The 115033-nt window shown below is 72.9% G+C and carries 90 protein-coding genes, 2 pseudogenes and 1 riboswitch (1 of these 93 running past the window's edge); of the genes and pseudogenes, 49 read left to right on the top strand and 43 right to left on the bottom strand.

All coding sequences use genetic code 11. The features are described 5' to 3' along the window. Positions 1–451 precede the first annotated feature (451 nt). Positions 452–2809, bottom strand: coding sequence for a hypothetical protein (locus tag ACF1BN_RS08665; protein ID WP_392330849.1), 2358 nt, complete (start codon positions 2807–2809; stop codon positions 452–454). 211 nt (positions 2810–3020) lie between these two features. Between ACF1BN_RS08665 and ACF1BN_RS08670 the strand changes: the two genes are divergently transcribed. Genes ACF1BN_RS08670 through ACF1BN_RS08690 form a run of 5 tightly spaced genes read left to right on the top strand, consistent with a single transcriptional unit; the run spans position 3021 to position 8956 of the window. Next, positions 3021–4370 carry an ABC transporter substrate-binding protein gene (locus tag ACF1BN_RS08670; RefSeq protein WP_392330850.1) on the top strand — a complete coding sequence of 450 codons (1350 nt, stop codon included), beginning with the start codon at positions 3021–3023 and terminating at the stop codon, positions 4368–4370. Between the two features lie 5 nt (positions 4371–4375). Further along, positions 4376–5302, top strand: coding sequence for a carbohydrate ABC transporter permease (locus ACF1BN_RS08675; RefSeq protein ID WP_392330851.1), 927 nt, complete (start codon positions 4376–4378; stop codon positions 5300–5302). After that, complete coding sequence (locus ACF1BN_RS08680; protein ID WP_392330852.1) at positions 5299–6174, top strand: carbohydrate ABC transporter permease; 876 nt, start codon at positions 5299–5301, stop codon at positions 6172–6174. The genes ACF1BN_RS08675 and ACF1BN_RS08680 overlap by 4 nt, the downstream gene beginning before the upstream one ends. Next, positions 6171–7934, top strand: a complete 1764-nt coding sequence (locus tag ACF1BN_RS08685; RefSeq protein WP_392330853.1) for a glycoside hydrolase family 36 protein — start codon at positions 6171–6173, stop codon at positions 7932–7934. The genes ACF1BN_RS08680 and ACF1BN_RS08685 overlap by 4 nt, the downstream gene beginning before the upstream one ends. Positions 7935–7957: 23 nt before the next feature. Continuing rightward, on the top strand, positions 7958–8956 hold the full coding sequence (locus ACF1BN_RS08690; RefSeq protein WP_392330854.1) for a LacI family DNA-binding transcriptional regulator: 999 nt from the start codon (positions 7958–7960) through the stop codon (positions 8954–8956). A gap of 151 nt (positions 8957–9107) precedes the next feature. Here the strand turns inward: ACF1BN_RS08690 and ACF1BN_RS08695 are convergent, their stop codons facing one another. Then, the gene (locus tag ACF1BN_RS08695) at positions 9108–10310 is read right to left on the bottom strand and encodes an ROK family protein (protein WP_392330855.1); all 1203 of its coding nucleotides are present in this window, start codon (positions 10308–10310) and stop codon (positions 9108–9110) included. Positions 10311–10389: 79 nt separating this feature from the next. Further along, entirely contained in the window at positions 10390–12564 is a 2175-nt protein-coding gene (locus tag ACF1BN_RS08700; RefSeq protein ID WP_392330856.1) for an alpha-galactosidase, read from the bottom strand. Between the two features lie 469 nt (positions 12565–13033). On the opposite strand from ACF1BN_RS08700, the gene ACF1BN_RS08705 reads away from it, so the two are divergent. The 4 genes from ACF1BN_RS08705 to ACF1BN_RS08720 all read left to right on the top strand — a co-directional run bounded on the left by ACF1BN_RS08705 (position 13034) and on the right by ACF1BN_RS08720 (position 20625). Continuing rightward, entirely contained in the window at positions 13034–14731 is a 1698-nt protein-coding gene (locus ACF1BN_RS08705) for a hypothetical protein (RefSeq protein ID WP_392330857.1), read from the top strand. A 38-nt stretch (positions 14732–14769) separates the two neighbouring features. Then, positions 14770–16791: an NPCBM/NEW2 domain-containing protein gene (locus tag ACF1BN_RS08710; protein WP_392330858.1), complete on the top strand. Its 2022-nt coding sequence runs from the start codon at positions 14770–14772 to the stop codon at positions 16789–16791. 207 nt (positions 16792–16998) lie between these two features. Beyond that, positions 16999–17631 (top strand): ATP-binding protein, encoded by a 633-nt coding sequence (locus tag ACF1BN_RS08715; RefSeq protein ID WP_392330859.1) that lies wholly within the window; start codon positions 16999–17001, stop codon positions 17629–17631. Positions 17632–17730: 99 nt separating this feature from the next. Further along, positions 17731–20625, top strand: a complete 2895-nt coding sequence (locus tag ACF1BN_RS08720) for an ATP-binding protein (protein WP_392330860.1) — start codon at positions 17731–17733, stop codon at positions 20623–20625. A gap of 101 nt (positions 20626–20726) precedes the next feature. Here ACF1BN_RS08720 and ACF1BN_RS08725 read toward each other — a convergent pair whose 3' ends face one another. The 9 genes from ACF1BN_RS08725 to ACF1BN_RS08765 form a co-directional block, all read right to left on the bottom strand. Continuing rightward, a complete protein-coding gene (locus ACF1BN_RS08725; protein ID WP_392330861.1) occupies positions 20727–21548 on the bottom strand; it encodes a carbohydrate ABC transporter permease in 822 nt (273 codons plus the stop codon). Next, complete coding sequence (locus tag ACF1BN_RS08730) at positions 21545–22492, bottom strand: carbohydrate ABC transporter permease (RefSeq protein WP_392330862.1); 948 nt, start codon at positions 22490–22492, stop codon at positions 21545–21547. Before ACF1BN_RS08730 ends, ACF1BN_RS08725 begins: the two co-directional genes overlap by 4 nt. Before the next feature lie 7 nt (positions 22493–22499). Then, a complete protein-coding gene (locus tag ACF1BN_RS08735; protein WP_392330863.1) occupies positions 22500–23822 on the bottom strand; it encodes an ABC transporter substrate-binding protein in 1323 nt (440 codons plus the stop codon). Positions 23823–23895: 73 nt separating this feature from the next. Continuing rightward, the gene (locus ACF1BN_RS08740; RefSeq protein ID WP_392330864.1) at positions 23896–25368 is read right to left on the bottom strand and encodes a hypothetical protein; all 1473 of its coding nucleotides are present in this window, start codon (positions 25366–25368) and stop codon (positions 23896–23898) included. A gap of 101 nt (positions 25369–25469) precedes the next feature. After that, the gene (locus ACF1BN_RS08745) at positions 25470–26645 is read right to left on the bottom strand and encodes a mandelate racemase/muconate lactonizing enzyme family protein (protein ID WP_392330865.1); all 1176 of its coding nucleotides are present in this window, start codon (positions 26643–26645) and stop codon (positions 25470–25472) included. Between the two features lie 63 nt (positions 26646–26708). Beyond that, entirely contained in the window at positions 26709–28010 is a 1302-nt protein-coding gene (locus ACF1BN_RS08750) for an MFS transporter (RefSeq protein ID WP_392330866.1), read from the bottom strand. Between the two features lie 107 nt (positions 28011–28117). After that, positions 28118–29038 carry an SMP-30/gluconolactonase/LRE family protein gene (locus tag ACF1BN_RS08755; RefSeq protein ID WP_392330867.1) on the bottom strand — a complete coding sequence of 307 codons (921 nt, stop codon included), beginning with the start codon at positions 29036–29038 and terminating at the stop codon, positions 28118–28120. Beyond that, the gene (locus ACF1BN_RS08760; protein WP_392330868.1) at positions 29035–29979 is read right to left on the bottom strand and encodes a sugar kinase; all 945 of its coding nucleotides are present in this window, start codon (positions 29977–29979) and stop codon (positions 29035–29037) included. The genes ACF1BN_RS08755 and ACF1BN_RS08760 overlap by 4 nt, the downstream gene beginning before the upstream one ends. After that, positions 29976–30623, bottom strand: a complete 648-nt coding sequence (locus ACF1BN_RS08765) for a bifunctional 4-hydroxy-2-oxoglutarate aldolase/2-dehydro-3-deoxy-phosphogluconate aldolase (protein ID WP_392330869.1) — start codon at positions 30621–30623, stop codon at positions 29976–29978. The genes ACF1BN_RS08760 and ACF1BN_RS08765 overlap by 4 nt, the downstream gene beginning before the upstream one ends. A gap of 124 nt (positions 30624–30747) precedes the next feature. On the opposite strand from ACF1BN_RS08765, the gene ACF1BN_RS08770 reads away from it, so the two are divergent. Both ACF1BN_RS08770 and ACF1BN_RS08775 read left to right on the top strand, forming a co-directional pair. Beyond that, on the top strand, positions 30748–31512 hold the full coding sequence (locus tag ACF1BN_RS08770) for an SDR family NAD(P)-dependent oxidoreductase (protein ID WP_392330870.1): 765 nt from the start codon (positions 30748–30750) through the stop codon (positions 31510–31512). Positions 31513–31741: 229 nt separating this feature from the next. After that, positions 31742–33247 (top strand): alkaline phosphatase family protein, encoded by a 1506-nt coding sequence (locus ACF1BN_RS08775; RefSeq protein ID WP_392330871.1) that lies wholly within the window; start codon positions 31742–31744, stop codon positions 33245–33247. 74 nt (positions 33248–33321) lie between these two features. Here the strand turns inward: ACF1BN_RS08775 and ACF1BN_RS08780 are convergent, their stop codons facing one another. Together ACF1BN_RS08780 and ACF1BN_RS08785 are read right to left on the bottom strand one after the other, a co-directional pair. Continuing rightward, complete coding sequence (locus tag ACF1BN_RS08780; RefSeq protein ID WP_392330872.1) at positions 33322–33990, bottom strand: GntR family transcriptional regulator; 669 nt, start codon at positions 33988–33990, stop codon at positions 33322–33324. A 223-nt stretch (positions 33991–34213) separates the two neighbouring features. After that, complete coding sequence (locus tag ACF1BN_RS08785) at positions 34214–34897, bottom strand: GntR family transcriptional regulator (protein WP_392330873.1); 684 nt, start codon at positions 34895–34897, stop codon at positions 34214–34216. A gap of 196 nt (positions 34898–35093) precedes the next feature. Between ACF1BN_RS08785 and ACF1BN_RS08790 the strand changes: the two genes are divergently transcribed. After that, positions 35094–35504, top strand: coding sequence for an ATP-binding protein (locus ACF1BN_RS08790; RefSeq protein WP_392330874.1), 411 nt, complete (start codon positions 35094–35096; stop codon positions 35502–35504). A 74-nt stretch (positions 35505–35578) separates the two neighbouring features. Here ACF1BN_RS08790 and ACF1BN_RS08795 read toward each other — a convergent pair whose 3' ends face one another. After that, positions 35579–38131: an RICIN domain-containing protein gene (locus ACF1BN_RS08795; protein ID WP_392330875.1), complete on the bottom strand. Its 2553-nt coding sequence runs from the start codon at positions 38129–38131 to the stop codon at positions 35579–35581. Positions 38132–38402: 271 nt separating this feature from the next. On the opposite strand from ACF1BN_RS08795, the gene ACF1BN_RS08800 reads away from it, so the two are divergent. From ACF1BN_RS08800 to ACF1BN_RS08830, 7 genes are all read left to right on the top strand, one after another. Then, the gene (locus ACF1BN_RS08800) at positions 38403–39392 is read left to right on the top strand and encodes a LuxR family transcriptional regulator (protein ID WP_392330876.1); all 990 of its coding nucleotides are present in this window, start codon (positions 38403–38405) and stop codon (positions 39390–39392) included. A gap of 407 nt (positions 39393–39799) precedes the next feature. Beyond that, complete coding sequence (locus ACF1BN_RS08805) at positions 39800–40783, top strand: ABC transporter permease (RefSeq protein WP_392330877.1); 984 nt, start codon at positions 39800–39802, stop codon at positions 40781–40783. 1 nt (position 40784) lies between these two features. After that, complete coding sequence (locus ACF1BN_RS08810; protein WP_392330878.1) at positions 40785–41729, top strand: ABC transporter permease; 945 nt, start codon at positions 40785–40787, stop codon at positions 41727–41729. Continuing rightward, positions 41726–43819: a dipeptide ABC transporter ATP-binding protein gene (locus ACF1BN_RS08815; protein ID WP_392330879.1), complete on the top strand. Its 2094-nt coding sequence runs from the start codon at positions 41726–41728 to the stop codon at positions 43817–43819. The genes ACF1BN_RS08810 and ACF1BN_RS08815 overlap by 4 nt, the downstream gene beginning before the upstream one ends. A 55-nt stretch (positions 43820–43874) precedes the next feature. Then, positions 43875–45548, top strand: coding sequence for an ABC transporter family substrate-binding protein (locus tag ACF1BN_RS08820; RefSeq protein WP_392330880.1), 1674 nt, complete (start codon positions 43875–43877; stop codon positions 45546–45548). Between the two features lie 94 nt (positions 45549–45642). Beyond that, entirely contained in the window at positions 45643–46896 is a 1254-nt protein-coding gene (locus tag ACF1BN_RS08825; RefSeq protein WP_392330881.1) for a Gfo/Idh/MocA family protein, read from the top strand. A gap of 45 nt (positions 46897–46941) precedes the next feature. Further along, on the top strand, positions 46942–47682 hold the full coding sequence (locus ACF1BN_RS08830; RefSeq protein WP_392330882.1) for an IclR family transcriptional regulator: 741 nt from the start codon (positions 46942–46944) through the stop codon (positions 47680–47682). A 49-nt stretch (positions 47683–47731) separates the two neighbouring features. On the opposite strand, the gene ACF1BN_RS08835 is transcribed toward ACF1BN_RS08830, so the two are convergent. Next, positions 47732–47986 (bottom strand): hypothetical protein, encoded by a 255-nt coding sequence (locus tag ACF1BN_RS08835; RefSeq protein WP_392330883.1) that lies wholly within the window; start codon positions 47984–47986, stop codon positions 47732–47734. A gap of 368 nt (positions 47987–48354) precedes the next feature. Here ACF1BN_RS08835 and ACF1BN_RS08840 point away from each other — a divergent pair, with 368 nt between their 5' ends. From ACF1BN_RS08840 to ACF1BN_RS08865, 6 genes are all read left to right on the top strand, one after another. Beyond that, complete coding sequence (locus ACF1BN_RS08840; protein ID WP_392330884.1) at positions 48355–49761, top strand: RICIN domain-containing protein; 1407 nt, start codon at positions 48355–48357, stop codon at positions 49759–49761. Between the two features lie 34 nt (positions 49762–49795). Then, on the top strand, positions 49796–51052 hold the full coding sequence (locus tag ACF1BN_RS08845) for an MFS transporter (protein ID WP_392330885.1): 1257 nt from the start codon (positions 49796–49798) through the stop codon (positions 51050–51052). Continuing rightward, positions 51052–52059, top strand: coding sequence for a TolB family protein (locus tag ACF1BN_RS08850; RefSeq protein WP_392330886.1), 1008 nt, complete (start codon positions 51052–51054; stop codon positions 52057–52059). Before ACF1BN_RS08845 ends, ACF1BN_RS08850 begins: the two co-directional genes overlap by 1 nt. 84 nt (positions 52060–52143) lie before the next feature. Continuing rightward, entirely contained in the window at positions 52144–52500 is a 357-nt protein-coding gene (locus ACF1BN_RS08855) for a DoxX family protein (RefSeq protein ID WP_392330887.1), read from the top strand. A 194-nt stretch (positions 52501–52694) separates the two neighbouring features. Then, on the top strand, positions 52695–52886 hold the full coding sequence (locus ACF1BN_RS08860; protein WP_392330888.1) for a hypothetical protein: 192 nt from the start codon (positions 52695–52697) through the stop codon (positions 52884–52886). A 131-nt stretch (positions 52887–53017) separates the two neighbouring features. Continuing rightward, positions 53018–53680 carry a DUF1275 family protein gene (locus tag ACF1BN_RS08865; RefSeq protein WP_392331016.1) on the top strand — a complete coding sequence of 221 codons (663 nt, stop codon included), beginning with the start codon at positions 53018–53020 and terminating at the stop codon, positions 53678–53680. Here the strand turns inward: ACF1BN_RS08865 and ACF1BN_RS08870 are convergent. From ACF1BN_RS08870 to ACF1BN_RS08885, 4 genes and pseudogenes are all read right to left on the bottom strand, one after another. Further along, positions 53581–53940, bottom strand: a pseudogene (locus tag ACF1BN_RS08870) (IclR family transcriptional regulator C-terminal domain-containing protein); the annotation flags it as partial. The gene ACF1BN_RS08865 and the pseudogene ACF1BN_RS08870 overlap by 100 nt on opposite strands. After that, positions 53903–54103: pseudogene (locus tag ACF1BN_RS08875) on the bottom strand (transposase); the annotation flags it as partial. The pseudogenes ACF1BN_RS08870 and ACF1BN_RS08875, both read right to left, overlap by 38 nt. Before the next feature lie 26 nt (positions 54104–54129). Further along, on the bottom strand, positions 54130–55653 hold the full coding sequence (locus tag ACF1BN_RS08880; RefSeq protein ID WP_392330889.1) for an aldehyde dehydrogenase family protein: 1524 nt from the start codon (positions 55651–55653) through the stop codon (positions 54130–54132). 121 nt (positions 55654–55774) lie between these two features. Then, on the bottom strand, positions 55775–57079 hold the full coding sequence (locus ACF1BN_RS08885) for a GAF domain-containing protein (RefSeq protein ID WP_392330890.1): 1305 nt from the start codon (positions 57077–57079) through the stop codon (positions 55775–55777). A 284-nt stretch (positions 57080–57363) separates the two neighbouring features. On the opposite strand from ACF1BN_RS08885, the gene ACF1BN_RS08890 reads away from it, so the two are divergent. Continuing rightward, positions 57364–57834 (top strand): SRPBCC family protein, encoded by a 471-nt coding sequence (locus tag ACF1BN_RS08890; protein ID WP_392330891.1) that lies wholly within the window; start codon positions 57364–57366, stop codon positions 57832–57834. Positions 57835–57856: 22 nt separating this feature from the next. On the opposite strand, the gene ACF1BN_RS08895 is transcribed toward ACF1BN_RS08890, so the two are convergent. The 4 genes from ACF1BN_RS08895 to ACF1BN_RS08910 all read right to left on the bottom strand — a co-directional run bounded on the left by ACF1BN_RS08895 (position 57857) and on the right by ACF1BN_RS08910 (position 61751). Then, a complete protein-coding gene (locus ACF1BN_RS08895; protein WP_392330892.1) occupies positions 57857–58651 on the bottom strand; it encodes an ABC transporter ATP-binding protein in 795 nt (264 codons plus the stop codon). Next, the gene (locus ACF1BN_RS08900) at positions 58648–59724 is read right to left on the bottom strand and encodes a FecCD family ABC transporter permease (protein WP_392330893.1); all 1077 of its coding nucleotides are present in this window, start codon (positions 59722–59724) and stop codon (positions 58648–58650) included. Before ACF1BN_RS08900 ends, ACF1BN_RS08895 begins: the two co-directional genes overlap by 4 nt. Next, positions 59721–60782, bottom strand: a complete 1062-nt coding sequence (locus ACF1BN_RS08905; RefSeq protein ID WP_392330894.1) for an ABC transporter substrate-binding protein — start codon at positions 60780–60782, stop codon at positions 59721–59723. Before ACF1BN_RS08905 ends, ACF1BN_RS08900 begins: the two co-directional genes overlap by 4 nt. 86 nt (positions 60783–60868) lie before the next feature. Beyond that, positions 60869–60992: riboswitch (cobalamin riboswitch) on the bottom strand. Between the two features lie 96 nt (positions 60993–61088). After that, entirely contained in the window at positions 61089–61751 is a 663-nt protein-coding gene (locus tag ACF1BN_RS08910) for a deoxynucleoside kinase (RefSeq protein ID WP_392330895.1), read from the bottom strand. Positions 61752–62254: 503 nt separating this feature from the next. Here ACF1BN_RS08910 and ACF1BN_RS08915 point away from each other — a divergent pair. From ACF1BN_RS08915 to ACF1BN_RS08925, 3 genes are all read left to right on the top strand, one after another. Then, a complete protein-coding gene (locus ACF1BN_RS08915) occupies positions 62255–62587 on the top strand; it encodes a glyoxalase superfamily protein (RefSeq protein WP_392330896.1) in 333 nt (110 codons plus the stop codon). A gap of 185 nt (positions 62588–62772) precedes the next feature. Further along, positions 62773–63510, top strand: a complete 738-nt coding sequence (locus ACF1BN_RS08920) for a translation initiation factor IF-2 (RefSeq protein WP_392330897.1) — start codon at positions 62773–62775, stop codon at positions 63508–63510. Between the two features lie 861 nt (positions 63511–64371). Then, on the top strand, positions 64372–65367 hold the full coding sequence (locus ACF1BN_RS08925) for an iron-siderophore ABC transporter substrate-binding protein (RefSeq protein WP_392330898.1): 996 nt from the start codon (positions 64372–64374) through the stop codon (positions 65365–65367). 88 nt (positions 65368–65455) lie between these two features. Here ACF1BN_RS08925 and ACF1BN_RS08930 read toward each other — a convergent pair whose 3' ends face one another. Together ACF1BN_RS08930 and ACF1BN_RS08935 are read right to left on the bottom strand one after the other, a co-directional pair. Then, a complete protein-coding gene (locus ACF1BN_RS08930; RefSeq protein ID WP_392331017.1) occupies positions 65456–67312 on the bottom strand; it encodes an ABC transporter ATP-binding protein in 1857 nt (618 codons plus the stop codon). 74 nt (positions 67313–67386) lie between these two features. Beyond that, the gene (locus ACF1BN_RS08935; RefSeq protein ID WP_392330899.1) at positions 67387–69081 is read right to left on the bottom strand and encodes an ABC transporter ATP-binding protein; all 1695 of its coding nucleotides are present in this window, start codon (positions 69079–69081) and stop codon (positions 67387–67389) included. 277 nt (positions 69082–69358) lie between these two features. Here ACF1BN_RS08935 and ACF1BN_RS08940 point away from each other — a divergent pair, with 277 nt between their 5' ends. Genes ACF1BN_RS08940 through ACF1BN_RS08960 form a run of 5 tightly spaced genes read left to right on the top strand, consistent with a single transcriptional unit; the run spans position 69359 to position 74209 of the window. Beyond that, positions 69359–70405 (top strand): FecCD family ABC transporter permease, encoded by a 1047-nt coding sequence (locus ACF1BN_RS08940; protein ID WP_392330900.1) that lies wholly within the window; start codon positions 69359–69361, stop codon positions 70403–70405. Beyond that, complete coding sequence (locus ACF1BN_RS08945) at positions 70402–71499, top strand: FecCD family ABC transporter permease (protein WP_392330901.1); 1098 nt, start codon at positions 70402–70404, stop codon at positions 71497–71499. The genes ACF1BN_RS08940 and ACF1BN_RS08945 overlap by 4 nt, the downstream gene beginning before the upstream one ends. Next, the gene (locus tag ACF1BN_RS08950; RefSeq protein ID WP_392330902.1) at positions 71496–72386 is read left to right on the top strand and encodes an ABC transporter ATP-binding protein; all 891 of its coding nucleotides are present in this window, start codon (positions 71496–71498) and stop codon (positions 72384–72386) included. Before ACF1BN_RS08945 ends, ACF1BN_RS08950 begins: the two co-directional genes overlap by 4 nt. A gap of 15 nt (positions 72387–72401) precedes the next feature. Continuing rightward, entirely contained in the window at positions 72402–73982 is a 1581-nt protein-coding gene (locus ACF1BN_RS08955) for an amidohydrolase (protein ID WP_392331018.1), read from the top strand. Then, entirely contained in the window at positions 73979–74209 is a 231-nt protein-coding gene (locus ACF1BN_RS08960; RefSeq protein WP_392330903.1) for a hypothetical protein, read from the top strand. The genes ACF1BN_RS08955 and ACF1BN_RS08960 overlap by 4 nt, the downstream gene beginning before the upstream one ends. A 112-nt stretch (positions 74210–74321) precedes the next feature. Here the strand turns inward: ACF1BN_RS08960 and ACF1BN_RS08965 are convergent, their stop codons facing one another. The 10 genes from ACF1BN_RS08965 to ACF1BN_RS09010 form a co-directional block, all read right to left on the bottom strand. Then, positions 74322–75533 carry an acetylornithine transaminase gene (locus ACF1BN_RS08965; RefSeq protein ID WP_392330904.1) on the bottom strand — a complete coding sequence of 404 codons (1212 nt, stop codon included), beginning with the start codon at positions 75531–75533 and terminating at the stop codon, positions 74322–74324. Next, positions 75530–76456, bottom strand: coding sequence for an acetylglutamate kinase (gene argB / locus ACF1BN_RS08970; protein WP_392330905.1), 927 nt, complete (start codon positions 76454–76456; stop codon positions 75530–75532). Before argB ends, ACF1BN_RS08965 begins: the two co-directional genes overlap by 4 nt. A gap of 17 nt (positions 76457–76473) precedes the next feature. Next, the gene (gene argJ / locus ACF1BN_RS08975) at positions 76474–77625 is read right to left on the bottom strand and encodes a bifunctional glutamate N-acetyltransferase/amino-acid acetyltransferase ArgJ (RefSeq protein WP_392330906.1); all 1152 of its coding nucleotides are present in this window, start codon (positions 77623–77625) and stop codon (positions 76474–76476) included. 112 nt (positions 77626–77737) lie between these two features. Next, a complete protein-coding gene (gene argC / locus ACF1BN_RS08980; RefSeq protein ID WP_392330907.1) occupies positions 77738–78772 on the bottom strand; it encodes an N-acetyl-gamma-glutamyl-phosphate reductase in 1035 nt (344 codons plus the stop codon). Positions 78773–78819: 47 nt separating this feature from the next. Then, the gene (locus tag ACF1BN_RS08985; protein ID WP_392330908.1) at positions 78820–79476 is read right to left on the bottom strand and encodes an isochorismatase family protein; all 657 of its coding nucleotides are present in this window, start codon (positions 79474–79476) and stop codon (positions 78820–78822) included. A 149-nt stretch (positions 79477–79625) separates the two neighbouring features. Continuing rightward, positions 79626–80339 carry a DUF2470 domain-containing protein gene (locus tag ACF1BN_RS08990; protein ID WP_392330909.1) on the bottom strand — a complete coding sequence of 238 codons (714 nt, stop codon included), beginning with the start codon at positions 80337–80339 and terminating at the stop codon, positions 79626–79628. A gap of 213 nt (positions 80340–80552) precedes the next feature. Beyond that, positions 80553–81254, bottom strand: a complete 702-nt coding sequence (locus ACF1BN_RS08995; protein WP_392330910.1) for a DUF2470 domain-containing protein — start codon at positions 81252–81254, stop codon at positions 80553–80555. 331 nt (positions 81255–81585) lie between these two features. Next, the gene (locus ACF1BN_RS09000; RefSeq protein WP_392330911.1) at positions 81586–82422 is read right to left on the bottom strand and encodes a ketose-bisphosphate aldolase; all 837 of its coding nucleotides are present in this window, start codon (positions 82420–82422) and stop codon (positions 81586–81588) included. A gap of 108 nt (positions 82423–82530) precedes the next feature. Continuing rightward, entirely contained in the window at positions 82531–83481 is a 951-nt protein-coding gene (locus ACF1BN_RS09005; RefSeq protein ID WP_392330912.1) for an SIS domain-containing protein, read from the bottom strand. Positions 83482–83622: 141 nt separating this feature from the next. Beyond that, a complete protein-coding gene (locus tag ACF1BN_RS09010) occupies positions 83623–84561 on the bottom strand; it encodes a 1-phosphofructokinase family hexose kinase (RefSeq protein WP_392330913.1) in 939 nt (312 codons plus the stop codon). Positions 84562–84895: 334 nt separating this feature from the next. Between ACF1BN_RS09010 and ACF1BN_RS09015 the strand changes: the two genes are divergently transcribed. After that, positions 84896–85696, top strand: a complete 801-nt coding sequence (locus ACF1BN_RS09015; RefSeq protein ID WP_392330914.1) for a DeoR/GlpR family DNA-binding transcription regulator — start codon at positions 84896–84898, stop codon at positions 85694–85696. Positions 85697–85858: 162 nt separating this feature from the next. On the opposite strand, the gene ACF1BN_RS09020 is transcribed toward ACF1BN_RS09015, so the two are convergent. Continuing rightward, complete coding sequence (locus ACF1BN_RS09020) at positions 85859–86872, bottom strand: NEW3 domain-containing protein (protein ID WP_392330915.1); 1014 nt, start codon at positions 86870–86872, stop codon at positions 85859–85861. 38 nt (positions 86873–86910) lie between these two features. After that, positions 86911–88341, bottom strand: a complete 1431-nt coding sequence (locus tag ACF1BN_RS09025; protein WP_392330916.1) for a Gfo/Idh/MocA family protein — start codon at positions 88339–88341, stop codon at positions 86911–86913. A 263-nt stretch (positions 88342–88604) separates the two neighbouring features. On the opposite strand from ACF1BN_RS09025, the gene ACF1BN_RS09030 reads away from it, so the two are divergent. The 4 genes from ACF1BN_RS09030 to ACF1BN_RS09045 all read left to right on the top strand — a co-directional run bounded on the left by ACF1BN_RS09030 (position 88605) and on the right by ACF1BN_RS09045 (position 92585). Next, entirely contained in the window at positions 88605–89345 is a 741-nt protein-coding gene (locus tag ACF1BN_RS09030; protein WP_392330917.1) for a FadR/GntR family transcriptional regulator, read from the top strand. 161 nt (positions 89346–89506) lie between these two features. Next, entirely contained in the window at positions 89507–90274 is a 768-nt protein-coding gene (locus ACF1BN_RS09035) for a (Fe-S)-binding protein (RefSeq protein ID WP_392330918.1), read from the top strand. After that, a complete protein-coding gene (locus tag ACF1BN_RS09040; protein WP_392330919.1) occupies positions 90271–91959 on the top strand; it encodes a lactate utilization protein B in 1689 nt (562 codons plus the stop codon). The genes ACF1BN_RS09035 and ACF1BN_RS09040 overlap by 4 nt, the downstream gene beginning before the upstream one ends. Further along, the gene (locus tag ACF1BN_RS09045; protein ID WP_392330920.1) at positions 91956–92585 is read left to right on the top strand and encodes a lactate utilization protein C; all 630 of its coding nucleotides are present in this window, start codon (positions 91956–91958) and stop codon (positions 92583–92585) included. The genes ACF1BN_RS09040 and ACF1BN_RS09045 overlap by 4 nt, the downstream gene beginning before the upstream one ends. A 188-nt stretch (positions 92586–92773) precedes the next feature. On the opposite strand, the gene ACF1BN_RS09050 is transcribed toward ACF1BN_RS09045, so the two are convergent. Both ACF1BN_RS09050 and ACF1BN_RS09055 read right to left on the bottom strand, forming a co-directional pair. Beyond that, positions 92774–93985 carry an ATP-binding protein gene (locus tag ACF1BN_RS09050; protein WP_392331019.1) on the bottom strand — a complete coding sequence of 404 codons (1212 nt, stop codon included), beginning with the start codon at positions 93983–93985 and terminating at the stop codon, positions 92774–92776. Positions 93986–94191: 206 nt separating this feature from the next. Next, a complete protein-coding gene (locus ACF1BN_RS09055; protein WP_392330921.1) occupies positions 94192–94851 on the bottom strand; it encodes a response regulator transcription factor in 660 nt (219 codons plus the stop codon). A gap of 88 nt (positions 94852–94939) precedes the next feature. Here ACF1BN_RS09055 and ACF1BN_RS09060 point away from each other — a divergent pair, with 88 nt between their 5' ends. From ACF1BN_RS09060 to ACF1BN_RS09100, 9 genes are all read left to right on the top strand, one after another. Beyond that, entirely contained in the window at positions 94940–95437 is a 498-nt protein-coding gene (locus ACF1BN_RS09060) for a hypothetical protein (protein WP_392330922.1), read from the top strand. 104 nt (positions 95438–95541) lie between these two features. After that, positions 95542–96669, top strand: a complete 1128-nt coding sequence (locus tag ACF1BN_RS09065) for a peptidoglycan-binding protein (protein WP_392330923.1) — start codon at positions 95542–95544, stop codon at positions 96667–96669. Continuing rightward, positions 96669–97613, top strand: coding sequence for an ABC transporter ATP-binding protein (locus ACF1BN_RS09070; RefSeq protein ID WP_392330924.1), 945 nt, complete (start codon positions 96669–96671; stop codon positions 97611–97613). The genes ACF1BN_RS09065 and ACF1BN_RS09070 overlap by 1 nt, the downstream gene beginning before the upstream one ends. After that, positions 97613–98857, top strand: a complete 1245-nt coding sequence (locus ACF1BN_RS09075) for an ABC transporter permease (RefSeq protein ID WP_392330925.1) — start codon at positions 97613–97615, stop codon at positions 98855–98857. Before ACF1BN_RS09070 ends, ACF1BN_RS09075 begins: the two co-directional genes overlap by 1 nt. Positions 98858–99149: 292 nt before the next feature. Then, the gene (locus ACF1BN_RS09080) at positions 99150–100664 is read left to right on the top strand and encodes an APC family permease (protein ID WP_392330926.1); all 1515 of its coding nucleotides are present in this window, start codon (positions 99150–99152) and stop codon (positions 100662–100664) included. Between the two features lies 1 nt (position 100665). Continuing rightward, positions 100666–101082, top strand: a complete 417-nt coding sequence (locus ACF1BN_RS09085) for a universal stress protein (protein WP_392330927.1) — start codon at positions 100666–100668, stop codon at positions 101080–101082. Positions 101083–101203: 121 nt separating this feature from the next. Continuing rightward, positions 101204–101476 carry a DUF3253 domain-containing protein gene (locus tag ACF1BN_RS09090; RefSeq protein ID WP_392330928.1) on the top strand — a complete coding sequence of 91 codons (273 nt, stop codon included), beginning with the start codon at positions 101204–101206 and terminating at the stop codon, positions 101474–101476. A gap of 532 nt (positions 101477–102008) precedes the next feature. After that, positions 102009–103226, top strand: a complete 1218-nt coding sequence (locus tag ACF1BN_RS09095; RefSeq protein WP_392330929.1) for a phosphatidylserine/phosphatidylglycerophosphate/cardiolipin synthase family protein — start codon at positions 102009–102011, stop codon at positions 103224–103226. Between the two features lie 262 nt (positions 103227–103488). Continuing rightward, entirely contained in the window at positions 103489–106929 is a 3441-nt protein-coding gene (locus ACF1BN_RS09100; RefSeq protein ID WP_392330930.1) for a phosphocholine-specific phospholipase C, read from the top strand. A gap of 188 nt (positions 106930–107117) precedes the next feature. Here ACF1BN_RS09100 and ACF1BN_RS09105 read toward each other — a convergent pair whose 3' ends face one another. Further along, entirely contained in the window at positions 107118–108725 is a 1608-nt protein-coding gene (locus tag ACF1BN_RS09105) for a S8 family peptidase (RefSeq protein ID WP_392330931.1), read from the bottom strand. A gap of 645 nt (positions 108726–109370) precedes the next feature. Between ACF1BN_RS09105 and ACF1BN_RS09110 the strand changes: the two genes are divergently transcribed. After that, positions 109371–112271, top strand: a complete 2901-nt coding sequence (locus ACF1BN_RS09110) for an ATP-binding protein (RefSeq protein WP_392330932.1) — start codon at positions 109371–109373, stop codon at positions 112269–112271. A 193-nt stretch (positions 112272–112464) separates the two neighbouring features. On the opposite strand, the gene ACF1BN_RS09115 is transcribed toward ACF1BN_RS09110, so the two are convergent. Then, positions 112465–113589 (bottom strand): hypothetical protein, encoded by a 1125-nt coding sequence (locus ACF1BN_RS09115; RefSeq protein ID WP_392330933.1) that lies wholly within the window; start codon positions 113587–113589, stop codon positions 112465–112467. 4 nt (positions 113590–113593) lie between these two features. After that, a protein-coding gene (locus tag ACF1BN_RS09120) for an FG-GAP repeat domain-containing protein (RefSeq protein ID WP_392330934.1) crosses the window boundary here: on the bottom strand, positions 113594–115033 show its 3' portion. It continues 285 nt past the right edge of the window; the window shows 1440 of its 1725 coding nt (coding positions 286–1725); its start codon lies beyond the right edge, outside the window; the stop codon is at positions 113594–113596.

Raw genomic sequence — 115033 nt, forward strand, 5'->3', positions numbered from 1 at the left:
GCGCGAAGAGCGCGGCCCCGTGCCCAGGTCCGTCGCGAGCTTCATGAGGGCGACCTCGCTCATCCCGAACGGGGCGGCCAGCAGGGCCATGGCCACGACGAAGCAGGCCAGGACCCGTCGGATCGGCAGGCGGTCGAGCAACCGTCCCCAGACGGGGTCGTCCGTCGCCAGCCCCGCCACCGCCGCCGCGCGGGCGAGGCCGGCCAGTGCCAGGGCGTCGCTGTCGCTCCGGGCGAACAGGAACAGGACGGTGCTCAGGCCGAGGGGCAGCCGGCCCAGGAAGGCGGCGATCAGGAGCAGGCGGAGCCGCCGCCGGGTGGCCAGTACGGCCAGGAAGCGGCGTGCTGACACTCGATCCCGTCTCGGAAGGCGCGATCTGTCCCGCTCGGCCGTGCAGGCTCCGGTGCGGGGGTGGGGGACCCCGCACCGGAGCGGCTTCACGCGGTCGTGGTCAGGAGACCGTGACCGTGGCCGTCTGGCCCGGGGCGACGGAGACGGTCGTGTAGGTGTACGTCTTGCCGTTGACGGTCTTCGTCTTGACGGCCCTGGCGACACCGTCGACCTTGATCGTCGAGTGGTTGCCGGGGAAACGGGCCTCCCAGCTGTAGGTGGCGGAGCCGGTCGCGTTGGTGAGCTTCGACGCGGTCGCGCCGTCGTGGCGGAGCGTGAAGGTGTTGCCGCCGACCTTGACGTCCTTGACCTGGAGCCAGCCCATGCCCGAGGGGAGGCGGGAGCCGGTGGCGAGGGACTTGGCCGGAGCGTCGGGCTGGACGCCCATCAGGCCCTCGACGGTCTGGCTGAGCAGGGTGTAGGAGACCTCGGGGTAGTCGCCGTTGGGGCCCTGCTTGGAGACCGGGTGCTGGACGTCGCGCTGGTCGTAGACGTACTTCATCCACTTCCACGCGGTGTCGTTGCGGTCGTAGGCGAAGAAGGCGTCCGGAAGGTAGGAGATGGCCTCGATGTTCGACGGCTTGCCGCTGCCGCTCGCCCGCTCGTCGATGAAGTCGAGGTACGCCTCGGCGCGGCTGCCGGGCTCGATGATCTGCTTCATGGGCATGAACCAGCTGTTCTCCAGACCCCAGCCGGTGAGCGCGCCGCCCTCGCGGGTGTATCCGCGGATCATGGAGGAGCCGCTGCCGCCGCCGCTCCAGGTGGTGTTGAAGTGGGCCTTGAGGTCGTCCGCCTTCTGCTTGTACTGGGTGGCGAGGGCGGTGTCGCCCTTGCTCGTGGCGAGCGCGGCCATGGCCCGGAACGCCTGGTACTGGCTGCCGATGGCGTCGCCGGCCTCGATCATGTGGTGGTCGCCGGCCTCGTTGTAGCTGACGGCGCCGGCGAAGATGCCGTCGCCGGTGCCCTCGGCGACGCCGTTGGCCTTCTTCGCGTCGTGGAGCTCGACGAACTCCTTGGTGGCGTGCTTGTAGTAGTTCCAGAGCCCGGGGTCGTCGATGTAGCTGCTGTCGCCGCTCCAGCGGTAGGCGTGGTTCGCCTTCTCCACCAGCTCGAAGGTGGCCGGGACCTCCCGGACGAAGAAGGTCGGGCTGTAGTAGTCGATCTTTAGATAGGTCTGGTTGTCGAAGTTGAGGGCCCAGACCGGGAAGTACTTGTGCTCGGCCGTGGCCGACTCGGCGTAGGCCCGGAGCATCGACTTGTTCTCGGCGTGCAGGCCGATCACCGAGGCGCCGGCCACCTGGTGGGCCAGGTCGCGGGTGTAGGAGGCGCTGCGGTGGGCGTAGCCGGCCCAGTAGGAGGGGGCGTAGACCCCGACGCCGGTGCCGGAGGGGCGGCCCTCGTCGACGTTGACCGGCGCGACGACGCCGGGCAGCTGCACCCAGCTGTTGGCCTTGCGCTTGGCCCAGCTGAACATCTCCACGATCTTCGGGTCCGACGAAGTCACCACCGGATCCGCCGGCGCGCCGGGCGAGACCATGAGGTCGTCGGCGTTGATCCACCCGGTGCCGGACTCGAAGGCGAGCTCCAGGGTGTCGCCGCTCTTCAGGGAGACGCGGCTGATGGTGTATCGGGCGTAGGTGGAGCGGCTCGGCAGGTTCACGGTGCCGGCGACGGTCCCGTTGACGCGGGCGACGAATGTGCCGCCGGTGCCGCCGGTGGCGATCCAGGCGGAGAAGTCGTAGAGGCCGGTGCCGGTGGCGGTGAGGGTCTGGGAGATCTTCTTGCCCGGGCCGGCGTCGAGGTAGGCGAGCTTGGTGCCGCCGTGCGGGGCGTTGGTGGCGACGCCGGTGCCCGCGGAGAAGTTCCAGCCGGCCTTGTCCTGCTCGAAGCCCGGGTTGACCACGTCGACCGGCGGTGGCACCGACGCGGTGGCCGCGACGTCGTCCACGTTGATCCACCCGGTGCCGGACTCGAAGGCGAGCTCCAGGGTGTCGCCGTTCTTCAGCGCCACGTGGGGCAGGGTGTACTTCGCGTAGGCGGTGCGACTGGGCAGCTCCACGGTGCGGACCGCGGTCCCGTTGACGCGGGCGACGAATGTGCCGCCGGTGCCGCCGGTGGCGATCCAGGCGGAGAAGTCGTAGAGGCCGGTGCCGGTGGCGGTGAGGGTCTGGGAGATCTTCTTGCCCGGGCCGGCGTCGAGGTAGGCGAGCTTGGTGCCGCCGTGCGGGGCGTTGCTGGAGACTCCGGTGCCCGAGGTGAGGGTCCACCCTGTCGTGCCCTGCTCGAACCCGCCGTTCGTCACCGTGAGGGCGGCGGTCCCGGCGGCGTTCGCGGAGGTGGTGGCGGCCAGAGGGGTGAGCGGGGCGAGGACGGCGAGTGATGCCAGGAGGGAGAGACACAAGGGCCGTGACGGCTGCATGGGGGCTCCTGTCCGAAAAACAGTCCGGTGGGGTGGCCGGACGCTAACAGCAGCCATCGGGGGCTTTCAATACTCCTGCAACATTGTTCTGGCTGATCTGGCAGCAAACTTTCTATGAACTCTTGCAAGTGAAGTTGGCTGATTGCTAACGTCCGTCGCGTCGGCCCGGTGATCGCCGGGACGTCGATCTGTGAGCAAAGGTGGGAATGCCATGGAGATGAGTCGCCGCAGAGTCCTCAAGGCGGGTGGGGCAGTCGCCGCGGGCGTCGGGCTGGGCGGGCTCACCGCCTGCTCGGGGACGGGCAGCTCGGCGGGTGGCGCCGGCTCGGCTGGTGACCCGAACAAGGGTGACATCACGGTCTGGAGCTGGGCCGGCCCGGCCGCGGAGATGCGCGCCCTCGTCCCCGCGTTCAACAAGAAGTTCCCGGACATCAAGGTCACCGTCCAGGACATCGGCAACCCGGCCATCTGGGACAAGATCACCACCGCGATGGCGGCCGGCGGCGCCGGCCTAGCCGACGTCCTCCACATAGGCGTCGACTACCTGCCCGGTTACGTCGAGAAGTTCCCCGCCCAGCTTGCCGACCTCGGCCCCCTCGGCGCGACCGCCCACAAGGGAGCCTTCGCCAGCGGCCTCTGGGAGACCGTCTGCCCCGACGGCAAGAAGGTCAACGCGCTCCCCTGGGAGGCCAACTCGGGAGGCTTCTACTACCGCGCCGACCTCTTCGAGAAGGCGGGCGTCGACGTCGGGGCCATCGGAACCTGGGAGGACGCCATCGAGGCCGGCAAGAAGATCAAGGCCAAGACCGGCCATACTCTGCTCGGCATCGACAAGCCGGCGTCCCAGGCCGACTCCGCGAACTTCTTCCAGATGCTGCTGCAGCTGCAGGGCGCGATGTACTTCAACCTCGACGGCGAGATCACGCTCGCGTCCCCCGAGGCCGTCCGGGCGATGACCATCATCAAGGACATGAACGACGCCGGCCTCGTCGCCGACATCTCCGGCGGCTGGAACTCCCTCATCAGCTCCATCAAGAAGGGCACCTCCGCGGTCCTCCCCTGGCCCACCTGGTTCGGCGGCATCATCGAGGACACCGTCCCCGACCAGGCCGGCAAGTGGGGGGTCCGGCTGCCGCCCGCCGTACGCCCCACCGGCAGCCAGGCCGCCACCGTGAACTCCACCCACCTCGCCGTCGCGGGCAACAGCAAGCAGCAGGCCGCCGCCTACAGCTTCGTCGAGTTCGTCCTCACCCGACCCGAGTCACAGGTCTCCATCTACAAGGCCAAAGGCATCGCGCCCGCCCTCCTCAAGGCGTACGAGGACCCGGTCTTCCACCAGTCCTCGGCGTTCTTCAGCGGCCAGAAGAAGGGCGAGATCTTCTACGACGCCCTGCGCGTTCCGCAGCCGGCCTACAACTACACCGGCGACTACGCCCGTGCCCTGAAGGCCGTCACCGACGCCCAGACCAAGGTCCTCCTCAAGGGCGCCAACCCGGCCACCGTGCTCGCCGCCGCCGCCGACCAGCTCGCCAAGCAGACGGGCCGCAAGGTCGTCCGGTGACCACCATGAGCACCCCGTCGCGCACCCCGCGCGCCGCCACCCCCCGACAGGCGCGGGACACCCGTCCGCCGCGCCTGACGGGCCGGCGCCTCGCCCCGTACCTCTTCGTGCTGCCCGCGATCGCCCTGTTCGCGGTGTTCAAGCTCTATCCCATCGGCTGGTCGTTCGTCCTCAGCCTCTTCAAGACCGTGGGCGGAGTCGACACCTTCGTCGGCGGCGAGAACTACAGCCGGCTCGTCCAGGACCCCCTGTTCTGGACCGCACTGCAGAACACCGCCGTCATCCTGGTCGTCCAGGTCCCCGTCATGCTCGCCCTGGCGACAGGGCTCGCGGTCGCCTTCAACTCGACCCTGCTCAAGGGACGGTCGGTCTTCCGCCTCGGGTTCTTCCTCCCGATGGTCACCGGCCTCGTCGCCTACGGCATCGTCTTCTCGGTCCTCCTCAACGAGGAGTACGGCCTCGCCAACTGGGTCCTCTCCCTCGTCGGCGTCGACAACGTCCCGTGGCTGACCGACCCCCTGTGGGCCAAGGTCTCCCTGGGCATCGCCCTCACCTGGCACTACACCGGCTACAACGCGGTGATCCTGCTCGCCCGACTCCAGACGATCCCCGGCGAGCTGTACGACGCGGCCTCGGTCGACGGCGCGGGCGCCTGGGGCGCCTTCCGCCACGTCACCCTGCCGGGACTCCGGCCCGCGATCCTGCTCACCACGGTGCTCTCCACCATCGGCACCCTGCAGATCTTCGACGAGCCGTACATCCTGACCCGCGGCGGACCGGACAACGCCACCCTCACCATCGGCGTGTACCTGTACCAGAACGCCTTCGTCTACTTCGACTTCGGCTACGCCTCGGCCATCGCCTACGCCCTCGCCGTCCTCATCGGCATCCTCGGACTGATCCAGTTCCGCGTCCTGGGAGACAAGAAATGACCACTTCCGCGACGCGTCCCCTCCGGACACGGAACCGCGACGAGCGTCCGCCCACCCGGGCCGGCCGGTCGATCCTGCTGACCTCCGGCCTCGCGATCACCCTCGCCGCGGTGCTCGTCCCCTTCTACTGGCTCATCATCGCCAGTACGCACAGCTCGGGCGAGATCTTCGGCTCGCCGCCGCCCCTCCTGCCCGGAGACCACCTCGACGACAACCTCGCCTCCCTCCAGAACACGGTCTCCTTCGGGAAGGTGGTCCTCAACTCCCTCTTCATCGCCGTCCTCTACACGCTGTGCGCGGGAGCCGTCTGCACTATGGCCGGGTACGCCTTCGCCAAGTACCGCTTCCGCGGAAGCGACGCGCTCTTCGGCGTGCTGATGCTCGGCCTGGTCATCCCCGCGCAGGTCACCCTGGTGCCCCTGTTCAAGCTCATGGCCGACCTGGAATGGCTCAACACCTACCAGGCCGTCATCATGCCCAACCTCGCGCTGCCCTTCGGTATCTTCCTGATGCGCCAGTCCATGAGCGCGCTGCCCGACGAGCTCCTCGACTCCGGGCGGATGGACGGCTGCGGAGAACTGAGGCTCTTCTTCAAGGTGGTCCTGCCGCCGATGAAGCCGGCCCTCGCGGCCCTGGGCATCTTCCTCTTCCTGTTCCAGTGGAACGACTTCATCTGGCCGCTGATCGTCCTGCGCGACAACGCGTCGTTCACCATCCCGGTGGCCCTCGCCTCGCTCCAGGGCGTCGACGACACCGACTACGGCGCCATCCTCACCGGCACGGCCGTCGCGGCGATCCCCATGGCCCTCGTCTTCCTCGCCCTGCAACGCCACTTCGTCTCCGGCCTGCTCGCCGGAGCCGTGAAGGGATGAACCGAAACGTGACGCTCCACACCGAGGCGGTCACCACCGCCGAGCTCGCCCCCGCCACGTACCAGCCCCTCCTCGACACCGTCGAGATCGCCGTCCTGGCAGGGGAGAGGGAGCCCAGGTGGCACGTCTCCGTCCTCCCCGACGGCCTGCAGATGCTGCACGTCGACGGCGAAGGCGAGCCGGTGGAGATCCGGCTCTCCCTCCCCCTCGGGGACGCCGCCGGATACTGGCACCCCAAGGCCGGCTGGCAGCGGACCATCGTCGCCGACTGGGCGGGCCGCGCGACCGTCAGCCTCGTCGACGGCCTCGCCGCCGGCTGCCTCTACGACTACCAGGGCGCCACCCTGCTCACCTTCGGCACCGCCGACCCCGTCCCCGAGGTCTCCCTCCTCTGGGGCGTCTCCGAGGAGAACGACACCTACGTCGTCCACCTCCGCCTCCCCGCCTCCGCCGGACCCCAGCGCCTCCTCCTCGTACCCCGCCGTCCGTCCGTCGCCACGGCGCTCGGCGAGCTGCGCGGCTGGTACGAGGCGGCGATGCCGTCCATGCCGGTCCCCGAGGCGGCGCGCCTCCCGCTCTACTGCACCTGGTACGCCTTCAACCAGCAGATCGAGGCCTCCGCCGTCGAGAAGCAGGCCGAACTCGCCGCCGACATCGGCTTCGGCGCGATGATCCTCGACGACGGCTGGCAGCGGTACGGCACCGGACGCGGCTACGCCGGCGTCGGCGACTGGATCCCGGACGAGGTGAAGTTCCCCGACTTCGCGCGCCACGTGGCCCGCGTCCGGGAGACCGGACTGAGCTACCTCGCCTGGGTCGCCCCCCTGCTCCTCGGCCCCCAGGCCGACTGCTACGACGCGTGGGCCGCGTACGCCCCCCGGTCCGCCGGTGTCCCCGGCGCGCAGGTGCTCGACCCCCGCCGGCCCGAGGTCCGCGCCCACCTCGTCGCCACCTGCGTCCGCCTCGTCCGCGACTACGGCCTCGACGGCCTGAAGGTGGACTTCCTCAACGAGGCCATGGTCTACGCCGGCGACGGCCGGGGCGACGTCGGCGAGGCCCTGACCCTGCTCCTCGCCGAACTCCGCGCCGGCCTGGAGGCGGTCCGCCCCGGCCTGCTCCTGGAACTGCGCCAGCCGTACGTGGGGCCCGGCATGGTCGCGTACGGCAACATGCTGCGCTCCTTCGACTGCCCGGCCGACTCCGTCGCCAACCGGGTCCGCACCCTCGACACCCGCCTGCTCGCGGTCGGCGGCGCCGTCCACTCCGACCCGCTGCTCTGGGACACCGACGCACCCGTCGAGTCCGCGGCGCGCCAGCTCATCGGCACGCTCCACTCGGTGCCGCAGGTCTCCGTCCGGCTTGACACCCTGCCCGAGGACCACGTCGCGGCTCTGCGCTTCTGGCTCTCCACCTGGCGTCTCCTCAGGCCGCAGCTGCTCGACGGCACCTTCGAGGCCGGCCGGCCGGACGACCTCTACACGCTGGTGAGCTCGGAGCGGGACGGTGTGAACGTCACGACCGTCCACACCGACCGCCCGGTGCCGGTGCGCCCGGCGTCCGTCTCCCGGACCGTGCTGGTCAACGGCACGAGCGAGGACCGGCTCGTCGTCGAGGTCGTCGACGCCGGAGCCACTGTGGAGATCGAGGTACGAGGACCGGACGGCCGTATGATCGAGCATCACCGCACCGAGCTCACGACCGGCCTGCACCGCCTGCCGGTGCCGCGCATGGGACTGGGATCGATCAGGAACACCGCGTGAAACGCGCGTCGGAGGGGAGCCCCATGAAGGTCGGCATCGTCGAGGTCGCGGCCCGCGCCGGAGTCAGCGAGGCCACCGTCAGCCGCGTCATCAACCGGCGCCAGGGCGTGGCCAAGAAGACGCGTGACGCGGTCGAGACCGCCATGGCGGAACTGGGCTACGAGCGTCCGGTGCAGGGGCAGCTCGTCGCCCTCGTCACCGAGCACGTGTCCAACCCGTTCTTCGCGGACGTGGCCGAGCGGATCGAGGCGGCCCTCGCCCCGCACGGCCTGAAGGCGGTGCTCTGCCCGGCGTTCCCCGGCGGGGTCCAGGAGCCCGAGTACATCAGCGCGATCGTCGACAAGGGGATCGCGGCCGTCGTCTTCCTCTCCTCGTCGAACACCGTCGAGGGCGCGGACACCGAGACGTACGAGCTCCTCCGCGCCCGCCGCATCCCCTACGTCGGGGTGAACGGCGTCTTCGCCGACGGCGTGGAGGTTCCCGTGTACTCCACCGACGACGCGCTCGCCGCCGAGCTGGCGGTCGACCACCTGCACCGGCTGGGCCACCGGGCCATCGGCATGGCGTCGGGTCCGACCGGGAACCACCCCGCCGACCGCCGCGTCCAGGGCTTCCTCGACGCGATGGCGAAGAGAGGCGTCGAGGACGCGGAACGGCTGGTCATCCGCCAGTCGTACACCGTCGAGGGCGGACAGGCCGCCGCCCAGACGCTCCTGGGCCTCGGCGCCACGGCGATCGTCGCCGCGAGCGACTACATGGCGCTCGGCGCCATCCGGGGCATCCGGCGCCAGGGGCGTTCGGTCCCGGAGGACGTGTCGGTCGTCGGCTACGACGGATCCATGATCACGGAGTTCGTGGACCCGCCGCTGACCACCGTGCGCCAGCCGGCCGACCGGCTCGCGCTCGAAGTGGGGCGCAGCGTCCTCGCCCTGGTCAGCAACCGGGAGGTGCCGGTGGGCGAGCTCCTCTTCGACCCCGAGCTGATCATCCGCTCCACCACGGCCCCCGCACCCCGGCCGTGAGCGCCGGGCCGGCCGGGGCACCCGCCGGCCGTACCGGGGCGGGACGGTCGGGACCGGGCAGTCCCTGACGACCGTCACGCCCCGGACGGACCTGTCCGCGGACGAGCTGCCGGGTCAGTGGCCCGACGACCTCTGATCCGGGGCGCGCGCCTCAGTCCAGCAGCGCCGCGACGTAGGAGGTCGGGCGGCGCAGGAAGTCGTCGAGGACGAGGGCGGCCGAGGCGCGGTCCCAGGTGGAGCGGCGGACCGGCCGGTGCTCGACACGGGTGAGGGTTCCGGCGCCGATGCGGACCGCGTGGGAGCGGGCCGTCGAGAGGCAGACCTCGACCTCCTCCTCCGTGCCCAGGGACCCGGCGATCACGGTCGCCTCGGGGTTGCAGAAGGCGTTGAGGGTCGCCACGGACTCGCCGAGGAACCGGGCCCGTTCGAGGCGCAGCGCGCGCAGCCCCTCGGCGGTGTCGAGGTCGTCGCGCAGGACGTCGGCCCAGGGGGTGGCGGGGGCCAGGAGGCCCCGCTCGACGGCCCGGGCGTGCAGGGCCCGGTCGGTGGCGACGACGCCCAGACAGTCGGTGGCGCCGCACGGGCAGAGGACGCCCGGTCCGTTCCGTACGGGCAGGTGGGCGATCTGTCCGGCGGAGGTGTCCGGACCGGACAGCGGGGAACGGCCGACGACCAGGGCCGAGGCGACGACGTTCGCGACGAGGACCATGAGGAAGGTGTCAGTACGGGGCACCTGGCCGCGCCAGAGCGCGTCGAGCGCCAGGCAGTGGACGGAGCCGCCGACCCGCACCCGGGGACCGAGGGGTGCGAAGGGCGTGCGCAGGTCCGCGTTCCGCCAGCCCGGGTGCGGGCTGTCCACGACGACGCCGGTCCGGGGATCGATCACGCCGTCGGTGCTCACTCCGAGGCCGAGCACCCGGCCGGGGGCGGTCGACGCCAGGGCGCGTTCGGTCGCCGCGATCGCCGCGGCCACCCCCTGCTCCGGGCCGGGGTCCTGGCAGGGGACGGTGAAGGAGGCGGTGCACGTCCCGTCGAGGTCGAAGACGGACGAGGTCGCGGACGCCTCCCGGAGGTGCGTCCCGACGACGACCCGTCCGCCCGGCACGAAGCCGAGTGGTGTCTCCGGCCGTCCGGCCCTGCCCGGTTCCCCGCCCACCGGGCGCGCCGGCAGTTCGTACAGGACGCCGCCGTCCACGAGGCCGGAGACGAGCCGGGTGATCGTGGTGAGGCTCAGTCCGGTCGACCGGCCGAGCTGCTTCCGGGCCGCCGGGCCGTCGAGGACGAGTCGCTGGAGGAGCGCGGCGGCGTTCCCGTCCCGCACCTCACGCATCAGCGGGGTGTGGCCGGCGGTCATGGCTGGGTCCTCGTCGTCGGCGGCCGGGTGATCGGATCATGCTACCGATCAGCCGGGCGGCCGGCCCTGTGCCCCTCGGTCAGGCGAGGCGCTCCACATGAACGAGGACCGACTGTTCGGGGTGGAGCGTCGGCACCTGGAGGCCGATCCGGCCGAGGGCGGATCCGGGTGCGTCGAAGCCTCGCTCGCTCCACCATGGCGGGGCGGCGAAGCCCGCCGGGGGAGTGCCGACGGTCAGCGGCCTGACCCGGTACCGGGCCCGCGGGTCGAGGCCGGACAGGCGGGCGTGCGGAGGGGCGCCGGTGGCGCACCAGGTCAGGGAGGTGAACGCGTAGAGCGCTTCGGAGCCGTCCTGGGCGACGACGCCGTGGCTCTGGATGCCGGCGGCCGGATCGGGGCCGCGCCACACCCGGCCGGTGTGGAGGAGCCGTCGGTGGGTCCGGTGGAGCGCGATCCATCCGGCCAGTTCCGCCCGTTCCTCCGCGGTGGTCGCGGTGAGGTCCCATTCGACTCCGAAGTGGCCGAAGAAGGCGCTCGCTGCGCGGAAGGACAGGTCGTGGCGGCGGCTCGTGGTGTGCGAGCGGGGAGAGGCGACGTGGGCGCCCATCAGCTCGGGAGGCAGCAGCTGCCCGGTCCACCGCATCAGCCGCTGGCGCTCCAGGGGGTCGCTGACGTCCGACACCCACACCCGGTCGGTGACCTCCATGATGCCGAGGTCGATCCGGCCGCCGCCGGCCGCGCAGCTCTCGATCTCCAGACCGGGGTGGGCGGCCCTGAGTTCCGCCAGCAGGCGGTAGACGGCCCTGGTCTGCGCGTGTTCGGAGGGGATGCCGCCCCGGGGGCGCAGGCCGGCCTCGACGTGGTCCCGGTTGTGGTCCCACTTGAGGTAGCCGATGTCGTACTCGCCCAGGACCTTGAGGAGCTGTCCGAGCACGGCGTCGTAGCAGGCGGGGATCGAGAGGTTCAGGACGTGCTGGGAGCGCTGCTCCACGGGCAGTTCGGTCCGCGCGGCCATGATCCACTCGGGGTGGGCGCGCGCCAGGTCGGAGTCGAGGTTGACCATCTCGGGCTCCACCCAGAGGCCGAACTGCATGCCGCGGGCGTGGACGGCGTCGACGAGCGGGTGCAGGCCGTCGGGCCACACGTCCTCGGAGACGGCCCAGTCGCCGAGGCCGGCCCGGGAGTCGCGCCGGGCACCGAACCATCCGTCGTCCAGCACGAAGCGCTCGATTCCGATCTCCCCGGCGAGACGCGCCAGTTCGAGGAGCCGGTCCCGGTCGTGCTCGAAGTAGACGGCCTCCCAGGTGTTGAGGGTGACCGGCCGGGGCGAGGCGACGTGTCCGGGCCTGGCCCGGAGGTGGTCGTGGAAGCGGTGGGCCACCCGGTCCAGGCCGTCTCCGTACGCGCCGTAGACCCAGGGCCCGGTGTACGCCTCGCCGGTCTCCAGCCGGATCTCGCCCGGCAGGAGGAGCTCTCCGCCGCCGAGCAGCGCGACGCCGGTGCTGTCCCGCTCGGCGACGTGACGGTGGTTGCCGCTCCACGCCACGTGGACGGCCCAGGTCTCGCCGCGGGCGAAGTCGCTGCCCGGTTCGGTGGCGTGCAGGACGTAGGCGGAGTCCAGGCCGGTGCGGCCCCGGCGGTTCTCCCGCACGTGGGAGCCGACGCCGAAGCCCAGGCGCTGCACCTGCCGCTCCATGCCCCAGCGGCCGGCGAAGTCGACCAGTTCCGTCGCCCGGGTCGGCACCGGGAGGTACAGGGAGAGTTCGGCGAGTGCGAAGGGGGCGCCCTCGTTCTCGACGCGCCCCCGGATCCGGACCAGACCGGACTCCAGCATCTCGACGCTCAGGCCGAGGCGGATCCGGGCTTCCGCGTCGACGGCCGTGATCTCGGCGGTCGCGGGACCGGCCTCCGTGTAGCCCGTCACCTCCGTTCCGCCGAGACGGACGGAGCTCACGGCGAACGCGGGGGACCAGTCGCGTCCCTCGCGGGAGCCCACCAGCCCGGGGCGGCCCATCCAGCCGATCCACGGCTCGGGCACCAACGACGCCGGGCCGGCGTCCAGTTCGCCGGGAAGCCGTCCGCCGGCCGCGCCGGCCAGGCAGGCGGCACGGGCCGCCGACTCGTCCAGCGGCCCCAGGTCCGCGCCCCAGTGCCGGACGAGCGGAAGCCGCCCGGGAAGCGATTCCAACAGGAACGAACAGCCTGACGACCGGAGGTGGAGCACGGTCGGGGCGGCGGCGAGCTGGTCGCGCACTGGTCTCCTCGTGGCAGGGAAAAGTACGGTGCGCTGCTCGTTCTAGCGCACCGGCGACGCGTCGGGTGTCTGCTTCCGGACACTGGCGAGGATCGGCGCGGATATCGGTGAACATCCTTGACGCGGTGGGGAAGAGGGCGAAAACATGCGGGCCGCGTGTTCGTTCTCGTCACATTCTGTTCATCGTTGAGGTCTGGTCCGTGCGGCCGGCGCCGGTCATGAGTGAGCCCGGCGCCTGCGGTCCCGCGCACGGCACGGGCAGGGCGATCCGTGACCGGGGCCGGACGCGCGACGGGTACGGACGGCCGCCGGAGAACAGCCGGGGCCGCTCGTCCCGCCACGCCGCCCGCCGGGCGGGACCACGCCTTCCCGCCCGGCGGCCCGGCCCCCGGCGGTCCGGACTTCGCATCGCCTCCCCGCTCCCCGGACCGCCGCCCCTCACCAGACCCGCGAAGAAAGGCACGCGCGCATGCGCTTCCGTCGCCTCGTCCTGGGCACCGCCGTGACCGGCCTGTTGCTCGGTTCGGCCCCGCCCGTACTCGCCGCCTCCGGCGCACCGACCCTCCCCGGCACCGCAACCCGCGACTGCGCGCCGATATCCCCTTCCTCGCCGGAGGACGCCCACCACGACGACAGCTGTCTCGCCCTCACCGTCACCCTCGCCGACCTCCCCGAGGTCGGCGGAGAGACCGAGGTGACCGTCCAGGTCCGCACCACGGCCGCCCGGGACGCCCTCGACCTCGAACTCCTCCTCCCCACGCACCTCACCTGGGTACGGGCACCGGAAGGCTTCGACGTGACCACCGCGGCCTCCACCGTCCCCGTGGAAGGCGGCGAGGTCCACCGCGCCCGCGGCCACCACACCGTCACCGCCGGCACCCCGACGACGCTCACCGGCCGCGTCCGCGCGGTCGCCGAGGGGCCGGCGGAGGTGCGGGCCACCGCGACGGCGGAGGGTGCGACCGACACCGCGTCGGGCAGCAGCTTCCTCACCGTCGACGACGCCGACTCCACCGAGGGCATCACCGTCCGCGCCGTCGACGCCGTGACCGCGACGAACGCTCCGGCGACCCGCTCCAGCCTGGCCTGGAAGCACAAGCCCGCCGCCTCCCCGACCGCCCCGGACCGGCCGGGCCGGGGCCAGGCATGCGTCAAGGGCAGCTGGAACTACGTCGAGCACACCGGCTACACCCGGGTGTCGGCCAACGCCGGCGTGAGCGTCCTCGACGCCGACCCCAACGGCGAGGACGAGCTGCTGGCCACCGGAGTCACCGACGAGTACGGCCGCTACCAGCTCTGCTTCGACAACAAGGACCCGGGCGACCGCACCCAGGACGTCTTCGTCCGGCTCGCCACCGAGAACGTCCAGTGGAAGATCCAGGCCAACCGCACCAAGGCCGCCTACCGCTTCGACACCGCCGTCTCGAAGAACGTCCGGAACGGCAGGACCGTCGACTTCGGTGCCACCCAGCCCGCCGCGCCCGAGCTGATGCGCGCCGTCCAGGCCTTCGACTCGCTCAACTCCGCCTGGAACTTCACGCCCGGCGACTGCTGGGACGACCGGGACACCACCTGCCGGCAGGGCGCCGTCAACTGGGAGCCCGACTCCACCACCTGCTGCTACGCCGACCTGCAGGAGAACGCCTCGTACATCGGCGGCAGCACGCCCGACACGCCCATCGTCACCCTCCACGAGTTCGGCCACTCGCTCATGGACGACGTCTACGACGACTGGTGGCCCTCCACACCGAACTGCTCCAGCCACACCCTGCACAAGGTGAGCTCCCCCGGCTGCGCCTGGACCGAGGGCTGGCCCACGTACTACGGCGGACTGATCCTCCAGGACCCGACCTTCCGCTGGGGCGACGGTCGCGTCCTCGACTACGAGAACGCCACCTGGGGGACCGCCGTCCCCGGCCGGGTCTGGGAGAACGGCGACGCGGTCGAGGGCCGGGTGGCCGGCGCGCTGCACGACCTCTCCGACGTCAGCACGCACGAGTCGGGCGACACGTACGCGGAGGACCCGCGTGGCTCGCTGTGGAACACCTTCCTCGACCACCGGTCCTCCAGCTTCCGGGAGTTCTGGGACCAGCGCGCCGCCGACGGACACGACGTCGGCCCGGCGGCCCTCGCCGCCCTCCACTACAACACGATCGACTACCGCTGACCGGCGAGCAGGACATCACAGCCGAGGAGAATGCAACGATGCGTCACCTTTCCCCGTCCGCTCCCCGCGCACCCGGGCGCAGAGCGCTCGGCGCCGTGACCGCGGCCCTGATCGCCGCCGTCACGCTGGCGGCCCCGGCCACCGCCGCCGCCGCTCCCGCAAAGGGGGCCGCCACCGCCGGCCTCGCCCCGGCACCCCCGATGGGCTTCAGCAACCGGGACTCCACCCGCTGTCGCGCGGAGTTCGACGAGGCGTACGTCAAGAAGATCGCCGACATCCTCGTCACCAAGGGCCTGAAGGACGCCGGATACACCTACGTCAACCTCGACGACTGCTGGGCCAAGCCCGAGCGGGACGCCCAGGGCAGGCTCGTTCCCGACCCGGTCCGCTTCCCGAACGGCATCAAGGCCCTCGCCGACCACGTCCACGCCAAGGGCCTGAAGTTCGGCCTCCTCGCCGGAGCGGGCGCCCGGACCTGCGACCCGGCCGGATTCCCCGGCTCGCACGGCCACGAGGCCACGGACGCACGGCAGTTCGCCGACTGGGGCGTGGACCAGCTGACGTACGCCGACTGCGGCGGCACCGACGCCGAGCAGCGGTACGCGACGATGAGCGACGCCCTGCGCGCCACCGGCCGCCCCGTCGTCCTCACCGTCGCGGACCAGGGCACCGGCCGCTCCTGGGAATGGGACGGCGACACCGCCCAGGTGCGGCGCACCACCGGCGACGGCGCCGACACCTGGGGCAGCGTCCTGACCCGCCTCAAGCGCAACCTGCCGCTCGCGGCCCACGCGGGACCGGGGCGCTGGAACGACCCCGACGTCCTCCACGTCGGCGGCTACGGCCTGAGCGAGACCCAGTACCGGTCCCAGTTCTCGCTCTGGTCCGTGATGGCCGCTCCGCTGGTCATCGGCTCCGACCTGCGCAGGCTCGACGCCGTGTCGGCCGAGATCCTGACCAACCGCGAGGTGATCGCGGTCGACCAGGACCCGGCGGGCAGGCAGGGCGAGGTCGTCTCCTCCGACGGGGGCCGCTGGGTCGTCTCCAAGCGGCTCGCGGACGGCAGCCGGGCGGTCGCCCTCTTCAACGAGACCAACCGGCCCCAGCACATCGCGACCACCGCGGCGGCCGTCGGCCTGCCGGCCGCGCGGGGATACAAGGCACGCGACCTGTGGGCGGCACTGGAGAAGGGCACGTCCGGAGCGATCGCGGCGACGGTACCCGCCCACGGCACGGTCCTGCTGAAGGTGTCGGCCGACCGCGCCTGGGCACAGCTCCCGCCCCTGCTCTCCGTCACCGCCGGCGGTGACCCGGTGGCCCAGCCGGGCACGACCCGGCGGATCGTCTCCACGGTCGTCAACCACGGCGGCGGCGCCACCGGGACCGTCACCCTCACCCTCACCGGCAAGAACGGCTGGGCCGCCGAGGCCGTGACACCGTCCTCCACGAGCCGGCTGAAGGCCGGCGGCACGCTCGCCACGGAGTGGGACGTGACCGTCCCGGCCGACGCGACCGGGCGGAACGAACTCACCCTCACCACGAAGTACCGCTCCCGCGACGGCCTCTCCTTCACCAGCGTGATCCCGGTGCCCGTGCTCGTGGGCGTCACCCGCCCGCCGGCCGGGGAGTCCCACCTCGGCGACCTGCACCCCCTCACCGCCACGAACGGCTGGGGTCCGGTGGAGAAGGACTCCAGCAACGGAGAGTCGGGGGCCGGTGACGGCCGTCCGATCACCATCAACGGCGTGGTTCACGCCAAGGGTCTCGGCGTGAACTCGCCCAGCACGGTCGAGTACTACACCGCCGGGCACTGCGCGCGCGTCACCGCCCAGGTCGGACTCGACGACGAGTCGGGCACACAGGGCACGGTGACCTTCGAGATCTGGGCCGATCACCGCCTGGCGGCGTCGACCCCGAAGATGACCAACGCCGACGCCGCACGGCCGCTCACCGCGGACGTGACAGGCGCCGAGACCGTCCGCCTCGTGGTCACAGACGGCGGCGACGGGGCGTCCTACGACCACGCGGACTGGGCCGACCTGAAGATCACCTGCGCCTGACACCGCACGCTCCCGGAGAGCGGGCGGACCTCGCACACGGACCGTGACGTCCGGTAGCGCCACGTGCCCCGCGGTCCCCGACCGCGGGGCACGTCGCGTCCACGGGGAATTCTGGGTACCCCCAGGATTTCGGCTCCGCATTGTTCCGTGGCCGCCCCGTCCCCACCGTGGTGTGTGGGGGATGCAATCTCACCGCAGGAGATTCCGATGAGCACCACCCGCACCAGCAGTCCGGACGCCGCAGGGGACGTCACGCGGACGGGCGTGGACCAGGACGGTGTCGTGGACACGTCCGAGTCCCCCCGCCCCAGGTTCCGCGGTTCGAGGGCTGCCACCCTCTTCCCGGCCCTGCTGGGCTGCCACGGTGCCGGCCGGCACGAGACGCCCCGCCCCCCGTTCCCTCCCTCCCCCCGGCCCTCCGCCGAGCCCACCCGCCCCGCCAGGCCCGAGAGCCACAGCCTAGTCCTGTCCGAGGACGACGACTCCGCCGGCCGGCTGCGCAACTGGGTCACCGGCCACCTGCGCAGGTGGCGGCTGGGACACCTCGTCGCGGACCTCCAGCTCATCGCCACCGAACTCGCCACCAACGCCGTCCGGCACGGTCACGCCCCTGCCCGCGTGACCCTCACCCGGCAGCCCGACGCGTACGTCCGTCTCGGCGTCACGGACACGGGTCCCGCGTTCGACCCGGAGCACCTCAGGACCTCCTGGGGCTCCGCCGACGCGCTGGAGGACTGCCACGGCCGCGGCCTGATGCTCGTCGACGCGCTGAGCACGAGCTGGGGCGCCGACCGCCTGGACATCGGCAAGCGGGTGTGGGCCGAACTCGCCGCCACCTGAGACGCCGGCCCGGAGCGGTGCCGCGCCGGACCCCGGCCGCGCACCGCTCCCGCCGTTGCCGGTGACCAGGGCCGGGGCTAGCGTGAAGGCGACGGGCAGGTGATCGTATTGGCCCACGTCCTCGAAGGCCCCGGTACGCCCCGGGAACCCGGTGGGGGTTTCCGCTTCGTCGGCCGGGCGGCGGAGAGCGAACGGCTGCTCACGGCGGCGCGCCGCCCCCCGGCGGTCGTCTTTGTCGAGGGCGAGGCCGGAGCCGGCAAATCACGCCTGGTCCACGAGGCGGCGGCGGATCTTCGCGGGGACGGGATCCTCGTGCTCACCGGCTTCTGCCACCCCCTGCGGGAGCCGCTGCCGTACGGCCCCGTCGTGGACGCCCTGGAGAAGGCGATCCCCTCCCTGCCCGCCGACGGCCTCCCTCCCCTGGCACCGCCCCTGGCCCGCCTGCTGCCCGGCCTCGCGGACCGCGCCACGCTCCCGCCCGGAGACCCGGCCGACCCCCTCGCGGAGCGCGGCCCGCTGCTCCAGGCGGTCCGCTCCTTCCTCGACGCCCTGGGACCCGCGGTCCTGATCGTCGAGGACGCGCACTGGATCGACGACGCGACCCGCGACCTGCTGCTCCAGCTGGCCCGCACCCTCCCCGAGCGGCTCTGCCTGGTCCTGACCTACCGCGCCGAGGACCTTCCGTCCGACACGCCCGTCCTCGGCGCCGCCCACCGAAGACAACCGGGCACCGCGAGCGAGATGGTCCGCCTCGGCCGCCTCGACGAGGAGTCCGTCGCCGCGCTCGCCGAGGCCGCGCTCGGCGACCGTGCCACGCCCGCCCTGGTCGAGGCCCTGTACCGGCGCAGCGAAGGGCTGCCGCTGGTGGTGGAGGAGGACCTCATCACCCTGGCCGACCACCCCGTCGACCGGGAGGGGCCCGACGACACCGCCCGGCTGCGCGCGGCCGACGTGCCCCGGAGCCTTCGCGAGGCGTTCACCGAACGGCTCGCCACCCTCTCACCGGCGGCCGAGCAGGTCGTGGCCGCCGCCGCGGCCCTCGCCGTCCCCTCGGCGGAGGCCGTGCTCCGAGCGGTGGGGGACCTGGACGAGGAGCAGGCGTACACGGGACTCGTCGAGGCGCTCCGGGCCTCGCTGCTGCGGGAAGCGGCCGACGACCGGTACGGATTCCGCCACGTCCTCGCCCAGCAGGTCGCCTACACCCGCCTCCCCGGTCCCCTGCGCCGACGGCTGCACACCCGCGCCGTCCGGGTCCTCGAGGCGCATACGCCGCCCCCGCTCGTGCAGCTCGCCCACCACGCGAAGGCGCTCGGGGACCGACCGGTCTGGCTGCGCCGGACGGAGGAGGCCGCCGACCAGGCCGTCCTCGTCGGCGACGTGGGGACGGCGGCCGTGCTCCTGCGGCGCATCCTCCGGCAACCGGACAGCGACGTGGGGATGCGGTCCCGGGCCGCGCTGCACCTGGCACCGATCGCCGGCCAGGGCGCCGACTTCGACGAGAACGCCGCGGCGCTGCGGGCGATCCTGGACGACGACCGCCTGCCGCCAGCGACGCGGGGCGAGATCCGCACCGGCCTGGGACTGCTGCTGACGAACCAGTCCTTCGACGAGGAGGGGTACGCCGAGCTGTCCAGGGCCCTCACCGAGATCGGCGCGCCGTCGCTCGCCGCCGTCCCCGCGCTGGTCGCGCTCGCCGTGGACGAGTCCGTCGACGCCGGACGGGCCGAGCGGTGGATGGCCCAGGCCGAGGAAGCGGTACGGGATGTGCCGGACGGACCGCTCGCCGCCGACGTCCGGGCCACCCGGCTGACCCTGCGCGCCATGGTGTGCGACCCCGGCGTCTGGAACGCCCTGGAGGAGCTGCCCCGGCGCGGCGTCGAACTCGGCGTGCTCCGGCAGACCGCCCGCGCCGTCTACAACGTCGCCGAGAACGCCATCGACGCGGGCCACGACCGCCGCTCCCGCGCGCTCATGGAGGAGGCGCTGGAGCTGGGCCGCTCGACGGGGTTCCCGGCCGTGGAGCTCTACGCGAGGATGAGCCTGTACCGGCTGGACGCGCTGGCGGGCCGGTGGGACGGGCTCGACGAACGCTTCGCGGCGCTCCACGCCGAATACCCCGACACCCCGGTCGTGGGCGCGGAACGCGCACTATTCCTCGGCACACGCGATCTGGCCCGGGGCAGCCCCGGACGCGCCCTGGAGCACTTCGCCCGGGCGTCGGCGGAGACCTCCAGCCGGCTGACCGGCAGCGTCGGGGCGCGGGCCGTCACCGGAAGCGCGGAAGGGCTCCTCGCCCAGGGGGACGCGAGCGGGGCATGGACCCGCGCCCACGAGGCGATCGTCGGGTTGCACGGAGCGAGAAGCAGGAGCCGGGCCGCCGGACTGCTCCCCGTCGCGGTCGCCGCGGCCCTGGCGTGCGGGGAGCGCCACGCCGCGGAACACCTCGTGGCCCAGGAGGAGCACGCAGCCCTGGGGCTCGTCGCTCCCGCCGTGACGGCGGACCTCCACACGGCACGAGGGCTGCTCGCCGAGGAGACCGACGCGGAGCGGGCGGCGGCCGAACACCACGACGCCCACCTGCTCTGGCGGGACATCGGACGCCTCCGCCCCGCCGCGCGCTCCGCGGAACTACGCGCCCGCGCGCTGCGGCGGACGAGGCCCGAGGAGGCGTCCTCGGCCCTCGCCGCCGCCCTCGGCGCCTACGCGGCCCTCGACGCCACCGCCGACCTCGCCCGCGCCCGCCGCCTCGGCCACGAACTCGGCACCCACCGGCCCTCCTCCCCGGGCCGCCGCGGCTACGGCAAGGAGCTGTCCCCCCGCGAACGCGAGGTGGCCGAGCTGCTCGCCCACCGGGCGACCAACCAGGACATCGCCGCCGCGCTCGTGCTCTCCCCCCGCACCGTCGAGCACCACGTCGCGAACGTCCTCAAGAAGCTGGGCACGACACGGAAGACGGTCGCCACCGCGCTCGGGAACCGCCCGGCCGAAGACTGACCCGACCCGTGGAGCCGGCCGGGTGGGAGTGACGGACGGACCGGCACCCCACCGCGGAGGGGGCCGCCCGGGATTCCGGACGGCCCCCTCCGCCGCGTGGCCTATTCCTTGACGGCGCCGCCCGTCAGCCCGCTCACGAAGAAGCGCTGGAGGAGGACGAAGCAGAGCACGACGGGGATGGCGGCCATGACGGAGCCCGCCATGAGCAGGTCCCAGCGGGGGTCGAACTGGTTCTGGAAGCGGGCCAGTCCGACGGGAAGGGTGCGCAGCAGCTCGTCGTTGGTGACGAGGGAGGGCCACGCGAACTCGCCCCACGTCCACATGAACTTGAGCACCGCCACCGTGCCGAGCGCCGGCCACGAGCTCGGCAGCAGGATGCTCCACAGGGTGCGGAGCCGTCCGGCGCCGTCGATGGCGGCCGCCTCGTCCAGCTGGACCGGCAGCGTGACGAAGTGCTGCCGGAGCAGGAAGATGCCGGTGGGGCTGGCGAGGAACGGGATGATCAACGCCCAGTAGGTGTCGATCCAGTTCAGGTCCCGCATCACCAGGTACAGCGGCACCAGGATGACCTGCGTCGGGATCATCAGGGTGGCGAGGATGAGCGTGAGCACGGCCTGCCGCCCGCGGAACCTGATCCGGCTGAGACCGTACGCCGCCAGCGTGTCGAAGACGAGGTTGCCCGCGACGACCGCGGCGGCCACGACCACCGAGTTCATGAACCACTGCCAGAACGGGAAGCGGCTCAGGACCTCCGCGTACGCGTCCAGGGACACCGAGCCCGGTATGAGGCTCGCGTCGGTCCCCAGCAGTTCCTCCATGGGCTGGAGCGAGGTGACGACCATCCACAGCACGGGCAGGCCCGCGAAGACGCTGATCAGGACGAGCCAGAGGGTGCGGGGCAGCCCGCTCGCGCGACTCTTCATGACTCCTCCCGGGAGGTCAGGCGCAGCCGGATCACCGTGATGAGCAGGAGGATCACGAACAGCACCACGGAGGCGGCCGACGCGACACCGACATCGGTGAGGAGCTTGGTGTAGATGAAGGTCACCACGGTGAGGGTCGCGGTGCCCGGACCGCCCTCGGTCATCACCCACACCTGGTCGAAGACCTTGAAGGAGTTGAAGACCAGGAGCAGGAACACCGCCGCTCCCGCGGGCCGGAGCATGGGCAGGGTGACCGAGCGGAACTGACGCCACGGGCCGGCCCGGTCGATGGTCGCCGCTTCGTACAGCTCGGCGGGGATGCGCTGGAGACCGCCCAGGAGGATCAGCGCGTAGATGCCGAAGTCCTTCCAGACGCTGACGACCGCGACGGCCGGGAGCGCGAGGTCGTTGTCGAACAGCCAGCGGGCGCCGTCCGCGCCGACCAGGGCGATCAGGTTGTTGATGAGGCCGTGGTCCGGCTCGTAGAGCCACTTCCAGATCAGACCGGCCACGACCATGGGGATGACCGCGGGCAGGACGGTGATGGTGCGGATGATGCGGGCGGAGCGCCGCTCGCGGTTGGCCGCCATGGCGGTCGCGAGGGCGAGGACGTAGGTGCCGATCAGGGTGATGACCGTGAACACCAGGGTGTTGAACAGGCTCTCCCGGAAGGTGCCGGCCGACAGGATCGTCTCGTAGTTCTCCGTGCCCACGAACTGCCGGGGTCCCAGCATGTTCCACCGGTCGGTGCTGAGCAGCATCGACTGCACCATGGGGTAGAACGTGAAGCCGAGGATGACCAGCAGGGCGGGGGCGACGGAGAGCCAGCCGGCGAGCGCCCCGGTCGGCCTGCGCCGGCGGGTGCGCCCGGTGCCCCGGGCGCGGTCGGTGCCGCGCCCGGAGTCCGTGGAGAGCTTCGGGGGAAGCTCTGTGGTGGTGTTCATGAGGTGACTACTTCTCCGTGCCCAGGGCCTTGCCGACCTCGTCGTCGATCGACTTCAGGGCCTGCTCGACGGGGACCTGGCCGCCGACGCCGGCGACCACCGATGCCTTCTGGGCCTCCCAGCGGGTGGCCCAGCCGTGCCGGTCCTGGAGGAGCAGGTCCGGGGTATTGCGGCCCAGCTGCTCCAGGATCGGCGCCCAGTTGGGGTCGCTCGCGACCTGCTTGTCGTAGGCCGCCTTGACGGCCGGGGCGACCTTGGCGGGCTGGTACGGGAAGATCGCGCGGAAGTCCATGTACTGCGCGCTGCGTTCGGGGGAGGCGAGCCACTTCATGAACGTGCCGGCGGCCTTGAGGTCCTTGCTCTGCGAGCTGGCCACGAGGCTGTGCCCGCCGACCATGGAACAGCCGCTCCTCGGGCCCTTCGGCATGGGGGCGATCGCCCACTTGCCGGCGGTCTTGTCGCCACCGGCCTCGACGTTGGCGGCGACGGACTGGAAGAAGGAGAACATGGCGACCTTGCCGTCGATGAAGCCGTTGAGGGCGCTGGTGCCGACGGGCGAGGTCTTGTCCTGGTAGAAGGACTTCATGTACTCCATCGCGGTCTTGCCGGCCTCGGTGTTCTGCGTCGACTTGGTGTGGTCGCCGGAGGTGAGGCTGCCGCCGGCCTGGCAGAGGAAGCTCTCCCAGGTGGAGTTGATGCCGTTGACGTGGTCGTCCATGCCCTTGAACTGCCAGCCGCTGACCTTGCTGCCGTCGGCGGTGGAATTGGTGGTGATGGCGGACGCGGTCGTCTTCAGCTCGTCCCACGTGGTCGGCGGCCCCGCGAAGCCGTACTTCTTGAGCACGTCGGTCCGGTAGAGCATGACGCTGACGTCGAAGTACAGCGGCGCGCCGTAGAGCTTGTCCTCGTACTCGTTGACCTTGACGAGGTCGAGGAAAGCGGCGGTGTCGTTCTTGGTGTAGCCGAGGTCGTCGAGCGGGGCGAGGGAGCCGGCCTTGAGGTAGTCGAGCTCCAGGCCGTTGTTCATGAGCCAGACGTCCGGCCCCTTGCCGGCGGCTATCGCCTGCTTGATCTTGTCCCGGCCGTCCTTCCACTCCAGCTGGGTGAGGTTGACGGTGACGTCGCTCTGGGACGTGTTGAACTGGTCGACGAGTTCCTTGACCTTGTCGTCCTGGCCGATCCAGAACGGCATGGACCAGAACTCGACGGTGCCCTTCCCGTCGCCCGCGGAACCGCCGCCCCCCTGGGAGGTGGAGCAGGCGGAGGCGGTCATCGCGCAGGCGGTGGCGAGCGACGCCGCGAGGAGCAGGCGGCTTCTGGGTCGTGCCATGGTGCGTTCTCCTAGAGCTGTGCGCTGTGCGGGCGCTGTTGTGCGGGTCTCGTCGTCGTGTACCGGGCGACGGTCACGGCGTACGGACCCAGAACTCGACGGACAGGGGCGGGACGGTGACGGTCAGCGTCGGACCGGTCTTCTTGGCGAGACGCTGGTCGTTGACGGTGGGGCTGTAGCGGTGGCCCTCGAAGGAGGCGGCCGTCTGGGTGTCGATCGTGTACGTGAACGACTCGGTGGCCGACCGGTTGGTGACAGCGAAGACCGGCTTTCCGGCGGGGGTCTTCCAGGCCATGATCCGCTGGTCCCGCTGGACGGTGGATTCCTCGACGTGGTAGCGCACGGAGTCCCACGGCATGTACGTGACGAAGCCGGCGAGGCCGTTCCAGTTCTGCGGGTTCCACGTCCAGTGGCCGGGCTTGAGGTCGGGAAAGCGGGAGAAGTCCGTGTCGTGCGGCGGGCGCCAGAAGCCGAGGGAGTACCCCGGGGCCTCCGCGTTGGCGATCGGCTTCAGCGCGTGGAGCCAGTACCAGGTCGGGGAGTTCTGGAAGGTCATCCAGTTCATGATCGACTGGGCGGTGTTGATGGTCCGCCAGTCCGAGGTCTTGTTGTCGAGGTACTCGAACTCGTTGTTGAAGACGATCTTGCCCTGGGCGAGGCGGTTGAAGTCGTTGTCGATCTGGTAGTTGCTGTCGTAGCCGATGCGGTGGTACGTCCAGGCGTCGACGAGGTCGAGCGCCGCCGGGTCGGCGAGGAGGGCGCCGCCGATCGCCCCGCCCCAGCCGTCCTGGCTGTCCGCGGTGATCAGCGTGTCCGGGTACTTCGCGCGGATCTTCGACGCCGTGGCCTTGAACGTCTTGAGGTACTGCTCGGCGTTGTAGACGCAGGAAGAGTACGGCGTGCTGTACCGCGGCTCGTTCTGCAGGCCCCACTGCGAGACGCGCAGCCCGCCGGCGGTCAGGTAGTCGAGGTCGGCGACGAGGGCGTCGCCGAACTCGTCGAGGAACGCGGGCTCGAAGGACTTGAGCGTCCCGCCGATGTACGAGTCGTTGGACTTCCAGCCGGGCGCGGGGGACCAGTACTCGACGGAGAGCCCCTCGATCCCGGCCCGGTCGCACATGTCGGCGAGGAGCGCGGTCTGGCCGGGGTAGCGCCCGCGCATGAGCTTCTTGGTCGGGTCGAGGCCGCGGTAGTAGAGACCCATGGCGAGCCGGCAGTAGCGGAATCCGCGGTCGGAGCGACCGCCCTTGAGCATTTCGTTGATGAAGCGGGTCTGCTCGGAGGGGGTCAGGTCGTACGGGACGCCGCTGACGGTGTCGGGGAGGCCGTTGTTGTTGGAGCCGATGGAGTCCGACTGGATCTCGAAGCCGAGGCCCCAGATCGTCTGCCGGCGGCCGTTGTCGAAGCGGATGGTGTAGCTGCCGGACGTGGCGGCCTGCGCGGTCGACAGGTTGACGACCGAGGACAGCGCGGCGGCGGCGCCGGCGACGGCCGCTCCCCGCAGGATCGACCTGCGGCTCGGACCCTGGGAACCGTGCGAGGACATGGCATCTCCTTTGATGGCAGGAAAGAGACGGGCAGGGTGGTGCGCGGGGGAGACGGCGGCCGGTGCGGGACGGGCCCGGCCACCGCCGGTCTGGGGAGGGGTCAGTAGGCGGCGATCGTGTAGCGGTCGACCATGTCGTCGTCGAGCGTCGCGCCGAGGCCGGGACCCTGGGGGACGTACAGCACGCCGTCGTGGAACTCCGGCGGGTCGGTCAGGATGCGTTCGCGGATCGGGTTGGGGAGGCGGTTGTACTCGTAGGTGCGCAGGTTGGGCGTGGCGGCGCACAGCTGCAGTGCCGCGCAGAGGCTGACGCCGGAGCCGACGCCGTGCGGCGCGATGTCGACGTGGAAGGCGGAGGCGAGCGCGGAGAGGCGGGTGGCCTCGGTGATGCCGCCGCACCGTGCGACGTTGGGCATGAAGACGTCGATGGCCCTGTTGAGCAGCGAGTCGCGCAGGTCGAAGCGGGTGAAGTGGGTCTCGCCGTTGACGATCGTCAGGCCGGTGCGGCGGCGGAGCTCGCCGAGGTTGGCGAGGTCGTCGACCTGGAGGGGCTCTTCGTACCAGGAGATGTCCAGGTCGCGCAGGACCCTGGCGACCCGGGTGGCCTCGTCGAGGTCGTAGGCGCAGTTGACGTCGGTGAGGATCTCGACGTCGCCGCCGACGGCATCGCGTACGGCGGTGAGGTGCGCCCGGTCGGTGTGCTCGCCCCGGCCGATCTTGACCTTGAACGCCTTGAAGCCCTGCTCGACGAAGCCGAGGGCCTGCCGCGCGGAGTCGGCCGGGTCGGCGTGCAGCGCGACCGGGCTGGCGTAGCAGTCGATCTTCTCGCGGATCGGGCCGCCGAGGAGCCGGTGGACGGGTACGCCGGCGAGCTTGCCCCGCAGGTCCCACAGGGCGAGGTCGATGCCTGCGAGGGCCTCCAGGTAGAAGCCGCGGTTGTGACCGCCGGCGGCCTGTCCCTGGTACAGGCGCTCCCAGACCGCGGTGGTGGCGAGGGCGTCCTGGCCGACGACGAGCGGGGCGAGGACCGTGCTGACCACGGTGGCGGTTACCTGCGGTGAGGGCAGCCCGTAGCACTCGCCGATGCCGACGGTGCCGTCCTCGGCGTGGACCTTGACGAGGGTGGCGTACTGTCCGCGCCGGGGCAGGACCAGATGGCTCGACGCGGGGTAGCGCAGCCAGTCCGGCACGTCGTCCGGGGAGTCGTAGAGGTCGTCGAAGCTGGCGGACAGGGCCAGCGCCTCGACCTTGGCGATGCGCACGGGCTGCGTGGTCATGTGGTGGTTCTCCAGTGGGTGATGCGGCCGGGCGGCATGCGTCCGGCGGCGGTGGTGACGCGGTCAGTCCCGGGCCGTCTCGCGGCCGGTGAAGACCGCGACCGCGGTCAGCGCGCAGCCGGCGACGACGTAGAGGGCGACCGGGGTGATCGAGCCGGTGGAGGCGAGGAGCGCGGTCCCGATGAAGGGCGCGGTGCCGCCGAAGAGGGCGCCGCCGAGCTCGCGGCCGGCGCTGACCCCGCTGAACCGGACCTTCGGGTCGAACTGCTCCGCGACGAGTGCGGCCTGCGGGCCGAAGACCATGTCCTTGCAGATCGGGATGGCGATGACGTACGCGAGGAAGATCGTCCACGCGTCGCGGGTCTGCAGCATCTCGAAGAAGGGGAAGACGAACAGCACCGTCGTCCCGAGCCCGACGGAGACCGTGGTCCGGCGTCCGATGTGGTCGGAGAGCAGGCCCCACAGGGGCACGGTGACGATCGACAGCGCCGACGCGAGCGCGACGCACCAGAGCATCGTGGATGTGGGGACGCCGAGCTCCGCGGTGGCGTAGGCGAGGGTGAACGCCTGGATCAGATAGCCCCAGACGAACCCGGAGACGGTGATCCCCAGCGTGCGCAGCACGGCACCGGGGCTGGTGCGCAGGGCGTGCACGATCGGGAACCGGACCTTCTCCCCGGCGTCCGCCAGCTCCGTGAAGACGGGTGTCTCCTCGATGCTGCGGCGGACCCAGAGCCCGAACAGGACGAGCCCGAAGCTCAGCAGGAAGGGCAGGCGCCAGCCCCACGAGAGGAAGGCGTCGTCCGGGAGCATCGAGACGAGGCCGAAGACGGCGCTCGCGAGGACGAACCCCGCGCCCGTGCCCATGGCGGGCACGGCCCCGTACAGGCCGCGTCTGCCGGGTGGCGCGTTCTCGACGGTGAGGAGGGTGGCGCCGGCGAACTCCCCGCCGACCGCGATGCCCTGGGCGACCCGGAGGACGATCAGGATGACCGGTGCCCAGATGCCGATGGCGGCGTGCGTCGGCAGGAGGCCGACCAGGGCGGTGGCCAGGCCCATGGCCAGCATGGTGATCAGGAGGACCTGCTTGCGGCCGATCCGGTCGCCGAGGTGGCCGAAGAGCACACCACCGATGGGGCGGGCGGCGAAGCCGACGGCGAAGGTGGCGAACGAGGCCAGGGTGGCTCCGGTCGACGTGGAACCGAAGAAGAGCGGACCGAAGACGAGGGCCGACGCCAGTCCGTAGAGGTTGAAGTCGTACCACTCCATCACCGTGCCGACGGTGCTCGCCAGCATGGTCCGCCGCCGCTTCTCGGCGGGGCTGTGGGCGTTCATGGCAGGGGTCTCCGCGAGGGACGTGTTCATGGGGGAGGTTCACCGCCTCGGTCAACGGTCAGACGCGGGGTATACGACTGAAGGTATTCCATATACGAAATCCGCGCCAGGGGTGCTACCGGAAAGTTTCCCCGCCGTTATCGCGGGGTCCTCGTGCCGGCCGGAGGGGTCCTCCAGGCCACGGATATGGGGCCGAACGGGGCGGTGGGAGGCGCCGAGACGGCCGTCGGCCTGAGGAGGATCGCGCCCGCCAGGCCGTCGGGATGCTCCAGGCGGTGACGTGCCGTGGTCACGGCCATCACTCCGTGCCCGAAGGCGACGCTGCTGGGGTGGAGGGTGGGTACCGCGAGGTCGCGGACGACGTCGCCACCGGGGCTGTAGCACCGGACGCGGCCGGAACCCCACAGGGCGACCCAGAGGTTGCCGTCGTCGTCCACGGTCATGCCGTCGGGGCGCCCCTCGTGCGCGGCGAGTGCGGCGAAGGGCTCGGAGCCGAGGAGCCGGCCCGTCGCGGGCGCCACGGCGTGACGGCTGATGGTGCCGTGCGCGCTGTCCGCCAGGTACATGGACCTCCCGTCGAGGCTGAAGGCCGGACCGTTCGGCACGGTCAGGCCGTCGAGGACCCGCTCCACCACCCCGTCAGGACCCGTCCGGTAGAGCGAACCGGCTCCCGCCGCCGCGCGGACCTCCATGCTGCCCGCCCAGAAACGGCCCGACGGATCACACGCCCCGTCGTTCATCCGCATGGCGCGCCCGGTCCCTCGCTCGGGGCGGTCCAGCCAGGTGAGCCCTCCGGCCCCGACCAGGGCGATGCCGTCCCCGGCCGCGGCGATCCAGTCGTCCGCGCCGGCGGCCACGGGCGCCACCGCGCCGAGGGGGACCCCGAGGCTGAGCACGTGGTCCGGCCAGCTCGCGGACCGGACGTCGCTGCGGAACAGATCGCCCCGGAGCAGATCGACGTGGAGGAGCCGGCCCTCGTGCCAGCGGGCGCCCTCCGCCAGGTGATAGCGGGCGGGGGAGTGGGGCCGCCACCGCGCCGGGGTCTCGCCCCCGGTCATCGGAGCACGTCCCCCGGGGCGATCCGCAGCAGGTCGAGCTCCTCGCGCCCGGGCAATCCTTCCCAGTCGCCCAGGGACGCGACCGCGAACGCGCCGGTGGTCACGGCCCGGTCGAGCCGGCGGTCCACCGGTTCGCCGTCCAGAAGGCCGGAGAGGTAGCCCGCGACGAAGGCGTCCCCGGCGCCGACGGTGTCCCTGACGGAGACCCGCACCGCCGGGCGCGCGGTGGACCCGGCAGAGTCGAAGACCTCCGCGCCGTCCGCCCCGCGCTTCACGACCACCTCGCGCACCCCCAGGGCCAGGAGCGCCGCGACGCGGTCCGTCTCGCAGCGGGCCTCGGCCGGTGCCGCCAGGGCGAGTTCGTCGTCGGAGGCCACCAGGACGTCGATGTACCGGACGAGTGGACGCAGGGCGTCGGCGGCCTCGTCCCGGGACCAGAGCTTCGTCCGGTGGTTCACGTCGAAGCACGTCAGGACACCGGCCTCCGACGCCGTCCGCAGCGCGAGGCGCACCGCCTCCAGCGGGCCGGGACCGAGCGCGGCGGTCACTCCGGTCGCGTGGACCACCCGGGGGAGCGCCGCCAGCGCCTCGCCGAGGTCGTCGGGGGTCAGCCGGGAACCGGCCGAACCGCGGCGGTGGTAGTCGACCCGGACGAGGTCCGAGATCCTCGGCTCGAAGACGACGATGCCGGTCGGCCGGTCGGCGCGGAGGGCGTGCCCGAGGTCGACCCCCTCGGCGCGCAGGGTGCGCAGGACGAGGTCACCGAAGGCGTCCTTCCCGGTACGTCCGACCCACCGCACCCGGTGGCCCAGGCGCGCCAGTCCGATGGCGACGTTGGCCTCGGCGCCCGCCACGGACGTCCGCAGCGTTCCGCCCGTGCCGATGGGGCCGTCGGCGCGCAGCGAGACCATCGCCTCGCCGAAGGTGAGTACCTCGGTCATGACGACTCCTTGTGGGTGGTGGGGGAGCCGAGGGCGGCGAAAGCGGCGACGCGCTCCGTGAGTCCCGTGGGGTCGCCGTCGGCCGCGCGGCCCACGAGGGGACCTCCGACGCCGACCGCCAGTGCGCCGGCCGCCAGGTACTCCCGGGCCGCGGCCGCGTCCACTCCGCCGACCGGGACGAAGGGCACGTCGGGGAAGGGGCCGCGCAGCGCGCGCAGGAGCTCGACGCCGCCGGGGCCGGCGGGGAAGAGCTTGACCGCGGTCGCGCCGGCGGCCCGGGCGGCGGCCACCTCGGTGGGGGTCAGGGCGCCGGCGAGGACGGGCAGTCCGAGCGCGCGGGACGCCGCGACGGCCTCGGTCACCGCCGGGGTGACGATGTACGCCGCCCCGGCCTCTGCCGCCCGCCGGGCGTCCTGGGCGGTGAGGACGGTTCCGGCGCCCAGCAGGGCGTCCGGGCCCAGGGCCGCGCGCGCGTCCCGGATGACGTCCAGCGCGTCGGCGCCGCTGAGCGAGACCTCGACGAGGTCGATTCCGTGGCGCACGAGCGTCAGCACCGTGTCGAGCGCCGCTGCACCGTCACCGCCCCGCACGATGGCGACCACGCGGCGAGTCCGGAGCGCGGAAAGAAGGTCGGAGGGTTGCACGAAGGGCTCCTACCGATGGAGGATGTTTAGTAGATCGTATACTTTCTGTCATCGAGTTCAACCCCAGCCGACGCGTCGGGATCCGCTCCGCGCCCAGGCCCCCCCCACGAGTGAGGTGCCCCAGATGACCCGTACCGCCCTGATCACCGGAGCCGCCGGCGGCATCGGCCGGGCCGTAGCGGCCCGCTTCGTCGCCGACGGCTACCGGGTCGTCGGCGTGGACCTGTCCGACCCCGGACTCCCCGGCGTGCGCTTCGCGAGGGCGGACGTCACCGACGACGCCGAGGTGGCCGACGCGGTCCGCCTCGCGGTGTCCGAGGGGGGCGCGGTCGACGCACTCGTCACCTGTGCGGGGATCACGGAGGGGCAGCCGCTGCACCGGACCACGGGGGAGGAGTGGGACAGGGTGCTGAAGGTGAACCTCGGCTCCGTCTACCTGTGCGTGCGCGAGGTCCTTCCGGGGATGATCGAGGCGGGCTCCGGCGCCGTCGTGACCGTCGGCTCTGTGCTGCACCGCACCGCGGCCCCCGGACTGCCGGCGTACGCCGCGGCGAAGGGTGCCATCGCCGCGCTCACGCGCCAACTCGCCGTCGACTACGGCCGGTACGGGATCTCCTTCGTCACGGTCTCGCCCGGCTGGGTGCGCACCCCGGCGACCGAGTCGCGGCTCGACGGCCCGGGCGAACTGGAGCGGCTGCGCCAGAGCAATCCGCTGCGGCTGCTCGGTGAGCCGGAACAGATCGCGGACGCCGTGGCGTACGCGGCGAGCCCCGGCGCCGCGCTGCTGACCGGGTCGGAACTCGTGCTGGACGCGGGCGCTTCGGTGGTGAGCCCGGCCAGCCTCCTCCGGGACGGCCACCGGGAACGGATGGGGCTTCCGCCCCTGTAGGGCAGGGCCGGCCGACCGGTGCCGGTGCCCTCCGCCCCCGTGGTGGAGGGCACCGTGCGGTGCGGGCGCGGACATCACGGAATCATAACGGGTCTGGTCCAGATGTCGCCCGCCGTTCATCGACGAGGGCTTCCGTGTAAATCCGTTGATTCTCACCGGGGTTCAGGATCGTCGGTGCCCGGTCAGGACGGCCGGGCACGTCCCGCAGGTCCCTCCACAAGGAGACTCCGTGCACCTGTCCCGTACCCTGCGCGCCGCTCTCGCCGGCGCCCTCGCGGCAGCCGCCCTGCCGCTCGCCGCTTCCGCGTACGCCGTGGAAGGGGCGCCCTCCGGTGCCGCCGCGGCGGCCAAGTCGCCCAAATCCCTGGTGATCGGCGTCGACGGCGCCACGTTCGCCCTCTTCGACAAGGCGAGCATGCCGCGGGTCAAGGGCCTCATGGCGGGCGGGATGACCGCCACCAGCAACCTCTACGCCAACCCGATGGCCCCCACCTCCTCGGGTCCCGGCTGGTCCACCATCGCTACCGGCGCCTGGCCCGACAAGCACAAGGTCGTCGACAACGGCTTCGGCGGCGCCCGCTACGACCTCTACCCCGACTACGCCACCCGACTGGAGAACGCCGACCCCGCGCACGACACCCTGGTGGTCGGCACCTGGGCCCCGATCCGCGACACCGTCTTCGGACCGGCGGTCGACACCCGCCTCGGCGGCGTCAGCGACGCCGACACGACGGCGACGGCCGTCAGCAAGCTCACCACCACCGACGCGGACGCCGTCTTCGTCCACCTCGACGAGGTCGACGGCGCCGGCCACTCCCACGGCACCGGAAACCAGGCGTACCTGAACGCCCTCGCCACCGCCGACACCCAGATCGGCCGGATCCTCGACGCCGTCGCCTCCCGCGCCACGTACGCCGGCGAGGACTGGCAGATCATCGTCACCGCCGACCACGGCCACACGCCCGGCGGCGGCCACGGCGGGAACAGCCCCGGCGAGCGCCAGACCTTCGTCATCGCCAAGGGCGCCGGATTCACGCCGGGCTCGGTCCGCCACGACGTCAAGATCACCGACATCGCCCCCACCGTCCTCGCCCACCTCGGCGTCGCCCCCGACCCCGCCTGGCAGTTCGACGGCAAGGCGATCTCCACCCTCGCCCCCGACGCCTTCGACACCCTGCGCCCCGCCCTGAAGACCCGGGTCGACGAACTCGCCCTGCCCTCCACGCTCAAGGGCTGGACGACCACCGCGCCCGGCGGCTGGAGCGTCGACAATTCCGTCATGCCCGCCGGTGGCGTCACCGAGTGGCGTGGCTGGTCCTTCGCCACCGACGAGTTCTGGAGCAACACGCACCTGGGCCAGGGCCGCGAGACCAGCGTCCGGTCGCGTGACGTCTTCGCCGTCGCCGACTCCGACGAGTGGGACGACAAGGCGCACAACGCGGGGCAGTTCGACTCCACGCTCGTCAGCCCGTCCTTCGCCGTGACCGGCGGCGCGCCGGCGACCGTCGCGTACGCGACGAACTACAAGGTGGACGGGCCCCAGACCGGGGACGTCCACATCTCCTTCGACAACGGCCCCCGGCAGCTGCTGCGCTCCTACCGCGCGGACCGCAACGCCTTCGAGAAGCTCACGGTCGCCGTTCCCTCCGGCGCCACCACCGCCCGCCTGTACTTCCGCTACACGGGCACCAACAGCGCCTTCTGGACGGTCGACCAGGTCACCGTCGTCCGCTGACCCCGCGAACCGGGCACCGTGACCCGAGCACCGCGAGTCGGGCGTACGACGTCCCGGCTCGCGGTGCCCGGCCCTCAGGGGTGCGCCCGGGCCTCGCGCCGCGCCTGCGACGTGGTGTGGGCCCTGGCCGCCTCCGCGACCGCGTCGGGGCCGTCGGTGCGCAGCGCTTCGATCACGGCTTCGTGTTCGGCCAGGACGGAGCGCCAGTCCGCGTGCTCGCGGGGGATGATCAGCCGGTAGCGCTGGATCGTGAGCAGCAGTTGTTCCGTGACGTCGGCCAGGACGCGGTAGCCGCTGGCGGCGGCGAGCCGGCGGTGGAAGTCGGTGTTGAGCCGGGAGAGCGCCTGTTCGCCGCCGTCCTCCAGTGCCCGGCGCATCGCCTCGTGGATGACGGCCAGGTCGTCCACGAGCGAGGCGTCGCCTCCCCCCGCGGCGAGCCGTGCGACGAGCCCTTCGATGGCCTGCCGTGCGAGGTACACGCCGCGGATCTCGTCCGGGTCCACCGCCGTCACCGTCATTCCGGCGTGGACGCGCGAGGTCAGCAGGTTCTCGGACTCCAGGCGCTTGACCGCCTCGCGGACCGGGATCTTGCTCACGCCGAAGGTGCGGCCGAGCTCCTCCATGTTGATGCGTTCGCCCGGCCGCAGCTCGCCCGAGGCGATCGCGGCCCGCAGGCTGTCATAGACGAGATCGGCCTTGCTCCTGACGACGGGCAGACGCCCCGCCCACTTCCGCGCGCTCATTCATTCATCGTATACGATATTCATTATTCTAAGCCTCTGGTGGGCCCCTGGTGTATCGAATGTCCTCTCCCGGTCGTGCACCCTCGGGGAAGGGGGGTGACGAGCCCCTCCGTCGTCCTGGGCTCCGTTGCGAGGACGTTCGGCGTGTCTCCGCCGCCGCCCCGGACGCCGACGGCGACGCGTTGCCGCGGAACGCCCGTCTCTTCACCGATCGCTCCGCGCGTCAGGCGTCGACCGCGCCGTCCTGTGGGGCGGTCTCGTGGTCGGCCTGGGAGTTCGTGTGGTCGCGCGCTGCCTCGGCAGCCGCCTCGGGATCGCGGCGGCGGACGGCCTCGATGATGGCCTCGTGCTCGGTGAGGACCGAGCGCCAGTTCATGTCGTCGACCGGGGCCACGATCCGGTACCGCCGCACGGCGACCAGGAGCTGCTCGGTGAGTTCGGAGAGGATGCGGTAGCCGCTCGCCGCGGCGAGCGCGCCGTGGAACTCGGAGTTCAGGCCCATCAGCGCGTCGATCTCGCCGGCCTCCAGCGCGGCGTTCATCCTCGACTGGACGCGGTCGAGCTCCGTCACCAGGGCGTCGTCCGCGTTCTCCGCCGCGAGCCGGCCGACGAGACCCTCGATCGCCTCGCGCGCGAGGAACACCCCCCGCATCTCGTGACGGTCGATCTCGGCGACCGTGACGCCCGAGTGGACGCGGGAGACCACCAGGCCCTCCGATTCGAGGCGCTTGACCGCTTCCCGGATGGGGATCTTGCTGACGCCGAACGTGCGGGCGAGTTCATCCATGTTGATACGCTCGCCCGGGCGCAGACCGCCGCCGACGATCGCTTCACGCAGGTTGTCGTAGACGAGATCGGCCTTGCTCTTCACTGGGGGCAGCGCGCCCACCCGGTTCCCTTGCGTCATCGAGTCATCGTATGCGATATCCCTTCCGCTGGTGCACTTCTTGACGCATTCACTTCGTATACGATATTTTTTGTCCTGATTGTTGAGCCTGTCCGCCGGCTGCGCCCCACCCCCACGGCAGGAGTCCGCGATAATCCCCCTCACCGCAGAAACCCAGACCCTTCCCCCGTCCCCTACGGTCTGCGCCCGTGACCTGATGCCCGAGGAGCAGGAGCCGAGCCGCCTGCGGCGCTGGATGAGGGACCACCTCGCCCGGCTGGAACTCACCTCCCTGGCCGACGACCTCACCCTGATCGCCGGTGAACTCGCCGCGAACGCCCTGCTGCACGGCGGCACCCCGGCCCGCGTCACCATGACCGTGACGCGCACGGCCGACGGAGCGGGTGTCGTCCGCCTGGAGTTCACGGACTCGGGGACCGGTTTCGACCTGGAGAGGGTGCTGCGCGCCGGGGAGCGCGGGCGCGAAGAGCCGGCCGAGCGCTGCGACGGGCGCGGTCTGCTGATCGTGGCCGCCCTCAGTACACGGTGGGGGTTCCGGCGGATCCGGGCCGGCCATGAGGTCTGGGCCGAACTGTGTCTCCGGCCCCAGCCCCCCGGCAGCCGGTGACCCCTGCCGGAACGGCGCGATGCTCCACGCCGCCGACGACGTGGAGCACCGTTCCTGTGGGAGGCCGGGTGGGGTCAGCCGCCCACGGTCCACCTCTGGTTGCCGCCGCCGTGGCAGTCCCAGAGCAGCAGGCGCGTACCGTCCGCGGTGCCGCCGTTCTCGATGTCGAGGCAGCGCCCGGACTTGGCGTTGACGAGGCTGCCGTCCGCGCGGCTCGTCCACTTCTGCGCCGGGGTGTCATTGCAGGTGTAGAGCTGGACGACCGTGCCGTTGGCGGTGCTGCCGCCCTGGGCGTCCATGCACTTGCCCAGGGCGCGCACGGTTCCGTCGCCGGGCAGGCGCCAGTCCTGGGCGGGGGTGCCGTTGCAGGCGTACAGCTGGAGCGGGGTGCCGTCGGCCGGGCTCGCGCCCTTGACGTCGACGCACTTGCCCGACGAGGACTTCACCGGGCCGCCGCCGGACGCCCCCTTGTGCACCAGCTTCAGGATGCCGGCGGCCGACCAGCTGAAGTTGCCGGTGTTGTTGCCCGCGCCGGTGGCGGAGTCGTACTTCTCCCAGATCGGCTCGTCGCCGTCGAGCAGCCCGTAGGCGTTGGCGAACAGCTTGGTGCGCAGCGCGTGGGCGTCGCTGCCGAAACCGTACGATTCGAGCCCCGTCACGCCGAACGACACCTGGTCGGGCCAGGCGCTGCCCCGGGTGTAGGAGTCCGGGTCGTAGGAGGGGTGGTTCCTGGGGATGGGCGGGAAGGGGACGTGGGTGTTGAACTGCTCGGGGTCGAGCAGCGCCTTGCGGGTCTCGTTCGCCTGCTCGTACGTGGCGGAGCCGGAGAACAGCGGAACCATGCCCTCGATCCCCTTGCCGTTCACTGTCAGGGGCTTGCCGGTGCCGAGCCGTGTGTCGTAGAAGAACCCGCTGGCCGGGTCGTACATCGTGGTGCGGATCTTGTGGTCCAGGTGCGCGGCCTGGTCGGCGAAGGACTTCGCCTCGTCCGTCCTGCCCAGCGCCGTGGCGATGTCGGACAGGGCGCGGTTGTTCTTCGCCATGAAGGCGTTGAGGTCGACGGATTCCTGGTTGAGGGACCAGCCGATGTGGTTGCCGGAGCTGTCGGTGTTCTTCAGCGCCTCAAGGCCGTTGCCGAAGTCGAAGCGGGGCTCGTCGTCCATGCCGCTCTCCCAGGCGGCGGAGAGACGGGCGTCCTCCACGGTCTTGTTGTGCTCGGCGGTCCCGCCGTACTCCAGGACGCCGTTGCGGTCGTGGTCCCGGTTGCGCATCCACCAGGCGTGCTCGGCGACGAGCTTCGGGTAGATCTCGGCCAGGAAGTCCTTGTCCGCGTCGGTCTTGTAGATCTCCGACACGGCCCAGCCGGCCAGCGGCGGCTTGGTGTTGCGCAGGTTGTGGTGCCCGGTGCCCGTGGACGGCTCGCGGAAGCCGGTGACGTCGGGGAGCATGCCCCGCTCGTTGCCGGACGCGATCTGGTGCTCGAACTGAGCGCGGACCACGGACTTGGCGAGCTCCGGGGAGAAGGTCGCTGTGCCGACCGCCTCCTTGAAGGAGTCCCAGGGCCAGTAGCCACCGGCGTAGAAGCGGTGGCTCATCGACGGGACGATGCCGCCGTTCTCGAACCGGCCGCCCGGGCCGCGCCAGTTGCCGACCAAGGTCTCGATGGCCTTGACCGTCACGCGGTGGTACGCCGGGTCGACACCCTCGGTCGCCCTGTCGACATAGCCCTGCCACCGGTTGTCCGTCTGCCGGGCGGCGGTGTCGGGGGAGTCGAGCGCCGCGGTGATCGCGGACTCCTCGGCGGCGCGCTCCTCGTCGGTGAAGGTGAACGACTCCGTCCACACCAGGCGCTTCGGCTTCGCGGAGGTGGCGAGCACCTGGCGGCGCTCGGTGACGTAGGAGTCACCGGTGACGGTGGTGGTCACCCGGTCCGCGTGGCGCACGGCCAGCTTCTCGGCCCCGTCGGCGTAGAAGCCGCCGGTCTTCGTGGCCTTGAAGCGGACCTCCACGCCCGCGGAGGTGCCTGCCAGGCTGAGCGCCGAGCGCTGCGGCTCGTCCGCCGGGCGCAGCAGGGAGCCGGTCCACGCGACCTTCAGCTTCCGCTTCGACGTGGACTTCACGTCGGCCGTGACGAAGGCGGTGTGCTGGGCGGCGAAGCGCAGCGTCAGGTCGAGCGTCACCCCGTCGGTGTAGTAGCTCTGGGTCAGGCGTCCGGGGTAGGAGTGGGTCGTCGGTGCGGACAGGGGCAGGACCTTGCCGGTCTCGGTGTCGGTCAGCCGGATCCGGGTGAACGCCTTGCTCATCCACCACGGGAACTCCTGGGCCATGTACCAGGGTCCCGTGAAGCCGCCGAAGGCGGAGGAGTCACCCACGGCGGGGAGGCCGTAGGCGTGGTACGACCCCAGGTCCGCCATCGGGCTCAGCCTGCTCGCGAAGCCGTTCTCCGCGGCGGCCGGCACGCCGGTGCGGTCGATCACGTCGGCGAAGCGTTCGTTGGCACCCGCGGCCGCCGCGGGTGCCGGCGCGGGGACCGCCGGCGGGGCTGCGGCCCCGGCCACGGGGACGGCCACGGTGGCGGCGGAGACGACCACCGCTCCCGCGAGCAGGTACAGGGAAGCGCGGCGCATGGGGCAACTCCAGGGATCGGCGAACCAGTTGGCCGGGACGGTATGCCCGGCGCCGACATGTTGTCTAGACCTCTCACAAAATCCATCGCGACTACACGGAACCTTTCAGTCGGCATGCGGTGCATCGCTATGCTGCACCGGGCCGCCGCCGACTCGACGCGGCGCCGATTTCCCTGAAGTCGCTGATGAAAGGCAGGGGTCGGTAGCCGGGCACGGCGTGCCTGATATTGATCGAAGCCTTGCTGTCAAATCCTCGGGAAGGGGCGGACTCATGGACAAGTCCAAGGTCGCGGAGGCGCTGCGCGGGCTGGGGATCGGGGCCGGGGCGGTACGCGTCTACCTCGTGCTCCTGGAGACGGCACCGGCCCCGCTGGCCGAGGTCGGGGCGGCGGCCGGACTGAAGGGCGAGCGGCTGAGCGCCGCGTACGGCGAACTGGTCGACGTGGGGCTGGCCCGCGGCGCCGTGGAGGACGGCGACCTGGCGGCGCCCCTTCCGCCGGGCGTCGCCCTCAAGGCGCTGACCAGTCGCCGCGCGGCGGAGGCCCACGAGTCCGGCATCGCCGTGGCCGGTGCCTTCGAGGCGTTCCGGCGGCTGAGGCTCCCCGCGCACCACGACGACCTCGTCGAGGTCGTCACCGGGGAGGACGTCGGACGCCGGGCCCGTCAGGCGTGGGCGGGTGCCCGCACGGAGATACGGCAGCTCGACACGCCTCCGTACGACTCCGTCGGATCCGGTACCGGCCTGGCGCTGGAGACCCTCGCGCGCGGTATCACCCAGCGCGTCGTCTACTCGCGGGCGGCACTGGAGCTTCCGGGCAACCTCGCCGCCAACATCGAGCCGTGCATCGCGGCGGGGGACGACGCCCGCGTCCTCCCGTCGCTCCCGGTCAAGCTGATCATCATCGACGACGCGTACGCCCTGGTGTCGCTGTCGATCGCCGAGGTCGACGTGCACAACACCCTGCTCCTCGTGCAGCCGTGCGGTCTCTTCTCCGCCCTCGTGGCGCTGTTCGAACAGACCTGGCAGCAGGCGCTGCCGTTCTTCCCCGGGGCACCGGGGCCGTTGCCGCCGAGGCTGCCTCCCGCCGAGCGCCGACTGCTGGCGCTCCTGGCCGCCGGCGTCAGTGACGACGACATCGCCCTGGAACTGGGGATCAGCCGGCGCACCCTCTCCCGCCGCGTCGAGGTCCTGATGGCCCGGACGGGCGCCAGCACACGCTTCCAGATGGCGCTCCAGGTCCAGCGTCGCGGATGGCTGTGAGAGCCCTGCACTCACGGGGTCACGCCGAGGAGACCGGAGAATGGCGGGACGTCAGCCGTTTCTAGCGGACGCGGAGCCCGCCGATCGCCAGATCTAGCCAGTGACGCGAACGGACATCCGCGCCGTACCTGACGCGAGGGGCCGAGCGCGCCTCTCACCTCGCCGCTCCTGCCTCACGACGTCCAGAACGTGCCAATGGCTCGAATGGGCGCCACGCCGTCGGCCACCGGGATAGAACCACAGCGCCACGCCCGCTTCACCGTCGAGACGCCGACGGCCCGGAGCCGCGCTCGACGCGGTGCGCCGCACACCCCTCCCCGACCGGAGGCGGGACGGCCGGCGACAGGCCGCCCCGCCCCGACGCTCGACCCACCCCGACCCGACGCCTTCCGAGAGGAGTGCGGACCATGATCACGTACGTCGTGCGCCGGCTCTTCGGCTGGGTCCTGATGATCGTGTTGGCCACGAATCTCACCTACTTCCTGGCCTCGTCGTTCCTGGACCCCCGCGCCAACTACCTGGAGCGGACCCCGCCGGTACCCGAATACGCCGTCGACGCAAACCTCGACCGCTACAACCTGAACGACGAGGAGCCCCTCCTGCACCGATGGTGGGACTGGGCCGGCGGGATCGTCACCGAATGGAGCTGGGGGCTCAGCCCGGAGGGCGTCGCCGTCAACGGACAGGTCGCGAGCCGGATATGGGTGAGCGCCGAGCTCGTCCTCGGGGCGACGATCCTCGCCACCGTGCTGGGCGTCTGCCTCGGAGTCTTCACCGCTTCCCGCCAGTACAAGGCCGCCGATCGCTTCTGGCAGCAGGTCTCGGTCGTCGCCCTCAACATCCCCGCTCCCGTGATGGCCCTGATCGCGGTCGTCGGCGGCATCACCTTCAACGAACAGCTGGGCGAGACCGTGCTGTTCGTGTCCGGATCGAGCAGCGTCGGCGTGACGGGGCTGTGGCCGACGCTCCTGGACACGGTGCGCCATCTGCTGCTGCCCACCTTCAGCCTCATCGTCACCGGGTACGCCGGCTACCACTTCCTCCAGCGCGCGCTGCTGCTCGACCACATCAACGCCGACTACGTGCGCACCGCCCGCGCCAAGGGGCTGACCAAGGCCGCCGCGATCCGCCGGCACGCGCTGCCCACCTCCCTCATCCCGGTCGCCACCTCCGTCGCCTTCTCCATCCCCGCCGTCTTCACCGGGGCCGTGATCTCCGAATCGATCTTCGGCTGGGAGGGCATGGGCCGCTACTTCGTGACGACCATCGCCAAGAACGACATCCACGGCGTCGTGGCGGTAGCCGCGTTCGGCGCCCTGGTGACGGCCATCGGCGCGGTGCTCTCCGACATCGTCGTCGTCGCCCTCGACCCCCGGACGCGGGTGAGCTGACATGACCGGAAAGACCGTCGGGACACTGACCGCCCCGCCCGGAGAGGACGCCCCGCCGCTCACGGCGACGAACCGTGCCGCACCCCGGCCCGGACGCCGCAAGGGACGGCTCTACCTCACCCGCTTCCTGCGGAACAGGACGGCCGTGGCGGGCGTGTTCCTCCTCCTCCTGATCGCTCTGTTCGGACTGGCCGGCGGACTGCTCACCCCCCACAGCCACGAGGACGTCGACTTCCTGGCGATCAACCAGCCCCCGAGCGCCGAGCACTGGTTCGGCACCAACGGAGCCGGGAACGACCTGTACGCGCAACTGGCCCACGGCATCCAGCGCTCGCTGGTCATCGGCCTCGTCGTGGCCCTGTGCACCACCGCGATCGCCGCCTTCGTCGGTGCCGTCGCCGCGTACGTCGGCGGCCGCACGGAGCGGATCATCCTGGAGGTCATCCACTTCCTGCTGGTGGTCCCGAGCTTCCTGATCCTCGCCCTGGTGTCGAACAGCGTCGGCGGCGACTGGAAGCTGCTGATCGTCGTCCTCGTCGTCTTCGGATGGATGTACTACGCCCGCGTCATCTGGACCATGGCGCTCTCGCTGCGCGAGCGCGAGTTCGTCACGGCCGCCCGCTACATGGGGCTCGGACCCCTCACAGTCGTCCGGCGGCACATCATCCCCAACCTCGCCTCGATGCTGACTATCCACTTCACCCTCGGCGTGGTCACCACCATCCAGTCCGAGACGGCGCTGTCCTTCCTCGGCTTCGGCGTGAAACCGCCCGACGTGTCGCTCGGCACGCTCATCGGCAGCGGCAGTTCCGCGGTCTACAGCGCCCCCTGGCAGTTCTGGTTCCCGGCCGTGACGCTCACCCTGCTGACCGTCTCGATGGCCTTCATCGCCGACGGCCTGCGCGACGCGCTCGACCCCGAGTCGAGCGCAGGAGGACACGCATGACCCCCCTGACCCTTCCGAAGACCGCCCCCGACCCCACCGACTCCTCCGCACCGGTGCTGAGCGTCCGGGACCTGCGGGTGTCCTTCCCCTCCGAAGCCGGACGGGTCGACGCCGTGCGAGGGGTCTCCTTCGACCTCCGCGCCGGCCGCACCCTGGGCATCGTCGGGGAGTCGGGCTCGGGGAAGTCGGTGACGGCGCTCTCCGTCATCGGGCTCCTCGCCGACCGGGCCCGCGTGAGCGGCTCGATCACCCTGCGGGGCCGCGAACTCGTCGGCCTCACCGACCGGGAGATGTCCGCCGTCCGCGGCAACGACATCGCCATGGTCTTCCAGGACCCGCTGACCAGCCTCACCCCGGTCCACACCATCGGCAAGCAGCTGGTCGAGGCGATCCGCGCCCACCGCGACGTCCCCCGCGAGAAGGCGTGGCGGCGAGGCATCGAACTCCTCGACCTGGTCGGCATCCCGAACCCGGCCGTCCGCATGCGGTCCTACCCACACGAGTTCTCCGGCGGCATGCGCCAGCGCGTCGTCATCGCCCTGGCCGTCGCCAACGAACCCCAGGTGATCATCGCCGACGAACCCACCACCGCCCTCGACGTCACCATCCAGGCCCAGGTCCTTGAACTCCTGAAGAAGGCCCAGGCGGAGACCGGCGCCGCGGTCATGATGGTCACCCACGACATGGGCGTCGTCGCCCGCATGGCCGACGACGTCATGGTGATGTACGCCGGCCGGCCGGTGGAACACGCCCCGGTCGACGAGCTGTTCCATCAGCCGCGCATGCCGTACACCCTCGGCCTGCTCGGCGCGGTTCCGCGCGCGGACGACGGCGGGAGCACCGCACTCGTACCCGTGACCGGCCATCCGCCCCTGCTGATCGACCTCCCCGACCGGTGTCCGTTCGCCCCCCGCTGCCCGATCGCGACCGACGACTGCCACGCCGCCGAACCCGAAGTTCTGGAAGTGACGCCCGGGCACACGACGGCCTGCCTGCGCGGCCCCGAGATCACGGACGGCGTGATCGGCGGCGACCCCGTCTTCCCCCGGCCCGCCGTCCGGCCCGGCGCCCTCGACAGGACACCCCGCGCAGACCGGGCCACCGTGCTCGACGTCACCGACCTCACCCGCGCGTTCCCTCTGCTCAAGGGAGCCGTGCTCAAGCGGCGGGTCGGCACGGTCCACGCGGTGAACGGCCTGACCTTCGACATCCGCGCCGGCGAGACGCTCGCCATCGTCGGCGAGTCGGGCTGCGGCAAGAGCACCACGCTGCTGTCCGTCATGGACCTCGCCAAGAACGCCGGAGGCCGGATCGCCCTCGACGGCATCGACCTGTCCTCGGTCGGCGGACGCGAGGCCCGCGCCCTGCGCCGCAGGCTCCAGATCGTGTTCCAGGACCCGATGGGAGCGCTCGATCCCCGGTTCACCGTCTCCGAGCTGATCGCCGAACCCCTCCGCGCCTTCGACCTGGTGCCCGCCGACCGGACCGACGCCCGCGTCGCCGAACTCATGGACCTCGTCGGCCTCGACCCCGCCCACGTGGACCGCTTCCCCGGAGCCTTCTCCGGCGGGCAGCGCCAGCGCATCGGCATCGCCCGCGCCCTGGCGTCCGAGCCCTCGCTGCTGGTGCTCGACGAACCCGTGTCGGCACTCGACGTGTCGATCCAGGCCGGCGTGATCAACCTCCTCCAGCGGCTCCAGAGCGAGCTCGGCCTGTCCTACCTGTTCGTCTCCCACGACCTGTCCGTCGTACGCCACCTCGCCGACCGCGTGGGGGTCATGTACCTCGGGCGATTCGTCGAGTACGGCGACGTCGACGCCGTCTTCGGCGATCCGGCCCACCCCTACACCCAGGCCCTGATCTCGGCGATCCCGGTTCCGGACCCCGTCGTCGAGCGTTCCCGCGCACCCCTCCTGCTCACCGGCGATCTGCCCAACCCCACAGAGACGCCCACCGGCTGTGCCTTCGCCGGACGCTGCCCGCTCAAGCCCACCCTCCCCGAGGAGAAGCAGCGGCAGTGCTCCACCGTCACCCCCGCGCTCACGGGAAAGGAGGGGGCGGACCACCGGCACGCCTGCCACCACCGCTGACTCCCGTGCGGCGCCACCGCCGGCGCCGGCGTCCCCACCGACTCAAGGAAAGCCCATGAAGCACACGAAGCAGATCGCGGCGCTGGGTGTCGCCCTCGTCCTCGGCCTCACCGCCTGTTCCTCCGGAGAGACCGCGGACAAGGGGGAGCAGCGTTCCCGGGAGCAGCTGGCGGCTGCCGCGCCGCAGTACAACGCACAGTCGCGCGCGAACCTCAAGGACGGCGGCACGTTCACCTCGGCGGCCACCCTTCCGGACCAGTTCAACCCCTTCCACTCGGACATGACGTTCTCCAGCTGGGAGATCGCCGAGTGGTACAACCCCACACTCTTCCTCCAGGCGGCGGACGGCGAGTGGTCCCCGAACCCGGACTATCTGACGGACGTCAAGGACGAGCTGGTCGACGGCAACCGGCGGGTCACGTACACGATCAACCCGAAGGCGAGGTTCAACGACGGCACGCCGATCGACTGGCGGGCCTTCGAGGCCCGCTGGAAGACGCAGAACGGAGTGAACAAGGAGTACTCGGTCTCCGGCACGAGCGGCTACGACCTGATCAAGTCGGTCAAGGCCGGCACGGACGACCGCCAGGTCGTGGTGACCTACCAGGGCCCCTGGGTGTGGTGGCACGACCACTTCGTGATGCCGCTCCACCCGGCCGCTGCCGAGCCCGAGACCTTCAACACCGGCTTCGTGGAGAACCCTCACAACGAGTGGGGCGCCGGTCCCTACCACGTCACGTCGGTGGACCACCACGCCGGGACCATCGTCCTCGAGCGGAACCCGAAGTGGTGGGGTGAGCCGGGCAAGCTGGACCAGCGCGTCTTCCGGACCTTGGAGCCGACCGCCGAACTGAACGCCTTCCGCAACGGCGAGATCGACGCCGTCAAGACCGTGACCAAGGAGTTCTACACCCAGGTCAAGGGGATGAAGGACGTCGACATCCGCCAATCGGCCATGCTGGCCACCAACTTCGTCACCCTCAACCCGGACTCCAAGGTGCTCCAGGACGAGAGGGTCCGCGAGGCGGTGCTGCGCGGCTTCGACCGCGAGACGCTCCTCAAGGTCAAGTTCGACGGACTCGACTACACCGAGAAGCTCCCCGGTTCCATGTCCCGCTACCCCTTCCAGGACGGGTACCGCGACAACCTCGCCAAGGTCGGCATCACCTACGACGAGGCCAAGGCGAACGAACTCCTCGACACGGCGGGCTGGAAGAGGGGCTCCGACGGATTCCGGGCCAAGGACGGCCAGAGACTCAAGCTGGTGTGGCCGGTCACCGGTGACGACTCGGGCAAGAAGAACATGGCCACCGCCGCGCAGGCGATGATGAAGAAGATCGGCGTCGAGGTGTCGATCGACCAGCGAGCCGGCTCCGAACTCTCGAAGACCCTGAGCGAGAAGACGTACGACGTCTTCAACCTGAGCTGGAACTCCGGCCGGCCCGACTACGGATTCGCGGAGTTCTGCGGCCTGTTCTGCGGGGACCCGTACATGGACGCCGCGACGCAGAAGAGGCTGGCGGAGAAGGCACGGGAGATCAACCTGACCGGAGACAAGTCGCGGCAGATCGAGAAGTGGAACGATCTGGAGGTCGAGGCGTTCCGCACGAAGCTCATGCTGCCGATGCACAACGGGCCGGCCGTCTGGGCGGTGAAGAAGGGCCTGGCGAACTTCGGCGCGAGCCAGTTCCTGATCGGTCCGAAGCAGGACATCGGGTGGCGGAAGTGACCTGCTGATCGACCGTGGGGAGCGCCCGGCGCCCGGGCCCGTACCGCGCGCCGGCCGCTCCCCGCCTGGACGGATCCCCGAGCGAAGGAGTGTCATGCCGAGGCAGATCACGCTGGCCGTCGTGGGGGCGGGCAACCGCGGTGCCGCCTACACCCGGATCGCGCAGGCCACGGGCTTCGGCCGGGTGGTGGCCGTTGCCGAACCGAGGGAGCCGAGGCGCACGGCCATGGCCTCTCGCCACGCGGTGGAACCCGCTCTCGTCGTGGACGACTGGCGGAAACTGGCCGACCGGCCCCGCGTCGCCGAAGCGGTGGTGATCGCCACCCAGGACGCCGACCATGTCGAGCCGGCGGTCCGGTTCGCCGAACTCGGCTACGACGTCCTGCTGGAGAAGCCGATGGCCACCAGCGAGGCCGACTGCGAGCGGATCGTCGCCGCGGCGGAGAAGTCGGGGGCCCTGTTCGCGGTGTGCCACGTGCTGCGCTACACGCCGTACACCCGGACCCTGAAGGCACTCGTCGACAGCGGCCGGATCGGGGACGTGGTCTCCGTCGAGCATCTGGAGCCGGTCGGCTGGCACCACCAGGCCCACTCGTTCGTACGGGGCAACTGGCGCCGCGAGGACCTCGGGTCCTCCATGCTCATGGCCAAGTCGTGCCACGACATCGACTGGCTCGCCCACCTCGTCGGCCGGAAGGCCGTCCGGGTGTCGTCGTTCGGCAGCCTGTACCACTTCCGCCCGGAGAACCGGCCGGCCGGCGCGGCCGACCGCTGCCTCGACTACGGGGTGGAGGAGGGCTGCCCGTACTCCGCCAAGAAGCTGTACATGCCCGCCCTCCCCACCGCCACCCCCGACTCCTGGCCGCTCTCGGTGATCACGGACGATCTCAGCGAGGCCGGGGTACTGCGCGCCCTGGAAACGGGGCCGTACGGCCGCTGCGTCTACGCCTGCGACAACGACGTCGTCGACCACCAGGTGGTCGCCCTGGAGTACGAGGGCGGGGTCACGGCCTCGTTCACGATGACCGCCTTCACGCCCTCGGCCCACCGCAAGACCCGGCTGTTCGGCACCCATGGCTACATCGAGAGCGACGGTGTCACCCTGAGCGTCCAGGACTTCCGTACCGGGGAGTGGGAGACGGTCGACACCCGGGCGGGAGCGGACGCCACGGCCGCCGGCGGTCACGGGGGAGGCGATCACGCCCTGGTCACCGCCTTCCTGGAGGCGGTGCGCAGCCGCGACACCTCCCGGATCCTGTCCGGTGCCCGGGAGAGCCTGGACACGCACCGGGTCGTCTGGGCGGCGGAACGCTCCCGCGCGACGGGCGAGACGGTGGCGCTGTCCTGAGTCACGCGTCGTCAGCAGCCGGACGCATGGTGCTGAGGCAGCATCATGCGTCCAGCTCAGCCCAACCGATCCCTGATCGACGGACTGGCCTGCCTTCAGGCGCTCGCTTCGCACGCCGCGCCCATCGGGTCGCGTGAGCTCGGCAGGATGCTCGGCATGAAGCCGACGCGCGTCAACAGGCTGCTCAAGACCCTGGCGTACGTCGGGCTCGCCCGGCAGGACGCCCACCGCAAGTACCTTCCCGGGCCGGGCATCCACGTGCTCGCGGCGCAGAGCCTGCGGGGGTCGGGGCTGATCCGGCGCGCCCTCGGACCCCTGGAGTCGCTGTTCGACCTCGGGCACCAGGCGGCCATGGGCGTCCTCTGGGAGGACCAGGTCCGCTACCTCTACCACAGCGGCCCCGGGGAGAGTCCCGGCGCCGGCCTGGGCCGGGAGCCTCTCTATCCCGCCGCGGCCTCCGGCCGGGGGCAGGTGCTGCTCGCGCGCCTCGACGACGACGCCCTCCGTGGCCTCTACGACGAGTCGACGGGGCGGCACCCCGTCGCACCGCCCCGCCACCCGGTCGACGTCGACGAGCTCTCGAAAACCCTCGACACCGTCCGCGGGCGCGGCCATGCCCTCGTCAGGACGCTGAAGCCCGCCGGCCACCGCACCCTCGCGGTGGCGCTCGACGGGAGCGACACGGCCGCCATCGGCGTCTCCGGGTGTTTCGCGGACGGCGACGTGCCCGGCCTCCTCTCCCGCCTCGAAGCCGTACGGGACGAGATCGACGCCGCGGATGCCTAGGCCAGGCCCGCGACCTGGGGGTGAGCGCCCAGGTCGCGGGCCACGCGGGTCAGGTGTGGAACAGCTGGGCGCTGGCGGTGGTGTCCCGGTCGCTCACGATCCGCACCCAGTGGGCGCTGAAACCGCTCGGGATGACGTGCGTGGGCAACTGCCCCGCCGGGACGGCGACCTGCGCGACCGCACCGAACCGGCCGTGCCCGTGCACGTCCACCTCGACTGTGAAGGTCGCCTCCTCGGCGCCGAGGTTCTCCAGGTGCACGCACTTCTTGTCGGAGCCGGTCATCAGGAACGGGTCGGACGGCACGCCCGCCTCGACCTCGGCCTCCCACCAAGGCCCGCCCCAACCGGAGGGCTTGCCGAAGTTCCACAGGTCGTCCGTCTTGCCGAACCACCAAGCGGTTGGTGTACGTGCCGTCGACGCCCAGCGTCTCGGGTACGACCTCCATGGACAAGTCCTCGTGGACGCGGCGCAGACTCGCTCCGCCGCCCCCCGTGCGGGAGGGGTGAACCGCCGGTGGCGCCGCGGGGGAGGGTGGATGAACTCTCCGTCGGGATGACGGAGGTGGGGAAATATTCGATATACCTTGTACTGCGTGCCGCTGTGCCGCCCCGTGCCGGCACGCTTCCGGCCCTCTGATTCCCCCCACCCCAGCCGCCTGGAGTCACGCACCCATGCCTCGCATCGCCCGACACCGCAGACGACGCCTGACCCTCGTGACCGCCCCGCTCGCCCTGCTCGTGATCGCCGCCGGTGTCACCATCTCGCAGGTCGCGCAGGAACCTTCGGCCGCGGCCGCCGCCCCGGTCCCCACCCGCACCCCCCTTCCGGGCCCGGGGAAGACGGTCACCGTCGCCGCCGTGGGCGACATCTGCGGCGCGGCGTGCGGCCAGACCGCCGACATCGTGGCCGCCATGGCCCCCGACGCCGTCATCACGGCGGGCGACAACGCGTACGAGAAGGGCACGCTCGCGGAGTTCCAGAACCAGTACGAGCCGACCTGGGGCAGCTTCCATTCGACCACCTACCCCACGCCGGGCAATCACGAGTACTCCACCCCCGGAGGCGCCGGCTACTTCGACTACTTCGAGAGCAAGGGCGTACCGACGGGCGGCCGGGACAAGGGGTACTACAGCTACGACGTCGGCGACTGGCACATGGTCGCGCTCAACACGCACGTCCCCCGCGGGGCCGGCAGCGCCCAGGAGAAGTGGCTGCGGGCCGACCTCGCGGAGAGCGACCGTCCCTGCACCATGGCGTACATGCACTACCCCCGGTTCTCCTCCGGGACGCATGGCGACAACGCCACCGTGACCGCGCTGTACAAGGCGCTCACCGACTACAAGGCGGATGTCGCCGTCGTCGGCCACGACCACCACTACGAGCGCTTCGCCCCGGCGATGGTGGACGGGACCGAGGACGCCGTGAACGGGCTGCGGACCTTCGTGATCGGCACCGGCGGCCGTGGCCTCTACTCCGGCCGTACCACCAGCGCCGGGCCTTCGGAGGTGTTCCACAACAACACGTTCGGTGTCGGGCGCTTCGACCTCTCGGCCACCGGCTACGATTTCACGTTCATGCCGGCGTCCGGGCGGACCTTCACGGATTCCGTCAGCGGCGGCTGCCACACCAAGACCGGCCCGGCCGGAGTTGCGCCGATCGTCTCCGGCGCCGTCTACGAGGTCCGGCTCGCGAGCGGTACCGCGATCGACAACCCGAACTCCTCCAGCACCGCCGGTACCGGCCTCGTCGCGTGGAGCCCCAACGGCGCCGCCAACCAGCGCTGGACCATCACCCGCAACAGCGACGGGACCTTCCGGCTGAGGAACGGCGCCTCGGGCATGTGTGCCGACAACCCCAACTCGTCCACCCGCGCCGGTACGAAGATCATCCAGTGGCCGTGCTCCGGCGCCGTCAACCAGGCGTGGTCCATCGTGCGCAGCGGAACCGGCTACCTGCTCGTCAACGAGGCCGGCGGTCTCGCCCTCACGGCGTCGGCGGCGAGCAGCGGAGCGACGCTCACCCAGGAGCCACGTTCCGGTGGTGCCATGCAGACCTGGCGCTTCGTCAAGCTGCCCTGAGAAACACGCAAGAGGGCTTGCCGGAGAGTCACTGATGTATCTGTCCCACACCCGCGCCTCGGACCGACGGACCGCCGGCGCGGATGCACGACGCGAAGCGCCGGGCCGTTCCGTCTCGGCACTGCCGCCCACCGTGCTGGCGCTCGGCACCGTGAGCCTGCTCACCGACGCCTCCGCGGAGATGGTCACAGCCGTGCTGCCGATGTACCTGGTCTACGGGCTCGGCATCGGGTTCCTCCAGCTCGGCGCGCTGGACGGCCTGTACACCGGCGCCACGGCACTGCTCCGGCTCGGCGGCGGATACGCCGCCGACCGGCTGCGGCGCCCCAAGGCCGTCGCCACGGCGGGGTACGGGCTGTCGGCGCTCACCAAGCTCGCCCTGCCCGCCGTCGGGTCCACGCTCGCCGGCATGGGAGCCCTGGTGGCGGCAGACCGCGCCGGCAAGGGGCTCCGCACGGCGCCGAGAGACGCGCTCATCACGCATGCCGCACCCGAGAAAGACCTGGGCAGGGCCTTCGGCGCGCACCGGGCCATGGACACCTGCGGTGCCCTGCTCGGCCCTCTGCTGGCCTTCGCCGTCCTCTATGCCGTCCCCGGTGGTTACGACACCGCCTTCCTCGTCAGCTTCTGCCTCGCCGCGGCCGGTGTCGTGATCCTGGTGTCCTTCGTGGACGGGGGTACGGCGGCGCGGGCGGGGGAGCGGCTGAGAGGGTTCAGGGACGGGCTCGTGCCGCTGCGGAGCCCCGAGGTCCGCCGATGCCTCCTGGCCACCGCGGTCCTCGGGGTGTTCACCGTCGGCGACATGTCGCTCTTCGTCGGACTCCAACGGCGTCTGGAGGCACCCGTCGAGGCGCTTCCCCTGCTGCCCCTGGCCACCGCCCTGGTCTTCATGGCCGCGGCGGCGCCCGTCGGACGGCTCGCCGACCGCGTCGGGCGACGGAGGATGTTCGTCCTCGGACATGCCTTCGCGGCCTGCGCCTACCTCTTCGTCCTGCTCGCGCCGTTCAAGGGCTGGCCCGCCGTGGCCGTCTCCCTCGTGCTGCACGGGCTGTTCTACGCCGCCACCGACGGCGTGCTGATGGCCTATGTGGCGCCGTACATCGCCGAGGCTGCCCGCACCACAGGGCTGGCCGCCGTGCAGAGCGTGCAAGCGGTCTGCCGGGCCTTCGGCGCCGTCGCCTTCGGCGGCCTCGCCGCCTGGGGCGGGCTCGCCCCGGCCTTCGCCGTCTTCGCCACGGGCCTGATCGCCGCGACCGCGGGCATCGCTCTCCACCTCCGCCGGAGTCCATGATGAAGAACCGCCGTGCCACGGGCGCCGCCCTCGCCGGTGCCTTGATCGCCGCAGCGGCGGGAACCGTCGCCTGGCAGGGGAGCGAGGCCGACAGCCGTGCCGGCGTCCTCGACCTCCGGCGGCCGGGGACCGTGGTCACCGTGGCCCTCGGCGCCTCCCGTGTCGAGCAGTCGACACGGGACGGCCGGCGGGTGGCGGCGGGGCCGGAGTGCACCCGTGCGGCGGTCGCCGCCGGAACCCTCGCCTGTCTGCGCGGACTGCCCGGCCCGTTCTCGTCGGAGATGCGCGTCTACCGCGACGACGCGGCGGCCCCCGTGGCGATCCTGCCCGTATGGGGCGAACCCAGCAGGGCCCGGGTCTCCCCGTCCGGCGACGTGGTCGCCTGGACGGTGTTCCGCTCGGGAGACTCCTACCTCCAGCAGGGCCGCTTCTCCACGACGGCCGGCTACTACGATCTGCGCGACGGCACCCACGTCGGCTCGCTGGAGGACTTCACCGCCGCCGTCGACGGCCGACCGTACCGGGAGGAGGACAGGAATTTCTGGGGCATCACCTTCGCCGCGGACGACCGGACCTTCTACGCGACGATGGGTAGTCGCGGCAGGACCTGGCTGATGCGAGGGGACGCCCGCGCGCGTTCGCTCGTCTCCGTCCGCGAGAACGTGGAGTGCCCCTCGCTCTCACCCGACGGCACACGCGTCGCCTACAAGAAGCGCGTCGACGGCGACCGCTGGCGGCTCCACGTCCTGGACCTGCGGACCCGGCACGACGTCGCGCTCGCCGAGAAGGCGCACGTCGACGACCAGCCCGCTTGGGTGGACGAGGACACCGTCGCGTACGCCCGCCCCCAGGGCCGTGGCCTCGCGGTCTTCACGGTCGCCGCCGACGGTTCGGGCACCCCCCGGCGGCTGATCGAAGGGAGCTCCCCGACCGTGACCACGGTGGCGCCGTCGTCCGGCCGGCGGGCGGAGGGCGCCGCCGCTCCGCTCCGCGGAGGAGCGCCGTAGCCGAGGTGTCACATCCTGAGGCGCTGCGTGGTCAAGAAGGCGAACACCCCTCGCCGTTCTCGTTCGCAGGAGAAGGAGTCTCCCTTGTTCGCCACCTACTTCGTCGTCACCGTCCTCACCGCGGTCCTCAACGGTTCCGCGGCCGTCGCCAATCTCATCGGCCACGACTATCCCAAGAGTCAGGCGGACAAGATGGGCATCCCCCATTCGTGGATGCCTCTGCTCGGTACGGCGATGGGCGCGGGGGCGCTGGGGTTGGTGGCCGGGTTCGCCGTGCCGCCGCTGGGTGTGATCGCGGCCGTCGGGCTCGTGCTGTACTTCCTCGGCGCGCTCTGGGTACACCTCCGGGTCGGTGACCACCAGCTGGGCGCATGGGCCGTGTTCTTCTGCCTGCCCGTGGCCGCGCTGTTCACGAACCTGACTTATCACGACACCTGGTGACCGGCACCGGCGGGATCCTTATGGGTATGATTTTCATGAGTGTATACGCTCGGTGTCGTCACGTGTGAGAGGAGTGGTACGAGGTTGCCGGGAGTCAACACAGCAGCGGGCAGCGGTCGTTGCAGCCTTGACGGAGTCCATGAGGTTCGTCTCGGCCCGGCATCCGCACCGTCTGCTGTCGCAGGCTGCGCGGCGTGCGAGGCCACCGTCACCACCTCATCTGCGGGCTCTGCCGCGTCAGCCGGCCCGTCGACGCGCGTCCCGTCGAGCGCTGCGTGGTGGAGGTGGCCGGCGAGCGGGGCTTCTCGGCGGTGGAGCACACGGTCGAGCTCGTCGGCGTGTGCGCCTCCTGTCACGCGGGTCGTCCCGGTACCTCGTCCCCGTAGGCCGTGGCCCCGGCAGCGCGCCCGGCCCCCTGGTACATGCTTCTTATGTGAACACGTCCGCGCCCGGTCCCGCGGATCCGCTGCCCCGGGTGCTCGTCGTGCTGACCGCGGTCACGGGGATCGTCGACGCGGTGGCCTTCCTGGTCATCGGCGCGCTGTTCGCCATCGGCCTGCCGCCCGTCCAGGGTGAGCCGTCCGCGCGGCGCTACGCGGTGATCGCCTCGACGGCCCTGGCGATGGGCGTGCGCAGCGCGACCATGCGGCGGCTCGGGGCCGTCCTCAACACCACCCTCGTCACCGGCACCCTGGTCACCTGGATCCGGCACTCGGATCTGGGTGGCGGGACGGGTGCCCCCGGCCAGGGTTATCGGGTCGCGGGGCCGGCGGCCGTCTGGGCCGGCGCGGCGATCGGCACGCTGCTGCTGCGCGTCGGCATCACCGCCGCCCTGCTGGTCGCGGCCGCGGGCGTCCTGGGGGCGATGGGGGGGATACGCGGTCTCCCGCGGACCCCGCGACCCGTGAGGCGGCCCGGAGCGGTCCTGCCGACCAGGCGACGACGGCCACGGCGGAGCCCGGCGCCGTCGTGGCCGTCACCTCATCGCGCCCCCGCTCTGCCGAGCCGCCGGACCACTCCCGAGATCAGCTCCGTGAGGGCGGCCACGCGCTCCGGCGTCGCCCGCGACTTGAGCACGGACGAGCTGACCGCGAAGCGCTGCCCCGGGTCGGGGAGACCCGGCACCGCGACGGCGACGCAGAGGACGCCTTCGCTCGTCTCCTGGTCGTCGACGGCGTAGCCCTTCTCGCGGGCCGTCCGCAACTCCAGTCCGCCCTTGGACCGGCCGGGAGCCGGGTCTCGGAGCCCCCTTTTCGGGCTCCGGCGGCATGCTGGTGGGCTCGGACGACCGTGGAATCGACCGACACGAGCCACTCGATGTCGCCCGCCGCGTCCGCCTTCGCCTGCGCGGCCCGCAACATCCGGTCGAACGTCCCGTCCATCGCCCACCTGAGAAACGCGTATGCAGCGTCGCCAGCGGACCATAACGCTCGGGCACATCCCGCCAGGCCGTCCCGGTCCGGAACTTCCACACGATCCCGTTCAGCACCCTACGGTCGTCCAGCCGCTTCCGCCCCCGCAACGACTCGGGCAGCAACGGCCGGACGAACTCCCACTCGGCATCGGACAGTTCATGGCGACGTATCACGACACCATGATCCACCAGCCGTGATCACTTGAGGACGCCGCCTAGAAGAACCCGAGCTTCTTCGGCGAGTAGCTGACCAGCAGGTTCTTCGTCTGCTGGTAGTGCTCCAGCATCATCTTGTGGGTCTCCCGGCCGATGCCCGACTGCTTATAGCCTCCGAAAGCACTGTGGGCCGGGTAGGCGTGGTAGCAGTTCGTCCAGACGCGGCCCGCCTGGATGGCGCGGCCCGCGCGGTAGGCGGTGTTGGTGTCGCGGGTCCAGACCCCGGCGCCCAGGCCGTACAGGGTGTCGTTCGCCGTGCGGATGGCGTCGTCGAAGTCAGTGAAGGAGGTCACCGCCACGACCGGGCCGAAGATCTCCTCCTGGAAGATCCGCATGCGGTTGTCGCCCTCGAAGATCGTCGGCTGGATGTAGTAGCCGCCCTCCAGGTCGCCTCCGTGGCCGACCTGCTGACCACCCGTCAGGATCTTGGCACCCTCCTGCTGGCCGATCTCCAGGTACGAGAGGATCTTCTTCAGCTGCTCGGCCGACGCCTGCGCGCCGATCATCGTCTCCGGGTCCAGCGGGTGGCCCGCGACGATCGCCTCCGTACGGACGACCGCCGCCTCCAGGAAGTCGCCGTAGTGACCCCGCTGCACCAGAGCCCGAGAGGGACAGGTGCAGACCTCGCCCTGGTTGAGGGCGAACATCGTGAAGCCCTCCAGCGCCTTGTCCCGGAAGTCGTCGTCCGCCGCCCACACGTCGTCGAAGAAGATGTTCGGCGACTTGCCGCCCAGCTCCAGCGTCACCGGCTTCAGATTCTCGGTGGCGTACTGCATGATCAGGCGGCCCGTCGACGTCTCGCCGGTGAAGGCGATCTTGGCCACCCGGGGCGAGGAGGCGAGCGGCTTCCCGGCCTCCTCGCCGAAGCCGTTGACGATGTTCAGGACACCCGGCGGCAGCAGGTCCGCGACCAGGCTCAGCCAGTAGTGCACCGACGCCGGGGTCTGCTCCGCCGGCTTCAGCACGACCGCGTTGCCCGCCGCCAGCGCCGGTGCGAGCTTCCACACCGCCATCAGGATCGGGAAGTTCCACGGGATGATCTGCGCCACGACCCCCAGCGGCTCGTGGAAGTGGTACGCCACCGTGTCCTCGTCGAGCTGGCTGAGCGAGCCCTCCTGCGCCCGCAGCGCCCCCGCGAAGTAGCGGAAGTGGTCGATCGCGAGCGGGATGTCGGCGGCCAGCGTCTCCCGGACCGGCTTGCCGTTGTCCCAGGTCTCCGCGACCGCGAGCGCCTCCAGGTTCGCCTCCATCCGGTCGGCGATCCTCAGCAGCACCCCCGCCCGCTCGGCCGCCGAGGTGCGCCCCCACGCCGGCGCGGCCGCGTGCGCCGCGTCCAGGGCGCGCTCGACGTCCTCGGCCGAGCCCCGCGCGACCTCGGTGAACGGCTTGCCGTCGACCGGGCTCGGGTTCTCGAAGTACCGGCCGTCGGCCGGGGCGACGTACTCGCCGCCGATCCAGTGGTCGTAGCGCGGCTGGTACGCCATCAGCGCGCCCTCGGTGCCGGGCGAGGCGTAGCGGGTCATGGGCAGACCTCCCTGCGGGTCGGACGGATCCGGGTCCTGGCCGCCGGGCCACCGTGAGCGGGGCACGCGGACGACCGGGCCGTGAGCAGGCGCGCCCGCCGTCCCGGCCGGAGCGCTCTCCTCACCGCCGAGTGTGCGCGAGCGGACGTTGCAACCCCGTTGCACCGGAGGACAGTTCCTCCTCCAGGGCGTCGAGCCGGGCGCGTACCGGAGCCAGCTGCGCCGCCGGCACGGCCGCGCACAGCGCCCGCCACACCTCCACGTCCTCCTCGCCCCACGCGCTGTACGCCCAGTCCGCCAGCAGCCGCGGATCCGCCCGCGCCACCAGAGCCGCCCGCAGCCGGTCCGCCAGCCGGTCCCGCAGGCGTACCACCCCGGGCGCGGCCGATCCCGGCAGCAGCGGGCCCGCGTACTCCCCGGCGGCGACCGCCACCGCCCCCGAGGCGAGCCGTCGGTCCACCGCCGTGAAGTCCGCGTCCACCGCGACGGCGAGGCGGTACGGGCGCGAGCGCAGCAGCTCCGGGCCGAGCAGGGCCCGCAGCCGGGACAGCTCCGCGCGCAGCGTCACCGGTGTGACCGACTCGTCCTCGTAGAGGAGGGTCAGCAGTTGTTCCCCCGTCACCCCCTCCGTGCGGTGCGCGAGCACCACCATGATCTCGCTGTGCCGTCGGCTCAGCCGCAGCCGCCGTCCGTCCACCGTGAGCAGCGCCTCGTCCCGGCCGAGCGCGGTCAGCCGGGGGCGGTCCGGCGCCGGGGGAGGGGCGAGGAGCGCCAGCTGGGTCTCCGCCGCCCGGGCCACGGCCCGTACCAGGCCGAGGCTGTGCGGGTGGGCGAGCCGCTCGCCGCCGGTGAGGTCGACGGCGCCGAGGAGCCGGCCGCTGCGCGGATCGTGCAGCGGCGCCGCCGCGCACGTCCAGTCCCGTACCGGCGGCCGGAAGTGCTCCGCGGACACCACCTGCACCGGGCGGCCGACGGCGAGGGCGGTGCCCGGCGCGTTCGTCCCGGCGGCGGCCTCGGCCCAGCCGGCCCCGGCCACGAAGTTCATCCGCCGCGCCTGCCGCAGCGTCGCGGGGTCCCCCTCGACCCAGAGCAGCCGCCCGCCCGCGTCGCACACCGCGAGGACGTGCCCGCCGTCCAGCGCGTCCGCGCCGAGCAGTTCCCGGATGACCGGCATGACGACGGCCAGCGGATGCCCCTCCCGGTACGCGGTCACCTCCGCCTCCTCCAGCTCCGTCGGCGCCGCCCCGTCCCGGCTCACCCGGGCGCGCTCCGACCTTCGCCACGACTCCGCGACCAGCTCCCGCACCGCCGCCCGCGCTCCCGGCCGCCGCTCCGGTCCCGACTCCCGCGGCCCGCTCCTCCGTGTCGACGTCGCCTCGCTCAACTCGGCCTCCCCATCGAGGACGTACGGCTTCCCGGCGCACATCGTCGTGGCCCCGCCCGCCCCCGACAAGCACCCGGGAGGGGCCGCATATGCCACCTGTCCGGGAGCCGCGGGTCCCGCTGCCCGCGCGAGCCTCGCGCGGGAGCCGGAGGAAGCGGTACGGCGGGGCGCCGCCCGGATCGAGGCCCGGACGCACGGGGCGCCGATCCCGCAGGGCACCCGTCGTACGACACACGGCCCGCCGTGCGTGCCGGGACGGCGCGGTGCGGATAGCGTCGGCCGAGCCCGAGGACGTCGTTCCCGACGGAAGAGAGAAGGCGGTCGCAGTGTCCCGGAATCGCCGTTTGATCCTGAGCCCGCCGTCCAAGGTGTGGAGCCTGCTGTCCGACGGCGGGCGCTACGGCGAATGGGTCTCGGGCACGCAGCGGGTCATCGCCGCCGACCCGCACTGGCCCGAGGTGGGCGCCCGGCTCCAGGTCAGGGTGGGCGTCGGTCCCGTCACGCTGGACGACACGTGCGTGGTCCGCATCTGCGAGCCCGGGCGCCGGCTCGAACTGGAGGCGAAGGCGGACCCGTTCGGCGCGGCCCGCATCGCCATGCACCTCGTCCCCTGGGGCGGGAACACCCTCTTCCTGCTCGAATGGCATCCCCTGCGCGGCCCCGGCACCCGCATGCACGGCCTCCCCGTCGACTACCTCGTCTCCATCCGCAACGGCATGATGCTGACGAAGCTCGCCCGCATCGCCGTCCGCGAGCAGCACGGAGCGGACCGGCCGGCGCCCGCGTCCTCCGCCTGAGGGCCGCCCGCGGAGGGAGCGGTCAGCGGACGAAGCGGATGTGCGGGCGGCCGTCCGGGTCCGGGTGGGTCACCGCGGCGCGGACGCCGTAGACCTCGGAGACGAGCTCCGCGGTGAGGACCTCGTCCACCGGACCGGCCGCCGCGACGCGGCCCTCGTGGAGCACGACCACGTGATCGCAGTACATCGCCGCGAGGTTGAGGTCGTGCAGGGCCATGACGCAGGTGAGGCGCAGATCCGAGACGAGGGCCATCAGGGCGAGCTGGTGGTGGACGTCGAGGTGGTTGGTCGGCTCGTCGAGCAGCAGTTCGCGCGGCTCCTGGGCGAGGGCGCGGGCGAGCTGGACGCGCTGGCGCTCGCCGCCGGAGAGGGTGCGCCAGGCGCGGTGCGCGCGATCGGTGAGGCCGGTGCGGGCGAGCGCGGACCGGACGGCCTCCTCGTCGGCGGGCGTCGGGGGCGACCACGCCCGGCGGTGCGGGACGCGGCCGAGGCGTACGGCGTCCGCCACGGTGAGGTCCACCTGGGTGTCGGCGTGCTGCTCGACGACGGCGACCCGCCGGGCGAGCGCACGGCGTGGGACCGCGCCCAGCCGTTCGCCGTCCAGGGTCACGACCCCCGTCTCCGGCGCGAGGACGCCCGCCAGGACGCGCAGCAGCGTGGACTTCCCCGAGCCGTTCGGCCCCAGCAGCCCGGTCAGCGTGCCCGGACGCGGCGCGATGCTCACCCCGTCCAGCACCAGTGCCCCGCCGGCCGTCCGCGAGACCCGGGCGGCGCGGAGCCCCGTACCGCCGTGGACCGACGTCGACGTGCCGGTCATCGGGGGCTCCTGGTGCGGTACAGGACGAGGACGAAGGCGGGGACGCCCACGAGCGACGTCACCACGCCGACCGGGACCTCCTGCGGGTCGAGGACCGTGCGGGCGAGGGTGTCCGCCCACACCAGGAAGACGGCCCCGGCGAGCGCGGTCAGCGGCAGCAGCCTGGCGTGACCGGGGCCGGCGAGGGCGCGCACCGCGTGCGGCAGGACCAGGCCGACGAAGCCGATCGCGCCGGCCGCGGCGACGAGGACGGCGGTGAGCAGCGCGGTGACCGACAGCAGCACCAGCCGCGTGCGCGCCACGGCCACGCCCAGCGTCGCCGCCGCGTCCTCCCCGAACGCGAAGGCGTCCAGCGTACGGGCGTAGCCGCCGCACACCAGCAGCGCGACGGCCAGGACGGCGGCGCACACGCCGACGTCGGACCAGTCCGCCCCGCCGAGCGAGCCGAGCAGCCAGAAGAGGATGCCCCGGGTGGTCTCGGCGTCGGCGGCGGTCATCACCACGAACGAGGTCAGCGCGGAGAAGAGCTGCATCGCGGCCACGCCCGCCAGCACGACGCGGTCCGTCGAACCGCCCAGCGTGTGGCTGAGCAGCAGGACGAGGCCGAACGAACCGAGCGCGCCCAGGAACGCCCCTCCCGCGACGGACAGCGCACCCCCGCCCACGCCGAGGACGACGACGGAGACCGCCCCGGTCGACGCGCCCGAGGAGACGCCCAGCACGAAGGGGTCGGCGAGCGGGTTGCGCAGCAGCGACTGCATCACCGCGCCGCAGACCGCGAGCCCGGCGCCGCACGCGGCGGCGAGGAGGGTGCGCGGCAGCCGCAGTTCCCAGACGATGCCCTCCCGGAGGGGGCTCAGCGCGGACGCCTCGCCGCCGAGGTGCGACACGATCACGGTCCAGGCGTCCGCGACGCGGATGTCGGCCGGACCGATGGTGACGGCGAGCGCCACGGAGACGCACAGGAGGAGGACCCCGGCCGTCCCCGCGACCGCCGTGCCGACCGCGGCACGGCGCCGGCCCCCGGCCACGCCCGCCTCGGCGGGACCGGCGGCCGGACCCGGCCGGATCACTTCGCGAGCCCGTGCGTCCGCAGCGCGGCGGCCAGCTGTTCGATGCCTTCGACGGTACGGATCGTGGGGTTCATGGCCTGGCCGCTGAGGGTGACGTACCGCTTCTCGCGCACCGCCGTCATGTTCCGCGTGACGGGGTGCGACTCCAGGAACTCGATCTTCTTCGCGGCGCTCTCGGCGGACTGGGCCTTGCGGGTCAGGTCGGCGATCACCAGCACGTCGGGGTCGCGGTCGGCGACGGTCTCCCAGTTGATCTGCGGCCACTCCTCCTTCGTGTCGTCGAAGACGTTCTTCACCCCGAGCACCCCGCTCACGATGCCCGGCGCGCCGCAGCAGCCCGCCATGTAGGGGCCCTGGGAGTCGGAGAACCAGTAGAGGACGGAGGCGCCGCCGAAGTCGGCGCCGGCCTTCGCCTTCGCGACCCGGGCGCTGAGCTCGCCGACCAGCTTCTCGCCGCGCTCCGGCACCCCGAAGATCCTGGCCAGGTCGCGGACCTCGCCGTACACGGTGTCCATGGTCAGCGGCGCGGTCCGCACGCCGTCGCCGTCGCCGCTGTTGTCCTTGCCGACGCAGTCGGAGGGGGAGAGGTAGGTGGGCACGCCGAGCTTCGCGAACCGCTCACGGGGCGCGACTCCACCCTTGCCCAGCGTGTAGAGGAACGAGGCGCTGACGAAGTCGGGCTCGGCATCGAGCACCTTCTCGAACGACGGATACCGCTCGGCGAGCCGGGGGACCCGGGCGTTCGCCTGCTCCAGCCCCTTGAGGACCGGGTCCGTCCAGGTGGCCGTGCCCACCATGCGGTCGGCCAGCCCGAGCGAGAGCAGGATCTCGGCCGATCCCTGGTCGAGGGCCACGGCCCGGCGGGGCGGCTCGGCCACCTCGACCCGCTGCCCGCAGTTGTCGAGACCGACGGGGCCGGCGGCCGCGCCGGAACCCCGGCCGGTGTCCCGGCCCTTCCCCGAGGGCCCGGAGGCCGGGTCGCCCGCGCCGCAGCCGGCGACGAGAACGGCACCGGCCACGAACAGCACGGCGGAGCGGACGGGGTGTGCGAAGGGCACGGCGGGAGTCCTCTGCGTCACGGCTCATGCGCGGAGCCTGTCGTACGGAGCTCCCCGGACGGCGGTGCGCCCTCCGGGGCGCCAGCAGGTCTTCGGACTCGGGATCGTCCGGACGGGACGCCTTCCCGGGCCCCGAGGGGCCCAGTGGCCGTTGTCCCGCCCGTCACCCTCACCGCTGCGCGTCAGCTCCGGATTCCCACCGGATTCCCTGACCCGTGCACGTACCGCCTCGATACGTACAGAGGTGCGACTGGCCCGGGCAAGCTATCACAGGGGATCTTGCCGCCGCCCGGGGTCCCGCGCAGGTCAGACGCGGTGCGCGACCTCCGCCAGGGCGTTCTTGACCTCCTGGGCCACGCGGGCGGCGTCCTCGGGGTTGTTCACGACATCGGTGTTGTTCATGTCGACGACGAGGACGTCGCTGGCGGAGTAGTGCCGGTGCACCCAGTCGTCGTACCCGGACCAGAGCGTGCGGTAGTACTCGACCAGGCCCTCGTCCTGCTCGAAGTCGCGCCCCCGCAGTCCGATGCGGTGCAGGACCGTCTCGAAGTCCGCCTTCAGATAGACCATGAGGTCGGGCGCCTTGCGGTAAGGCAGCCCCTCGATCTCGCGCATCATCTCGTCGAGCAGTCCCTCGTAGACCTGCATCTCCAGGGAGCTGATCCGGCCCAGGTCGTGGTTGACCTTGGCGAAGTACCAGTCCTCGTAGATCGACCGGTCGAGGACGCTGTCGTCCTGCTTGTACGCCTCCTTGATCGCGGCGAACCGGGTCTGGAGGAAGTACAGCTGGAGGAGGAAGGGGTAGCGCTTCGCCTGGATCTCCTCGGGGCTCGCCGAGTAGAAGAGCGGCAGGATCGGGTTGTCGTCCACGCTCTCGTAGAAGACCTCGGTGCCCAGCTCCCTGGCGAGCAGCTCGGCCACACTCGTCTTGCCGATCCCGATCATGCCTCCGACGCAGATCACCGGCATACCTCACTTCTCCCTGGGGGTCTTCTGTACGTGGACGGGGAGCTGGGCCTCCCGTACCACTCGGACGCGCGCCGGTGGTCAGGCGATTCCCCGGGGAGACGTGATCAAGGTCATTCCGTGATCGACGCCGTGCGGTCCCGATGGGCCGGCCGTACCGCGCCCGCCGCTCGAAGCGGCAGGCCGCGGCCCCGCAGCCGCGTCAAATTTTAGATGACGATCCGGCCGGAGCGCTCCGCCCCGGCGTCGGGGGCGGTCGCCCCGGTCTTGGGGCGAGTCGGAGCGGCCGGCGGGGCCGGGGAGCCGGAGGCCGGGAGCCGGGAGCCGGGGGCCGGGAGCCGGGCGAGGGGGACGGATCTTCACCCGGGGCCGGCGGTTTTCGGACGTGGCGGTCCCGGGGTGGTCCGCCGGTCGGGTCGGTCATCGGGTCGGTCGTCGGGGTCGGCCTGTGGGTTCGGTGGGTTCGGTCGGCGGGGTCTGTCAGTGGGGTCTGCGAGGATGCCGCCATGCACGAGGAAGTCATCCCCATTCTCCGCGTGGAGAACGCCGCGGTGGCCGTGGCCTGGTACGAGCGCCTGGGCTTCGCCCAGCAGTGGGAGCACCGCTTCGAACCGGGATTCCCCGCGTTCGTCGAGGTCGCCCGGGGCGGGGTCCGCCTGTTCCTGTCCGAGCATGAGGGCGACGCCCGCCCCGACACGCTGGTCTACCTCCGCGTGCGCGACGTCGATGCCGTCGCCGCCGAGTTCGGCGCGCGGGTGGAGGACGTCCCGTGGGGGCGCGAGTTCGAGCTGCGGGACCCCGACGGGAACCGGCTGCGGATCGCCACGCCGCAGGGCTGACGCCGGAGGGCCGATGCCGCAGGGCGGACGGCGGAGGGCTGATGTCGAAGGACGGACGCCGTAGGGCTGATGTGGGAAGGCAGGGCGGCGCGGGTGATCGTCGTACGAGCTGAGTACGATCACCTACCCCGGTCTGAGTACGTGAGCGGTCGCCCGCTCCCGCGCGGCACCGGAAGGGTGAGCGCATGCGCCGATTGCCGTTGCTCGTACCGCTGTTGCTGCTCACCGTGGGCTGCGGTGTGCTGCAGAACTCCGAAGGGGACGCGACGGACGCCGCGCGCGAGGTGGCGCGGAAGGCGGGCGAGCGGCTCCACAGCCAGCGTCCGCGTACCGCGGAGGAGGTCGGGCGCTCCGCCTCCGGCATCGACGGCGTGGAAGTCCTGGGACTGAGCGGCACGTCGACGCACGAAGGCGACGGCGTCGACGTGGTCGTCCGCACCTCCGGCTCCGCGTACGACGGCTGGTTCGACGTCCAGGAGATCGTCGTGCACCGCTGCTTCGAGGTGCGGGTGTCGCCCGCGGCGGAGTGGCGCGAGGTCCCTCGTGACGTCGACTGCCCCGACAACCTCCCGCTGACCTTCGCCCCGCCTCCCGCCCCGCCCGAACTGCCCTCCGGCAAGCTGCACGCGGCACTCTCCGAGGTCTCGAAGGACGGCAAGGCGGACGAGGCGGAGGTACGCGGTGCGCTCGCCGGCCTGGACCTGGACCCGGCGATCCGTACCGAGGTGCTCGCGTCCGGAGGCAGGGTCGGCGTCCACCTGTCTTTGAAGGGCAACGGCTTCGACCCCCAGGACTGCGTCCTCGCCCGCGTGACACCCGGCAAGAAGCCGGAGGTCTGGACGCCCCCGAGGATCCAGCGCATGCCCGGGGAAGGCGGCTGCGACGTCGCCTACGCCCTGAACCCCCTGCCCCTGCCGCACTGAGCGGCCCCGCTCAAGGGGGCGGGGTGAGCGTGAACTCCCAGTGGTGTGTCTTCCCTTGTCGATCACGACCAGGTGCGGGCCCTCGGGGATCCGGGGCCTCTCCCGGACGTGCCGGAATGGCGCACCTTGAGCTTCAGCCGGCCGCCGGCGGGCGGAGGGACGAGCAGGGCGCGGCCCGCACCGCTGCGCCGCCGAAGTCCTGTGCCAGGCCCGCGAGCCCCACGTCGTACCCCCAGGACCCGCTCCACGTCGCGCTCGACGCGCGGCAGGTCCAGCTCCCCCCAGTCGGCGACCTGCCCGCCGCGTTCAGCAGGAGCGCCGCAGCTTCCACGAGGGGCGCGTCGGTGTCCCACGGCGACCCTCAACGGGGCTTTGGGCACAGGGAGGTTCACGCCCTTGGCGATGTGCGTCATGTGACGCATGGTGGTAGCGGAGGATCGACAGGAAGAGATCTTCACCGTTCGGTGCGCCGGGCGTCGGCGGAGAGGTGAGGGACCTCTCTCCGTCTCCCGAACTCCGCTCGACAGGCCCACCCTTGTCAGGTTAGCCTCCCCTAAGCTGAAATCGGGAGGGGGATCGCGATGGCTCAGGACCATTCATGCCGCGTCCCTCCGGTTCACGCGAGGCGCGCTCCGTCCGCCGCTTCCCCCGCCGTCACCGCCGGCCGCTTACGCGGGCCCGGCTCACCGGGCCTCCGTTCCTCCGGCCCGGATCCGGCCTGATTCCCGAACGCCTCGCTCCCGAAGGGCAGCGCCGCCGCGACGCGCGGGCGGGGCGGCATCGTGAGAACCCTCGAAAGGAACATCTGTGTTCACTGGTACGCGTCGCGCTCCGGCGCGGTTCGTCGGGCAACTGCCGCGTGTGGCTGTCGTCGTGGTCGCCGGGCTGGCTCTGTCGGCCTGTGGTGGCGGCTCGGAGAAGGAGGAGGCGAAGCCCGGGGCCGTGACGTCCGGCAGCGGGGCGCCGTCGGTCTTCCCGGTGACGGTGGAGCACAAGTACGGCAGCACGACGATCGACAAGGAGCCGAAGCGGGTCGTCACGCTGGGTCTGTCGGACCAGGACGCGGTGCTGGCGCTCGGGATCAAGCCGGTCGGCGCGGTGGACTGGTTCAAGGAGGACCCGTACGGCAAGTGGCCGTGGACGAAGGACAAGTGGGGTGCGGACAAGCCGCAGATCGTCGGCGAGCGTGACGAGTACAACGTCGAGAAGATCGCGGCGCTGAAGCCGGACCTCGTCGTCGCCCAGTACTCGGGGATGAAGAAGGAGCAGTACGACACGCTGTCGAAGTTCACCAAGGTCGTCGCGCAGCCCAAGGGCGTGCCGGACTACGGGGCTTCGTGGCAGGTGATGACCCGGCAGATCGGCAAGTCCCTCGGGAAGGCCGGGGAGACCGAGAAGCTGATCGAGGGCATCGACGCGCGGTTCGAGGCGGTGCGCGGGAAGCATCCGGAGTGGGCGGGCAGGACCCTGGCCGTCGCGGACAGCTTCGAGGCGGGCAAGTACTCGGCGTTCACGAAGACAGACCCCAAGTCGATCTTCTTCCAGGAGCTCGGGTTCAAGCTGAAGCCGGAGATCGACACCCTCGCCAAGCCCGGCTGGAACGTGGCGGAGCTCAGCGCGGAGAAGCTGAACGTCCTCGACGTCGACCGGCTCGTCTGGGTCACCTCCAGCACCGACGCCAACACCCGCATCAAGGCCGAACCCCTCTACAAGAAGCTCAAGGTCAACCAGGACGAGCGCGACCTGTTCGTGCCCTACCAGGACCCCGACATCGGCGCCGCGTTCTCCTTCAACACCGTCCTGTCCATCCCCTACGCGATCGACGAGATCGAACCCCTGCTGACCGCGATCAAGTAATTGCGATGACGTAGTACCCGGAAGTTACGGCGCCGCCCGCGAAGGTCCTCCTTCGCGGGCGGCGCTTTCATGTCCAGGCGGGTTTCCGCTACCGGACGACGGCTTCGGGATCCCGGTCCGGATCCGCCGCAGGTCGCGGAACCGTACCCGTCCCGGCTCGTTCGCCCGGATCCTGGCGGCTGTCGGACCAGGCCGTCCACAGTTCCGCGTAGCGGCCGCCGGCGGCGACGAGTTCGGTGTGGGTGCCGGTCTCGACGATCCTGCCGTGGTCGAGGACGACGACCCGGTCGGCGGCGGCCGCCTGGGGGAGGCGGTGGGCGACGACGACGCCGGTGCGGCCTTCCAGGGCGCGTTCGGCGGCGTCCTCCAGGACGCGGGCGCCCGCGCTGCCCGCGTCGGCGGTCGCCTCGTCCAGGATCGCGATCGGCGGATCCGCGAGCACCAGCCGCGCCAGCGCCACGTGCTGGGCCTGCGCGATCGTCAGCCGGTGCCCGCCCTCGCCGACGACCGTCTCCAGCCCCTCCGGCAGGGCCTGGGCCCAGTCGAGGGCGCCGACGGTGGTGAGGGCGGTGCGCAGTTCCTCGTCGGTGGCGTCCGGTTTGGCGAGGCGGAGGTCGGCGGTGAGCGGTCCGGCGAAGACGTGTACCTCCTGGCTGATGAGTGTCACCGCGCGGCGGACGCCCTCGGGGCCCAGTTCGCATGTGTCGACGCCGCCGAGGGAGATGGTTCCGCCGCTGGGGGTGTGGATGCCGGCGATGACCTTGGCCAGGGTGGTCTTGCCCGCGCCGCTCGCACCGACCAGTGCGATCCGCTCACCACTGCCCACCTCCAGGTCGACCCCGGACAGGACGGGGCGTCCGCTGGTGTAGGCGTGGCCGAGGCCTGTCACCTTGATGGCGCCGTCGAGGGGTGTGTTGCCGTCTTCGGGTGCCGGTTCGGCGGGGAGGTTGGCGACGCCGATGAGGCGGGCGAAGCTGGCGCCGGCGGACTGGGCGTCGTCGATGAGGTAGAGGGCGGCGTTGACGGGGTTGAAGAGGCTGTGGAAGTAGAGGGCGGCGGCGGTGGCGGTGCCGATGGTGACGGCTCCGTCCTGGACGAGGAGGAAGCCGGTGCCGAGCATGGCGGCGAGACCGATGAACTCGGCCAGGTTCAGGCGGGAGAAGAACCCGGTGACGATGTGCAGCCCGCGCAGCGCGACGTCCCGCGCGGCTCCCGACCGGTCCTCCAGCATGGTGGCGTGGGGGTCGTTGAGGCGGAAGGCGCGGACGGTGCGGACGCCGCCGATGCTGTCGAGGAGCTGGTGCTGGAGGGCGCCGGTGGCGATGCGGTGCCGGGCGTAGACGGGGGCGGCGCGGCGCAGGTACCAGCGGACGGAGAGGATCTGGACGGGTACGGCGAGGAGGGCGGCGAGCAGGAAGCGCCAGTCGAGGACGGCGAGGCCTGCCAGGGTGAGGACGATGGTCAGGGCGGAGCGGGTGAACTCGGGGAGGGCCTGGCGCACCGACTTGGCGATCATGGAGACGTCGCTGGTGACCCGGGAGACGAGGTCTCCGGAGCCGGCGGCCTCGACGCGTTCGAGGGGCAGGCGCAGCGCCCGCTCGATGAACCGCTCGCGCACGGTCGCGAGCACCGTCTCGCCGAGCCGGGCGACCAGTACTCCGCCGACCACGGCGGCGGCGCCCCTGGCTAGGGCCACTACGACGAGCAGGGCCAGCGGGACGGTGAGGGCGCGCGGCCCTTCGCGTTCGACCACGAGGTCGACGATGTGCCCGAGCAGTGGGGCGGTGAGGAGGCCGATCCCGGTGCCGGCGACGAGCACGAGGGCGGCGGTGACGGCCAGGAACCGGTGGCCGCGCAGGATCACGCGCAGCGCCGCGAGGCACTCCGCGCCGCCGGCCGTCGGGAGGAGCGCGCGGCCCGGGTGGTCCGTGCTGGTTCCGCTCATGTCGGTCTCCGTCCGTGTGTCGCCGGTCGGGCGGGTGGTCTCCGGGCCGCTCGCGCGGTCCTCGTGCACGGCGGTCATGCGAGCACCGCCTTGCGGTAGGTCTCGTTCGCGGTGACGAGCTCGGCGTGCGAGCCGTCGGCCGTCACGGTCCCGCCGTCGAGGACGACCACCCGGTCGGTCACCGCGAGGAGCGCCGGACTGGTCGTGATCAGGACGGTGGTGAGCCCCCGGCGGCTCTCCCGCAGGCGGGCGGCGATCCGGGACTCGGTGACCGTGTCCACGGCCGTGGTCGGATCGTGCAGGACGAGCACCGGGCGGTCGGCGGCGAGCGCCCGGGCGAGCGCGACGCGCTGGCGCTGCCCTCCGGAGAGCGACCGGCCCCGCTCGGCGAGCACCGTGTCCGCGCCGTCCGGCAGCAGCAGGGTCACCTCGTCCGCCGTGGAGGCGGCGAGGGCGGCGTCGACCGCCTCGGGCCCGGCGGCGCCCGCCCGTACGTTGTCGAGCAGGCTGCTCTCGAACAGGTCGGCGTCGTGGGGCGAGACGAGCACGGAGCGGCGCAGCAGGTCGGGGTCGAGCTCGGTGAGCGGGACGCCGTCGAGTTCGACGTGCCCGTCGGCGGGGTCCGTCTCGCGGGCGAGGGCGAGGAGGAGGTCCTGGGCGGCGGCCGGGTCGCGGGTCACGATCCCGGTGAGGCTGCCGGCCGGCAGGTCGAGATCGATCCCGCGCAGGTCGCCCAGGTGCACGTTCCGCAGCCGGACGTGCCCGGCCGTCGTGCCGGCGGGGGCCCGCTCGCCGCCGGGGACGGCGGCGGGGGAGGCGAGGACGTCCGCGATGCGGCGGGCGGAGGCCCGGGCCTGGGCGAACTCGGCGTTCGCGTAGGCCAGGAGCTGGAAGGGACCGAGGAGGAACTGCGCGAGTCCGACGGCTGCGACGAGGTCGCCGACGCTGATGGTCCCGTCCATCGCCAGGTAGGCGCCGACGATCCCGATGACGGCGATGAAGACGCCGGTCAGGGCGAGGAGCGCGCCTTCGTGCCCGGCGCGGCTGCGGGCGGCCCGCAGGGCGGCGGCGAGGGAGTCCTGGCTGGTGGTGCGGTAGCGGGCCACGGCGGCGGACTCGGCGCCCATGCCCTTCAGGACGCGAAGCCCCGAGACGAGGTCGGCGGCGACTCCGGAGGCGTGCGCGGCGCTCTCCTGTTCGGTCTCGCTGCGCTGTTCGAGGGGGCGGCTGATGCGGTGGCCGAGCCAGAGCAGGGGCGGGATGCCGAGCAGGACGAGCAGGCCGAGCGGGACGGAGATCCTCAGCAGGGCGACGGCGCTGACCACGAGGGCGGCGATCGCCGCGCAGCCGTACGGGAGCACGGTGGCGACCGAGCCGACGCGGCGGGCGTCGTTGGTGGCGATGCTGGTGAGCGCGCCCGGCAGCCGGTTCGCGTCCGCCCCGCCGCGCGGGTCGAGGACGCGGGCGCCGAGTTCGAGGCGGAGGCGGTGGGCGGCGTGTTCGCCCGCGCCTTCGGCGATCCTGGCGCTGGTCCGGTAGCAGGTGGACAGCACGAGGAAGAGGACGCCGAGGAGCAGCAGCCAGCGCAGCAGCGCGTCGCCGGAGCCGGTGGCGAACGCCGAGTCGATGGCGGCGCCGATGACCACGGGGACCAGGGCTTCGCAGGCCTGGTGGGTCATGCCGAGCGCGGACGCCGTGACGACCCTTCGGCGTTGGCCTCTGAGCGCCCCGCGGAGGACGAGTCCTCCGGTCGGTCCTCCAACGGGCATGTGACCCTCCATCCGGAGTCGTGAGAAGTTAGGTAAGGCTATCCTGCGTATCGAACACTCGTGAGACGGTCGGCCGTTCCTGCGGGTGAGAGCCCTGCCGGGTCATCTCGGCCTGCGCGCACGCGCGTTGACCCACTCACCACGTTCGGTTAGCCTCGCCTAAGTTACAAGCCCCGTGGGCGCCGAGTCGCCCCCTCATCCCTACAGCGCATGAACGATCGCGGTACACGCGCACCGCCGTCAGGGGGAATTCTCGTTGCCGGTCGAAACCCGGGCGGTGTCCGACGCGGAAACCGCCCCCACCGCCCTGCCCGAGCCGCGCGGCACCTCCACGGCCCTGCGGGGCGCCGGACTCCTGGCCGTGCTCGCCGCACTCGTCCTCGTGGGACTGCTCAGCGTGTGGACGGGGACGCGGGGCATCCCGTTCTCCGCCACCTGGAGCGCCCTGTGGAATCCCGACGGGTCCGAGACCTCGGTGATCATCCACGACTACCGCATCCCCCGGACGCTGCTCGGTCTCCTCGTCGGGGCGGCGCTGGGGCTGTCGGGGGCGCTGATGCAGGCACTGACCCGGAACCCGCTGGCGGAGCCGGGGCTCCTGGGGATCAGCCTGGGATCGTCGGCCGGGGTGGTCGTGGCGATCGCGTTCCTGGGAGTGGGTTCCGTCCTCGGGTACGTGTGGTTCGCGTTCCTGGGCGCGGCCGTCGCTTCGGTGGTGGTGTACCTGCTGGGGTCCGCCGGCCGTCAGCTGGCGACGCCCGACCGCCTGGTGGTCGCGGGGGCGGCGGTGACCGCGGTGCTGTACGCCTTCAACTCGGCGGTGCTGCTGCTGAACCCGCGGGCCTTCGACCAGTTCCGGTTCTGGACGGTCGGATCGCTCGCCGGACGCTACTTCGACGTCGTGTGGGTGATCCTGCCGTTCGTGGCGGCGGGCCTGGTCATCGCCCTGCTGCTCGGGCCCTCGCTGAACGCCCTGGCCCTGGGCGACCAGATGGGCCGGGCCCTGGGCGTGCACGTGAACCGGACGAGGATCCTCGGGGCCGTCGGCGTCATGCTGCTGTGCGGTGCCGCGACCGCCGCCGCCGGACCGGTCGCGTTCGTCGGCCTCGTGGTCCCGCACATCGCCCGCTTCGTCGTCGGCCCGGACCAGCGGTGGGTGCTGGCGTACTCGATGCTCCTCGCCCCCGTCCTGCTGATCGGGGCGGACGTGCTGGGGCGGGTGATGGGCGCGCCCGGTGAGGTCCAGGTCGGGATCGTCACCGCGTTCCTGGGGGCGCCGGTGTTCCTGGCGCTGTGCCGTCGTCGAAAGCTGGTCATGCTGTGAGCACCACCCGCGCGGAGCGGACCGCGAAGACGGCGGGCCGGCGGATCCACCGGCCCCGCGTGATCACCGGAACCGTCCTGCGGACCGGCGGAGCGTCGGTACGCCTCCAGGGGCGCGCCGTCGCCGTGACGGCCGCGCTCCTGACCGCCCTGGTCGCCGTCATGCTCGTCAGCCTCACCACCGGCGACTACGAGCTGTCCGTCACCGAGGTCGTCCGGGCGCTGGCCGGGCGGGACACGGGCGGCGCCGACTTCATCGTGAACACCCTGCGCCTGCCGCGTCTGCTGACCGCGCTCGCGGTGGGCGCGGCTCTGGCGGTCAGCGGCGCGCTGCTGACGAGTCTGACCGGGAACGCGCTGGGCAGTCCGGACATCATCGGTTTCACCAACGGCTCCGCGGTCGGCGCCCTCGTCGTCATCATCCTGATGCACGGCAGCATGACCCAGATCGCCACCGGCGCCCTGATCGGAGGCCTCGCCACCGCCGCCGCCGTCCACCTCCTCATGCTCGGCCGCGGCCTGCACGGCTTCCGCCTGATCGTCACCGGCATCGGCGTCAGCGCCCTGCTCCTGGCCGTCAACTCCTACCTGATCACCCGCGCCACCTTCCAGGAAGCCCTCGAAGCCCAGGCCTGGCTGATCGGCAGCCTCAGCAACCGCGGCTGGATCCACGCCAACGCCATCCTCCTCGCCTGCGCCGTCCTGCTCCCGCCCGCCTTCCTCCTCTCCCGACGCCTGTCCATGGTCGAGATGGGCGACCTCACCGCCACCGCCCTCGGCGTGAACGTCACCCGCACCCGCGCCACCCTCCTGGTCATCAGCGTCGCCCTGGCCGCGTTCGCGACCGCCGTGACCGGCCCGATCTGGTTCATCGCCCTGGCCGCGCCCCAGCTCGCCCGCCGGCTGACCCGCACCGCCGGCCCCGCCCTGCTGCCCGCCGCACTCCTGGGCGCCCTGCTGCTCGCCGTCAGCGACCTCGCCGCCCAACGCCTCTTCGCCCCCGCCCTCCTGCCCGTCGGCACGGCGACCGGCACCATCGGCGGGCTCTACCTGATCTGGCTGCTGATCACCGAGTCGCGAAAGAGCCGCGCATGACACACACCCCCGCCCCCGATCCCACCACCGCGCCCGCGTCCCGCCTCCGGGCGGAGGACCTGACCCTCGCCTACGACGGACGCACGGTCGCCACCCACCTCGGCGTCGCCGTCCCCGACCGCTCCTTCACCGTGATCATCGGGCCGAACGCCTGCGGCAAGTCCACCCTCCTCAAAGCCCTCGCCCGGATGCTCAAGCCCCGCCACGGCCAGGTCCACCTCGACGGCGCCCCGATCACCTCCTACCGCTCCCGCGAGGTCGCCCGCCGCGTCGGCCTTCTCCCGCAGACCTCCACCGCCCCCGGCGGCATCACCGTCGGCGACCTCGTCGCCCGCGGCCGCTACCCCCACCAGGGCCTGCTCAAGCAGTGGTCCGCCGACGACGAGGCCGCCGTCGTCGACGCCATGCGGCAGACCGGCGTCCTCGAACTCGCCGACCGGCCCGTCGAGGACCTCTCCGGCGGCCAGCGCCAGCGCGTCTGGCTCTCCATGGTCCTCGCCCAGCAGACCGACCTCCTCCTCCTGGACGAGCCGACCACCTTCCTCGACATCGCCCACCAGGTCGACGTCCTGGACCTGTGCGCCGAACTCCACGCGCGCAAGGGGCACACCGTCGTCGCCGTCCTGCACGACCTCAACCAGGCCTGCCGCTACGCCACCCACCTCATCGTCCTGCGCCCCGGCGGCACCATCGCCGCCGAAGGCGCTCCCGCCGACGTCATGACCGCCGAACTCGTCGAGGACGTCTTCGGCCTGGCCTGCCGCATCATCGACGACCCCGAGACCGGCACCCCCCTCATGATCCCCGCCGCACCCAGGCGGTTCGCGCCCGAGGACGGGGAAGGGCGCGGCCGGTCGCCCGAAGCCGTGATGGCCGAACCCCGTTAGGACGGACAGCCCATGATGCTCTGCACGAGGCTGACGAACGCGAACATCATCACCATGGACCCCGACCATCCGGTCGCCCACGACCTGGGCATCTGGAACGGCCGCATCGTCGGTGTGGACGAGGCCGTGACCTCGCTGCCCGCCCGGGAGGTCGTCGACCTCCAAGGGGCCACCGTGCTGCCGGGATTCATCGACAGCCACGTGCACCTCTCGTGGGCGGGCCTGAAGGCGCGCACCCCCAGCATCGCGGGACTCACCCGCGTCGAGGACGTCCTGCGGGCCGTGGAGGACGCGGTCGCGCGCGGAGGCCCGCCCGGCGCCTGGGTCAGCATCGGCGGCTACGACCAGCGGGTCCTCGGCCGGCACCTGACCGCCGGCGAGCTGGACCGGGTCGGCCACGGCCGCCGGATCTTCCTCATGCACGACTCCGGCCACGCCTGCGTCGTCAACTCCGCGGTGCTCGACCTGCTCCCGGCCGACGTCCCCCACGAGGACGGCCTCCTCGTGGAGGGCGCCATGGGGGCCGTACGGAAACTGCGGCTGCCGTACTCCCAGGCCGAACTCGCCGACGCCATCGAGCACGCGGGCCGCGCCTGCCTCGCGGAGGGCGTCACGGCCTGCGCCGAGGCCGGCATCGGCGGCGGACTGCTCGGGCACAGCGCCGTCGAGCTCGGCGCGTACCAGCTCCTGCGCGACGAGGGTCGGCTGCCCCTGCGGGTCCAGCTCATGCCCGGCGGCGACACCCTGAAGCCGACCAACGCCCACCGGCACGACGGCATACCGCGGGCGCTCGACCTCGGGCTGCGCACCGGCTTCGGCGACGACTGGCTCTCCGTCGGGGCGCTCAAGATCTACACCGACGGCGGGATGATGGCGCGGACCGCCGCCCTCACCGAGCCGTACGAGGGGACGGAACACACCGGTCAGCTCCAGGACGACCCCGAGCGGCTCACCGACCTCATCGTCGACGGCCACCTCGGCGGCTGGCAGCTCGCCGTGCACGCCATCGGCGACCGCGCGGCCGACCTCGCCCTCGACGCCCTGGAACAGGCGCAGAAGGCGCGTCCCCGCCCCGACGCGCGCCACCGCATCGAGCACGCCGGGCTGATCCGCCCCGACCAGCTCCCGCGCTTCGCCCGGCTCGGCGTCAGCGCGGTGGTCCAGCCCAACTTCCTGCGCTTCTTCGGCGACGACTACGCGACCGTCATGGGGGAGCGCCGGGCGCCCTGGATGTACCGGGGCCGAGGCTTCCTCGACCACGGGGTGACCCTCGTCGGCAGCTCCGACCGGCCCGTCACGGACGGCTCCCCGCTGCGCGCGATCCAGTTCATGGTCGAGCGCGCCTCCGTCTCCGGCCGGTCGATCGGGCCGGACGAGGCCATCACGGTGGACGAGGCGCTGCACGCCTACACCGTCGCCGGCGCGTACGCCTGCCACTGGGACGACAGCGCGGGCGTCCTCGCCCCCGGCAGGCGCGCCGACCTCGTGGTGCTGGGCGACGATCCGCGGCGCGTCGCCCCCTCCCGGATCGGCGCGATCGAGGTCGTGTCGACCTTCGTCGACGGACACGAGACGACGGGGGAGGCCACGCCGTGAGCGACCGCGGAAACGTTCCGGAGCGCTTCGCCGCGCTGTGGGAGCCCCCCGCCACCCCGCCGCGCTGGGTCATCTGGCACACCGGCGCCGACGAGGCGATGGTCTTCGACCGCCACGCCAACCTTCCGGTCGACGTCGACGACCCCTTCCTCCCGGAGGTCCTGCGCCGCATGCGGGCGGCGGGCGCCCCGGAGACCGACGACTACCCGGGCGGCCCGTGCGGGTAGCACCCGCGGGCACCCCGGCCCCATGCCGACGGCCCCCCACCGAGAACGGTTCTCCCGTCCGGTGAGGGGCCGCGCGGCCTCCGACCGTGGTCCCGCGGTCACGCGTACGGCGTCAGGCGCCGCCGTCCGCCGAGGCGTCGAGGATCCGGGGCAGGGCCGAGAGGAGGGCGTCGGCCCGCTCCTCCTCCAGGGTCAGGGCGGGGGCCAGCCGGACGACGGCGGGGCCCGCCGCGTTCACCAGGAAACCGGCCTCCTGCGCCGCGCGCTGGAAGCGGGCGGCGACCGGATCGGTGAGGACGACGCCCAGGAGCAGCCCCGCCCCCCGCACCTCCCGGACCAGGGGATGCCCCAGCGCCTCGACACCGCGCCGCAGCCGGGCACCCACCCGCGCGACCCGGGGGAGGAGCCCTTCCTTCTCGATGGTGTCCAGGACGGCGAGCCCGGCCGCGCAGGCCAGCGGGTTGCCGCCGAAGGTGGAGCCGTGCTGACCGGGGGTCAGCAGAACGGCGGCCGGGCCGAAGGCGACCGTGGCGCCGATCGGCAGCCCGCCGCCGAGGCCCTTGGCCAGGACGACGACGTCGGGGTCCACCCCGGGATCCGCCTGATGCGCGAACCAGCGGCCCGTCCGTCCGATCCCGGTCTGCACCTCGTCGAGGACGAGGAGACTGCCCGTGGCGCGGGTGATCTCGCGGGCGGCGCGCAGATACCCCTCGGGGGCCGGCAGGACCCCGCCCTCGCCCTGGACCGGTTCGAGCACCAGGGCCGCCGTCCGCTCCGTGACGGCCGCGCGGAGCGCCGCCACGTCACCGAAGGGGACGTGCGTCACCTCGCCCGGCAGCGGCAGGAAGGGGGCGCGCTTGGCCGGCTGGCCGGTGAGCGCGAGCGCTCCCATGGTGCGCCCGTGGAATCCGCCCTCGGCCGCGACCAGATGCGGACGCCCCGTCCTGCGGGCGATCTTGAAGGCGGCTTCGACGGCCTCGGTCCCCGAGTTCGCGAAGAACACCCTCCCTCCGCGGTCCGGCCCGCCGCCCAGCAGCTCCAGGAGCCGCTCCGCGAGCGCGACGGGCGGCTCGGAGACGAACAGGTTCGACACGTGCCCGAGCCGGGCGGCCTGGTCGTGGACCGCCGCGACGAACGCCGGGTGGGCGTGCCCGAGGGCGTTGACGGCGATCCCGCCGGTGAAGTCGGTGTACGCGCGCCCGGACTCGTCCCACACCGTGCTGCCCTCGCCCCTGACGAGGGCCAGCGGGGGAGTGCCGTAGGTGTCCATCATGGCCGCGCGCCACCGGTCGGCGAGCGGCGTCGTGGTGGTGTCGGGGGTCATGCCCGGTCCTCCTCGGCGGGCGGCCCGGCCGGCCCGGTCGTCTCGTCCGGCACGACCGTCGTGCCGGGGCCGTGCTCGGACGCGATGCCGTGCAGGAGCGCGTGCGGCACCCGCCCGTCGATCACCTGCGCCCTGCCGACACCCGCCCGTACGGCCCGCAGGCAGCCCTCCATCTTCGGGAGCATGCCGCTCGCGAGGCCCGGCAGCAGCCCGCCCAGCTCGGAGGCGGTCAGCCGCCGGATGACCTCGGTGCTGTGCGGCCAGTCCGCGTACAGCCCCTGGACGTCGGTGAGCACCACGAGCCGGTCGGCGCCCAGGGCGATCGCGAGCGCGGAGGCCGCGAGATCGGCGTTGACGTTGTAGACCTCGCGGTCGTCGCCGCGCGCGATCGGCGAGACGACCGGGATGCGGCCCTCGTCCAGTAAGGCCCGGACGGTGTCCGGGGCCACGGACACGACCTCGCCCACCAGACCGATGTCCACGAGCCGTCCGTCGACCTCGGCACCGCGCCGCACGGCGGTGAGCGTGTGCGCGTCCTCCCCCGACAGGCCCACGGCGAGCGGGCCGTGGGTGTTGATCACGCCGACGAGCTCGCGCTGGATGCGGCCCGTCAGCACCATCCGGACGACGTCCATGGTCTCCGGCGTCGTCACCCGCAGGCCCGCCTCGAAGCGGGACTCCAGGCCGAGCCGGTCGAGCATGGCACTGATCTGGGGGCCGCCGCCGTGCACCACGACCGGCCGCACCCCGGCCCGCCACAGCTCCACGACGTCGCGGGCGAAGGCCTCCAGGAGCGCGTCGTCCACCATGGCGTTGCCGCCGAACTTGACGACGACCGTGCGGCCCCCGAGCTCCTCGCGCCAGGACGCCGCCCCGGTGGGCGGCGCGACCGGCGCGACCGGGCGGGCGACTGTCGTACCCATCTGTGTCCCCGTCCCGCTCACGAGCTGTAGGCGCTGTTCTCGTGGACGTACTCGGCCGTGAGGTCGTTGGTCCAGACGACCGCCGACGCGTCACCGGAGCGCAGGTCGACCGTGACGGTGATCCGGCGCCCGGAGAGGACCGCCTTCTCGCGGGGTTCTCCGGCCGCGCCGTCCCGGCACACCCAGACGCCGTTGATCGCCACGTCCAGCCGGTCGGGGTCGAAGACGGCGTCCGTCGTGCCGATCGCCGAGAGCACCCGGCCCCAGTTGGGGTCCTCCCCGTGCAGCGCGCACTTGAGGAGGTTGTTGCGGGCCACGGAGCGGCCGACGGTGACGGCGTCCCGTTCGGTGGCGGCGCCGACGACCTCGATCTCGATCTCCTTGGACGCCCCTTCGGCGTCCGCGACGAGCTGCCGGGCCAGGTCGGCGCAGACGGCGTGCACGGCCTCGGCGAACTCGTCCGGGTCCGGGACCTCGCCCGAGGCGCCCGAGGCGAGCAGCAGGACGGTGTCGTTGGTGGACATGCAGCCGTCCGAGTCCACGCGGTCGAAGGTGGTGCGCACGGCGGAGCGCAGCGCGGAGTCGAGCAGCGTGTCGCCCGCGTCGGCGTCCGTGGTGAGGACGACGAGCATGGTGGCGAGACCGGGGGCGAGCATGCCCGCGCCCTTCGCCATGCCGCCGACCGTCCACCCGGAGCGCGCGACGGCGGCGGTCTTGTGCACCGAGTCCGTGGTCATGATGGCCCGGGCCGCGTCCCCGCCGCCGAGCGGCGAGAGCGCGTCCGCCGCGGTGCCTATGCCGGCCTCGACGCGGTCCATGGGCAGCCGGACGCCGATCAGGCCGGTGGAGCAGACGGCGACCTCGTCCGGGCTCACGCCCACCGCTTCCGCCGTCCGCTCCGCCATGGTCCTGGCGTCGTGCGCGCCGGCCTCGCCGGTGCAGGCGTTGGCCCCGCCGGAGTTGAGGACGACGGCGGAGACCCGCCGGTCGGCGAGGACGCGCCGCGACCAGCGCACCGGCGCCGCCTGCACGCGGTTCGAGGTGAACACCCCGGCGGCGGCGCGGGACGGTCCCCGGTTCACCACCAGGGCGAGGTCGGGGGCCGCGGACTCCTTGATCCCCGCGGCGACGCCGCAGGCGAGGAACCCCTGGGCAGCGGTGACGGTCACAGTGCCTCTCCGTTCGCTTCTGTGCCCGCGTGGCGCGGGGTCCTTGACCTGGTCGTCGTCCGCGGCGCCGCGGACGGGCCCGCTCCCTCGGCGGGCGGGGGGAGGTGTCCGCTCACGGGGCCACCCCGTCCGTGGGCAGGCCCTGTCGCTCCGGCAGACCGAGGGCGACGTTCATGCACTGCACCGCGCCGCCCGCGGTGCCCTTGGTCAGATTGTCGATCGCGCTCACACAGATCAGGCGGCCCGCCTCGGGGTCCACGGCCACCTGGAGGTGGGCGGTGTTGGAGCCGAGGACCGATGCCGTGGAGGGCCATCGCCCGGGCGGGAGGACGCGGACGAACGGCTCGTCGGCGTAGACCGCCTCGTAGACCGCGCGCACCTCCTCCTCGCTCACGGCGGCACCGGGCCGGAGCCGCGCCGAGCAGGTGGCGAGGATGCCGCGCGGCATGGGGGCGAGGGTGGGGGTGAAGGACACGGCCACGTGCTCGCCGGCCGCCAGCGAGAGGTTCTGGGTGAGTTCGGGGGTGTGCCGGTGGCCGCCGCCGACCCCGTACGGCGTCATCGACCCCATCACCTCGGCGCCGAGCAGATGGGGGCGGAGCGCCCGCCCGGCGCCCGAGGTGCCACTGGCCGCGACGATCACCGCCTCGGGTTCCACCAGGCGGTGCGTGTGGGCCGGGAACAGCGCCAGGGTCGCCGCGGTGGGGAAGCAGCCGGGGACGGCGACGCGGGTGGCGCCCTTGAGTTCGTCGCGGGCGCCCGGGAGTTCGGGGAGTCCGTACGGCCAGGTGCCCGCGTGCGCGGAGCCGTAGAACCGCCGCCAGGCGGCCGGATCGCGCAGGCGGAAGTCGGCGCCGCAGTCGATGACGAGGGTGCCGGGCGTCAACTCGGCGGCCAGGGCGGCCGATTGGCCGTGCGGCAGGGCGAGGAAGACCACGTCGTGCCCGGACAGGTTCTCCGCCGTGGTCTCCTTCAGGACCCGGTCGGCGAGGCTGTTCGCTTGCGGGTGTGCTTCCCCGAGTGTCCGGCCCGCGCTGCTGTGCGCGGTGACGGTGCCGATCTCCACCTCGGGGTGCGAGGTGAGCAGACGCAGGATCTCTCCGCCGGCGTAGCCACTGGCTCCGGCCACCGCGACCCGTAGGGCCATGTTCTTCCGTCTCCTGTTGTCGAGGTGCGGTTGGAAGGGGGATGCCGTCACGCGTCGCGCGGGACCCGGCCGAGCAGCAGGTCGCGCAGGAGGGCGTCGGTCGTACAGACCACACCGCTGCGCGCGGCCCAGCGCAGGGCCATGGCGTGCTCCTCGGCGGAGAAGTCCGCCACGGCGTCGGCGACGACGAAGGGCTGGATGTCGTTCATGAAGGCGTCCGCCGCGGTCAGCAGGACGCCGAGGTGGGCGTAGACGCCGCAGACGATGAGCTGGTCGCGGCCCTCCTCGCGGAGCACGCGGCCGAGGTGGCTGCGGAGGAAGGCGTTGGGGCGCAGGTTGGGCAGCACGTGCTCCCCGGTGCGGGGGACGAGCGGGGCGACGAAGGCGGACTCCTCGGGGTCGTCCCCGATGCCCGGACCCCACACGTCGGCGACGAGGCCGCGTCGGCCGGGTGACTGGCCGGCCGGTTCGGCGGTGAAGACGACCGGCATGCCGAGCGTGCCCGCGAGCTCCCGCAGCGCGGCGATGTTCTGGACCAGCTCCACGACGGGCGAGCGGCCCGCGGGGAAGGCCCGGACGAAGTGGTGCTGCATGTCGTGGACGAGGAGCGCGGCCCGCGAGGGGTCGATGGTCCAGGAGGCGCACGAGTGGGGAAGGGCGGCCCGGTCCGGCATGGGATAGGACTCGATGACAGGCAAGCCCATGAAGGGTCCCTCCCCGGCGGACCGGCTCGTGATCGAGCCTGCGGAACTGAACTGAACTGAACTGCAAGGAACTGAAAGGTGGTCCGGTCCGGGTGGCAGCCGCGTGTGCGGTGCGCCGGCCGGCGAGCGGACGAGGTGGAGCGGTCCGGTCAGGGGTGGGAGCGGGTCGGGGAGTGGTGGTGGCACGGACACGGTTCCGAGAGCAGCTGCCGGATCCGCTCGCCCGCCTCGGTGGCGTCGCGGGCCGGGGCCGGGAAGAGCAGACGGAGGTCGCAGTGGCCGCCGGGGTACTCGCAGCGCAGGGTGATCGAGCGGCTGTCCAGGGCGTACGGGAGCGCCCGGGCGACGACGGGGGGCACCCGGTGTCCGGCCAGGTCGAGGAGGTGTCGCGTCGTGTCGCCGTGGGCGTCCACGAGATGCGTCAGCAGACCGGCCTCCTCGACGGCGAGGGGGTCGGCCTCCGCCCGGGCCAGCTCCTCCGGTGCGACGTCCACCGTTCCCGACGGGGTGCCCAGCCGGACGTGCGTGGCCTCCAGGCGCAGGTCGCCGCCGTCGGCCGCGGCGAGGCGGCCGACGACGGTCACCCGCGCCCTCACGCGGCTGCGGACCGCGGTCGGGGCGATGTCGGTGAACTCCAGCACGGCCGCCTGGCCGGCGGCGGGGGCCTCGGCCGGGTGGAGCGGCGCCGTCCCGTCCTGGAGGTGGAGGGTGAGGGTGCCGTCGGGGGCGACGGTGTGCATGCCGATCAGGTCGTACTCCTGCCCGGCGGTCCTGAGGGAGAGGGAGACCGCGCGCGCCAGGACGGTGCGCACGTGCTCCGCCGCGCTCGGCCCGGTGGGGACGACGGTGCCATGCGTGCTCAACGGGACTCCCTGCGGACAAAGACGGATCGGTGACCTCGGCCCGCCGGCCCATGCCGAGCCGACGAATTGAGGTAAGGCTAACCTTAGTTTGCGTCCGCGAGCTGCCTAGCGGCCGGGGCGTAAGGTGACGTACATCACATGGTGGTGCTGGCTTGTGTCGCGGCGGAGTGCTGGCCTGTGTCGCGGCGGAACACTCCACCCCCGGAAGGGGGTTCAGGCGAACAGCCGGGAGTGGGACGCGCGGCGCGCCGTCGACAGCAGCGAGCGGATGCGGGGAGCGACCTGATCGACGTCCGCGAGGGGCGTGGGGAACGGCAGCCGCACGTCGTGCTGGCCGGCGGCGCGTTCGAGGCGCAGGGTGATGCCGTAGCGGTCGATCGCGAGGGGCAGGGCGCGCACGAGATCGCGCTTGAGCCCCGAGGAGGCGAGGCGGAGCAGCCGGGTGACCAGATCGGGGTGGTCGGCGACGAGATGGTGGAGCATCGCCGCCTCGCAGCCCGCCAGGGGATCCGGGTCCGCCGCCGTCAACTGGCTCAGCGGGACGTAGGTGCGCCCCTCGGCGTCCTCCAGGACGGCCTGGCCGAGGAACATGCACGTGCTCGCGGACGACTCCGCGCCGTAGGCGGAGGCGACGAGGCCGGTGAGGGTCACCCGGGCGCGCACGCGGTCGCGGACGGGCGTGGGCGCGATGTCGGTGAGCTCGACGCGGATCGGGATGCGCGGCGCCCCGTGCTGCTCCAGGTCGCCGGTGGGCTCGTGGAGGTGGATGCGGCCCATCGCGGGCGTGCCGTCGACGGTGTGGACCTCGTGCCGGTCGCCGTCGGTCACCACGGTCATGGAGCGGGCCACCGTGATGATCGACCGCATCCGCTCGGCAGGGGTCGGCCGTGTGTCACGGGAAGTGCGAAGCCGCATGGGTGCTCCAGGGAGGTGGGGGCGAGTACCAACTTAGGTAAGCCTAACTTAACCTATCGACGGGGTGGGAGGGGATGGGTACATCCCTTCGACCCGCCGCCGCGCACCCCGACGGCCCGTCAGAACCCTTGCCCTGCCCGCCCGACGGCACGTCAGAACCCCTGCCCCCGGGCCCTCCGGACGGCGCGGCCACGGCGGCGAAGGCCCGGCGGTACGAAGGCTCAGCGGTACGGAGGCCCGGCGGTACCGCGGCTCGGTGTCATGGTCCGTCCGGCCGGTACGACGTGAGGGCCCGGCCGCCGGTGCGGTCGGGCCCTCACGCGCGTCTCCGTCAGCGTCCGGCGAGCAGGCCGAGGAGCCGGGCGACCTCGGCGGCCACCGCCTCGCGGGCCGGCCCGAGGTACCTGCGGGGGTCGGCGACGCCCGGGGCCTCCGCCAGCCGTTCCCGGATCGTGCGGGTGAAGAGCTGGTTCAGGTGGGTGGAGATGTTCACCTTCGTCATGCCGGCGGCGACGGCCTTCACCAGGTCCTCGTCGCCGACGCCCGAGGAGCCGTGCAGGACGAGGGGTATGCCGAGGGATTCCCGGAGGCGGGTGATGAGGTCCAGGTCGAGGACGGCGTCGCGGGTGAGCATGGCGTGCGAGCTGCCCACGGCGACGGCCAGCGCGTCGACGGCCGTCGCGGCGGCGAAGGCGCGGGCCTCCCCGGGGTCGGTGCGGACGCCGGGGGCATGGGCGCCGTCCTTGCCGCCGACCTCGCCGAGTTCGGCCTCGACCCAGACGCCGGCCCGGTGGCAGTGGTCGGTGATCGCGCGGGTGGCGGCCACGTTGGCCCCGTACGGGAGACGGGACGCGTCGAACATCACCGAGGAGAATCCGAGCGCGACGGCCTCGTGGACGAGAGCGGTCGTCTCGGCGTGGTCCAGGTGGACCGCGACGGGCACGGAGGCGGCGTCGGCGAGGGACAGCGAGGCGGCCGCGATCGGGGCGAGGGCGCCGTGGTAGCGGACGGTGTTCTCGCTGATCTGGAGGATCACGGGGAGTCCGGCCCGTTCGGCTCCGGCGACGATGGCCTCGGCGTGCTCGATCTGCACGACGTTGAAGGCGCCGACGCCGCGGTCGCCTGCGGACGCGGGACCGATGATGTCACCGGTGGGGGCGAGGGGCATGAGGGTTCTCCACAGAGCGGTGGGGCGCCGTCGGGGGACGGCGTCGGCCGCGGCGGGGACCGGCGGAGTCGCCGCGGGCCCCCGCCGGCCAGGGGATGGGCGCCGTGCTCACGCGGGGGAGTCCCGCAGGATGACCGAGCGCGTCAGGTTCCGGGGCGTGTCCGGGTTCTGACCGCTCGCCAGGGCGAGGTGGACGGCGAGCCGCTGGGCGATCACCAGGTCGGCGAGGGGGTCGAGCGCGTCACCCGTGTCCCCCGAGGCGGAGACGAAGTGGCCGCCGACCCGGGCGATGTCGTCGGCGAGCCCCTGCGGGGCGGTGCCGAAGAGCCAGGCGACGCGCCCCGGGCGGGTGACGCTGATCGGCCCGTGCCGGTACTCCATGGCCGGGTACGCCTCGGTCCACGCGCCGGCCGCCTCGCGCATCTTCAGGGCGGCCTCCTGGGCGAGGCCGTAGGTCCAGCCGGTGCCGAGGAAGGTGAACTGCCCGGCGCCGGTCAGCTCCGGTCCGAGGGGCACGTCGAGGGCCCGCCGGGCGTCGCGCACCGCCTGTGCGACCGGACCGACCCCCGGGGGCGGGGCGGCCTCCGCCTCCAGGTGGGCGCGGAGCAGGATCAGCACCGAGGTGGCGAACCGCGTCTGGACCACGGACTCCTCGTCGGCGAAGTCGAGCACCACCACCGTGTCGGCCGCCGTCATCACGGGGGTGTCCGGGTCCGCCGTGATCGCGCTCGTGGGCACCGAGCCCCGCACGCGGCCGAGCAGGTCGAGGACCTCGGTGGTCGTGCCGGACCGGCTGAGGGCGAGGATCCGGTCGTACCGGCGTCCGTGCGGGAACTCGGAGGCGGCGAAGGCGTCGGTCTCGCCGTGGCCGGCTGCCTCGCGCAGCCGCGCGTAGGCGTGGGCCATGAACCAGGACGTGCCGCAGCCCACCACGGCCACGCGCTCGCCACGCCGCGGCAGCGCGGCGGCGTGGCCGGAGACGGAGTCGGCCGTCCGCCGCCAGACCGCCGGCTGGGAGTCGATCTCGATGGACGTGCGGGAGGTTTCGAAGGTGGTCACGCGGGTTCCTTCTTCTCAAGGGCCCTCGACGGAGGAGCTGATGCGATCCCATGCTGGGCTACGCGCATGTCTGACGTCAAGAGTTGCTTGAAGTGCCACTGTTTCGAGCATAACTGCGCATCCTGTGCGGATGCTGCCCGGTCAGGCGCGGCTCCGGGCCGCCGGGGGCGGGCTCTCGACGCGGACCTCCCGCCGGAACCGTCCGTACACCCCCGCGTCGACGTCCCCCGCCACCGGGCACGGCACCGCCGCCGCCGACAGGGCGACGGCCTCCCGCAGGACGTCGGCCCAGGGGGCGCCGTCCGCCAGGCCCGCCGCCAGCGCGGCCACGCAGGCGTCGCCGGCGCCGGTGGGATTCCCGGAGAGCCGCTCGGGAGGCCTCGCCGTCCAGGCCCCTTCGGGCGTGAGGGCGTACAGCCCCCGGGGCCCGGCGGACGCGACCACCGCGCGGGCGCCCCGCGCGAGCACCGCGGCGGCGGCGGTGGGCAGGTCGGGCCGGCCGGTGGCCGCGGCGAGCTCCTCCGCGTTGGGCTTGACGACGTCGGGGCCCGCTGCCAGGGCGTTCGTCAGCGCGGCCCCGCTGGTATCGAGCACGGTGGCCGCGCCGGCCCGCGCCGCCGCCCGGATCAGCTGCGCGTAGGCGTCGCCGGGCAGGCCGGGCGGGACGCTGCCGCTCAGCACGACGACGCGCACGCCGGGGAGGAGGGCCGCGTACCGCCGGCGGAAGGAGCTCCACTCGGCCGTGGTCACCCGGGGGCCCCGCCCGTTGAAGACGGTGGCGTCGCCGTCCTCGCGGGAGACGACGGCGAGGGTGCGCCGCGACTCCCCGGCCACCTCGGTGAACGCGTCGCGGATCCCGGCGGCGCGGAGTCCGTCCCGGATCAGACGGCCGGTGGGTCCGCCGGCGAGGCCGGTGGCGATCGGGGCGTGCCCGAGGAAGGCGAGCGCGCGGGCCACGTTGACGCCCTTGCCGCCCGCGCGTTCGCGGGCGGCCTCGACGCGGTGCGAGGAGCCGGGGGTCAGGCGTTCGACGTGCCAGGTGACGTCGAGGGCGGCGTTGAGCGTGACGGTGAGGATCACGGCGCCACCGCTCCGCCCCCGCCGCCGGCGCGTCCCCGGGGGCGGAGCCCGACGGTGGTCGTCCGGGGTGGGGCGCAGGTGTTGCGAATCAGGACGCTCTCCCTCTTGGATGCGTGATGCTGCGTGTTCAACGCTCATAACGAGCGTGTCGGTGCATGCAATATGATCGAAGTATCGACGGGTGCTGCCCCGGAGTCCAGAGGCAGAGGTGCGGAGCCCGCCGGTGTGCGGGGTGCGACCGGCGCGCCGGATGCGCGGAGACCGCGCGGTTACGATCGTTTTCGCGCATCCCGCGAGGGGGCGAAGGAGTCCGGGACCCAGAAGGATGTGGCACGTGTCCAAGCAGGAGCGATGGAGCAGGCTGCTGGAGCTGCTCGCGGCCGACGGCAGACTCGACGTGGAGGAGGCCGCCGTCGCGGTCGCCGTGTCGCCCGCCACCATCCGGCGCGACCTCGACGAGCTCGCCGAGCAGAAGCTCCTGGTCCGGACGCGCGGCGGCGCGATGGCGCACGGCGTCTCGTACGAACTCCCGCTGCGCTACAAGTCCTCGCGGCACACCTCCGAGAAGCAGCGGATCGCGACGGCCGTGGTCGGTCTCCTGGCGGAGGGGGACGTCGTCGGACTCAACGGCGGCACCACCACGACGGAGGTGGCCCGCGCGCTGGCGCTCCGCGCGGGCAACGGCGCGGGGGAACGGCACGAGACCCCGGCGGGGCCGCGGTACACCGTGGTGACCAACGCGCTCAACATCGCCGGCGAGCTGGCGGTCCGCCCCCAGTTCAAGCTCGTCGTCACCGGCGGGGTCGCCCGGCCGACGACGTACGAACTGGTGGGTCCGCTCACCGAGGGCGTGCTGAACCAGGTGGTGCTCGACATCGCGGTCCTCGGTGTCGACGGCGTGGATCCGCGGCTCGGGGTGATGACCCGGCACGAGGACGAGGCCGGCATCAGCCGGCTCTTCGCCGAGCGGGCCCGGAAGGTGGTCCTCGCGACGGACTCGACCAAGGTGGGCCAGCGGGCCTTCGCCCGCATCTGCGGCCTCGACCGCGTCGACGTGCTGGTCACCGACACGGGTCTGGCCCCCGACATGGCCGCCCGCTTCACCGAGGCGGGGATCGAGGTCGTCACGGTCTGACCCCGCGGCCGAGCGGCGCCGCCCCGCGGAACGCCGGCCGCGCCCCCCGCCGAGCGGCGCCGCCCCGGCGGGCCGCTCTGCCGCGCCGTCCGCGCGCCCCGCCTCCGTCGGGTACGGAGGCGGGGCGCGGCGTCTTCCCGCCGGTGGGGGCCGACGGGGATGTCAGGGCGCGAGGGCCATGTCGAACAGGTGGATGCCGGCGTTGGCGGGCAGCACGACGAAGGAGACCTGCTTGGCCGGGTCGAGGGCGATCGAGTGCGCGAAGACGCGGTACGCGATGCCGGCGTTGCCGTAGCCGCTCGGCCGGTTGCGCCCGTCGCTCGACGCGACGAGGGTCGCCCCGTGGGCGTTCGCGGGGTCGAAGGACCAGTTCGGGAAGCCGAACGTGCCCGAGGTGGTGGTGCCGTCCGCGTAGTGCACGGTGGCGGTGCCGGTGGCGCCGCTGCCCACGCCCGATCCGAGGAACACGAGCTTGCCGCCCGCGCCGGAGAGGGTCACGGCCTGGCCGGCGGAGGAGACGTTGTCCTTGCTGCCGGGGGCGACGTCCGGCCAGGTCAGACGCGCACCGAGGGCGTTCACCGCGCCGCCCCGGGTGAGGCCGGCGGCGGCCAGCTTCTGCGCGGAGAAGCTGTTGCCCTCGCCGTCGTAGTCGCCCGGCGCGGTGTCGGCCTCGTCCGTGACGGCGACGTTGTTGTACGCGGCGGCGAGCGAGGCCACCGGCGTGCCGCTGAGCTCGGAGCGGGTGCCCGTGGCGGTGCCGGCGCCGTCACCGCCCCGGTAGGTCGCCGTCGCGGTGAAGGTGCGGACGGTGAAGCCGGGCCGGCGCTCGGGGACCTGGATGCGGAAGGTGGCCCGGGCCGTGGCGCCGGCCGCGAAGGTGCCGTCCACCGTCTGCGTCGCCGGCTGCACCGCCCAGCCGACCGGTCCGGCGAAGGAGACCTTCAGTGACCGCAGCCGGTCGGGTCCGGCGTTCCTGACCGTGACCTGCACGGTCGAGATCGCGGGTCCGTCGAGGTCGACGGCGGAGACGGCGACCTCCGTCCTCGGTGCCGTCGCGCCGGCCGGCGTGCCGGACGCCGCCCGCGCGGAGGCGGAGGCGGGGGAGAGGGCCACGACGGCGGTCACGGCCGCGGCCAGGGTTCTGAGGGCGGTGCCCCAGTGGCGGGGGTGTCTCATGTCTTCTGCTCCTGGTGAGGGGGATCGCGGTCGGCGCGTCAGGCGACGGGCGGCATGTCGGAGGGGCGGGAGTCGAGGCCCAGGCGCAGGTTGACCCAGTCGCCGCGGGTGAAGTCCGGTACGGCCACCGGCCGGCCCTCCTTCGCCAGGGACATGACACTCAGGGGGACCGGCGCGCACCAGGCGGCGGAGTCGTAGACGTCGATGTCCGGGACGATCCCGGCCCGCATCTGCTGCACGGTGCGCCACTGGAGCACGTAGTCCATGCCCCCGTGCCCGCCGTTGTTCGCGGCGTCGTCGCCGATCTTCTTCCACAGCCAGTGGTCGAACTCCTTGCGGTACGACCCGAAGTCCCGCCAGGAATGGCCGCCGTGGTCCGGTTCCACGTAGACGCGCCCGCCGCCGGAGGAGACCACGCCCGCGTAGTCCTCGAAGATGCCCCGGCTGCCGGCGAGGGTGTTGATGCGGCTGTACGGCCGGGGCGAGCTGACGTCGTGCTCGGCCCGGATCACGCGGCCCTGCGCCGTGTCGATGAGACAGGTGACGAGGTCGCCGTTGACGTAGGTCTCGTTCCAGGAGGGGTGCGAGCGGTCCACGAAGCGGGCCCGGTAGTCCGCGAGCCCCTTGGCCTCGGTGGCCGTGGCGCGCAGGGTGGTCATCCGGTCCCCGCGGTTGATGTCCATGGCGGCGGCGATCGGCGCGAGGCCGTGCATGGCGTAGAAGGAGGCGGTGCTGCGGGTGTGCCAGAGCCGCCGCCAGCTGTCGGTGTAGTACGTGTCGGAGAACAGCAGCGCGCGCAGGTCGTGCAGGTAGCCGCCGTGGCCGTTGGTGATCTCGCCGAACATGCCCTCGTGCGCCATCTTCAGCATGGCCAGCTCGTTCCGGCCGTAGCTGCAGTTCTCCGCGAGCATCAGGTGCCGGCGGGTGCGCTCGGAGGTGTCGACGAGGTCCCAGAGCTCGTCGAGCCCGGTGGCGATGGGCAGTTCGACGATGACGTGCTTGCCGGCGAGGAGGGCGGCCCTGCCCTGCTCGTAGTGGAACTCCCAAGGGGTGGCGATGTAGACGAGGTCCACGTCGTCACGCCTCAGGAGCTGCTCGAACGAGGCGGCGCCGCCCCCGAGTTCGGCCGGGCGGGGCTTGCCCTGGGCGACGAGCTGGTCGGCGGTCCGCCTGGCCCGGTCGGCCCGGACGTCGCACACGGCGGTCACGACGCAGCCCGGCACCGCGGCCCAGCCCAGTGTCATGCCGCTGCCCCGGTTGCCGAGGCCGATGACGCCGACCCGGACGGTGCGGTGGGCGTCGTACGCGACGTTGATCATCGTCTTCTGTCCGGGCCGGCGGCGGGGCGTGCCGCCCGGCGGCGCCGCGGCCGCCGTCGGCGCCGTCGCGCCGAGCCCGGCCATGGCCGCTCCGGTGGCGACCGCACCCCCCATGAGCGAACGACGCGAGACGGAAGGGAACTTGGGCATGGCGCTCCTCGGGGCGAAGGCGGGCTCGATGGGGCACGACTCTGGCGGCGGCTCCGCCCGGTGTCAAGAGATGCTCGGAATGATGGCTTCATGGATATCTTCAAGCAATCAATCTGCATGAATCGCGCATCCGTCGGGCAGTATGGGTGGGGAGGCCGAGGCGGGTGCGGCGCGGCCCGGCGGGCCGACCGGTGCGTGAGGTCGGACCATAATGAGGAAGGAGCAAGGGGTGTGTGGCCCCGTCGGTGAGAGGGGAGGGGCCTGTGACGACCCCATGGCGACCGGTACGGCAGTCGCGGACGCACGAGCTGGTCCTGGAGGCCGTCGAGCGGCAGCTGCTGGCCGGGGAGCTCAAGGCGGGCGACCGCCTGCCGCCGGAGCGCGAACTCGCGGCGGCCCTCGGCGTGAGCCGGTCGGCGCTGCGCGAGGCGCTGCGGGTGCTGGAGACGATCGGCGTCCTCGTCGCCCAGGTGGGCCGCGGCCCGGACGCGGGCGCCCGGATCGTCCGGGAGCCCGACGACGCCGTGGGGCGGGTCCTCCGGCTGCACCTGGCCCTCGGCAGCTACGGCCTGGAGGACGTGCTGGAGGCCCGCGTCGTCCTGGAGCGCTCCAGCGTCGAGGCGGCGGCGCGGGCGGGGCGCGCCGAGGACTTCGAGGCGGCGGAGGCGCTGCTGGCCGAGATGGCCGGAGCGGAGTCCGACGCGGAGCGGTTCAACGAGCTCGACACCGCCTTCCACGTGCTGCTCGCCCGCTGCTCGGGGAACCACCTGGTGTCCACGCTCACCGCCGCCGTACGGGAGTCCGTGCGCGCCCTCATCCTCGACGCCGGGCGGAAGCTCGACGACTGGCCTGCGACCGCCCGCGCGCTCAACGCCGACCACGCGGAACTCCTGCGGCTCATCGGCGCGGGCGAGGGCGGCGCGGCGGCCGACCTCGTCGAGCGGCACATCCGCGGCTTCCACGGAGCCTTCGTCTCGTCCCGCCCGGAGGGCACCGCCCGCTGAGGCGAGGGGCCGGCCGGCGGTCCGACCCGCCGGCCGGCCCGTACCTCCGTCCGGCACCCTCTCGGCGCTATAAAGGTCCGACCATATTGTGGTCAGATCTTGGCGTGGGCGGTCGGCCCACGTATGGTCGGACCATAAATCGCCCCCGCCCCGGAGGAAGCATGCGCATCGGCCTCTTCGCCACCTGTCTCGGGGACACCCTGTTCCCCGACGCGGTCCGGGCGACCGCCCTGCTGATCACCCGCCTGGGCCACGAGATCGTCTTCCCGCCCGACCAGACCTGCTGCGGGCAGATGCACGTCAACACCGGCTACCAGCGCGAGCCCGTCCCCCTCGTGAGGAACTTCGCCGACCAGTTCGGCGACCCCTCGATCGAGGCCGTCGTCATGCCCTCGGGATCCTGCGCCGGCTCCGTCCGGCACCAGCACGGACTCGTGGCCGAACGGTACGGCGACGCCGTCCTGCGCGCCGGAGTCGCGGTCGTGAAGGCCAAGACGTACGAACTCTCCGAGTTCTTGGTCGACGTCCTCGACGCCACCGACGTCGGCGCCTGGTTCCCGCACCGCGTCACCTACCACCCGACGTGCCACTCCCTGCGGATGCTCGGCGTCGGGGACAAACCGCTCCGGCTGCTGCGGGCGGTGGAGGACATCGACCTCGTCGAACTCCCCGAGGCGGACGCCTGCTGCGGCTTCGGCGGCACCTTCGCCCTCAAGAACGCCGCCACCTCCACCGCCATGCTGCGCGACAAACTCGACCACATCACGGCGACGGACGCGGCGGTCTGCACGGCCGGGGACTCCTCCTGCCTGATGCACATCGGCGGCGGGCTGTCCCGGATCCGCTCCGCCACCCGCACGCTCCACCTCGCCGAGATCCTCGCCGCCACCCGTACCGCTCCGTACGCACCGCTGGAGACCACCTCATGAGCAGCACCTTCCTCGGCATGCCCGCACCCCCGCCCCGCTCCCCCTACGGCGAGGGGAACCTCCGGGGCGAGCGGGCCTTCCCCGAGGCCGCGGCGCGCGAACTCGGCAACGACCAGCTGCGCGACAACCTCCACCGGGCCACCCGCACCATCCGCGCCAAGCGGCTCGCCGTCACCGCCGAGCTCCCCGACTGGGAGGAGCTGCGCGCCGCGGGCGCCGCCGTCAAGGAGGAGGCGATGAGCCGGCTGCCGGAACTCCTGGAGCAGCTGGAGGCGAAGGTCACCGAGGCCGGCGGCACCGTGCACTGGGCCCGGGACGCGGCGGAGGCGAACGCCCTGGTGACCGAGCTCGTCGCGGCCACCGGCAGCCGCGAGGTGATCAAGGTCAAGTCCATGGCCACCCAGGAGATCGGGCTCAACGAGCACCTGGAGAGCCAGGGCGTCACCGCCCACGAGACCGACCTCGCCGAACTCATCGTGCAGCTCGCCGACGACAAGCCCTCCCACATCCTGGTCCCCGCCATCCACCGCAACCGCGAGGAGATCCGCCGGATCTTCCTCGAAGGGATCCCCGGCGTCGACCCCGGCCTCGGCTCCGTCCCCGCCGAACTGGCCGCCGCCGCGCGGGCGTACCTGCGCGAGAAGTTCATGACGGTCCCCGTCGCCGTCTCCGGCGCCAACTTCGGGATCGCCGAGACCGGCACCCTGTCGGTCGTCGAGTCCGAGGGCAACGGCCGGATGTGCCTGACCCTCCCCAGGACGCTCATCACCGTCATGGGCATCGAGAAGGTCCTGCCCCGCTACTCCGACCTCGAGGTCTTCCTCCAGCTCCTGCCCCGCTCGTCGACCGGCGAGCGGATGAACCCGTACACCACCCTGTGGACCGGGGTCACCCCGGGCGACGGACCGCAGGACTTCCACCTCGTCCTCCTCGACAACGGCCGCACCGCCGCCCTCGCCGACCCGATCGGCCGCGAAGCCCTCCACTGCATCCGCTGCTCGGCCTGCCTGAACGTCTGCCCGGTCTACGAGCGGGTCGGCGGCCACGCGTACGGCTCCACCTACCCCGGGCCCATCGGCGCCGTCCTCACCCCCCAGCTCGCCGGGACCCACGCCGCGAAGGACGACCCCAACGCCTCGCTCCCGTACGCCTCGACCCTCTGCGGCGCCTGCTACGACGCCTGCCCGGTCAAGATCGACATCCCCTCGCTGCTGGTGGAGCTCCGCCACCAGACCACCGAACGCACCGGCCGCGGCGCGGAACGGCTCGCCATGAAGGCCGCCGCCGCCGTCATGGGCCGCCCGAAGCTCTACACGACGGCCCAGCGCGCCGCCGTCGTCGGCCGGATCGCCGCCGGCCGGGACGGGAAGATCTCCCACCTGCCGCCCCCGCTCGCGGGCTGGACCGACAGTCGCGACATCCCCGCCCCGCCCCGCCGCACCTTCCGTGCCTGGTACGCCTCCGAGGAGGGCCGGAGCGCCCTCGAAGCGGCGGCCGCCGACCATCGCGTTGCCGCGGACCACCGTGCCGCCGCCGATCCCCGTGCGGCCGCCGACCACCCCACGGAAGGCGAGCAGCGCGCGGCCGCCGGCCGCCGCACGGAGGACGACCACCGCACGGCCGCCGACCACCCCACGGAAGAAGACCACCGCACGGCCACCGACACCCCCGAGGAGGAGCGATGAACGCCCGGGAGACCGTCCTCGGCCGGGTGCGGGACGCGCTCGCGCTCGCCCCCCGCCCCGCCGTCACCGTCCCCCGCGCCTACCGGCGCGGACGCGAGCTGCCCGGCGCGGACCGCCTCGCCCTCCTCACCGACCGCCTCGTCGACTACAAGGCACGGGTGCGCACCTGCGCCGCGACCGGGACCGCCGCGACCCTCGCCGAGGTGCTGACCGGCCTCGGCGCCGACCGGGTCGGCGTCCCCGAGGGCCTCGACCCCGCCTGGCTCGCCGACTGGACCGGCGACCTCGTCGAGGACCGCCCCGACGTCCCCGCCCCGTCCCTGGCGGAGCTCGACGCGGTCGTGACGGCCTCGGCCGTGACCTGCGCCGAGACCGGCACGATCTTCCTCGACGGCTCCTCCGGCCAGGGCCGGCGCGCGCTCACCCTCGTCCCCGACGTCCACGTCTGCGTCGTGGACCTCTCCCAGGTCACCGTGGGCCTCCCGGAGGCGCTGGCACGGCTGGTGCCCGAGCGTCCGACGACCATGATCAGCGGTCCGTCGGCCACCTCCGACATCGAACTCGAACGCGTGGAGGGCGTCCACGGCCCCCGCACCCTCGTCGTGGTCGTCCGCACCGACCGCTGACAGGGGCCGTGGCGGGGCGGCCACCCGGGCGGTCCGGACCGACAGCCCGCCGGGCGGTCGGGACGGTCAGCCGTCCGGGCCGGTCCGGACCGTCGCCGTCCGCGGAGAGGTCCTCGAAGCAGCGGGCCACCGTGGGACGGGACGGGACGGGCCGACCCGGAGCCGGGCGGCGCGTCGGGGGCGGCCGGTCAGAACGCCACCCGCACGGTCAGCCCGCCGCCCTCGCCCTCCGGATGCGCCGTCGCCGTAGCGGTGGCGCCGTGCGCGCGGGCGATCGCGTCGACGATCGACAGACCGAGGCCCGCGCCCTCTCCCGGCGCGTGGGTGCGCTCGTTCAGCCGGCGGAAGGGCTCGAAGAGCAGCGCGACGGTGTCGGGCGGGACGACCGGGCCGGTGTTGGACACCTCGATCCCGGTGCCCGGGCCGGTACGCACCTCGACCCGGCCGCGCGGGACGTTGTGCCGCACCGCGTTCGCCACCAGGTTGTGCAGCAGCCGCTCCAGGAGCACCGGGTCCCCCTCCACGTCCAGCGGCAGCGCCCGCACGTCGAGGGTCACGCCCCGCTCCGCCGCCTCGTCGGCCAGCGCGCCCGCCGCCCGTCGCGCGAGCTCGTCCACCGCGACGGTCCCGCGCTCCTTGAGGCCCTGCTCGGAGGCGGCCAGGAGCAGCAGGCCCTCGATGATCCGCTCGCTGCCGTCCGCGACCTCGATCAGCTTCGCCCGCATCCGCGCCACCCGCTCGGGCGGCGGGTCGCCCGCGAGCCCGATCTCGGCGGCCGCCCGCTGGACGGCGAGCGGGGTGCGCAGCTCGTGCGCGGCGTTGGCGGCGAACCGCTGCTGGGCGGAGACCAGCCGCTCCATCCGGCCGAGCATCCCGTCGAAGGTGTCGGCGAGCCGCTTGAGCTCGCCGGGCGGCGCGTCGAGGGCGATCCTCTCGTGCAGGTTCTCCCCGGAGAGGCGGCGGGCCGTGTCCGTGATGACGGCGATCGGCCGGAGCACCCGGCCCGCCGTCCACCAGGCGAGCGCGACCGACAGGACCGCGTAGCAGACGAGCACGGCGACGGAGACGGTCAGCAGCCGTTCGAGCGCGGCGGACTCCGCCGCGTCGCTCACCGTCCGTGTGATGGCCAGCGCCTCACCCGGCTGGACACCGAGCCCCGGACGGGGCAGGGGGCTCGCGGGCGCGACGCTCGGCAGACCGGTGGGCAGGGTCGTCTCCCACGGGGCCGTCGGCCCGTCGAGGCGCCGCGCCGGGACGGCGGTGGTCACGGCCATGCTGATCGACGAGTACATGCCCTCCCGCACCAGCGCGTACACGACGCCCGTGAGCAGCGATCCGGCGAGCACGAGCAGCGCGGCGTAGAGCGCCGTCAGCCGGGCCCGCTCGCTGCGGAACGGCAGCAGCCGTCCGGCCACGGCGCCGGGGACCCCCGCACCCGAGGCTCCGGCCGGCCCCCGCCGCGACCGCCACCGCGCGGCGAGCCGCCCGCGCACCCCGACCCCCGCCTCGCCCGCGCCCCCGCCGGGTGCGCCGCGCCCGCCCCGTACGCCGTGCTCCCCGGGTGCGTCGCCCTCGCCGCGCTCCCCGCGTCCGTCCCGCCGCCCGCTCACGGCACGATCCGGTAGCCCGCGCCCGGCACCGTCTCCACCACCGGTGGCTCGCCGAGCTTGGCGCGGAGCTTGCTGAGCGTCACCCGCACCGCGTTCGTGCGGTAGCTGGTGTGCTCCTCCCAGACCCGCTCGATCAGGTCCTCGCCGCTCACCACCGCGCCCTCGGCCCGCAGCAGCTCCTCCAGGACGCCGAACTCCTTGGGGGAGAGGTGGAGGTGCCGGCCGTCGCGGCTCGCCTGGCGGCGGGCGGTGTCCAGGACGATCCCGGCCCGCTCGAGGACCGGCGGCAGCGCGGGCCTGGTGCGGCGGCCGAGGGCAAGGACGCGGGCGAGCAGTTCGTCGTACGCGAAGGGCTTGGCCAGGTAGTCGTCCGCGCCGAGCCCGAGGCCCTCGACCCGGTCCCGCAGGGTGCCCGCCGCCGTCAGCATCAGGATCCGGGTCATCAGCCGCTGCTCGACCACCCGGCGGCACACCTCGTCGCCGCGGATCCCCGGCAGGTCCCGGTCGAGGACGAGGACGTCGTACTCCCCCAGCCGGAGCTTCCGCAGGGCTTCGAGCCCGTCGGGTGCCACGTCCACGGCGAGCGCGTCCCGGCGCAGCCCTTCCGCGATCATCTCCGCGAGGAACGCCTCGTCCTCCACCACCAGTACGCGCATGCCCCCTGTGTATCCGAAACGGACCTTTCGCCGATGTAAACGAAACCGCTGAGAGAACCGAAACACCCCCGCGCGGCACTGTCCCCCCATGACGATTCGACGGATCATCCGGACGGCCGCCGCCCCTTCCCTGGCCGCGGCCCTCGCCCTCTTCGCCACCGCCTGCTCGGGCTCCGGGGCGGGCGGGAAGGACGAAGGAGGCGCGAGCGACGCGGGCAAGAAGGCCGACCAGGCCTTCGAGCACCGCAAGTGCCTGCGTGAGCAGGGCCTCGACGTGCCCGAGCCGAAGCCGGGCGAGCAGGGGGTGGGGCTCACCATCGGCGGCGACGGCATGTCGAAGGAGAAGATGGAGAAGGCGTTCAAGGCCTGCGCGGACAAGGCCGGCGGCGCCGGGTTCGGCAAGGAGCCGACGCAGGCCGACAAGGACAAGGCGCTCGCGTACGCGAAGTGCATGCGTGAGAACGGCTTCAACATGCCCGACCCGAGCTTCGACGGCGGGGCCCAGAAGGCCATGCCGATACCGCAGGGCGCGGAGAAGCAGAAGTTCGAGAAGGCCATGAAGGCGTGCGAAGGCGTCGGCCGATGAGCGGCGGCGCACCTGACCCCCGCACCGAAGGCACATGGGACCCGCGCGCCGAAGGCACGCCAGACCTCCGCACCGAAGGCACGTCGGACCCCCGAGCCGCCGGCATGCCGGACCCCCGTGCCGGCGGGGCACGGCCCCTGGGGCGGCGCCGGCTCTGGCTCGCCCTCGTGACGCTCCTCGCCCTCACGGGCGGCGGCGTCGCCGTCACCGCCCTCGCGACCCCGTCGAAGGCACCGGCGGGCGACACGGACACCAAGGGGCCGCCGCCCGCCACGGCGCCGGTCACCCGCGGCGACCTCACGGACAGCTCCTCGCGCGACGGCACGCTCGGGCACCTGGGGGAGCGGAAGATCAACGCGGGCGGCCCCGGCGGCACCCTCACCTGGCTCGCCCCGGCCGGCTCCGTCGTGGAGCGCGACGAGCGGCTGTACGAGGTCGACGGCGAGGCCGTCCGGCTCATGTACGGCGACGAGCCCATGTACCGGACCCTGAAGGCCGGCGACAAGGGCAAGGACGTGCGGCAGCTGGAGGAGAACCTCGCCGCGCTCGGCCACACCGGCTTCGACGTCGACGAGGAGTACACGGACAGGACCGCGGCGGCGGTCAAGCGCTGGCAGAAGTCCCACGACCTGAAGCAGACCGGCACCGTCGGCCCGGACCGGATCGCCTTCGCGGGCAGCGCCGTACGGGTCAAGGAGGCGGGCCCGGACGCCGGCGCGGGCGGCCAGGGGCGGATCGCCCCCGGCGACCGCCTCGCCACCGGCACCCCCGTCCTCACCGTGACCGGCTCCGAGCGGGTCGTCACCTTCGACGTCCCGGCCGCCGAGGCCGCGACCGCGAGGACCGGCACCAAGGTCACGGTGACGCTCCCCGACGGGACGCGGCTGCCGGGCAGAGTGACCGCCGTCGGCAGGACCGCGACGGCGGGCGACGACCCGCAGGACAAGACCCCGAAGATCGACGTCACCGTCTCCTTCGACGACCCGGGCGAGGTCAAGGGCGTCGACCAGTCCCCGGTCACCGTCGAGCTCACCGGCGAGACCCGCAGGGACGTCCTCTCCGTCCCCGTCAACGCCCTCCTCGCCCTCCCCGACGGCGGATTCGGCGTCCAGGTCGTGGAGAACGGCACGACCCGGGACGTCAGGGTCGAGCTCGGCATGTTCGCCCGGGGCAGGGTCGAGGTCAGCGGCGACGGCCTGAGCGCGGGCGCGAAGGTCGGGGTGCCGTCCTGATGACCGGCACGCCCCACCCCGTACCGGGCCCTGGCTCGGGCTTCGACTTCGGCTCCGGTTCCGACTTCGGCTCGGGCTCCGACTTCGGCTCCGGTTCCGGCCTCGGCTCCGGCCACGATCCCGTCCTCGGCTCCGGCCCCGGACCGGCCGCCCGGCCCGGACGTCCGGAGCGAGCACCGGCACAAGCACCGGCACCAGCACCAGCACCGGCACCGGCACAAGCACCGACACCGGCCCTGGCCTCGCCGGCCTCCCGGACGCCCGTCGTCGAGCTGCGGCACGTCGTCAAGGAGTACGCGGGCGGCGTCCGCGCGCTCGACGGCGTCGACCTCACCGTGGAGGAGGGCGAGCTCGTCGGCATCGTCGGTCCCTCCGGCTCCGGCAAGTCGACCCTCCTGCACATCGTCGGCACCCTCGACCGGCCCACCACCGGCACCGTCGCGATCGCCGGCCACGACATCGCCGCGCTCACCGACCGGAAGCTGTCCGCGCTGCGCGCCCGCCACATCGGCTTCGTCTTCCAGGCCTTCCACCTGGCCCCGGGCGTCTCCGCCGTCGACAACGTCGCCGAAGGACTCCTGTACTCCGGCCTGCCCCGGTCCCGCCGCCGCGCGCTCGCCGCCGAGGCGCTGGCCCGGGTCGGCCTCGCCGACCGCGCCCGGCACCGGCCGCACGAGCTGTCCGGCGGCCAGAAGCAGCGCGTCGCGATCGCCCGCGCGATCGTCGGAGCGCCTGACCTGCTCCTCGCCGACGAACCCACCGGAGCGCTGGACACGGCGTCCGGAGAGGCGGTCATGGAACTGCTGCGCACCCTGAACGAGGAGGGCGCCACGATCGCCGTCATCACCCACGACCTGGAGATCGCGCAGCGCCTGCCCCGCCGGGTCGGGATCCGGGACGGCCGGGTCGTCGCCGACTCCGCGCACGGAAAGGTCGTGGTGTGATGCGCGGCAGGCGCAGGAAGGACCACGCCCCCGCGGCGCCCGGACGCCGGTCCGTGACCCTCAGGGCCCGCCGGCTCAGCCCGCGCGACGTCCTGCACGTCGGCTCGGCGGGGCTGCGCAGCCGCCCCGTGCGGGTCGTCCTGTCTGCGCTCGGCATCGCCATCGGCATCGCGACGATGATCGCGGTCGTCGGCATCTCGGCGTCCAGCCAGGCGCAGCTGCTCCAGCGGCTCGACGCGCTCGGCACCAACATGCTGGTCGCCGAGCCCGGCGAGGGGATGTTCAGCGGCCAGGAGGTGAAGCTGCCCAAGGACGCCGTCGGGATGGTCGGACGCATCGAGGGCGTGGAGCGGGCGGGCGCGACGGGGGATCTCCGGCACTCGGTGCGCCGCTCGCGTCTGATCCCGGAGGAGGAGACCGGCGGGATCGCCGTGAAGGCGGCGACGGAGGGGCTCCTCGGCGTGCTGCGCGGCACGACGGCGTCCGGCACCTGGCTGAACGCCGCCAACGGCCGCTATCCGGCCGTGGTCCTCGGACACGTCGCCGCCGAACGCCTCGGCATCGACCGGCCGGGCCGGCAGGTCTGGATCGGCGACCGCTACTTCACCGTCGCCGGCATCCTCGCCCCCCTCCCGCTCGCCCCCGAGATCGAGCGCTCCGCGCTCGTCGGCTGGGAGAGCGCCCAGAGCCTCCTGGGCTTCGACGGCCACCCCACGGCGGTGTACGAGCGGTCCACGGACGCCTCCGTCCGCCAGGTCCAGCGGCTCCTCGCCCCGACGATCGACCCGCGCAACCCGCAGAACGTCGCGGTGAGCGACCCGTCGGAGGCGCTGCAGGCGAAGGCGGCGACCGAGGGCGCCTTCTCCACCCTGCTCCTCGGGCTCGGCGGGATCGCCCTCCTCGTCGGGGGCGTGGGCGTCGCCAACACGATGATCATCTCGGTCCTCGAACGCCGCCACGAGATCGGCCTCCGCCGCTCGCTCGGCGCGACCAGGGGCCAGATCCGCATCCAGTTCGTCACCGAGTCCCTGATGCTCTCCGGCCTCGGCGGCGTCGCCGGGGTGGCCCTGGGCGCGGCGGCGACGGGCGTGTACGCCTCCACCGGCGGACTGCCCTGGGTGGTCCCGCCGTGGGCGGCGGGCGCCGGCTTCGCCGCGACGCTCGCGATCGGCACGGTCGCGGGCCTCTACCCGGCGGTCCGCGCCTCCCGCCAGCCGCCGACCTCGGCTTTGGCGGCGGGGTAGCGCTCCCTGCGACCTCGGCCCTGGCGGCGGGATAGCGCCCCCGCGCCACCCCGCCGCCGCCCGTGCCCGGACCGGTGCCCACCGGTCCGGGCACGGGCCGTCCCACCCCGGGAAACGACCGGGCGGCACCCGGGAAGCGGTCGGGAAGCGACCGTCCCGCCCCGGGGATGCGACCGGGCGGCACCGGGGAAGCGGTCAGGACGGCCGGTGGCACATGCGCGACCGGTCGAGCCTCCCTACGATGAAGGCGTAGGTCTCGCTGTTCTGACTGGCTCGTCGAGAGCGAGGGAACATGGCCGCCGAGGATGCCGCGCCCCCGGAGCGCCCCGTAGGTCTGAAGTCCAATGCCATCGGCTTCGTCGACGCGCTCGTCATCGGGCTCAACTCCACCTCCCCCGCGTACTCGCTCGCGGCCGTCATCGGCCCGATCGTCGCCCTCGTCGGCATCTACGCGCCGGGCGTGATGGTCGCGTCCTTCGTGCCGATGCTGCTGATCGCCTCGGCGTTCTACTACCTCAACAAGGTCGACCAGGACTGCGGGACGACCTTCTCCTGGGTCACCCGGGCCATGGGCCCCTGGGCCGGCTGGCTCGGCGGCTGGGCCATCGCGATGACCGGCGTCCTGGTCGTCGGCTCGCTCGCCGACGTCGCCGTGAGCTTCGCCCTGATGGCCGTCGGCCTCGACAGCTGGGTGGACAACACCTTCGTACGCCAACTGCTCACCGTGCTGCTGATCCTGGTGATGACCGCCGTGTGCGTCATCGGCACCGAGCTGTCGGCCAAGGTGCAGAACGTCCTCATCCTGGCGCAGGTCGCCTGCCTGCTGATCTTCGTCGCCGTGGCGCTCTACGCCGTCTACAACGGCACCAGCAAGCACCCGTCGGCCGATCCGGAACTCAGCTGGCTCAATCCGTTCGGCGCCGGCGGCGCCGCGCTGACCGGCGGGCTGCTGCTCGGTGTCTTCATCTACTGGGGCTGGGAATCGGCGGTCAACCTGACCGAGGAGGTCAAGGACTCCGCCAGCGCGCCCGGGAAGGCGGGGCTCTGGTCGACCGTCGTCCTCCTCGTGACCTACGTGTCCGTGGGATTCGCGGTCGTGGCGTACGCCGGCCCCGCCTTCCTGTCGGAGAACGCGGGCGAGGAGGAGTTCATCTTCGCCCAGCTCGCCGGGGACGTCCTCGGCGGCTGGGACTGGATCCTGCTGCTCGCCGTCTCCACCTCGGCCATCGCCTCCACCCAGACCACCATCATCCCGGCCTCGCGCACCGCGCTGTCCATGGCCCGCCGCCGCGCGCTCCCCGCGCACTACGGCCACATCAGCCCGCGCTTCCGCACCCCCGACGTCAGCACCTGGTGGGTGGCCGGCATCGCCATCGCCTGGTACCTCGTGGTCAGCCAGATCAGCGAGAACGCCCTGTTCGACTCCCTCACCGCGCTGTCGCTGCTGATCTCCTTCTACTACGCCCTCACCGGCCTGGCCTGCGCCGTCTACTACCGCCGCCACCTCCTGGAGAGCGTCCACAACTTCCTGCTGATCGGGCTCGGCCCCCTGGTCGGCGCGGGCCTGCTGGCGTGGCTCCTGGTGCGGTCGGTCTCCGACATGGCGGACCCGGAGAACTCGTACAGCGGCACGTCGTGGTTCGGGCTCGGCCCCCCGCTCGTCATCGGCATCGGCATCGCCGCCACCGGCGTGGTCGTCATGCTCGTGTGGCGCCTGCGGTCCCCGGCGTTCTGGCGCGAGCGCCCCGGCGTGGCCGACCCCGACCTGGTCCACGGCCACGGACCCGGCCACGGCAAGGAGTCCTGAGATGTCGGTCGTTCTGGGCTACGACGAATCCCCCGGAGCCGCCCGGGCGCTGCGCATCGCCGTCGAGGTGGCCGCCGCCTTCGACGAACGGCTCGTCCTGGTCTACGGCGCCGCGGCACCCGGCCCCACGGGCGAGGAGTACGCCTCCCATCACGAGGCCATCCGCCAGGCCGGCCGCACCGGCCTGGAGCACGCGGTCGCGGAGGCCGACCGGGCGGGCGTACCGACCGTCGTCGAGGTGATCGACGAGAAGCCCGCCCAGGCCCTCATCGAGGCGGCGAACCGCTACGCCGCCCGCGTCATCGTGGTCGGCAGCTGGGGCGAGAGCCCGATGCGCGGCGCGCTCCTCGGCTCGACACCCCACAAACTCCTGCACATGTCCACGGTCCCCGTCCTCTGCGTCCCGCCCGAGGACTGACCCGCCCGACCCGCCCGACGTGCCCCCGCCGATGCCGATGCCGATGCTGGCACCGAAGCCATGCTCCACGCCGGGGACGCCGGCCGGTCGCGCGACCCGGGGGATCGTGGAGACTGAAGAGGTGACGGAGCCGGACAGGAAGACGGTATGGCGCCTGGAGCAGACGATCCTCAGGCTGCTGCGGCACCGTGCACCAGGCGCGTCGATCTGTCCGTCCGACGCGGCACGCGCCGCGTACGAGGGGGACGACGACGGCTGGCGCGCCCTGATGGAGCCGGCCCGCCTCGCGGCCCGCCACCTGGTCGACGAGGGGGAGGTCGAGATCACCCAGCGCGGCCGTCCGATCGCACCGGGCGAGGCCAAGGGTCCGATCCGCATCCGGCGGGCCCGCTGACCCGAGATCCGTCGGGTCGGCCCGCGCCCGACCCGTCCGCGAGACCCGCCAGGACGTCCACGACATCCACGTCGTACCGGCGACCCCGTCCGATCGCAGGTGCCCCGCGCCCGCCCCGGCCCGTGCCCGCCCGGACGGCCTTCCCCCTCCTGCGCCGGAGGTGGCCCTGCGGCGCCCGTCGGTACCGGCCTCGCGACGATCGTTCGATCGGGACGTTTGCAATCGTCAGGAGGGCGAAGACGTCACCTGACACACACGTCGGCTGTCGGGCAGGAGAAGCACATGGGCATCGTCAAGGTCGCCGCGATCGTCGGCCCGGCCATCCTCCCGGCCGTCCGTCGACCGGTCACGGGGGACCGGCGTCACCACCGTCACGCCTGAGCGGACCGACCCCGCCCGTGGGCCGACGGCTCCCCCTGTGAGGGGGAGCCGTTCCGTGCTCGCGGAGGGGACAGGCGTCGGGGCCTGTACGCCGTCGGACGGAGTCCTGGGCGCACACGTCCCGACCGAGGAGCAGAAGGAGAACAGCTGTATGCCTGACAGAGAGCCGTCGCGGGGCGGGTCCACGCCCGACACCGCGGAAAGCGACCCGGCAGAGGAACGGATCCAACGCATACGCCGGCGCCTGGAGCGCCTCATCGGCGTCGCGGCGACCGAGGGCAACTCCGTGCGCCCCCTGCGCAACGGGGACGAGATCTTCGCCGCCATGCTGGACGCGGTCGGCAAGGCCCGCCACACCGTCGACATGATGACCTTCGTCTACTGGCGAGGCGACATCGCGCGGCGTTTCGCCGCCGCCCTGTCCGACCGGGCCCGCGCGGGCGTGCGGGTGAGGCTGCTGCTGGACGGGTTCGGCAGCCGCCTCATCGAGCGGGACCTCCTGGACCGGATGAGCGAGGCCGGGGTCGAGGTCGCCTGGTTCCGCAAGCCCCTCCACCTCTCGCCGTTGAAGCAGAACCACCGCTGCCACCGCAAGGTCCTCGTGATCGACGAGCAGACCGCCTTCACCGGAGGCGTCGGGATCGCCGAGGAGTGGTGCGGTGACGCGCGCGACTCCAGCGAGTGGCGGGACACGCACGTCGAGGTCCGGGGCCCCGCCGTGGACGGCATCGCCGCGGCCTTCGCCCAGAACTGGGCCGAATGCCACACGGAACTCTTCGACGAGCGCGACCGGTTCGTGAGCCACCGCCCGAGCGGGAGCGCCATCGTGCAGGTCGTCCGCGGCTCGGCCGCCTTCGGCTGGCAGGACATGCAGACCCTGATGCGCGTGATCCTCGAATCGGCCGAGGAGCGGATCCGTCTGGCGACCGCCTACTTCGCCCCCGACGACTACTTCGTCGAGCTGCTCTGCGCCACGGCCCGCCGAGGCGTGGAGGTCGAGATCCTGCTGCCCGGCCCCCACACGGACAAGAGGGTGTGCCGGCTCGCGGGCCAGCACCGCTACGAGGCGCTGACGGCGTGCGGCGTGCGCATCCACCAGTACCAGCCGACCATGATGCACGCGAAGATCATGACCATGGACGGCGTGGTGTCCCTGGTCGGATCCACGAACTTCAACCGTCGCTCCCTCGACCACGACGAGGAGGTCATGCTCGCCGTCATGGACGCCGACTTCACCGCCACCCTCGACGCGCACTACGACGAGGACCTCGAATCCAGCGAACTGATCCGCCGGGACCGCTGGAAGCGGCGCTCGCTGCTCCAGCGCGCACGGGAGACCGCGGTGCTGCCCCTCCTCCGCTATCTGTGAGTCGAGCCGAGCCGAGCCGGTCCCGGCGCCCGCCGGTGCTCCACCGACCCGGCCCCGGTCCTCAGTCTCCCGTCCCCGGTCCCCGCGAAGGTCGCGGGGACCGCGACGCTCCTGCCCGAGGCCGCGCCGGAACGATCCGCCACCGCTCTCGTGATCATGCCCTTGACCTGCGGATTTCGTAGAAGTCCCGGGCGTGAACAGTCGGCGAACCCCTGGCGTGACGGGTTTTGGAGGTGCCGTGTCTCGTCCTAGCCTCCCCGGCATGCCCGACTTCTCACGCCGCAAGGTCCTCGGCACGCTCGCCGCAGGCTCCGCGCTCTCCGTCCTGCCTCCCTCCCTCCTGACGGCCATGGCCGCCCCCATGCCGCGCGGCGGCCTCCGCGCGGTCGAGCACGTCATCGTGCTGATGCAGGAGAACCGTTCCTTCGACAACTACTTCGGCACGCTCAGAGGTGTGCGCGGATTCGGCGACAGGGGAGCGCTGCGACTGCCCGACGGCGCCGGAGTGTTCGAGCAGCCCCGCGCCGGCGGTCCGGCCGTCCTGCCGTTCTCCGCACGGCAGGCGGCGGTCGACGCCGGACGGCCGGAGGGCGACATCCAGTACCTCGGCTCCCTGCCGCACGGCTTCGCCGACGGGGTGCAGGCCCGCGCGAACGGCTGGTGGAACGACTGGATCGCGGCCAAGGGGCAGAGCACCATGGCCCATTACGACCGGCGCGACATCCCCCTCCAGTACGAACTCGCCGACCGCTTCACCATCTGCGACGCCTACCACTGCTCCGTCTTCGGCTCCACCAACCCGAACCGCAACTACCTGTGGACCGGTACCACCGGCTTCGAGCCCGGCGGGGGGAGCCGGGCCGTCACCAACGCCGCGTACTCCTACGGCCACGCCGGCTACGACTGGACCACCTACCCGGAGCGCCTGGAGGCCGCGGGGGTGTCGTGGCAGATCTACCAGGAGTGGGACAACTTCACCGACAACGCGGTGGAGTACTTCAAGCCGTGGAAGCGGATCGGCCGGAAGATCCTCACCTCCGCCGGGTTCGCCCAGGCCACCACCGAGGAGTTCTACGACAAGCTGTGGGCGAAGAGCGAGGGCGAGCGGCGGGCGGACCTCGCCCGGTTCCGTACCGCCGTCGACGCCCTCCCCGAGGACGAGCGCCGGCTCTTCCTCCGCGGCGCGTACCGCTCCGAACCGGGGACCCTGGTCACCCGGATCAAGGCCGACATCAAGGCGGGGACCCTCCCCAGAATCAGCTGGGTCGTCCCCACCGCCGCGCTGTCCGAGCATCCCGGCTCCTCCACGCCCGCCGGCAGCGCCGGCCTCGTCTACGACCTGCTGGACGCCATCGCCTCGGACCCCCGGACCTGGTCGAAGACCGCGCTGTTCATCAACTTCGACGAGAACGACGGCTACTTCGACCACGTCCCGGCCCCGACCGCCCCGAGGCCCGACACCGGCGACGGCGACGACTGGGTGGGCGGCCGCCCCGTCGGCCCCGGACCGCGCGTCCCGATGACCGTCGTGTCCCCCTGGACGGTCGGCGGATTCGTGAACTCGGAACTCTTCGACCACACCTCGGTGATCCGCTTCCTGGAGAAGTGGACCGGGGTCCAGGAGCCCAACATCAGCGCCTGGCGGCGCAGCGTCTTCGGCGACCTGACCTCCGTCTTCGACTTCGATCGCGCCTACCGGCAGCCCGAGGTGGAGCGGCCCGGCGCGGTCCCCGCGCCGATCGGACGCTGGAACCCGGTGCCGCCCGCGGCGCAGAAGAGGCCCCGCCAGGAGCCGGGCGTCCGCCCCACCCGCCCCTCGCCGTACCGGCTCTCGCTGCGCGCCACCGTCACCGACACCGAGGTGCGTCTGGGGCTCGGCAACGACGGGCGGCGGACCGCCGTGTTCACCGCGTACCCCGGGGACGGCACCGCTCCGCGGGTGTGGACCGTCGCCGGCCGGGACAGCGCCGCCGGCAGTCTGCCGTACGGCCCCGAGGGCTACGACCTCCAGGTCCACGGCCCCGGTTCGGCGCTGTGGGAGCTCCGAGGCGCGGGGGCCGGAGCCGAGGCGCGCGTCGTGGAGCGGGGGCACGCCCGCCGCGTGGACGTGGAGTGCGGCAACCAGTCGGCCCGGACCCGGACGCTCCTCGTGGGCGAGTCCACCCATCCGCGGCGCGGCGAGGAGGGCGTACGGCGGGTCCGGCTGGCACCCGGCCGGAGGACGACCGTGTCCGTGCCGCTCGCCCGGCACGGCTGGTACGACATCGTGGTGCTCGACGAGGACGACCCGTGCTTCCTGCGGCGGATGTCCGGCCGGGCCGAGGACGGCCGGCCGGGCGGCACCGACCCGGCGATCGGCACCGGACCGGCCCTGACCGCGGCGCTCTCCCTGCCCGCGCCCCTGCCTCCGCTGACCGCGCCGCTCGTGCAGGGCAGCCCCGCCGAGGTGGTGGTACGCGTGAGCAACGAGGAGCCGGGCCGTCTGCGGGACCTCTCGGTGGCGCTCACGGCACCGGCCGGCTGGACGGTCGAGCCCGCCGGGCCCCGCCCGCGGAGCCTGCCCGGAGGCGGTGCGGCGGACCTGCGCTTCACCGTGACCCCCGCGGCGGACGCCACCGCCGCCACCCTCACGGTCGTCGCCCGCGGCGAGGGCGACGGCCTGCTGCGCGTCGCGGAGGCCCGGGTGCGGGCCGACGTCGCGCGCGCGGTGAGCCTCACCCTCACCGCGCCGGCGAGCTCCCCGGGCACCGACGGCTGCGCGGCGTACCCGGACACTCCGCTGCCCGTGACCGCGACGGTCACCAACGCGGGGAGCGTGCCGCTCACCGCCCTGTCGGCGGCTCTGGCGGTGCCGGACGGATGGCGAGCGGAGGCGGCCGCCGGCACCCCGGTCTCGGTGCCGGCCCGTACGTCGGTGAAGGTGGTGTGGCGGGTGACGGCGCCGCCGGCGGCGGCCCGCACCTCGGTGACCCTGAAGGCGACCGTCGGCGGACGCGCCCACGGGGGCGCGGCGGTGGAGCGGACCGCGTCGCTGGACACCCGCGTGGGGCCGGTGATGACCGGTCATCTGTTGGCCGAGAACTTCGAGTCCCTCGCCGACCGGCTGGCCCCGGCCACCGACCTGAGCCGTCCGGGGCTCAAGGGGTGGACGCGGACCGCGCCCGAGGGATGGACGGTCACCAACGCGGCCGGGATGCCGCAGGGGACGGAGGAGCTGAACGGCTGGACGTTCCTCTCCCGGCAGTTCTGGTTCCCCGCCGGCCAGGAACGCGGCGCGTTCGCCCGGTCCCTGGGCATCGTCGCCGTCGCCGACCCGGACGACTGGGACGACAAGGGCAGCCCCTCCAGCCGCGGCACCTTCGACTCGACGCTGACGACGCCCCCGGTCGAGATCCCGGCGGGCACCCCGACGCTGCACCTCGGCTTCGACTCCCACTACCGGCAGGAGAGCCCGCAGGAGGCGGAGGTGACCGTGGTCTACGACACCGGCGCCACCTCGCGCGTCCTGCACTACTCCAGCGCGGCGTCCGGGAACACCAACGCCGGCCGCGACCAGCAGAACCGCCTCGTCACCTGCTCCTTCCCGGTGCCGGCCGACGCCCGCTCGGTGAAGGTGGGCTTCCGCGTCCACCACGCGGGCAACAACTGGTTCTGGGCCGTCGACAACATCAGGCTGAGCACCTCCCCGATCACCGACGCCTGACCGACCGACAGCCCCGGGGGGCGGGGGCCGGTCGGTGGATCGGTGGATCGACCGGCCGCCGGCGGACCCGTGCGCGAGGCTTCCGCGGCCTCGCATCGAGCGGCGCGACGGCCTCGTCCCCGGCGGAGTGCGCCGGGGACGGAGCCGCCGCGTGGCGGGCGCCCCCCTTCACGCGGGAGGCCGGCGGGTCAGAACTGGAGCGACCAGGCGTTGATGTAGCCGGTGTCGTTGACCCAGTTGTCGGTGGCGCGGAGCTTCCAGGTGCCGTCGGCGGACTCGCCGGAGGCGTTGACGGTGAAGGTGCCCTGGATGTTGTCGGCGCTGTCGTTGGAGTTGTAGTCCTTGAGGACGAAGGCGGTGCCGTCCGGGGCGACGAGCTCCAGCCTCACGTCACCGCGGTAGGTGTGGCGGACGTCGACGGTGACGGCGAGGTTCGAGGGGGCGTTGCCGGTGACTCCGGTGACCGCCAGCGGGGAGTCGACGGTGGCGTTGTCACGGATCTGGTGGTCGTCGGTGTTCTCGAACTTCTTGCCGGTGGGCGGCGGGGTGGTGCCACCGGTGCCGGTGTGGAGGAGCTTGTTGGGCGAGCCGGTGCGGGCGTCGGTGACCTTGTCGGCCGTGGCGTCGGCGACCAGCTTGTCGCGGACCTGGGCCGGGGTCCAGGTCGGGTTGGCGGCGAGCAGCAGGGCGGCCGCGCCGGCGACGTGGGGGGCGGCCATGGAGGTGCCGCTCATCGTCTGGGAGGCGGTGTCGCCGGAGTTGGAGGTGGAGACGATGCTGTCGCCGGGGGCGAAGATGTCCAGGCAGGTGCCGTAGTTGGAGCCCTGGCCGTTGGACCAGCCGGTGGCCCGGGCGTCGCGGCTGTTGGTGGCGCCGACCGTGATGGCCGACGGGGTGGAGGACGGGGAGTACGAGCAGGAGTCGGCGTTGTTGTTGCCGGCCGCGACGACCCAGGTGACACCGGAGGCTATGGAGGCCGCGACCGCGTCGTTCACCGACTGGGTCTTTCCGCCGCCGATGCTCATGTTGGCCACAGCGGGCTTGACGGCGTTCTTGGTGACCCAGTCGATGCCCGCGAGGACCGGGGCCCAGGTGTCGCCCGAGGTGCCCTGGCAGTTCAGCACGCGGACGCCGATGAGCTTGACGCCCTTGGCGACGCCGTAGGAGCCGCCTCCGACGGTGCCCGCGACGTGGGTGCCGTGCCCCTGACAGTCGGAGGCGTTGGAGTCGTTGTCGATGAAGTCGTAACCGCTGACGGCGCGGTTGCCGAAGTCGCGGTGGCCCATGCGGATGCCGGTGTCCACGATGTAGGCGTTCACGTTGGAGGCGGTCGTGCCGTAGGTGTAGCCCTTGTCCAGGGGAAGGCTGCGCTGGTCGACGCGGTCCAGGCCCCAGGAGGGCGGCGAGGGCTGGGTGTCGACCGCGTAGGCGATGCCGTCGGCTTCCACGCGGGCCACGCTGGGTTCGGCGGCCAGCTCCTGGGCCTGGCGCTCCGTCATGCGGACGGCGAAGCCGCGCAGGGCGGCGGTGTAGGTGTAGCGCAGGCTCCCGGCGTGGCGCTCGGCCAGGGCGCGGGCGGAGGCGGGCACGTCGGCCGAGGCGACGGAGCCCTTGAAGGTGACGATGTAGGAGCCTTCGACCGCGCCGGGCCGGTCCGCGCCGACGATGCGGTTCTCCCCGCCGCCGGGCGGTGCGGGCGCGGCCGTGGCCACGGTGGCCGCGGAGGCCACGGCGAGCAGGGCGGCACTGGTACTGATGGCGAGCAGGCGCCGGAGGGCGCGAGCGTCGAACTCCATGACTGCTTCCTTCGTGGGAGGTGTCCGGACCGGGGTCGGTGTCCGGAGGGCGGCATCCGCTCCGCCGGTGCTCCGGGCGCGCTCCGTCAGGGATGGGAGGGCGCGCCCGGAGGACGGCCGCCGGCCGGCCGGGACGGTGGTCCGGGTGGGGACCGTGACGATCCGTCGGCCGAGGGCGGTCGTACGGGCGCCACTGGTGGCGGCGCCCGGACTGCGGGACGGGGTGACGTGGCGTACGGAGCGGACTCCGCGACGCACGGGTCCGGTCGCGCCGTTCGGCTGCGTGGGGTGCTGCCGACCCTTGCCTCCGGCGGTTGGGGACCGTGGTGGGCGGGGATGGCGCGACCGGACCGCCCAGAGCTTCGGTCAGCCGGGAGGAGGCCGGCAATGCGTAGCGCTACCCAAAGAGTGGGGACGGGGCATCGCCGCCCGCCGCCCGGCGGGGACCGCGCCGGGACGACGGAATTCCATGGGTGGTCGCCCCCTATTGCGACGCAGGCCCCGCCGGCGGTAGACCACCTGCGGGCGGACCCATCTGCCCGGCGGACACCGCGACCGCGCCCGCGGCGCGACGCGTGGAGTCCGGTCCCCGGGACCTCCACGACGTGCGACGGAGCCACCGCGGGACCGGTGAGAGGCGGAGCCGTGGAGAGACGCCCCTGCGACACGCCGCACGGCGAAGTGCCCTCCGGAGGGGCTGGGTTCGTCGGCCGGTACGAAGAGGCACGGCGACTCCGGGCGGCCCTGCGCGCGGGGCGCGGTGTCGTCGTCGTGCGCGGGGAGGCCGGGGCCGGGACGTCACGCCTCGTGGACGAGGTGCTCGGCGGGGCGGAGTTCGCGGAGTGGACGCAGCTGCGCGGTACATGCCCGGACGAGGCGGATGCGCCGCCCCTCGATGCCGTCGCCTCGGCCCTGGCCCAACTCCCGTACCGCCCCGGCCAGGCCGACCGGATGACACCGCTCACCGGAGTCGTGGGACTCGTCGTGCCCGAACTGGCCGACCGCCTGCCGGACCCGCCCGTGTCGGCCTCGGACCCGGAGGTACGTCGAGGGCTGCTGCCCCGCGCGGTGGCGGCCCTGCTCGCCTCGCTCGGCGACACCGTGCTGGTCCTGGAGGAGGTCCACCTCGCCGACCCCGCGACGCTCCGGCTGCTCGACCGGCTCACGGACGACCTGCCCGCCGGGCTGCGACTGGTCCTGACCGAGGACGCCGCCCCTGGGCTGCCGGTCCTCGGCCTCCGCACCCCGGCGGGGTGGCGACGCGAGGAGATCCGCGTACAGCCCTGGACACCGGAGGAGACGGAGCAGTGCGTCCGCCGGTGGTCGGCGGGGTGCCCGCGGGTACGGACGGAGGAGCTGCCGGAGCTCGCGGCACTGGTGCACGAACTGTCCGGTGGACTGCCCGGAGCCGCCGTCGCCCTCCTCGACGACGCCGAGGAACTGCTCGCGACCGGTACGGAGGACGGCACGGCGGGCCCCGACGCGCTCGCCGTCGTACGGGACGCGGCGGTGCCGGCGCGGGTGTCCCGGGAGTTCGCCCGGCGGTGCGCGCCCCTGGGGGAGGAGGCCCGGCGGATCGTCGAGGCCGCCGCGGTCCTCGGCCGGCCGGCCCCCGTCGCCGTCCTCGCCGAGATGGCTCAGTGCCCGCCCGGCGCGGCCGAAGCGGCGGTCGACGCGTGCGTACGCCGGTCCGTGCTGCGCGCCGAGGGGGCGTCGCTGTCCTTCCGGCATCCACTGGACCGCCGGGCCGCGCTGGCGCGGGTCCCGGGGCCGCGCGCCGCGCGGCTCGGTCTGCGCGCGGCCCGCGTCCTCCACCGCGCGGGTGACGGGCCGGTGCCGCTGGTCGACCTCGCCCGGCTCTACACGGCCGCCGGACACGACCGCGAGGGCCTGCGCTGCCTGGTGGTGGCCGCCGACCGGGCGGCGGCCACCGGCGACTACGCCACCGCCACCCGGCTGTACACCCGGGCCGTGGTCGAGGACACCCGGGCCGAGGGCCGGGTGCGTACCGCCGCGAAACTGGCCCGCACCGCCCAACTGGCACGGGCCGGCGAGCAGGTGGTCGCCGCCGTGCGCACCATCCTCGACGAGGACGACCCGCCGCCCCGGCTGCGCGGCGAGATCCGCCTGCACCTCAGCGTGGTCCTGCGCAACCAGACCGGCGGAGCGCTGGACAGCCTCGAAGAGGTGGCCCGCGCCATCCCCGACCTGGAGGCGTCCGATCCGCAGACCGCCGCACGGGCCATGGCGGTCGCCGCCATCCCCTCCATCCAGGGCTGGCCCGTCGACCGGCACCGGCACTGGCTGGACCGCGGCGAGACGCTCACCGAGCAGGTCACCGACCCCGTCGCACGGGCCGCCATCGCCGCCAACCGGGCCACCGCCCTGATGCTCGTCGGCGATCCGCGCGCCTGGCACGCCGCGGAGGCGCTGCGCGGGCCGGCCGGATCCGCCATGGAGGCCGCGCACCACGCCCGGGGCTGGACCAACCTGGCGCACGCGGCCAGCGCGCTCGGACACGGCACGCGGGCGCGGGACTTCCTCGACCGGGCCGTCACCGGCCTCGCCGACAGCAGCAGCCCGTACCTGGAAGGACTCGTCGGCACCGCCCGGCTGGTCCTCGCCTGGCACGGCGGACGCTGGGACGGTCTGCACGCCGCCGCCGACCGCACCACCCGGCTCTACCAGGAGATACCCGACCTGACCGCCGAGGCGATGCTGGTGCGCGGACTGACCTCGCTCCACGCCCTCGGCGACGTCCCCCGGGCCCGTCACGACCTCGCCGAGGCCGCCCGCACCGCCCGCTACGACACCGGCTTCATCCTCACGTCCTCGGCCGCCGCCACCGCACGCGTCCACCTGGAGGCGGGCCGCCCCGGCCAGGCGTGCGAGGCCGTGGAGGACGTCCTGCGCCGGATCGAACGGACCCGGGGCTGGGTGTGGGGGAGCGAAGTCCTGCCCGTCGCGGTGGAGGCCCTCCACGGCGACGGCCGCGCGGCGCGGGCCCGGCGGCTCGTCGCCGACTTCGCCGCGGGCTCCGCGGACGCCGACGCGCCCGCCGCCCGCGCGGCGCTCACCGTGTGCCGCGCGCTGCTCGCGGAGGCCGCGGGCCGCCCCGAGGACGCCGTCGCCCTGCTGACGGACGCGGAGGAGCGGTGGCGTCTGCTCGACCGCCCGCTCGATGCCGCCCGCGCCGCGGAGGCCCGCGGACGGTGTCTGCTCGACCTGCACGGAGAGGCCGCGGCCCAGGGCGTCCAGGACGTCGTCGAGGTCTACCGGCACCTGGGCGCCCGCTGGGACGTCGCGCGTTGCCAACGGCTGCTGCGCCGCCACGCCATCGTCACCACCCACCGCCGGGGCCGCCTGGGCTACGGCGACCGGCTGTCCCCGCGCGAGGAGGAGGTGGCCCGACTCGTCGTCCAGGGCCGCGCCAACCGGGACATCGCCGAGAGCCTCGTGCTGTCCACCCGCACCGTGGAGCACCACGTGGCCCGCATCATGCGGAAGCAGCACGCCGCGTCGAGGAGCGACATCGCCCTGCCGTGAGAGAAGGCCGCCCCGGAGGCGGCCGGCGAGCCGACGAGGGCCGGTGACCGCCTGCCGTTCGGCACCCGAGGCGCGGGGCGGTCGAGCGGGGGTGGTCGACCCGCCGACCCGTCACGGGGCCGTCGAGTGGGGGCGGTCGACGCGCCGGCCCGTCACGGGGCCGTCAAGTGGGGGCGGTCGACGCGTCGGCCCGTCACTGGGCCGTCGTGCGGCGCGGTGCGCGCTCCTGGGGGCCGTCGGCAGTCGACCGGTTACCGGCCCGCAGCTCCCGCCGCAGCGTGCGCAGCGCGGCGCGTTCCTCGGCGCGGCGTCGCAGCCGGGCTCGCCACCGCCGGCGTGTGAGGAAGAGGAGAAGGGCCAGGGCGAGAAGGCCGGCGACGGTGAGGGTGGCGATGAGCCAGGGGAACGAGAACAGCCGGACCGTGTTGCTGTCCACGGTCCTCGTCGCGCCGCCGGGCACCGTGGCGGTCACCGAGGCGGTGACCGCGCGCCGGCCGAAGGCGGGGAGGCCGTCCACGCGGCCGGTGACGGTGGCGCTGCCGCCGGGGATCACGTAGATCCCCGCGGGGGTGAGCGGGACCGCTCGCGGGGAGCCGCCGCCGGTGATGTTCAGCGTTCCGGCGAAGGTGTGGAGGACGTTGCCCGTGTTGCGTACGGTCACGGTGAACTCCTCGCCGCCGCCCACGGATCGGTGTTCCAGTTCCGTGAGGGAGACCTGGAGGTCGGCGGTGCCGGGGACGGTGAGTTCGACGAGCCGGGCGATACGGGTCTCGGTGTTCACCCCGCCGCTGACCGCGGGGGTGCGCAGCGCGGTGACCAGGCTGCCGAGGTAGCTGCCCGGCGGGGTGCCGGCGGGGACCGTGAGGGAGAAGCGGACCGTGGCCGTGCTCCTCGGCCGCACCGTGACGGTGTCCTTGGTCTCCGGCTTCAGCCAGGCCCCGACCGCACGCATCCGCTGGCCTTCCTGCGCGGGAGCCAGTCCGCCGCCGGCCGCGTTGCTCACGTCGGCGCCGTAGACGTGGAAGGTCCGTGCCTCGTCGCTCTCGTTGTAGATGACCGCGGAGTCCTCGATCCGGGCGCCTGCCTTCAGCGCGTAGCCGAAGTGCCCGCCCTTCAGCGTCGTCAGACCGTGGAGCCCGGCCCGCACACCGAACGACGCACCCGCGGCTGACTCCGGTGGCGTCGGTGAGGGGGCGGGGGCCGGTGCTGCCTGCGCGCCCGGCGCCAGGGCGAGCACGAGGCCCGTGAGGAGGAGGCCCCACAGGGCGGCAATCCGTGCCCGGCGGGTGGCGGCCGGGGCGCGCAGACAGTCGGTCAAGGGATCAGCCGGTGATCGTGTACTGGAGGGTGCCGCTGTACGAGCCGGGGACCGTCTCCGCGGGGATGTTCCACTGCGCCGTCGACCCCTCGTGGCGGAAGACGCCGCGGGTGCCGCCGTCGCCGGTCGCCATCGTCACGGCCGGGGAGAGGCTCGTGCCCGGCTGCGGGTCGGCGCCCTTGGGGAAGTGGCCGCCAGGGCCGGGCTTGGCGATGCCCGTCCACCGACCACCGGTCCCGTTGAGGGATCGGCCGGCCGTGACCAGCAGGTTCTCCCACCCGATGGTGTCCTTGCCGCTGACCAGATCGGTGGTGGCGACGGTCACGGACCAGGGGGCGGTGGTGGAGAGGGTGTCGGTGTACGTGAAGGTGCCGAGTCCGGCCGGGTTGCTGACGGTGCCGGGTGTCAGCGTGCCGAAGTCGACGGCCGGCAGGTTCACGTCCAGCGACAGGACGCCGGGCGCCTTGGCGACCCGCACCGCCATGGACTGGGCCGTGCGGTTCGGCTTCGAGGTGTTCAGCAGCACCTGCGCCGCGACGCCCGCGGCGGTGGAGGCGGCCGTCAGGTCGGGCCGGCCGTCGGCGTCGAGGTCTCCGACGGCGTACGAGCCGTTCGCGCCGGCCTGCGTGTCGTGGACCGGGCTCGCGTTGCGGAAGGTGCCCGTGCCGTCGCCGAGGAGGACGGTGGGCTGGTTGTCGGGACCGTTGTTGGTGACCAGGTCCGGCTTGGCGTCCGTGTTGACGTCGGTGATGGCCACGCCTTCGAGGGCTCGGCCGCCGACCGGGTGGGTGACCGGGGCGCCGAAGGCTCCGCCGCCGTCGCCGAGGAAGACGGAGATCGTCCGGTCGGTGTGCGCGACGACCGCGTCCGGCTTGCCGTCGCCGCTCACGTCGCCGAGGGCGAGGGCGCGGCCCAGGGAGACGCTGTCGGCGAAGCGGGTGGCCGGACCGAGTCGGCCCTTGCCGTCACCGAGGAGGACGGAGACGTCGGACGTACCCGCGTTCACGGTGACCACATCGAGTCGGCCGTCGCCGTTCACGTCCCCGGTCTTCAAGCCGGAAGGGCGCAGCTGAGCCGCGGAGTAGCTCGTGGGACGGCCACCGCCCACGTAGTAGTTGTTCGCGGTGCCCAGCGCGCCGGTGCCGTCGTTGGTCCACACCGAGACGTTGTCGCCGTTGCTGTTGGAGGTCAGCACGTCGGGCTTGGCGTCACCGTTCATGTCGGCGACCGTGATGTCGGTCGGGAACAGGGCGTCCGTCGACGGGTTGACCGGTGTCGGCGCGAAGTAGGAGGTGGCCGGGGCGAATCCGCCCTTGCCGTCGCCGAGCAGCTCGACGACGCTGCCCATGCCTTCCGTGCCGTGCCGCGTGGGCCGCTTGGTCAGGGCCGCGGCGACGACCGCGTCCAGCCGGCCGTCGTCGTTGAGGTCCTCGACGGCGACCGC

It is taken from the genome of Streptomyces sp. NPDC014861, from assembly GCF_043081625.1.
Lineage (GTDB): Bacteria > Actinomycetota > Actinomycetes > Streptomycetales > Streptomycetaceae > Streptomyces.

What these genes read in the sequence shown, in the direction of transcription:
- ACF1BN_RS08665 (WP_392330849.1), bottom strand. Translation starts at nt 2,809, where the DNA reads ATGCAGCCGTCACGGCCCTTGTGTCTCTCCCTCCTGGCATCACTCGCC.
- ACF1BN_RS08670 (WP_392330850.1), top strand. Translation starts at nt 3,021, where the DNA reads ATGGAGATGAGTCGCCGCAGAGTCCTCAAGGCGGGTGGGGCAGTCGCC.
- ACF1BN_RS08675 (WP_392330851.1), top strand. Translation starts at nt 4,376, where the DNA reads ATGAGCACCCCGTCGCGCACCCCGCGCGCCGCCACCCCCCGACAGGCG.
- ACF1BN_RS08680 (WP_392330852.1), top strand. Translation starts at nt 5,299, where the DNA reads ATGACCACTTCCGCGACGCGTCCCCTCCGGACACGGAACCGCGACGAG.
- ACF1BN_RS08685 (WP_392330853.1), top strand. Translation starts at nt 6,171, where the DNA reads ATGAACCGAAACGTGACGCTCCACACCGAGGCGGTCACCACCGCCGAG.
- ACF1BN_RS08690 (WP_392330854.1), top strand. Translation starts at nt 7,958, where the DNA reads ATGAAGGTCGGCATCGTCGAGGTCGCGGCCCGCGCCGGAGTCAGCGAG.
- ACF1BN_RS08695 (WP_392330855.1), bottom strand. Translation starts at nt 10,310, where the DNA reads ATGACCGCCGGCCACACCCCGCTGATGCGTGAGGTGCGGGACGGGAAC.
- ACF1BN_RS08705 (WP_392330857.1), top strand. Translation starts at nt 13,034, where the DNA reads ATGCGCTTCCGTCGCCTCGTCCTGGGCACCGCCGTGACCGGCCTGTTG.
- ACF1BN_RS08710 (WP_392330858.1), top strand. Translation starts at nt 14,770, where the DNA reads ATGCGTCACCTTTCCCCGTCCGCTCCCCGCGCACCCGGGCGCAGAGCG.
- ACF1BN_RS08715 (WP_392330859.1), top strand. Translation starts at nt 16,999, where the DNA reads ATGAGCACCACCCGCACCAGCAGTCCGGACGCCGCAGGGGACGTCACG.
- ACF1BN_RS08725 (WP_392330861.1), bottom strand. Translation starts at nt 21,548, where the DNA reads ATGAAGAGTCGCGCGAGCGGGCTGCCCCGCACCCTCTGGCTCGTCCTG.
- ACF1BN_RS08730 (WP_392330862.1), bottom strand. Translation starts at nt 22,492, where the DNA reads ATGAACACCACCACAGAGCTTCCCCCGAAGCTCTCCACGGACTCCGGG.
- ACF1BN_RS08735 (WP_392330863.1), bottom strand. Translation starts at nt 23,822, where the DNA reads ATGGCACGACCCAGAAGCCGCCTGCTCCTCGCGGCGTCGCTCGCCACC.
- ACF1BN_RS08740 (WP_392330864.1), bottom strand. Translation starts at nt 25,368, where the DNA reads ATGTCCTCGCACGGTTCCCAGGGTCCGAGCCGCAGGTCGATCCTGCGG.
- ACF1BN_RS08745 (WP_392330865.1), bottom strand. Translation starts at nt 26,645, where the DNA reads ATGACCACGCAGCCCGTGCGCATCGCCAAGGTCGAGGCGCTGGCCCTG.
- ACF1BN_RS08750 (WP_392330866.1), bottom strand. Translation starts at nt 28,010, where the DNA reads ATGAACACGTCCCTCGCGGAGACCCCTGCCATGAACGCCCACAGCCCC.
- ACF1BN_RS08755 (WP_392330867.1), bottom strand. Translation starts at nt 29,038, where the DNA reads ATGACCGGGGGCGAGACCCCGGCGCGGTGGCGGCCCCACTCCCCCGCC.
- ACF1BN_RS08760 (WP_392330868.1), bottom strand. Translation starts at nt 29,979, where the DNA reads ATGACCGAGGTACTCACCTTCGGCGAGGCGATGGTCTCGCTGCGCGCC.
- ACF1BN_RS08770 (WP_392330870.1), top strand. Translation starts at nt 30,748, where the DNA reads ATGACCCGTACCGCCCTGATCACCGGAGCCGCCGGCGGCATCGGCCGG.
- ACF1BN_RS08780 (WP_392330872.1), bottom strand. Translation starts at nt 33,990, where the DNA reads ATGAGCGCGCGGAAGTGGGCGGGGCGTCTGCCCGTCGTCAGGAGCAAG.
- ACF1BN_RS08785 (WP_392330873.1), bottom strand. Translation starts at nt 34,897, where the DNA reads ATGACGCAAGGGAACCGGGTGGGCGCGCTGCCCCCAGTGAAGAGCAAG.
- ACF1BN_RS08790 (WP_392330874.1), top strand. Translation starts at nt 35,094, where the DNA reads ATGCCCGAGGAGCAGGAGCCGAGCCGCCTGCGGCGCTGGATGAGGGAC.
- ACF1BN_RS08795 (WP_392330875.1), bottom strand. Translation starts at nt 38,131, where the DNA reads ATGCGCCGCGCTTCCCTGTACCTGCTCGCGGGAGCGGTGGTCGTCTCC.
- ACF1BN_RS08800 (WP_392330876.1), top strand. Translation starts at nt 38,403, where the DNA reads ATGGACAAGTCCAAGGTCGCGGAGGCGCTGCGCGGGCTGGGGATCGGG.
- ACF1BN_RS08805 (WP_392330877.1), top strand. Translation starts at nt 39,800, where the DNA reads ATGATCACGTACGTCGTGCGCCGGCTCTTCGGCTGGGTCCTGATGATC.
- ACF1BN_RS08810 (WP_392330878.1), top strand. Translation starts at nt 40,785, where the DNA reads ATGACCGGAAAGACCGTCGGGACACTGACCGCCCCGCCCGGAGAGGAC.
- ACF1BN_RS08815 (WP_392330879.1), top strand. Translation starts at nt 41,726, where the DNA reads ATGACCCCCCTGACCCTTCCGAAGACCGCCCCCGACCCCACCGACTCC.
- ACF1BN_RS08820 (WP_392330880.1), top strand. Translation starts at nt 43,875, where the DNA reads ATGAAGCACACGAAGCAGATCGCGGCGCTGGGTGTCGCCCTCGTCCTC.
- ACF1BN_RS08825 (WP_392330881.1), top strand. Translation starts at nt 45,643, where the DNA reads ATGCCGAGGCAGATCACGCTGGCCGTCGTGGGGGCGGGCAACCGCGGT.
- ACF1BN_RS08830 (WP_392330882.1), top strand. Translation starts at nt 46,942, where the DNA reads ATGCGTCCAGCTCAGCCCAACCGATCCCTGATCGACGGACTGGCCTGC.
- ACF1BN_RS08840 (WP_392330884.1), top strand. Translation starts at nt 48,355, where the DNA reads ATGCCTCGCATCGCCCGACACCGCAGACGACGCCTGACCCTCGTGACC.
- ACF1BN_RS08845 (WP_392330885.1), top strand. Translation starts at nt 49,796, where the DNA reads ATGTATCTGTCCCACACCCGCGCCTCGGACCGACGGACCGCCGGCGCG.
- ACF1BN_RS08850 (WP_392330886.1), top strand. Translation starts at nt 51,052, where the DNA reads ATGAAGAACCGCCGTGCCACGGGCGCCGCCCTCGCCGGTGCCTTGATC.
- ACF1BN_RS08880 (WP_392330889.1), bottom strand. Translation starts at nt 55,653, where the DNA reads ATGACCCGCTACGCCTCGCCCGGCACCGAGGGCGCGCTGATGGCGTAC.
- ACF1BN_RS08885 (WP_392330890.1), bottom strand. Translation starts at nt 57,079, where the DNA reads ATGTGCGCCGGGAAGCCGTACGTCCTCGATGGGGAGGCCGAGTTGAGC.
- ACF1BN_RS08895 (WP_392330892.1), bottom strand. Translation starts at nt 58,651, where the DNA reads ATGACCGGCACGTCGACGTCGGTCCACGGCGGTACGGGGCTCCGCGCC.
- ACF1BN_RS08910 (WP_392330895.1), bottom strand. Translation starts at nt 61,751, where the DNA reads ATGCCGGTGATCTGCGTCGGAGGCATGATCGGGATCGGCAAGACGAGT.
- ACF1BN_RS08915 (WP_392330896.1), top strand. Translation starts at nt 62,255, where the DNA reads ATGCACGAGGAAGTCATCCCCATTCTCCGCGTGGAGAACGCCGCGGTG.
- ACF1BN_RS08920 (WP_392330897.1), top strand. Translation starts at nt 62,773, where the DNA reads ATGCGCCGATTGCCGTTGCTCGTACCGCTGTTGCTGCTCACCGTGGGC.
- ACF1BN_RS08930 (WP_392331017.1), bottom strand. Translation starts at nt 67,312, where the DNA reads ATGAGCGGAACCAGCACGGACCACCCGGGCCGCGCGCTCCTCCCGACG.
- ACF1BN_RS08935 (WP_392330899.1), bottom strand. Translation starts at nt 69,081, where the DNA reads ATGCCCGTTGGAGGACCGACCGGAGGACTCGTCCTCCGCGGGGCGCTC.
- ACF1BN_RS08950 (WP_392330902.1), top strand. Translation starts at nt 71,496, where the DNA reads ATGACACACACCCCCGCCCCCGATCCCACCACCGCGCCCGCGTCCCGC.
- ACF1BN_RS08955 (WP_392331018.1), top strand. Translation starts at nt 72,402, where the DNA reads ATGCTCTGCACGAGGCTGACGAACGCGAACATCATCACCATGGACCCC.
- ACF1BN_RS08965 (WP_392330904.1), bottom strand. Translation starts at nt 75,533, where the DNA reads ATGACCCCCGACACCACCACGACGCCGCTCGCCGACCGGTGGCGCGCG.
- argB (WP_392330905.1), bottom strand. Translation starts at nt 76,456, where the DNA reads ATGGGTACGACAGTCGCCCGCCCGGTCGCGCCGGTCGCGCCGCCCACC.
- argC (WP_392330907.1), bottom strand. Translation starts at nt 78,772, where the DNA reads ATGGCCCTACGGGTCGCGGTGGCCGGAGCCAGTGGCTACGCCGGCGGA.
- ACF1BN_RS08985 (WP_392330908.1), bottom strand. Translation starts at nt 79,476, where the DNA reads ATGGGCTTGCCTGTCATCGAGTCCTATCCCATGCCGGACCGGGCCGCC.
- ACF1BN_RS08995 (WP_392330910.1), bottom strand. Translation starts at nt 81,254, where the DNA reads ATGCGGCTTCGCACTTCCCGTGACACACGGCCGACCCCTGCCGAGCGG.
- ACF1BN_RS09000 (WP_392330911.1), bottom strand. Translation starts at nt 82,422, where the DNA reads ATGCCCCTCGCCCCCACCGGTGACATCATCGGTCCCGCGTCCGCAGGC.
- ACF1BN_RS09020 (WP_392330915.1), bottom strand. Translation starts at nt 86,872, where the DNA reads ATGAGACACCCCCGCCACTGGGGCACCGCCCTCAGAACCCTGGCCGCG.
- ACF1BN_RS09025 (WP_392330916.1), bottom strand. Translation starts at nt 88,341, where the DNA reads ATGCCCAAGTTCCCTTCCGTCTCGCGTCGTTCGCTCATGGGGGGTGCG.
- ACF1BN_RS09035 (WP_392330918.1), top strand. Translation starts at nt 89,507, where the DNA reads ATGCGCATCGGCCTCTTCGCCACCTGTCTCGGGGACACCCTGTTCCCC.
- ACF1BN_RS09040 (WP_392330919.1), top strand. Translation starts at nt 90,271, where the DNA reads ATGAGCAGCACCTTCCTCGGCATGCCCGCACCCCCGCCCCGCTCCCCC.
- ACF1BN_RS09045 (WP_392330920.1), top strand. Translation starts at nt 91,956, where the DNA reads ATGAACGCCCGGGAGACCGTCCTCGGCCGGGTGCGGGACGCGCTCGCG.
- ACF1BN_RS09055 (WP_392330921.1), bottom strand. Translation starts at nt 94,851, where the DNA reads ATGCGCGTACTGGTGGTGGAGGACGAGGCGTTCCTCGCGGAGATGATC.
- ACF1BN_RS09060 (WP_392330922.1), top strand. Translation starts at nt 94,940, where the DNA reads ATGACGATTCGACGGATCATCCGGACGGCCGCCGCCCCTTCCCTGGCC.
- ACF1BN_RS09065 (WP_392330923.1), top strand. Translation starts at nt 95,542, where the DNA reads ATGCCGGACCCCCGTGCCGGCGGGGCACGGCCCCTGGGGCGGCGCCGG.
- ACF1BN_RS09070 (WP_392330924.1), top strand. Translation starts at nt 96,669, where the DNA reads ATGACCGGCACGCCCCACCCCGTACCGGGCCCTGGCTCGGGCTTCGAC.
- ACF1BN_RS09075 (WP_392330925.1), top strand. Translation starts at nt 97,613, where the DNA reads ATGCGCGGCAGGCGCAGGAAGGACCACGCCCCCGCGGCGCCCGGACGC.
- ACF1BN_RS09080 (WP_392330926.1), top strand. Translation starts at nt 99,150, where the DNA reads ATGGCCGCCGAGGATGCCGCGCCCCCGGAGCGCCCCGTAGGTCTGAAG.
- ACF1BN_RS09085 (WP_392330927.1), top strand. Translation starts at nt 100,666, where the DNA reads ATGTCGGTCGTTCTGGGCTACGACGAATCCCCCGGAGCCGCCCGGGCG.
- ACF1BN_RS09095 (WP_392330929.1), top strand. Translation starts at nt 102,009, where the DNA reads ATGCCTGACAGAGAGCCGTCGCGGGGCGGGTCCACGCCCGACACCGCG.
- ACF1BN_RS09100 (WP_392330930.1), top strand. Translation starts at nt 103,489, where the DNA reads ATGCCCGACTTCTCACGCCGCAAGGTCCTCGGCACGCTCGCCGCAGGC.
- ACF1BN_RS09105 (WP_392330931.1), bottom strand. Translation starts at nt 108,725, where the DNA reads ATGGAGTTCGACGCTCGCGCCCTCCGGCGCCTGCTCGCCATCAGTACC.